The sequence below is a fragment of the Pseudomonadota bacterium genome (assembly GCA_039028155.1).
In the GTDB taxonomy this organism is placed as follows: domain Bacteria; phylum Pseudomonadota; class Alphaproteobacteria; order SP197; family SP197; genus JANQGO01.
Genome location: JBCCIS010000001.1, coordinates 56498 through 171840, shown reverse-complemented (window position 1 = coordinate 171840; position 115343 = coordinate 56498). Strand labels below are relative to the sequence as shown.

The following is a 115343-nucleotide window of genomic DNA, read 5'->3' as shown; positions in this document are numbered from 1 at the left end:
ACAGCGCTTCCAGAAGCTGCTGCTGCAGGTCGCGCACGCGCCGTTCGGCGAACGCCAGCGGCCCTTCCTCAATGGCGAGCGCGGTATCCCACATCAAGGCGATGACCGCGTCCATGCCAGGATCGCTCTGGTCGAGCATCAGACGGTTGGCGCTGGTGATCAGCGCCAGGTGAACCGTGACGTCGCTCAGATAGGCTTCCGGATCCAAGGTCAGCGCCGCCAACGCCTCGGCAGTCTCCTCACGCAGGCCCGGATCCTGCACCAGGGCCTGGCGCAGGTCGGCGATCTCACGTGCGACCATGTGGTAGAAGTAGCGGCGCGGCAGCTTGAACGTATAGATCTCGCTTTGGCCGGTCTGGCCGGTCACGTCGGTGGCGAAGAGCTGCATCGTGACGTCGAGGCCGGCCCAGGGATGGGGCGTCAGGTCATAGAAGGATGGACCCTTGGCTTCGCGCACGCCGCTGTGTGCGATCGGCACCGAGAGTTCCATGATCTCATCGGGAACCGCAACCCGCGAAATCCGGGCGCGGACGTTCTCGATGCCGTAATCGTCCTCGGCCGCGACATCGAGGCGCAGCGTCGTGCGCAGCGTTTCCTGGGGCTCTTCGGTCAGCGCGACGGTTGGCACCCGGTCCGGGATGACATCAATCGGCCAGGCGGCAAGCTCACTGCCGCCCTGCTGGAACGCCAACCGACTGCCGGCCTCCAGCTCCAGGGTGATCTGGAAGCTCGACGACCCCGCCTGTTCAAAGCTGGTTGTCGCCTCGTCGATGACGACTTCAGGCGTCTGACTGCCGCCGCGCACCTGGGCGACCAGTTCGCTGCCGGCCGGGATAACGACCGGCTCGGTCGTCTCGGCCGCGGTCGTCGGATCAAGCCAGAGCGGCGGCACGCCGGTATAGGCGGGCGGCGTGATCCACAAGGTCAGTTCGCCGGCTGACGATGATGCCAGCGCGCGGCTGAAATCAGGTTTAAACGCGGCGGCGAAGTTAGGTCCGGCCTGTTGCCAGCCGACCACAAGTCCGGCCACCAGCACCAGGCCCGCGATGCCGCGCAGAGCGTAGCTGTCACGATGGGCGACCTTTGAGGCTGGCCAGCCGACCTTCAGCCGTTTTATCGCCTGGCGCACGCGGCGCCGATGGGCCTGCCACAGGGCGTGGCTCGCGCTGTCCCGGCGATCCCCGGCAAAACTGTCCTCCAGCGCCGTCAGGGGGCGGTGATCGAAGCCGCTTTTAAGCTCCAGGCGCCGCAGGGCTTCGGCTTCACCCGGGATGCGCCAGCCCGGCAGGTCGCGCCACAGGAAGTATGGCAGTAGAACGACAAATGCAGCGAGAATAACGATATGCAGCCAGCCCGGCAGCCAAAGCCACAGACCCAGCAGCGTGACACCGACGAATCCAGCAACAAGCGCGATGCTGCGCCACAGGCGCGGCAGCAGGTCTTCCCACGCAAGCGCGGCCTGGGCGAGCAGAATGCGCCGCTGCACCGCTAGGGGGCGGCTTCCGGGCCGGTTAGCCGGGCTCTCTTCGCTCATGCCACGCCTCGTTTGGCGCCATCCGGGCCTGCCATCCAGTCGGGCAGACTGTCGAGCGCCATGGACTCCTCATATGTAGGCCGTCGGCGAACGACGGTAAAATCACGTCCTCGTACCATCACCTCGGGCACCAGGCGTCGGCCATTATAGCCCGAAGACAGCACCGCCCCGTAGGCACCGGCCATGCCGATGGCGACCAGGTCGCCGGTTTCGACGCCCGAAAGCGCCACGTCGCGGGCCAGAACGTCGGTTGATTCGCAGACCGGACCGGCCAGCGTGATAACCTCAGTAGCCGCCTTTTCCGGCGGTTTTTTGACCGGCCACACCGGGTGGCTGGCCTCATAGAGCGCCGGGCGGATCAGGTCGTTCATGGCGGCATCAACGATGACGAACCGGCGGTCACCGGCATCTTTGGTCGCCAGCACCTGCCCGACAAGCAACCCGGCGCCGGCAACCAGCCAGCGGCCCGGCTCGATGGTCAGTTCCGCGCCGGTTTCCGCCGCGACCCGGGCCAAAAGGCCGCCATAGGGCGCCGGCGGCATATCCTCGCCGCCGTCGTACGCGACGCCCAGCCCGCCACCCAGGTCGAGATGGGGTACCGCGTGGCCGGCATCGCGGATCTGACCGCGCAGTACGACGAGACGATCGATCGCGGTCTCGAAGGCGCTGAGATCGTGGATCTGCGAGCCGATGTGGATTGCGAGACCCCGCGGCTCCAGATGAGCATCGGCGGCGGCACGGGCATAAAGATCGGCCGCCCCGTCAAACGCGACACCGAACTTGTCGGTCTTGCGGCCGGTCGAGATCTTGTCGTGGCCCCCGGCGGCGACATCGGGATTGACGCGCAGCGCGATCGGCGCCTTCGTATCCCGCGACGCGGCGACGCGGCTGATATCGGCCAGTTCATCCACGGACTCGACGTTCAGCTGCCCGACGCCGTGGTCGAGCGCCATGGCGATCTCGTCGCAGGTCTTGCCGACGCCGGAGAAGACAATGCGGTCCGCCGGCACGCCGGCGGCAAGCGCGCGCTGCAACTCGCCGCCCGAGACGATGTCGGCGCCGGCGCCAAGCCGGGCGAAGGTGGCGATAACGGCCAGGTTGCCGTTCGCCTTTACCGCGTACGCGATTTTGGTCCCCGATTCCGCGCAGGCTGCCGCCAGCCGGCGATAGCGCTCTTCAAGCGCTTCCTGCGCATAACAATAGAATGGCGTGCCGACCTCTTCCGCGATCGCCGCAAGGGGAGTGTCCTCGGCGTGCAGCGCGCCGTGGTGATAGGTGAACGGGTTCAAAAGACGTACTCGTCCGGTTCCAGTTCGTACTCGTCGGGATCGTCGGGGTCGATCTTGTCCGGCGGGGTCAACGGGCCTTTGCGGCCGCACGCCGCCACCAGCGTGGTCAGCGCCGCCGCCATGATCAGTTCAAGTGTTTCGCGTCGCGTCATCATAAGAACCTCTTGCGCGCCTCCTTCACGGCGGCCTTGACGTTCTCCGGCGCCGTACCGCCTTCGCTGGTACGGCCGGCCACCGCGCGATCGATATCGAGCGCGTCATAGACCTTGTCGGTCAAGCGTGGCTCGATTTGCTGCAGGTCATCAAGGCTGAGATCGTTGAGATCACAGCTCTTTGTTTCCGCCAGTTTGACGACCGCACCGGTCACGTGATGGGCATCGCGAAACGGCATGTCGAGCTCGCGCACCAGCCAATCGGCGAGGTCGGTCGCGGTCAGGAAGCCCTGGCCGGTCAGCGCGCGCATGGCTTCGGTGTTCACGATCATGCCGGCGATCATCGCGGTCGTCGCGGGGACGATCAACATCAGCGTATCGGCGGCGTCGAACACCGGCTCCTTATCTTCCTGCATGTCCTTGCCGTAGGTCATCGGCAGGCCCTTCAGCATGGTCAGCATGCCGGTGAGGTCGCCAATGACGCGGCCCGCCTTGCCGCGCACCAGTTCGGCGGCATCGGGATTGCGCTTCTGCGGCATGATTGACGAGCCGGTGGTCAGACTGTCGGGCAGGGCGACAAGGTCGAAGGCCGGGCTGGTCCACAACACCAGTTCTTCAGCCAGGCGCGATAGGTGCACCGCCAGGATCGAGGCCGCCGCCAGGAACTCCAGGCAGAAATCCCGGTCGCTGACCGCGTCCATGGAGTTTGCCGCCGGCCGGTCGAAACCGAGCGCCTTGGCCGTCGCCTGCCGGTCGACGGCAAACGACGTGCCGGCAAGGGCGGCGGCACCCAGCGGGCTTTCGTTGAGCCGCCGGCGGGTATCGGCGAAGCGCGCGCGATCGCGGCCCAGCATCTCGACATAGGCCATCAGATGATGACCAAAGGTGACCGGCTGGGCCGGTTGCAGATGGGTGAAGCCCGGCAAGATTGTCGCGGCCGCGGCCTCCGCCTGATCGATCAGGGCAGTCTGCAGGGCCTTCAGTTCGTCATCGACCGCGTCGATCGTCTCGCGGACCCATAGGCGCATGTCGGTCGCGACCTGGTCGTTGCGCGAGCGCGCGGTATGCAGGCGTCCGGCTGCATCGCCGATCAGCTCGCGCAGGCGCGCCTCGATATTCATGTGCACGTCTTCAAGCGCCGGGTCGAAGTGAAACGCGCCCGACGTGATCTCAGCGGCTATCTGGTCAAGCCCGCCGGCGATGGCGTCACCGTCCTCGGCGGTCAGGATGCCCTGGGCGACCAGCATGGCGGCGTGTGCCTTTGAACCGGTGATGTCCTGCTGCGCCAGACGATGATCGAAGGCCACGGAAGCGTTGATCTCTTCCATGATCGCCGCCGGTCCCTCGGCGAAGCGGCCGCCCCACAGCGGATTGGCCGCGGGCGCGCCGGTATGTTTCTTGTTGTCCGACATGGCGCGCATTCTCCCCGGAAAGGCACCCGATGCAAGGATTCCCGCGCGCCCCGACGATTTCACATTGGCGGGTTTTCACCCTAGAAACAGTCGGACAAACCTTCTTGTCCGGTCGACCGCCTTTCATGCCCAGCCTTGCTTTCATCATTACGCGCGTTTTCGCGCCGTTCGCCCTGGGCTATTTCCTGTCCTATTCCTTCCGCACCGTGAACGCGGTTCTGGGTCCGGAGCTGGCCAACGACCTCGCCATTGACGCGGCGGGTATCGGCCTTTTGACAGGAGCCTATTTTCTCGCCTTCGCCGCGGCCCAGATCCCGCTTGGCATGGCGCTCGACCGGTTCGGACCGCGCCGCACGCAGACGGTGCTTCTGGGTGTCGCGGCCTTGGGTGCGTTGGCTTTCTCCTTCGGCGACGATGTCGGCAGCCTGGCGCTGGCCCGCGCGCTGATCGGCGCGGGCGTGTCCGGTTGCCTGCTTGCCTCGTTCAAGGCGTTTGCGCTGTGGCTGCCCAAGAGAAAGTTGCCGCTGGTCAACGGATACCTGCTCGCCTTCGGCGGCCTGGGCGTGGCAGCCGCCAGCGCACCGGTGCAATTTGCGCTGGACCACATGACATGGCGCGAACTGTTTCAGGTGGTCGCCGGTATGACACTGTTTGTCGCGATCATCATCTTCATCGCGGTGCCCGACCGAGAAGCGGAAGGCGAACCGCGAAGCATGGCCGATCAGTTTCGCGGCCTCGGCCAGATTTTCCGCTCGCGCTTGTTCTGGGGCACCGCGCCCCTGGTGATGACTGTGCAGGCGGCCTGGATGTCGATCCAGGCGCTGTGGCTGGGCGCCTGGCTTCGCGATGTGCCGGGTCTGAGCGGCCATGCCGCCGCCAACGCGCTGATGATCGGCGGCCTCGGCATGGTGAGCGGCTACGCGCTCTTGGGCGCCACCACCGAGCGGCTCGGCCGGCGCGGCGTGCCGACCCGCGCGGTCGCGGGATCCGGTGTCGCCGCGTTCATCGTGGTGCAGGCGCTGATCGTGTTGGAAGCGCCGGTGCCGCCATGGCTCTTGTGTTTCCTGTTCGGCTTCTTCGGCGGCGCGGCGACGATCTTTTATGCGGCGTTGACCCAGGACTTTCCGGTGGCGCTCGCCGGACGGGTCAACACGTCGATGGCGCTCTTCACCTTCGCAGGCGCGTTCCTGCTGCAGATCGGCTTCGGCTTTGTACTCGACTTTTTTCCGCTCGACGGCGGCCGTTACGCGCCGATCGGCTATCAGGTCGCGTTCGGGCCCTGGGTCGTCGTACAGGTCGTGGCATTCATCTGGCTTGTTGTTGCCTCACGGCAGCGCGGCTAGCGATCCAGTTCCAGCCCGACGCCTGCCTTCAAGGCGGCCTCATAGGCCAGCGAGGCAAGCGCCAGGTCACCCAGAGCCAAGCCTCGAAAGGCAAAGGCGATCCGCTCTTTCCGATTGCGCCGCACGGGGACGTCACCACACACGAGCCCGGTGAAATCGCCGGTGACGAGGCCGGGATCGATCAGGCGCCTAGCCGCGACGCGGTCTTGTTCCAGGTCGTCGATGATGATGCGGTCGAACGCCGGAAATGTCTCGGCACGCCATGGCCCATGCAGATCGGTAATCGCGGCAAAGGCGCCGGCGGAGAGCCAGCCGGCGTCGAGAAACGGTTCCAGACTGGGACCCGCCGACACCGCCGACACGATGATATCGGCACCGTCGACGGCCTCCTGCGCGCTGGCGCTGGCGATCGCCTCTATCCCTTTATCGCGGGCGAGGGCGCACAGGCGATCGCGGTTGGCGGCGCCACGCCCAAAGGCTCGAACTTCCCGCAACGGGTACAGGTCGGCGAAGGCATCGAGGTGGCTTCTTGCCTGTATGCCGCAACCGATGAACGCCATGGTGCTGGCGTCGTCCTTGGCCAGATAGGTCGCGGCGACGGCGCTGAGACCGGCTGTTCGGATCGCGGTCAACCAATTGCCGTCCATGATCGCGAGTGGCCGACCTGACACGCTATCGAGGACCACGACAAGCCCGCCAATCGAATCGAAGCCGCGGGTCTTGTTCGCAGGGTTAAGTCCAAGCGCCTTGACGGCGGCATAGGGCGGGTTGTCGGCGAGCGATAACGTGTTCATGACGTAACGGCCATCGCCCAGCGCAATGCCGCGTTTGCTGGCATTCCAAACACTGCCGGCGGCGCAGCCTTTGAAGAGCTTGTCTATGCGGGCGACCACGTCTGCCGTGGCGATATCGAGTGTCTCGAGTGCTGCTCGGGAGAGATAGAGAAGAAGATCGCCGGGGTTCAATTTGAACACATGGCCTAGCGTTCCAGCTCCACGCCAACGCCGGCTGCGCGGGCGCGCTCATAGGCGAGCCAGGCGAGCGCCAAGTCGCCGATGGCGAGGCCGCGGAAGATGAAGGCCGTGATCTCGTCGGCCGACTGACGGCCGGGGACGGTGCCGGCGCACAGCTGGGTGATATCTCCGGCGACGAGGGCAGGGTCGACTAGAGGCTCGGGCAACGTCCGTTCTTGCTCCAAATCGTCGACTATGATGCGCTCGATGGTCGGCATTGTGTCGTCGATCCAGGGCCCCGCGAGGTCGACGATGCCGGCGAAGGCGCCGGGCTTGAGCCAGCGGGCGTCGAGAAAGGGTTCCTTGACGAGACCATGGGGCACGGAGGTGATGACGATGTCGGCACCTTCGATCGCCGACTGCGCCGTCTCGCTTTTGATTGCCTTGAGACCCTTGTTCTCGGCGATCTCGCACAGCTTGTCGCGGTTGGCACTGCCGCGGCCAAAGGCGCGGATCTCCTTCAGCGGATAAAGTTCCGCGAAGACGTCGAGATGGCTTCGCCCCTGCACCCCGCAGGCGATGAAGGCGATGACTTCGCTGTCCGGGTCCGCCAAGTACTTGGCCGCGACCGCGGTGAGGCCCGCCGTGCGGATTGCCGTCACCCAGTTGCCGTCGATCACCGCGATCGGCCAGCCGCTGACGCTGTCGTGCAGCACCACCAGTCCGCTGATGGCCTCTAGGCCGCGCGACGGGTTCTCAGGGTTAAGACCCAAGGCCTTGATCGCCGCATAGGGCGGGTCGTCGGCGACCGACAGCGTGTTCATGAAGTAGCGCCCGTCGCCGGGCTCGATGGTCGTTTTGGGCGCGTTCCAGACCGTGCCCTGGGCTCGGCCCAAGAAAAGTTTCTCGGTAGCGTTGATGACGTCCTGGGCTGAAACGTCCAGGTTCTCGAGCACGCCACTGGGCAGGTAAAGCAGGGGATCGTCGGGTGTCATGATGGGCCGATCATATCAGCAGCGGGTTTGCGGGCGATAGCAGGATGAGTTGGATCCGACCCGCCCTCACGCGGCGGAGGAGCGAAGTGCGATCCGTTACCCACGACCACGCGCTGGGCCGGACACGGCACCGACCAAGTGCAAGCAGCCCGGCCCTCCCGTAGGTGGTCCGGGATGCGGAGGGGGTGAAGCGAAAAGACTGCCGAAGCAGATGTCAGCGGGTCGGGACCGGTTCGTCGCCGGTGTAATCGTAGAAACCCTTGCCTGACTTGCGTCCCAGCCAGCCCGCCTCGACATACTTAGCGAGCAGCGGGCACGGCCGGTATTTGCTGTCGGCGAGGCCTTCATAGAGCACCTGCATGACCGAAAGACAGACGTCGAGGCCGATGAAGTCTGCGAGTTCCAATGGCCCCATCGGATGATTGGCGCCGAGCTTCATGGCGGTATCGATCGACTCCACATTGCCCACGCCCTCATAGAGCGCGTAGACCGCCTCGTTGATCATCGGCAGCAGGATGCGGTTGACGATGAAGGCCGGGAAGTCCTCGGCGTTCGCCGGTTCTTTCTGCAGGCGAATGGTCAGCTCGCGGATCGTGTCGAAGGTTTCCTGGTCGGTCGCCAGGCCCCGAATCAGTTCGACCAGCTTCATGACCGGCACGGGGTTCATGAAGTGCATGCCCATGAACTTCTCGGGCCGATCGGTCGCGGCACCCAGCCGGGTGATCGGGATCGACGAGGTGTTGGAACAAAGGATCGCCTCGGGCTTCAGGTGAGGGACCAGCTCGGTGAAGATCGCCTTCTTCACCGCCTCGTTTTCGACCGCCGCCTCGATGACACAGTCGGAATCGCTGAAGCCCGAGAAGTCGTCGATGATCTCGATACGCTTCAGGCCGGCATCCATGTCGTCCTGGTTGATCAGGCCACGACGAACCTGACGCTCCATGTTCTTGGTGATCGTTTCCAATCCCTTTTCCGCCCGATCGCGCTCGGCGTCGAGCAGCTTGACGTCGAGACCCGACAGGGCACAGACGTGGGCGATGCCTGAGCCCATGGCTCCGGCGCCGATAACCCCAATGGATTGGATGTCCATGGTACTGACTAACCTTCCTTTTCGGTGCCCACCTTCCAGAGCGGATCGTTGTTGGGAGGAACCGGTTGACGGTTCCTCCTAACAAGGTGAATCCGCTCTATCTCGAAAAGTAGAGCAGATTCACCTGCCCCGACGGAAGCGCGATGCGTACCGTCAGGGCAAGATCTGCTCTAGCGGGCCTGAATACCCTTTTCGTTCAACTTGTCACGCAGCGCCGGCAGCGCCTCGAAGAGGTCTGCGACCAGGCCGAAGTCGGCGACCTGGAAGATCGGCGCTTCCTCGTCTTTGTTGATGCAGGCGATGACCTTGCTGTCCTTCATGCCCGCCAGATGCTGGATGGCGCCGGAGATGCCGACCGCCAGGTAAAGCTCTGGTGCGACCACCTTGCCGGTCTGGCCAACCTGATAGTCGTTGGGCACGTAACCGGCGTCGACCGCGGCGCGGCTGGCGCCAACGGCAGCACCCAGAATATCGGCGACCTCTTCCAGCATGTGGAAGTTATCGCCCGACTGCATGCCGCGGCCGCCCGAAATGACAACGCGCGCGGTGGTCAGCTCCGGACGTTCGCTGGACGATAGCGCGGCGCCTTCGAAGCTCGACAGGCCGGCATCGCCGGTGCCGTCAACCGCCTCGACACCGGCGGAACCGCCGGTTTCCTCGGCCGGCGCGAAGGCCGTCGTGCGCACGGTGACCAGCTTGACCGGGTCCGCCGACTGCACGGTCGCCATGGCGTTGCCGGCATAGATCGGACGCACGAAGGTATCGGCGCTCTCGACCTCGATGATGTCGGAGATCTGCTGAGCATCCAGCAGGGCCGCGGCGCGGGGCATGACGTTCTTGCCGGTCGTCGTCGCACCCGCCACCACGTGGCTATAGTTGGGCGCGAGCTTGGCGATCAGCGGCGCGACGTTTTCGGCAAGCTGATCCTTGTAGGCGGCATCCTGGGCGACCAGCACCTTGGAGACGCCGGCGACCTTGGAGCCCGCCTCGGCAACGGCGTCACAGCCGTCGCCGGCGACCAGCAGTTCGATGTCACCGCCCATGGCCTGGGCGGCGCTCACGGCATTCAACGTCGCGGGCTTCAGCTCCGCGTTGTCGTGTTCGGCATAGACGAGGATCGTCATCAGATCACCCCCGCATCGTCATGAAGTTTATCGACCAGTTCCTCGATGGAACCCACCTTGATGCCACCTTGGCGCTTCGGCGGTTCCGTCACCTTGAGCGTTGACAGGCGCGGCGCCGTGTCGACACCCAACTCGTCGGGCGTCTTCTTGGCGATCTCTTTCTTGCGCGCCTTCATGATGTTCGGCAGCGAGGCATAGCGCGGCTCGTTCAAGCGCAGATCGACGGTCAGGATCGTCGGCGTCTTCAACGCCACCGTCTCCAGGCCGCCATCGACCTCGCGAGTCGCCTTGATGCCGCCGTCGGCCAGTTCGACCTTGGAAACGAACGTGCCCTGGGCCCAGCCCAGAAGGCCCGCCAACATCTGGCCGGTCTGGTTGGCGTCGTCGTCGATCGCCTGTTTGCCCAGGATGACGATGTCGGGGCTTTCCTCGCCTACCAGCGCCTTCAGCATCTTGGCAACGGCCAGGGGCTCCAACTCGCCGTCATGGACGACATGGACGGCGCGGTCGGCGCCCATGGCCAGCGCCGTGCGCAGGGTCTCCTGGCTCTGCTCGGGGCCCATGGACACCGCGACAACCTCGGTCGCCGTGCCGGCTTCCTTCATGCGCACCGCTTCTTCAACGGCAATTTCGTCGAACGGGTTCATCGACATTTTTACGTTGGCCAGATCGACACCCGTTTGGTCCGCCTTAACGCGGACCTTCACGTTGTAGTCGATGACCCTTTTCACAGGGACCAAGACCTTCATCGCTTCCGTCTCCAGGACATCAGGGGAAAACAAGAGGGGCGGGTCAGGCCGCGCATTCCCGCTCATTTCGCAGGTGCGAAAACTAGGACCGCGCGGGACCGGATGTCAACGCGCAGAATCGTTGGCGTTCAAAATTGGGACAATTTCTACTGGGTGCTGCCCGGTTGCCACAAAACGTCGGCTGTGCCGTTGTCATTAAGGCGTCGCGCCAGGACGAACAGATGGTCGGAGAGCCGGTTCATGTATTTGACGGCCTCCGGGTTGACCTCCTCACTGCCCGCAAGCTCGGTCATCAGGCGTTCGCTGCGCCGCACAATGGTCCGCGCCAGATGCAGCCACGCCGCCGCCGGCTTGCCGCCGGGCAGGATGAACGAGGTCAGTGGATTGAGATCCTCGTTCATGGCGTCGATTTCGGCCTCCAGACGCGCCACCTGATCGGCTGTGACGCGCAGCGCGCCGGCCGCCCGCTTGGCGTCATGGGGCGTGCAGAGATCGGCGCCCAGATCGAACAAGTCGTTCTGGATGCGCGCCAGCATGGCGTCGTCCTCGCCCTCGGTATGCAGGCGCGCCAGACCTAGGACGCTGTTGGCCTCGTCGGCGGTGCCATACGCCGCGACCCTCAGATCGTGCTTGGCGACCCGCCGGCCGTCGCCCAGGGAGGTCTCGCCCTTGTCGCCGCCGCGGGTATAGATCTTGTCGAGTTTGACCACTCAGCTCGAGCCGCTGGCGAGCAGGGCAATCATGATCAACACCACGGTGATCGCCTGCAAGGCAACACGGGCCTGCATGATGCGGTTGCCGTACTTTTCGTTGAACTGACCGCCGGCAATAAAACCGCCCAGGCCCAGGAACAGGACAGCCAGGGTCGAGATGGCGAGAAGAATAATGATAACAGCCATAACAATATCCTTACGCGCGTCACGGTTACATGGATCGCCGCGCTTGGTCGATACCGACCGCTCTTACTCCAAATGTCCGGGGATGGCTAGGCGGGCGCGGTGTGGTCGCGGGCGAGGGTTTCCAGCATGACGCGATAGGCCTCAAAGCCAGGCACGGCTGTCTCCGGCGCCTTGCCTTCATCGTCCCACCGGCGCAGGCGGACCGCATCGTCGCAAAAGGGTAGGTTGGCGAACGCCTTGGCCTCGTCAGCGCTCATGATGCCGCCCTGCATGCGCATGGTGTGCTTGGAGGCGTCGGAAAGCTTGTCATAGTAGTCGGGTTCGATCGCGCACAGATAACGCTTGGCGTCTGCATGGAGCCGGATCGGTTCGGTCACGCCCGCCGGCAGCACGGGCGCCAGGATGCGCGCGGCAGCCAGATCATGGCGTTTTCTGAGGTCCATCTCGTTGTCGTTGTCGGGCGCGGGATCGACGTAATAGCCGACATCGTGCAGCAGCGCGGCGGCGATCAGCGCGTCATCGGCGCCGTCGCGTTGGGCGCAGGCGGCCGACTGCAACATGTGCTCGGCGATGGTGACTGGCTCGCCCAGATAGCTCGTTCCGGCTATTGCGGTGAATAAGGCTTCCAGCTTGTCGACGACATTGTCGGGTGTCAGATCGGATAGAAGGGGTTTTGCGATCATGGCGGTGTCTTCCTAAACAAGGATCTCAAGACCGTCCCACGGTTCGCGCCGCATCGCGTCAAGGCGCGTCGTCAGACTGCCGACATGAAGTTCCAGCTTGTGGCCGTCGGGATCGAGGAAGTAGAGCGACGCGCCCTCCGTGCTGTTGTCCTGGAAGACGGTGGCGCCGGACTGCCTGACCCGATCGGCCGTCGCGCTAAAGTCGGCGGCGGCGACGTCGAAGGCCATGTGGGTGTACTCCGGCAAGGGCGTCGACCGCACGCTGTCTTCGACCACGAGCGCCAGCCACAGGGCGCCCGCCTCAAGATAACAGCCGTCGTCCCACCGCGCGACCAGGCCACATCCCAGCACATCCGTGTAGAACGTGATCGAACGGTCGAGGTCGGAGATAGAGAGCGTGATGTGGTTGATGCCACGGATCATGCGTCCGCCCGCTCCAAGACCCGCAGTGTGCTCTCCAGCGAGTCCTTGTCGGCATAGCAGCCTTGCAGGTGCCGCCGGCCGGAGCCGCTGACGGTCCTGCGACCGTGTAGGACGCGCTGATTGTCGACGATGAAGAGATCGCCGGGGCCCGCCTTGAAGCCGACTTCCAGCGCGGGCCGCTGCAGCACTTCGGCGAAGCGGCGATAGGCGCGGTAGAAGGTAGGCATCAGATCGGCCGGCAGATCGAAGGTACCGATCGACCGGTTGTTGAAACGCACCTCCGCGACATCGCCTCTATCGTCCAGGCTGATGAGGCGCGCGCGGGTGACGAGATCGGCATCGTCGCTTGAAAACCGGAAGGGCACGGCATGACGGGTCAGAAGACCGAAGTCGTCGGGCGCCTCGTCGCGCAGAATGGCCGCCGCCTTGAAGCCGTCGACGACGACGGACTCGCCGCCGTCGTTGTCGGCGACCAGGCAATGCAGCAGCTGCAGGCCGGGCACCGGATCGCGATAGGGGTTGTCCGTATGGCAGGAGAGCCCCATGGGCGTGTAAGCAAGGTTGATAGGATCCGGTTCGGTCCGCACCTCGAAAAATCGCCCGTAGTTCGTTTCGCGCACGTAACCGAACAGTTCGGCGACCCCGCACACCGTTTCGGGCTCACACGGGGTCTCCTTCAGAAGCGCGAAACCCAGTTCGCTGATGGCCGCAAGCCAAGCGCGTTTGGTATCAGCGTCGCCGGTGACATCGCCAAAACGAAACGCGGGCATGGCGTCACGTAGTTTAGCCCCCCACAGGCGGCGCAGGTGGGCCGCGCCACGGGGTGCGGCATTCCGACGCAGCCAGTCGATGTCGTATCGCGCCTCGTGGCCATCCGGTGAAAAGCGGATCTCCACGATGCCGCCGCCATTGGTCACGTGGTCGATCGTTATGGTGTCGTCGATGTCGGTGATGTCGAAGAGCTTTTGGCCGTTGGCGTGGCGCGCATCCGGATTGGGTGAATTGTCGCGCAGCCAAATCGCATAGACCGTGTCGCGGCGGCCGTCGCTCCAGGCGAGCTCGAGGCGGTCGCCGGTATTGGTGAAACCGGTCAGGTCGGCCATGGCGGACCTCCGTTGTTGGCGCGCCGCATCATCGCGCTGTCGTGATGGCGGAGCAATCGGAAGATGCCCGCACTCTAACCATGAGTGGCGCAGATGGGCTATGGTCGTGACGCACAACTGCGGGCGCCGGCGGATCCGGGTCCTGGGAGCGACGGTTTGGCAAAAACACCCCACATTCTGATGATCCAGGCCGACCAGATGGCGGCCCGTTGTCTGCCCTTCTATGGCCATCAGGTGGTTCGCGCGCCGCACATGCAGGCGCTCGCGGAATCCGGCACGGTCTTCGACAGCGCCTACTGCAACTCGCCACTATGTGCGCCGTCCCGGTTTTCGATGATGGCCGGCCAGTTGGCCTCGCGCATCGGCGCCTTCGACAATGCCTCGGAGTTCGCCGCCGACATCCCGACCTTTGCCCACGTCCTCAGGCGCGCCGGCTACCGCACGTGCCTGGCCGGCAAGATGCATTTCGTCGGCCCCGATCAACTGCACGGGTTCGAGGAACGGCTGACAACCGATATCTATCCCGCCGATTTCCTATGGACACCCGATTGGCGCAAGGGAGTCGGCGAACGCTTCATGGATCTGACGCCGGTGCGCCAATCCGGTGTTTGCCGCCGTTCGGTCCAGCTTGATTATGACGAAGAGGTCGCCCACGAGGCCAAGCGGTTTATCTTCGATCACGCGCGCTCGGCGGACGAGCGGCCGATGGCGCTGGTCGTGTCGTTCACTCACCCGCACGATCCCTATGTCGCACTGCCCTACTACTGGAACCAATACGAAAACGCGGCAATCGATATGCCCGACGTGCCGTTTGTTCCGATCGAGGATCGCGACCCCCATGCCCGCGATCTCTCCCATCACCACGGCATGGACCTCTATACGCCGACCGAGGCCGATATCATCCGAACGCGCCGTGCCTACTACGCCAACATCACCATGATCGACGATTACGTTGGTCTCATGCTCTACACGCTGGAGCAGGCGGGCATGGCCGACGACACCGTCGTCGTGGTGACGGCGGATCATGGCGAGATGCTGGGCGAACGCGGCCTTTGGTACAAAAAGAACTTCTATGAGCCGGCCGCGCGCGTGCCGCTGATCATCCGCTTGCCCGGCCAGAAAGCATCAAGGGTCGGCGCCAACGTCTCCCTGGTAGACCTTATGCCGACCTTCGCGGCGATCGCGGAGACCGAGCTTTCCACTCTGCCGGATGTGCTCGACGGTTCCAGCCTGTTGCCGCTGATCGACGACACGTCGGAGGACTGGCCGGATTCGGTGATCGGCGAGTTGCTGTCGGAGGGCACCGCCGGGCCGATCGTCATGCTGCGCTGGGGCCGCTGGAAGTACATCGCGTCGAGCGCCTATCCGACCATGCTGTTCGACCTGAAGACCGATCCCGACGAACTGACAAACCGCGCCGGCGAATCAGCGCTGGCCGCGGTCGAACAGGCGTTCGCCGACGAGGTCGCGAAGCGCTGGGATTTCGAACACTTGACCGCCGCCATCATGGCAAGCCAGCAACGCCGGCTTGCGGTCGGCGCCGCCATGGCCGAGGGTAGGACGTTGAGCTGGGACCATCAGCCGATGCGCGATGCATCGGTGGCCTATTACCGGGGCGGCGATTCGCTGAGGGGTCTCAGCATCGGCGATGTCGACGAACGGGAGACGACGGACATTGAGTGACATGTATTTGAAGACGCTGCTGCAGTACTTCGAGGAAGAGGTCGCCGGCGAAGCGTACTTCCATGGCCTTGCCGAACACTTCGACGAGCCCGGCGCCAGTGACAAGCTGCATCTTCTGGGCGAGGTGGAACGCTGTGCGGCCAACAGCGTTCGGCCACTGCTCGCCAAGCACGGACTTGAGCAGCGCGACGATGCGGTGCTGATCGCCGAGGGCAAGAGCCACGTCGCCCGCCACCAGGATCTAAGCTGGCACGAGATGGTGACCTATATGGCGACCCGTTATCCGGGCTACATCGACGACTTCGAAGGGCTGGAAGCGATGGCGCCGGAGGAGGACCTGCCGGCGCTCAAGATCCTCACCGAGCACGAGCATGTCGCCATTGATTTCGCCAACCAGGAACTGGCCGGCAAGGACGACACGCCGGCCATCCTGCGCCGTTACATCGAGGCCTGCGACGCCAGAAGCTGAGTGTCCTAGTCTCTAGCTGTTGCCGATGCGCGAGATGATGTTGGCGGCATCGGACACTATCTCGTCCACGATGTCGGCGACCGGTTTCTCGTCGTTGATCAGACCGATGCTCTGGCCGGCATACAGGCACATCGCGGCCAAGTCGCCGGTCATGCCGTCATAGGGATCATCGGTGCTGTAGCGCAGGATCGGCTCACCGGTCGGGTGATGGGCGAGGACGTCGCCCTCATTGGGCCGTTCGCCAGGCGGCGGCCGGCCGGCGTCGATCCACGCTTGGACCGTTTCATTGACGAGCACGCGGTGTGGCGCGTCGGGCCAGCCGATATCGAACAGCGACGAATAGAGCGTGTCCGTCTCCTTGGCGGCGAGCATCCGCTCGCTGTAATCGGCGGGGAGCTTGTTTTCCTTCGACATGACAAAGCGCGTGCCGATCCAAGCGGCGCCGGCGCCAAGCGACAGGACGGCGGCCAGGCCCCGGCCATCGGCGATGCCACCGGCCGCGATGACATGGGCGTCAGGCACTGCGTCGACCACGGCTGGCACCAGGACCAGGGTGGAGACCTCGCCCCAGACATGGCCTCCCGCCTCGACCCCCTGGGCCACCACGATATCGACACCGGCATCGACGACGCGTCGGGCCTCTTCCGCTGAGCCGACCGTGTGCATCGCCAGCGCGCCGGCATCGTGGATGCGCGGCACCAAGGGCGCGGGATCGCCCCAGAACGTCGAGATCACGGGCACGCCCACTTCCAGGACGTAGTCAAAGTTGTCGTTCACGTCGTCATCCATAAGCGAGATGACGTAGTTGGCGGCGAAGGGGCGGTTGGTGCGCCGCTGGATGGCCGCGACAATGTCACTCGTCGAATCGTTGTTTAGCCACGTTGCCTGCAGCACGCCGAGCCCACCGGCGTTCGACACGCCGGCGATGACATCGGGCGTGGTGGAAACCGGCGCCTGAACGATCGGCCGTTTTATGCCGAGCCGTTCGCAGGTCGGTGTGGTGAGATCGGTCATCGACGCGCCCCTGAAAGAAATGACACGGCCATCCTAGCGGATGCCAGGCGAGAGCGAAGCGATGATCGCCGTTAGTTCGCGTCTGACAACAACCGCCGTGCAATAACGTGGGCCTGAATTTCGGCGGCACCCTCGAAGACGTTCAGGATGCGCGCGTCGCACAGGACGCGGCTGATCGGATACTCCATGGCGTAGCCGTTGCCGCCGTGGATCTGGACCGCATTGTCGGCACTGGCCCAGGCGACGCGGGCAGCGAGCAGCTTCGCCATGCCGGCCTCCAGGTCGCACCGCCGGCCCTGGTCCTTCTCGCGTGCGGAGAACCAGGTGAGCTGGCGCGCGATCATGATCTCGACCGCCATCCAGGCGAGCTTGTGGCCGACCCGAGGGAAGTCGTAAATCGCGCGGCCGAACTGCTGGCGTTCGCGGGCATAAGTCAGGCCCAGCTCCATGGCATTCTGGGCGACGCCGGTGGCCCGCGCCGCCGTCTGGATGCGCGCGGATTCGAAGGTCGCCATCAGCTGCTTGAAGCCCTGGCCTTCCTCCTCGCCGAGAAGGTTGGCGGCGGGCACCTCGAAACCGTCGAAACCGATCTCGTATTCCTTCATGCCGCGATAGCCGAGTACGGGGATCTCGCCGCCCTTCATGCCGTCGGCCGGGAAGGGGTCGGCATCGGTGCCGGCGGGCTTTTCGGCCAGGAACATGGAAAGGCCGCGATAGCCCTTCTCGTCCGGGTTGGTGCGCGCCAGAAGCGTCATCAGGTTGGCGCGCGCTGCGTGGGTGATCCAGGTCTTGTTGCCGGTGACGCGATAGGTGTCGCCGTCGCGCTGCGCGCGCGTTCTGAGCGAGCCGAGGTCGGACCCGGTGCCGGGCTCGGTGAAGACGGCGGTCGGGATGATGTCGCCGGAGACGATTCGCGGCAGCCACGCTTCCTTCTGCGACGGCGTGCCGCCGTGCAGCACCAGTTCGGCGGCGATCTCGGTCCGGGTGCCGAGCGAGCCGACGCCGATATAGGCGCGTGACAGTTCCTCGGTCACCAGGCACATGGCGGTCTTGTTCATGCCAAGCCCGCCGACAGCCTCCGGCACCGTCAGCCCAAAAACGCCCATCTCCGCCAGTTCCTCGATGACCGAGAGCGGAATCAGTTCGTCCTTCAGATGCCAGTCGTGGGCATAGGGCGTGACCTTGTCCTCGGCGAAGCGGCGGAACTGGTCGCGGATCATGACGTCGTCGTCGGCGAGGCCCGCATCGCCGAAACTGCCGGCATCGGCGGCCTCGGCGACCAGCCGTGCGATGGCGTCGCGCACCTCGGCGCTGTGCCCGTCTTTCAAGAGCGCGCTCACCTCCGGCGTATAGAAGGCGTGCAGGCTGGTGTCGTCGACGCCCATGTCGTAGGGGCGCACGATCTCGCCCTGGCTCATCGGGATGCCGCCGGCGATTTGCGCCAGGTATTCGCCGTAAGCCGCCTGCAGGATCAACGCTTCCAGCTCGCCCAGCCGGCCGGCCTCATCGAGCCGCTCCGCCCAACCGAGCATCTGGCGCAAGGCCTCCACATAGGTCGCCAGCCACGCCAGCCCGTGGGCCGCCGTCTGCTGACGATCCAGTGCCTTGGCGTCGATCTTGCCGTCATCTGTCGTCGCGAGACTGCGGACGGCAGCGCGCGCGGCGCCATAGAGCCCCTCGGCCGCGCCAAGCGCGCCGCGGGCGAGCGGCAGCAGGTTGTCGAGTGTCGCCATGCTTTCAGACCATCGCGTCAGACGAACGGTTACGCACCGCCCGCCTCAGGCGATCACCCTTCCAGCACGTCTTCAAGCGTGCGCAGGCCCGGACGGGGCGACTGGACGAGCACGGCCATGTTGCCGGGCTTGTGCTCGTTGGCGCGCATCTTCATGTGGGCGCGCGGAATGTCGTCCCAGCTGAACACTTCCGACATGCAGGGGTCGATGCGCCGCTCGATGACCAGCTTGTTGGCCTGGCTCGCCTGGGCGAGATTGGCGAAGTGGCTGCCCTGGATGCGCTTCTGGCGCATCCACACGAAGCGGGCGTCGAAGGTGATGTTGTAGCCGGTGGTGCCGGCGCAGAAGACCACCATGCCGCCGCGCTTCACGACGAAGCAGGAGACCGGGAAGGTCGCTTCGCCGGGGTGCTCGAACACCACGTCGACGTCGTTGCCCTTGCCGGTGAAGGACCAGATGGCCTTGCCGAACGCCCGGCACTTCTTCATGTATTCGCCGTAGGCCTTGGCGTCGCCGACTTCCGGCAGGCGGCCCCAGCAGTCGAAATCGTTGCGGTTGATGACGCCCTTGGCGCCGAGCGACATGACGAAATCCGCCTTGTCGTCGTCGCTGATGACGCCGATGGCGTTGGCGCCGGCGGTCGCGGCAAGCTGCACCGCGAACGAGCCGAGGCCGCCGGAGGCGCCCCAGACCAGGACGTTGTGGCCGGGCCGCAGGATATGTGGGCGATGGCCGAACAGCATGCGGTAGGCGGTCGCCAGGGTCAGGGTGTAGCAGGCGGCCTCTTCCCAGGTCAGGTGCTTGGGCCGGGGCATCAGCTGCTGGGCCTGGACGCGGCAGAACTGGGCGAAGCTGCCGTCCGGCGTCTCGTAGCCCCAGATGCGCTGGGTCGGCGAATACATGGGATCGCCGCCGTTGCACTCCTCGTCGTCACCGTCATCCTGGTTGCAGTGGACGACGACCTCGTCGCCGACTTTCCAGCGCTTCACCTTGGAGCCGACGGCCCAGATGATGCCCGAGGCGTCGGAGCCGGCGATGTGGAAATCGGCCTTGTGGACGTCGAACGGGCTGATCGGAATGCCGAGCGAGGCCCAAACGCCGTTATAGTTGACGCCGGCGGCCATCACGAGGACCAGGACCTCGTTGCTGTCGATCTCGGGAATCGGCAGGACTTCGACCTGCATGGCGGAATCGGGCTCGCCATGGCGCTCCCGGCGAATCGCCCAACCGTACATTTTTGACGGCACATGGCCCAGCGGCGGGATTTCGCCGACCTCGTAGAGGTCTTTTTCCGGCGCTTCGTAGTCAAAAGGCAGGACTTCAGCAGCCTCAGCCATGGTCTTCACTCCGTCTTTTTGTCAGGTCTGCCCCGTGCTGCATCGCAGCACACGACCGCCCCACGCCACCGTGGGGGCCGCAATTCTTTTTCGGCAGCGCAGCATTTGCAAGATTTTTTGCACTGCAGCATGATAGGCATCAGGATTAGACCAAAGGTGGCGAGGACCACAAGGACGGCACCATGACCGAGGTCAAGCGCGACCGGCCCTGGCTGATGCGCACGTATTCGGGCCACAGCACGGCCAAGGCGTCGAACGAGCTGTACCGCACCAATCTGGCGCGCGGTCAGACCGGGCTCTCCATCGCCTTCGATCTGCCGACCCAGACCGGCTACGATTCCGATGACGATATCGCGCGCGGCGAGGTCGGGCGTGTCGGCGTGCCGGTGAGCCATCTGGGTGACATGGAGACCCTGTTCGACGGCATCCCGCTCGACCAGATGAACACGTCCATGACCATCAACGCGACGGCGGCCTGGCTGTTCTCCCTCTATATCGCGCTGGCCGACAAGCGCGGCGTCGACCGGACGGCGCTTTCGGGCACGATCCAGAACGACATCGTCAAGGAGTACCTGTCGCGCGGGACCTATATCTTCCCGCCCAAGCCGTCGCTGAAGCTGATTACCGACACCATCACGTTCTCGGTCGCCGAGACGCCGAAGTGGAATCCGGTGAACGTCTGCCCCTATCACCTGCAGGAAGCCGGCGCGACGCCGGTGCAGGAGATTGCATTCTCGCTGGCGACGGCGATCCAGATCCTCGACGACGTCAAGGTATCGGGCGCGATCAAGCCGGAGGCGTTCGATCAGGTCGCGGGCCGCATCAGCTTCTTCGTCAACGCGGGCATCCGGTTCGTCACCGAGATGTGCAAGATGCGCGCGTTCACCGAGTTGTGGGACGAGATCACCGCCGAACGTTACGGCGTCACCGATCCGAAGCTCAGGCGCTTCCGTTACGGCGTTCAGGTGAACTCTCTGGGGCTGACCGAGCAGCAGCCGGAAAACAACGTCTATCGCATCCTGCTTGAGATGCTGGCGGTCGTGCTGTCGAAGAACGCGCGCGCCCGCGCCGTTCAACTGCCGGCGTGGAACGAGGCGCTCGGTCTGCCGCGTCCCTGGGACCAGCAATGGAGCCTGCGCCTGCAGCAGATCGTCGCCATGGAGACGGACCTTCTGGAGTTCGCCGACATCTTCGACGGCAGCACGGAGATCGCCGCCAAGGTCGCCGCGCTGAAAGACGAGGCGCGCGGCGTCATGGCGGATATCGCGTCGCTGGGCGGCGCGGCGGTCGCCGTTGAATCAGGCTTCATGAAACAGGCGCTGGTCGAATCGAACAGCAAGCGTGTCGCCGACATCGAGTCCGGCGACAAGCCGGTTATCGGCGTCAACGTCTTCACCGAAAGCGCGCCCTCGCCGCTGACGGCAGGTGATGACGGCGGCTTCATGACCGTCGCGACATCGGCCGAAGACGAGCAGATGGCGGCGATCAAGGCATGGCGTGAGGCCCGCGACGGCGCCGCGGCGGAGACGGCAATCGCCGCGCTCAAGGCGGCGGCGGCCGAGGGCCAGAACATCATGGAGCCGTCGATCGCCTGCGCGAAGGCCGGCGTTACGACGGGCGAGTGGGGCCGGGCGCTGCGCGAGGTTTTCGGCGAGTACCGCGCGCCGACCGGCTTGAGTGCCGCCGGCGCCGCGCCGGAAGGCGGACTGGAAGAGGCACGCGCCCATGTCGAGGCGGTGTCCGGCCGGCTTGGCCGCCGCCTTAAGCTGCTGGTTGGCAAGCCCGGCCTGGACGGTCATTCCAACGGCGCCGAGCAGATCGCGCTGCGCGCCCGGGATTGCGGCATGGAGGTCGTCTATCAGGGCATCCGCCTGTCGCCGCGCCAGATCGCCGCCGCGGCCCAGGAAGAAAGCGTGCACGTCGTCGGCCTGTCGATCCTGTCGGGCGCGCACATTCGCTTGGTCGCCGATGTTCGCAAGCTGATGGAAGAGATGGGCTGTGGCGACATTCCCATCATCGCCGGCGGCATCATCCCCGCCGAAGACGAGGCGGCGTTGAAGGCGGCCGGCGTCGCGGCGGTCTATACACCGAAAGACTTTGAGCTGACGCGCATCATGAAGGACATCGCCGACCTTGCCGAGGCGCAGTTGCCAACGGCTGCGGAATAGCCGCCTCTGGCGCTATACTGAACGTTCATCGACCGTTTTAGGGAGCGATCGTTATGGCCGCACGAAGCCTGGGTTTGTTTGCCGTTATCTTCTCGCTGACGTTGGCATCGGCCAGCGCGTTGGCCGAACAGCAATGGCCGGATCTTCTCGGCACATGGGAAGGACACACCGAAACGATCGCTTCCGGCAACACGACCCATGCCGGTAGCGGGGCCGCCGAGACGTCGCGTGTGGTCGACACCAAGTTCATCATTCATGTGAACCATCAGACCGGTAAGAGCTTCTCCGGCACCATCGAGTCGGAGGGCACGCACGGCCAGAAATCGCACTTCGTCGGCACCTTCACCGACGGCCAGCACACCGCCAAGGTGGTCGACAAGAGCGGTGTCCACGAGTTCCACCTGATCGGCAAGAACGAGGCGAAGTTCTGCTACACCGAGAGCTACCACGACGGCCAAGCGATCGGCTGTGGCAGCTTCCACCGGTTGCTGCAGTAGGCGTGGCCGGCGTGGTCGGCTTTTCGATCATCGCCGTCCGAAGGAGCACGTCGCGCACATTGTCCAATCGTGGCGTCGACCCTGCCAGCCAGCTTAGTCGTCGGGTGAAACCGACCGTGGGGGATCGGTGTCCTCATCCTTTTTGATGTCGGCCTTTTCTTGTTTTGCGGCGAGCCGAGCGGCCTTCTTCGCCGCCTTCTGTCGCTCCCGCTCGGCTTTCTCGAATCGGTAGTTAGGCTTTCTTGCCATCAACATCTCCCTTGGTTGCGCCAACGGGGACAACACCATGAGCGCTACGCGTCACGCGGTCAGAACGAGAAGAGTGTCTGCTTACCACGCACAGTTTAGTCCGAGCACCTCATCGAGCACTAAGTCTCGGGTTCTGACATTCAGCCGTGCCGAGTGAACGCCAGGTAGCAGCCACGGCAGATCGCCCAACACTGGCGCGGACTCTGCCACGCGCATCACGACTGGTTCACCGCAGGTGCCGCGATGCGTGGGAGCATCGGCCGATCCGTTCTATCTTCGCGATAACTCCCGGAACGACACCATCCGTTGCAGACGCTCATCCCAGAGTACGCAGGACATCGCCTTGAACGCCGACGACAGGGTCATTACCGGCACGTCACGGAATTCAGGGACGCTGTCATGACACTGCTGCAGACGATAGTTCGGGATTTTCGGGCTGAGGTGATGGACGTGGTGAAGACCGATATTGCCTGTAAACCACTGCAGCACACGCGGCAGGCGCAGATAGTTTGAACCCTTGAGCGAGGCGCTAAGGAAGCTCCAATCCTTCTGCCGCAGCCAGGCCGTGTGGTCCGAGCGGTGTTGGATCGAAAACAACCAGACGCCGATGATCGAAGCCATAACAATGATGGGCAGTTGCACTTCGGCGAGTGGTCCGAATCCGACGGCCCAACCGACAGCGACTACCAGAGCGATCAGCGCCAAGTTGGTCAAATAGACCCCGACACGCTCCCAGCGCCAGTGTGCTGGCAAGTCGAAGGGAAATCGATAAAGGATCAAGAAGACAAGAGGCGGCACGACCAGATTGGCGACGATCGGATGACGACTGATGCGGTACCAGCGTTGCTGCCAGGGTCCCAGCGATTGGTATTCGTCGACGGTAAGGCAGGAGGAATAAATGTCAGCGCCGGACTCGCGGCGATCCAGATTGTTCCAGCTGCCATGATGGCCGGCATGCTGGCGGCGCCAGGACGGATAGGGCGTCAAGGTGAACAGGCTGCAGAGAAGACCCAGCGCATCGTTCATAGGGCGCGACCTGAAGAACGCGCCGTGTCCACAATCGTGCTGGATGATAAACACGCGCACCAGCAACCCCGCAGCAAGCGGAGCAATCGCAAGAGAAATCCAAAAAGAGACGCCGACGGTCGCATACATGGCCGCACAGGCCGCGAGGTAACCCCCCAGTGTGACCAGGATCTGCGTCAGGCTCTCCTGAAGAACGGGTGCCTGGAACCGCGAGACCTGTCGTCCGATCCTGCGAAAAGCAGCCACATCCCGGTCCCGATTGCGCATCTCTGTACGCGTTAGGACCGCATGGTACGTCTTTGCGCGCCGTCAGCCAGCGTCGCGCAAACGAAGCCCGCCGGGGGCGGGTCTTCGAGATATGTCGGTGACGTCACAACCCGTCAGCTTAAAACTTCCAGGTTCTCGGCCGATGTCTTGCCGTTCTGGTTGCTCTGCAGCTCGTAGCTGACCTTCTGGCCTTCGCTCAGGCCATGCAGGCCGGCGCGCTCTACCGCAGAGATGTGGACAAAGGCATCTTTGGAGCCGTCCTCCGGCTCAATGAAACCATAGCCCTTGGCGCTGTTGAACCACTTCACGGTTCCTGTCGTCATAGATTTTCCAATCAACATGTCATGCCCGCCGGGCACAGTGCCCTGCGGGTCCAGGTCTACCGAAATCTTTTGGAGAACGGTATAGGTCGCCGCTGCGATATTGCACATCGTGTGTCGTCGCACGGCTGTCCTGCTGCATTACATGGTTCGCATTGTAACGAATGTCAACGTGTGCAGGCGCCGCACCGAATCTGAAAGATCGCTGTCACGTACTGCCAAATGGAGCGCCCGGACGGCCGCCAAGCCATCGGCTGTGGCAGCTTGCACCGGCAACTGCAGTATGCGTAGGAAGGTCGGACGTCAGGCCAGCCGCCACGTCAGGTCGGCCCAGACATACCAAGCGCCGAAACCGCCCCACATCGCGGTGATGAACCAGAAGAGCACGGGGTTCTGACGCCGGCTGATCGTCTCGACGATGAAGGCCTGGCCACCTTGAATGCTAGTCACGGCCCAGTAGACGAAGAGTACGCCCCAGACCCAGTACCACTCGTAATAGCTGGCGATCGCCAGCACGACGAGCGCGGCCGCCGTGAACCATTTGATGTTCTTCATCGGTAACGTCTCCCAAAAAGCCAAACAGCGGCAATCGTTGATTGTCACCATTGAAAATCTATGGGTGTGATAATAGATTGTCAAGGGTGACAATATTTGCGAGGCTATGCTGACTGCTGAGATGGCTTCGCGGCATCGTTGGCCCATGGCCGCCGGTGCCACCCGCCAATTCTTTGAAGGAGCCCATATGGCCGCGCCACGCGAACTGCCCGCCGTGCCCCAACAACTTCTGCCGCGCGAAGCGTACATCGATGACGCTTGGTGCGAACGAGAACGCCATGAGTTGTTCGCCAACACCTGGTCGTTCGCCGGCGTGACCTATGACTGGAATGAAGCCGGTGATTTCAAGACCGTTCAGGTTGGCCCCTACCCGCTGTTCGTCCTGCGCAACAAGAAAGGCGAACTGCAGGCATTCCATAACCTGTGCCGTCATCGCGGCACCGAGTTGTTTGAAGGCTGCGGCAACACCGGTCGTTCGATCGTCTGTCCCTATCACACGTGGACCTATGACCTTGACGGAACGTTTCGTGGCATGCCGAAGGAAACGACCTGCTTTCCGGATATCGACAAGACGACGCTGAACCTGAAACCAGCGTCGCTCGGCGTGTTCAAGGGGCTCGTCTTTGTCCATCCCTCCGCGCAGCCGGACGAGAGCTTCGAGACCTGGCTCGCGGACCTGCCCGACCACGCCTGGCCGCACGACATCACATCGCCGGCGCTCCACGAAAGCGGCGCTGACGTCATCTATGAAATGAAGTGCAACTGGAAGGTCTTCTTCGAGAACGCCATCGACGGCTATCACCTAGCCTATTTGCACAAGAACACGCTGGGCGGTCCGGTCGCCGACAAGAACCTGTGGGAAGTGCGCGGGCGCCACCTCGTCTGGTATTCGACCGAACAGGACGGCACCAAGAACCGGCTGCCCAAAATGGTCGAGGACAACTATGCCGACTACAAGGGCACGCGGGTCGAGGGCGCGGATGAGCCCGGTTACGGCGGCGTCTACATGCTGTTTCCCGATATCGTGATTACCGCCAGCCCCTATTCGTTTTCGATCTCCACGCTGGAGCCCGTCGACGCCAACACAACGCTGCTCAAACTGCGCATGTGGTCGGCGAAGAAATGGTCTCGCGCCAAAGACCGAGCCAAAGAGATCCCCGGCTACGACCCCGAGAGCGGCCGGATCAAATCGTCCCATTGGAAGGTTCATCCGCTGGAGACCGGCGACTTTCAGACCGAGGACGTGTGGGTGTGCGAAAAGATGCAGCGCTCGCTTCGCTCCCCGGCCTATCAGGTCAGCCACCTCGCCCGCGGTGCCGGCGGCGAGGCCTCGCTCACGTTTTTCCAGCAATGCGTTCTGGACTATGTGCCGCTGGACACCATGCGAGCGGCCGCGGAGTAGTCGAGCCCCCCTGATGATCAGGCATGCGGTTTTGTGAAGCATTGAGATGCCGACGTGACGGTAGTCACGCCGTTTTCGGCGTGATCTGACGGTTTCTTAACACTTTTGCGCGGGTTGTGATCCCAGTCACGCGCCTGGGGCGGCGGGCCGGGCCATATTCAAGCTAGCGGACAAGGCGTTCTGCGACCTTGGAGATGGACGCGATGGAAAACACGGCCCCGCAATATGTACGCGACGACATTGTCGCGGTGCAGTCGGACCTCGATCGGATCGAGGCGCAGCTTGAGTTTCTGCGCGCCACCCTGATCGAACTGCTCGGCGACGACGCCGAGGCCGTGTTGCGTCGGAACAGCCAGACCGAGATGCCTTCCGTCGCCTAATCGTCCTGCGGCCCGCCCGGCACGCGGCAGGCCAACACCATACATTCCAACATAACGCAGCCGGCCAGATAGGCGGTCATGCCGCCTTGATCGTGGGGCGGGCTGACCGTGTTGATGTCAAAGGCGACGAAGTCGAGGCCGGCCAGCGCCTGCAGAAAGCCAAGCTCCTCGGCAGCCGTCCAGCCACCCCAGGTCGGCGTCGCCACGCCGGGCGCACAGGACGGATCGAACGTATCCATGTCAAAGCACAGATAGACCTTGCGGCCCTTGAGCCGCTGGTGGAGGTCGGCGATCACCGCCCCGAAACCCTGGGCGCGCAGGTCCCGGTCGGGGATGAGCGTGTGGCCCAGGCCGCGCGTATGCTCGAACACGCCGCCCATGAAGACTGGCCCGCGCGCGCCCAGATGAATGGTGGCGTCGGTGTCGATCAGGCCTTCGTCGGTCGCACACGTAAACGTCGTTGCCGTCGTGTGACGATCCTGTCCGACAATCGGGTAAGCGTCGGTATGGGCATCGACATGGAGCAGGGCGAGGTCGGGATAGACCCGTTTCATGGCGCGCAGCTGCGGCAGGCTGACCGACCCGTCGCCGCCCATGGAGAGCGTCTTTAGTCCGCGCGAGACGATACGCCAGCTCGCTTCCTCCATGACCTCGAAGGATTGCTCCAGACGTCCCGGCGAACACGCGGCGTCACCGCAGTCGATGGCGCCCAATTCCTCCAGCGGATTGAAGTCGGCGATCGGCGGCTGGTAGGGGCGGACCAGGCCGGACTGCTCGCGGATCGATGACGGGCCCAGGCGTGATCCGATGCGGGTCGGATGCACGCCGCAGTCGAACGGCATGCCGAGCACGGCAAGCTGGGCGCCGGACACGTCATAGCGGTTCGGCAAACCCATGAAGCCGCCGGTCGGTCGGAAGATTGCTGAGTCGAAGATCGTGTCGGTCATGTTGCCCAACCCCTGTCGTCCTTGTGCAGCCTATCCTGAACCTGCGGATGATGCCGCCAAACGTTCGGCCATGGCGATGACCTCTTCGGGCGTGTGGCCGGCTTCGCGCAGCGCCTGCAGCGTGACCGCGCGATCGCGCTTGGCAAATCGCTTGCCGTCGGCATCCAGCAGCAGGCCATGATGATCATAGGCAGGCGCGTCATAGCCGAGCAGGGCTTGCAATACCCGGTGGATCGGCGTGGCGTGATAGAGGTCGCGCCCCCGGTTGATCAGAGTGACACCCTGGATGTGGTCGTCGACAGTGACGGTCAGGTGGTAACTCGCCGCCGTCTCCTTGCGCGCGACGACGACGTCGCCGTTTGCCATGGGATCGACGGTGATCTCGCCCTCGGTTTTCTCGCGCCAGGTAAGCGGGCCGGTGTGCGCCGCGGCCTTCTCCATGTCGAGGCGCAGGGCGTAGCTTTCGCCGGCCTCGATGCGCCGCTGACGTTCGTCGTCGCTGAGGGACCGGCACGTACCGGGGTAGATCAGGCCGAGCGGGCCGTGGGGCGCGCTGGCGCTGGCCCGGACCTCGTCGCGGATTTGGCGCCGCGTGCAGAAACAGGGATAGACGAGACCGGCTTCCTGAAGCCGGTCGAGCGCGGCGCGATAGTCGTCCAGGTGGTCGGACTGGCGGCGCACAGGACCATACCAAGTAAGCCCGAGCCAGGTCATGTCGTTGAGGATCGCCTGTTCATGCTCCGGGCGGCATCGCGCGCTATCGATGTCCTCGATCCTGAGCAGGAAGCTGCCGTCGGGTTCTGCGCGGGCAGCGCGCCAACCCATCATCGCCGACCAAGCGTGGCCGATATGTAGCAGGCCGCTTGGGCTTGGCGCAAAGCGCGTGATTAACGTCGCCGGACTCACGACCCCGGCCCGTGCCGGGCACCGACCAGCGCGGCGACGCCAAAGGCGGTGATCAGGGCGCCGGCGATCCGGTTAAGCCACAGCATGACGCCGCTTGTGACACGCCTGCGCACCAGCGTGACGGCGCCGCACAACACGATCCACCACAGATATGATCCCAGAAACACACCGGCGGTCATGGTGATCGCGGTCGTGTGGTCGCTGCCTGGTTCAACCAAGCCCAGCCCGGCGAAGATCGCCGCGAAGGAAAGGATGGTCATCGGGTTGGTGATGGTAAGGCCCAGCATGGTGAAGAAACCGCCGCCCGGACCGCGCTCACCGGCCATGGGGCCGTTCTGACGGCTCTCCTTGAAGAAGATCCTGAGACCCAACCAGACCAGGAAGGCGCCGCCGATGAGGCGCAGCCAGAACTGGTGCTCGATCAGCGCCGTGCTTATGGCGGTCAGACCGAACGCCGCGACCGCGCCATAGAACCCATCGGCGGCCGCGATACCCAGCCCGCCGGAAAGACCTGCCATGTAACCTTGGGCCAGGGTTCGCCGGATCAAGATAACACTCATCGGCCCCATGGGCGCCGCGACCGCGAGGCCCATGGCGAGGCTTTTGAGAAACAATGCGGGATCGACCATCGGGAACCCTCGTCAAACGAGGTTCCCTCTATAGAGCGCTTGCCCCGTGGCGTCAGCCGTCGAAGACGGCGTTCAAGAAGCGGGTCCAGTCGACAATGGCGCGGTCGCGGATCTCGTCGTCGCGGCCGATCAGGTAACCGTCGGGATCGCTGCACAGGCCCAGAATGATCTTGCGCATGAAGGGTCCGCTCATCGGCAGCCAGGAGCCGGCGTCGTAAACATCGCCGTCGTCGTCGACATAGAAGTCGCAGGGCGCGAGGTTGCGGCCGATGGCGCGCGGCCCGGCGAAACGCCCGTCCCACTGATGATAGGCGCCGTCGTAATAGACCGTCGTCACATCGGTGCCGCCGTCTTCCAGCTCGCTGGCGACGGCGCTGCACCGTTCAGGATCGACAATCGCGTCGCCGGTGCCGGCGAGCATCAGGAGCGGCGCGCCGGTCGCGCGGTTGTCCTCGAAACTGGCGATGCAGGGCGCGTAGAACGCGACATGTCCGGCGAAACGTTGACCGTCCGGCGCCAGGCGCTCGGCGACGGCCTCATAGGCCGCGTACGTCGCCGCCATGCCGCCATAGGAAAAACCGGCCAGGACCACCTTGCTGCCGTCGACTTCCGGCAGGCTGTCGAGATAGGCGAGGGCGGCGTAGGCATCGGCCAGCATCGCGGCCTCGGTGATGTTCAGCAGGCGATCGGTGAAGCCGGTGGCCAGATCGCGCCGCGCGCCGAAGACATCGACCACCATGGCGGCGACACCCAGGCTGGCCAGTTGACGGGCATAGGCGGGTTCGCGCGTCTGTAAGACGCCGGCTGCTCCGTGCAGCAGGACGACCGCGGGGACCGGGTTGTCGGCCGACGCGTCCGCCGGCATGAAGAGAGCCGCCGCCGCTTCCGTCGGTGGCGCATCGTCTGGATCGCCGACATCGGCAATCGTGAACGGCGTACTGCTGGCAAGCGCGACCGGCTCGATCAGAACCGCGTCGTCGCTCGCGGCATCGGGCCAGGTTGCCGGCAGTTCGGCGAGCGCCGGCCCGGCCACGAAGCAGGCCACGAGAGCCATGAGGAAACGACGGACTGGCACGACTTCACCCTTGCTAACCATTGGTGCTAACGATACCCAAGATTTATGGCAATGAGGGCTACAAGATGACGTTATCAGGACCGGTGGTGCCGCCGCGCCAGGGCGAACCGCAACAACTTGTCGTGTTGCTGCACGGCTGGGGCGCGGACGGCAACGATCTGATCGGCTTGGCGCCAGCCTTGCAGCCGACGCTGCCGCAGGCACGCTTTGTCAGCCCCAACGCGCCGGACCCTTGCGACCAGAACCCGATGGGCCGGCAGTGGTACAGCTTCGCCGACGAACGGCCGGAGAAGCTGAAGGCTGGTTATGAGCGGGCGGCCGGCATGATCAACGACTTCGTCGATGCGGAGCTGGCGCGGCTCACTCTCGACGATAGCCGCTTGGCGCTGATCGGGTTCAGCCAGGGCGCGATGATGGCGCTCTATGTCGCGCTCCGCCGCGCGCGCCCGTGCGCCGGCGTGGTCGGCTATTCCGGCATGATGATCGATGCGGAAGGCCTCGACAGCGAGCTTAAGGCGCGCCCCCCGGTCTTGCTCGCCCACGGTGACGCCGACCCTGTGGTGCCCGTCCAGTCGCTTCAGGAGGCAGTCGGCGTGCTGGCGACGCACGACATCTCCGCCCAGTGGCATGTCAGCCAGGGTGTCGGCCACGGCATCGATCCGGGCGCTCTGGAAGCTGGTGCCGCGTTCTTGAAGACCGCCTTCAACGAAGCCGCGCGCGGTACGCCGGCGGCTTAACCTCAGCCGCGTCTCAGGCTCTGGCCGCCGTCGACCGGCAACAGCGCGCCGGTGATAAAACGTGCCTCGTCAGAGGCCAAGAACAGCGCGGCATTGGCGACGTCCCAGGCTGTGCCTTGTTTGCCACCTAGCGGCACCTGCGCGTCGCGCACCCGGTTCAGCTCCTCTCTGGAGGCACCGGTCTCTGCCATCAGCATTTCGATCGCTGTGGGTGTCTGCATCAGGCCTGGCAGGATCGCGTTGACCCGAATGCCATAAGGCGCCTGGCTCATGGCGAGTGATTCGGTCAGCGAATTGACGCCGGTCTTGGAAACCCGGTAGGCGACCTGACCGTGGCTCTCGTCGATCGCGCTGCCTTTGACGTCGCTGTCCGAGGTGACCGACAGCATCGACGATATGTTGATGATGACGCCCGAGCGCTGCTCCTGCATTGCCGGCAGCACGCTCTTCGCGGTCAACAGCATGCCGGTCAGATTGACATCCAGGAGAAAACGCCACGCTTCGACTGTGATCTCTGTCGGTCCGCTGTCGCCCGTCGAAACACCGACATTGTTCTGCAGAACATCGATGTGGCCGAAGCGCTTGAGAGTTTCCTCGGCGAAGCGCCCGCAATCCGACTCGTCAGTCACATTGCCTTCGATGGCGATGGCCTCCGCACCTTCGTCGATCAGCATGCGCACCGTTTCCTCAGCCAACGCCAGGTCCTTGTCGGCGATGGCGAGCTTCGCGCCTTCGCGCGCATAAGTGATGGCAGTCGCCCGGCCGTTACCGATGGTCGCGCCGGGGATCTGACCGCCGCCAGCGATAAGCGCGACGCGGTCCTTAAGTCGATTGGTCATGACCTGTCCTCTTCCACCCTTGGTCAGCCGATCGCCCGATCCAGGACCATCGTCGCGGCGGCAAGCGCGCCCATGTGGATAGCGGTGTTGACGTTCTGGTGGCCGGCATAGAGCAGGTCGCCGATGGCATAAAGCCTGTCAATGCTGGTCCGGTAACCATCGTCGACGACGACATAACCGTCCCCATCCAGTTCGGGGCCGAGCGCGGTGACGAGAGCTGTTTGTGCTTGCATCGGCCACAGGACGAGGGCGGTACGGTCTATCAGGGTGCCGTCCTCGAGTTCGATGGCTTCAAGACCCGATCCGTCCCCGCGCAACCTTGTGACACGGCGGTGCTCGACGGCGATGCCCTTGTTTGCCAACGCCGCTTGCCGGTCGGCATCGAGCGGGATGTCCGGCTCTAGAAAGAGCATGAGGTCGTTGGTCCATGTCAGATAGATCTCGGCGACGTCGGTCATCGTCGCGCGGTTGACGAAGACGCCCCACCGCCCGCCACGCAGTTCAAAGCCGTGACAGAACGGGCAATAGATGACGCTGGTGCCCCAGTAGTCCTGCAGGCCATCGATAGAGGGGAACCGGTCCACCATGCCGCATGCTAACAGGATACGCGCGGCCCGCGTCGTCGTGCCATCTTCCGCGACGATGACAAAACCGCCACCGGTGTCACGCTCGACTGAAGCGACGGATTGGGTGACGAAGCGGGCGCCGCCATAACCGTCGAGCTCCGCCATCGCTGTGGTTTTGAGATCCGATGGCGCCACCATCTCGCGTCCGAGCAAACCGCCAATGCCCGGTGATGCCGCGTTGCGCGGTGGCGTCGGCGCATCGAACACGGCAACGGAGCGCAACGAGCGGACGAGCGTCAGCGCGGCGGACAGCCCCGCCGGTCCCGCGCCGACGATGGCCGCGTCGTAGACTTCATGCACTTTGTTCATCGTGCCTGCTCCCGTCAGGATCGTCGGTTTCGTGCAGGATCAGCTGACCGGGCTCTTGACGCCGTCGACCTGGCCTTTGGCCTCGTCGGGCACGCCGGTCGAGTCGGCGAAACGCGACAGCATGTTGAACCAGGCCATGACAAAGATGGCGCGTGTCGCGCCGTTGTCGTCGCCATAATGATCGACCAGTTTCGCTACCGATTGCGCAGAGAGTTTCGCCTTCAGGGTGATCTCGTCGCACAGTTCGCAGAGCATGCGATGCCACGGCTCCAGGCTCGACAGGTCGTCTGACAGGACCGCGTCAACCAGCGTCTCCGGCAGGTCATAGACCGCTTTGTGGAACTGGATCTCGTACTGCGAATCGTTGATGTAGCAGATCCGGTACAACATGATCTCGCGATCGAGTTCGGGAAACCAGTCGTCGTTGAAGATCGCCGAGACCGTCGTATAGATCTCTGGCGCGATGCCGGTTCGCGCCAGCATGCGCACCATGGAAAGGTTGGGCAGTGTCTTGATGAAGTCGCGCGTGCGCTCGTCGAGCTCGTCGTCCGACGGCAACGGGATCTTTTCCGTCATATCAGTGCCTAGCCATGCAGGTGGAAGACCTTGTTCATGATCTTCCATTCGCCGTCGACCTTCAGCAGGGTGAAGAAATCGGTGAACCGGCGTCCCGTCCATTTGTCGAGCTCAAGCCGTACGGTGGCGACCGTGTCGCCGACGTCGATACGGGCGATGTCCGCCGTCATGTCCGGCGCCGGCTGGCCCGCGTCGACCCGGTTAAACAGCTCCTGGATCGGGCTAGCAAGCAGTCCTGTGGCGCCGTAGCCGAAGATCCACGCGTCCGCGTGAAAGGCCGGTTTCATGTCCGCGCTCTTCCCCGAACGCGCGCCGTCGATGTAGTGCTGGACGGTGCGCGCGATGGCGTCGTGCTCGTCGTGATTGGATGCCGTGCCGCTCATGCGATCTCCCCCGCGTTGGACGTCGTCGGACACGGTGCCATCTGAACACGATCCGCCCTAGTCCGCCAGAGCATCGACCAATTGGTCGGCGGCTCTCTTGGCCGCGCGGCGGTAGTCGGGTGAATCGAAGATCGGCCGCAGCGATCCCGCCAGCAGGAAGGTCGACACGATGCCGACAGCCGATGCTCGCCGCGCGGCCGGCTTGGCGTTCGGGTGTTCGCGTTTCAACTCGGCCTCGATCATATGAACGAAACGATCAAACCATTTGGTCATCAGGTCGTTGACCTCGGGCAGCCTGTTGGCCTCGATGATCAACGCATCGGCGACCAGGTTTTCGTCATGATCGAAACCGGTAACGTCGCTGAACATCATGCGCACCATGGCACGAACACGGTCGTTCTTGGGCAGGGCGGTCTCGAACGCGTCGAGTGTCTGCATAACGTGGGAGACATAGCGTTCCGCCAACGCGACGATCAGATCGTCCCGGTTGCCGACATAGTGGCGCAGGATCGTCCGGCCCATGCCTGCTTCCTCGGCGATTCGCTCAAGCGACGCGCCCTGGATTCCGTCTCTGACGATGCAACGTTGGAAAGCGTCCAGAATCTCTTCCGTACGCTGGGATTTAAGGCTCGGCCTGGGCATGTGCCCCTATTCTGGTAGTCGGACCGCAAAACTGGCAATAAGAAAACTTACCCTTGTATCGCATGGCGCGCGACCATAGATTTTCGTCATGACAATTAACGATGAGGGCCCGCGAACCGATGCCGGCCGCGTCGCGTATGCCGATGCCAATGGCCTGCGCCTTGCCTATGAGACGTTCGGCGATCACGATGCGCCTGCCGTGTTGCTGATTCACGGCTGGGCGACACAGATGCTCGCCTGGCCGGAGCCGCTGTGCCGGGCGATCGCGGCGAACGGCTATCATGTCATCCGGTTCGACAATCGCGACATCGGCCTTTCCACCTGTCTTGATCATTTGGGATCGCCCAGCATCACGTGGCATGCGGTGACGTCGTGGTTGGGGTTGGGAGCGCGCGCGCCCTATGGCCTTGATGACATGGCGCGCGATGCACTTGAGCTGCTCGCCGCGCTCGATCTTGACGAGGCGCATGTGGTCGGTGCTTCCATGGGCGGCATGATCGTGCAGCACATGGCGGCACTCGATCCGCGGCGGGTCTTATCGCTGACCGCCATCATGTCCAGTTCCGGCGCGCCCGGCCTGCCGGACGCCGACGACGATGTGACGGCGCTGATGCAACAGATGCCCGACGATGCTTCGCCGGACGGGCTTCTGCGCCACGGCATGGCGATCTGGCGCCGCATCGCCGGTCCGGTCTATCCGCCGGACGAGGCAGCGTTGGTGGCGCTGATGCGCACGTCGGCGGCGCGATGCCCGCCCGGCGGCGCGAACGAAATCCGCCAGCTTGCCGCCATCATGGCCGACGGCAGCCGCGTCGACTTGCTGCGCGGTTTGATGGTGCCGACTCTTGTCATCCACGGTGACGCCGATCCCCTGGTGCCGCTTCCCTGCGGCGAGGACATCGCACGCCATGTGCCGGGTGCACGGCTAGAGGTCATCCCGGGCATGGGGCATGACTTGCCTGTGGCGTTGACTGACGCGTTCTGCGCCATGCTGACCGCGCACTTTCGACAAGCCGACGGTGACGGCCCGCCGTGAAGGTGTTGATCCTGGGCGGCGCGGGCGATGTCGGCCGTCACGCGGTTGACGCCGCGGCGAAGAGCGACCTGATCGAGCGTGTCGTCATCGGCGAGCGCGACGTGAACGGCGCCGAGGCAGTCGCCGCCGAACATGATGGGCGTGTCGCCGTATGCCGCCTGGATGTCGCCGAAGACCGCTCGCTCGACGACGCCTTGGCTTTATGCGACGTGGTCCTCTCCTGCTTCGGTCCCTATTACCGGCACGGCGCCCGCGTGTTGTCGGCGGCAATCCGGGCCGGCCGCCATTACCTTGATGTCTGTGACGATTGGGAGCCGACGCTTGACATGCTCGCGCTCGATGGCGCCGCCCGCCAAGCCGGCGTTACGGCCATCATCGGCATAGGCGCCAGCCCGGGCGTCACCAATCTTCTGGCCGCTGCCGCGCATCGAACCCTTGATCGCGTCGATGCGCTGCACACGCTATGGGGCATCGGCGACCTCCGTTCGCCTCAGATGGCGGAGGTGGACAAGTCGACGCGTTCGGCTCTGGAACACTGGCTGCAACAGGCGCGAGGCACCATCCGGGTCCGCCGGGAGGGCGCGATGGTCGACGTCCCATCGCTTGCCGAACAGGATGTCGTGTTCCCCGGCATTGGACGGGTCCACTGTCATGCGCTCGGTCATCCCGAGCCGGTGACGCTGCCGCTGACCTATCCGGAGATCCGCGACAGCCTCAACCTCATGAACTTCCCGGCGCCGATCATCGCCGCTTTGCGCAAGACGGTCGCGCGTCTGGACCGTGGCGCCATCGACATGGTGACGGCCGTGAGCGAGCTTGAAGTCAGGCTGGGGGAGGGTCCGGGCATCGCGGCATTGTGGGGCGGTGCGCGCGTGTGGGCGGCGATCATCGCGGACCAGATGCGCGGCGTCGTCTATACGCCTGATCTCTGTGCCCTGGCGATCGGTCAGAAAGACGGCCGTCGGGCGTCAGCGGGCGCCTGGCTCGACGGCTACCTACCAGGCGGCACCGGCGGTGCGACCGGCGTTCCATTGATCGCCGCGCTCGAGATGCTGGCCATGGGCGAGATCACACGCCGTGGCGCTTTTGCTCCGGAGGCCGGCATCGATCCGGACCGTTTCGTCAACCGTCTCGAGCGTTATGCGACTCGCTTCGACACCGATGGGGCGGAACCGTTTCTGCGCATTAACGTGGGCCTGGCCGACGGCGGATAGATGCGAGGGCGTCGTAGCCGAAGATCCAGCCACTCGCACAACAGTACGGAGGCTGGTCGGGTCTAGTCCTGCTCCGCACGCGGGTCGTCGGCCGAAGATATGTCCGTCGGCGTTGGCGTCACGGTGAGGACGGAAACGCCGTCCGGCGCCTCGAACCGGTGCCAGCATCCCTGCGGCACGACGGTCATCATGCCAGCCTTCATGGTTAGCACGTGGGTATCCGTGTCAGTCAGGACGGTGAGCGTTGTCGAACCGGCGATGACCTGAACGATTTCGTCGCCGTTCCGGTGACGCTCCCACGGACTTTTGCCGTCAAAACTGCCGACGAAAACACCGTCGTCACAAAACGGCACGATAGAGGCGAACGATGCGGCAGCCTCCTCCTCGGATGTGTCGGGCGCACGCAGATGAAGCGTCGGGAGCTTGGCTAGTTCGGCGGCGATGTCGACGGGCTTCACCATGATATTGCCCTCCTCTTCATGTGTGGGGTTTTGCCTGCTTACTGTTTCGATGCGGAGCAGGGAGACCCTGCGTCAGACTCCTTCCCGCTTGATCGGCACTGACCAGCTCTTCGCCAGGATGCGTGTCTTGCCCTCATAGACATCCAGATCGGCGGACAACAAGAACGTGTCGGCGGTGGCGCGCAGGTTGGTGGTGGCGTGGATGTCGACCTCGAAATCGCCGCGCTTCATGTGGCTGGTGACGGTCATCTCGGTTTCGGCGCTCAAGGGATCGCCTTCGGTGACCGCCATGCGTTCGATCGTGTTGCGGCCGAATTCCATGCCGTGGTCGCTGATCCGGTAGACGCCGCTGCCGCGTTCCGACAGGACCTCGACGCGGCCGGTCAGGACATCGCGGGTGACGGTGTTTTCCGATGACGGCGGCTCAACCATTTCCTGGGGCATGGGGGCGGCTTCCTGCGGCGGCTCGAAGGGTTTGAGACGCGGGCCGCCCTTGATCGGGCGGACGGGCAGATGGAGTGTGCTGGTGCCGGTGTGGACCGTCAGCTCGACCGGCTCGGGCGAGGGCCAAATCATCGGCCAGTAGGTCGTCGAGACGGCGACGCGGATACGGTGGCCGGGCTGGAAGGCGTACGCCGTGTCGTTCAGCGTCACCTTCACCTGATAGCGCTTGCCGGGCTGGACCCGCGCGACGCGTCCGTGGCCGTTGCGGTGACAGAGGTTCAAGACCGCGTAGGTTGCGCGCGCCACCGAGCCGTCCGGTTTGACGTCGTTGAGGCGTACGCAAACGAAGGCCGCCGGCTTGTCGACGCTGAGGTCGAGGTTGACGACCGGCGCGCCCAGGATCTCGACCGTCTCCTCCAAAGGCTCGGTGTCGAAGCAGATCGAGGCACCGTCGTCGAAGCGCTGGTCGCCGGGAAACTCCGGGCCCTCGCCGCCGGTGCCGTAGGGACACCATTCGCCGCCCGCCATGCCGAGCGTCTGCGGTGTCATGGCGACCCGCGGCACGTCCTTGCCCTTCTTCGTGCCGATGCCGTCGGGGTTGAGGCGGAACGGTTTCATGCGGATGCGTTTGCTGGGCCAGGCCTGCTCGCCCACCCAGCGGCCAGGGCAGTGGGCGTACCAGGGCTCGGCCGGGATATCGTCCTGCATATAGGCACGCATCATCGGCTCGTTCATGATCCCGGTGTCGATGTCTTTGAGCCAGTAGTCCCACCAGCGCAGCATCTCCTGCAGGAAGCCGATGGCCGGGCCCGGCGCGCGCAGTGACTGGCCCCATTGGTGCGCATGCGGGCCGATCAGGCCGAGGCGCGGCACCTTGAGGTTCTTCAAAAGGCGCGGAGTGGCGTTGGTGTAGCCATCGAGCCAGCCGCCGACGGCGAAGACGGCGCATTGGATGTCGCGGTAGTTCTCGTTGACCGAGCCGTGTTTCCAATAGGCGTCGCGCTGCTGGTGTTTCATCCAGGTCTCGATCGGGCAGGGGATGCCGTCGAGGCGTTCCAGCCAGTTCTTGCGCCAGCCAGGCCCCATGATTTCGGGATCGCCGGGCAGCGCCAGGATCGAGAAAAAGGTCGTGCCCCAATCCAGGTTGTCGTTCAGCAGACAGCCGCCGGAGTAGTGCATGTCCGAGGCATAGCGGTCGTCGGTCGAGCACGAGGTGACGATAGCCTTCAGCGCCGGCGGCTTGAGGGCCGCGACCTGGAGCGCGTTGAAGCCGCCCCAGGAGATGCCGAACATGCCGACCTTGCCCGTGCACCACGATTGCTTGGCAAGCCAGGCGATGACCTCCTTGCCGTCTTTGAGTTCCTGGGTCGCGTACTCGTCGCGCATGACACCGTAGCTGTCGCCCGCACCCTGCAGGTCCACGCGGACACTCGCGTAACCGTGGCCGGCGAACCAGGCGTGTTTGGGTTCGTCGCCCGGCCGCGTCATGTCGCGTTTGCGGTAGGGCAGGTATTCCAGCAGCGCCGGCACCGGCTTGGCATTGGCGTCGGCCGGCAGCCAGATGCGCGCGGCGAGTTTCTTGCCGGAGCGCAGCGGGATCCACACGCCCTTCTCGCGCACCTTCACCTTGCGCGGAAACTCCATCACGACCCCCATGACACCCTCCCCAAGTTCGCGTGGCGATTGGGCGACGTTATCGGGTTCGGCGGTGAGAGTCAGGTGCGGTGTCGTTTCGTGTGCGTGGGGCTTACTGCGCCAGGTCCTTCAAGAACTGCGGCGCGTTGTCGCAGTGGCGCGCCATGGCGTAGACGAAGGCGTGGCCGGTGCCGAAGGCGGCGGCGTCCGGCCGGTCGGCGAGATAGCTGTCGAACGTTTCGGTCATGGCCTCAGGCGAGACGCCATGGGCGCCGCAGTCGGAGAGCCACGCAAGCTCCTGGGTCTTGTGATAGGTCTCCGCCACCATCAGCCCGTCCCACAGGCCCATGACATGGGCCTGCCGCTGCTCCTCGTCATAGGCGAGGTAGTCGCCGAGGGTGAGCTCGGGCTGGCCGGCATGGGCGGCGGTGGCGAAGAACGTGAGGACGGCGAACAAACATCCAGTTGTGTTACGCATGTTGTCTCCTTCGCTACGGCTGACCGCCGGCCTCGATCTTTGCTTGGGCGTGCTGAAGCACGGCGCACATCAGTGATTCTGTGCCTGCACATAGCTCCTGGCTCTCGGTGATGATGACGTGGCCGTCTGCAACTCGACCAAGACCATAAAGGTACTGGGCAACAAAGTACCGGCAGCCGGCCGTATCACAGCGATCAGGTACAGCGCCGTCGAATTGAATGTCGCCTTTGAAAAGACCAATTACATAGGCAACATCGGGTGACAGGTCGGTGCCGAAGACATCTGCATGTTCGAAGACATCTCCGGGGTACGTCCCTTGGTCTTCGGTGTGAGACAACGCAGCGATCCAAAACAGCGGATGCTCGTAGGGATCAAGACCAAGCCAATGCTGTGGCCGATCGAGCACATTGTTAAGGAAATCGCTCGCGCCGTATCGGAAGCCCGTGACAAACTCCCTTATCCCTCTAAGCACCGAGTTTGCCGCCGGGCAGAGCACCTCGCGACCTGTCGGACAATCTCGAAGGTTTGACCATGATCCTCCGCTCAGCTGTCCGTCATCTTGCGTCATCAACCTGAGCCGGTTTCGACGGACTTGCATGTAGTCTTGGATCAATGAGCTCGCTGACGTCACACGATAACGTCTACCCGAAAAGAAGTCCTCGAAGTCTGCGACTCGGGCGAAGAATATGCCGTTGCCCCTCAACGCCTCCATCGCATCGTCAAATCTGCCCTCAGCCTCAAGAATGATGGCCAGGCTCAAGCCTTGGAAATGGGGTGTCCACGACTCTTCCGAAGCCAGATCGTATTTGATGCATCTTTCCATATCTCCGTGCTTGATGCCGGAGTCGTACGCGGCGGCACACCAGAGGTCTCTGTTCTCGGCGTCCCAATCCGCAACACACGCGGCCGATGATTGCGGGGAATCAAAAATCCCCGCTAGGGCGTGACAGCGCAGGTGATAGGCGAGGCTAAAGTTCGTGAAGGCAGTAAGCCATCGAGAGAACCTCGGATCATCGCTCTCGATCGTGCTCCAGTCTATTGATAAACTCCACATCGACTGCTCGATGGTCGTTAGCTTCGCGTCCAGTACACCAACGGCATCTTGATATCGCCAATCGGCGATAAGCTGCGCTTCGGTCTCGAACGGCAAAATCTGTTCGGTCGGATCGAAGTCTTGCGCGTGCACCGTCTGCACAAGCGTCATGCCAACGAGAGCAAGGGCAATTGTCAGTAGTTTCATGGTGACCCGCCCGTCGTGATGTGACTGTCGAAGGTCCGCAGCGCGGCGCACGGGATGGAGCGCACGCCCAGGCACAGTTCGCGGCCGGCGGTCATCATGGCCGATGTCTGTTCCGCGTTGCCGGCGGCGGCAAGGTAGGCTGCCACGAAGTAGTGGCAGCCGGGCGTCGTACAGGTTGACCAGGCGGTCTCGTCCTCGTCGGCCGACGCGTCGTCCTCTTCGATCAAAACCGCGAGCGCCAGGCGCGCGTCGATCGGCCAGTGGCTGAGCGCCGCATCGATCAGATGCCGAAATGGCTCGCGGTCGACCTCGATGCCGCTGCGTCTGGAGGCTGCAAGCAGCCAGAGCAGGGGGTGCTCATAGGGCGATTGGTAGACCCAGGGCTGCGCGCCCTCAAGCGCGACAAGCGCGTGATCAATAGCGGCCTGATCATCGCCCGCGAGGTAAGCGGCTATCGCACGGTAGGTCGCGACGCCGCCGGGACAGGGACCGGCGCGATCCGCCATGCAGTAAGGGTTGAACGTGTGGACGGTCCAGGCCTGGCGGTTCAGGCCATCCCACAGCAAACTCATGCGCATGACACGTGCGTCGGCGAAATCCAGCAGGCGCGCCGCGACCTCGCGACGCGCTAGGTCGTCCTCAGAAGTGCCCGCCGCGGCCACGCCGCGGGCCAAGATCCTGCCTGCCTCCGCATACATCCGGGCGACCTCAGCGGGATACCGGCCCTCGGCCTCCTGGAAGAAGGCGCGCGCCAGAACATGGAAACCCTCATCGGTCCGATAGCCGAACGCGTTTCGTCCAGCGTATTGGCAGCCCTCCGACCACGGATCCGCCATGTCATCCTGAAACTGGACCACGCACAGCAGAATGAGCAACAGCTCCGCGTTCACGACGGTGATCACCGTGTCTGGTTTTTCCCAGTCAAGGTGGAGGCCGAGCTGGGTGTAGCTGGCACCTTCGCCTTCGACGATGTCGCGGATGTCATCCAGATGTCCCTCGATCATGTCGAGTGCCTTCACCGTGTTCCCGGCGACGGCCAGGTCAGCCGGGCGGTCGAGTGGGACAATGAATCGCGAGGGATCCATCTTCCAAACCTCATACTCACTCTGCAGCTTGAGCGCGAAGAGGGCGAGAACGCCCATGCTGACCAGCAAGATCAGCGTGACAACGATCCAGAATGAACGGGACCGTGCGGTGCGGTCGTGGTCACCGTGCTCCGCGGTGAACGTGTGGGCGACATGGCGGTTCATGGCGACATCGCCATGTCCGCCTCAGCACCTGCGAGCCGCAATGCGGTGCACGGGATCGAACGGACGGCACGGCACAGGTCCAGGCCCGCTTCGACCGCGGCGTCACCGGCGGCCGTGTCGCCGGCGGCATAGTGATACTGAGCGACAAAGTAACGGCAGCCCGCCGTCACGCACACCATCGGCAGATCATCGCCTGGGTCGAACGGCGGTTTCGTCAAAGCGAAAAGCTCCAGCGCCACCAGGGCGTCGGAGGGCCAGGTATCACGGGCCGCGTCGATCACCCCAGCGAGGTCGTCAGGCATCTCAACGTCCCCGCCAAGCCGCCGGGTGGCGGCAAGGACCCAAAGAAGCGGGTGTTCAAAGGCGGAGTCACTGACCCACGGCTGCGCGCCTTGCAACGCCGTCATACCCGCCGCAACGGCTCTGTTGTCATCACCCTGCAGATAGGCGTCGATGCTGCGATAGGTTTGAACACCGCCGGGGCAGACCTCGTTACGCTCAGCCAGACACCAGGGATTGTGTACGTCGACGGGCGCAGTTGGTCTGGAATGATCGTTCCAGACAATGCCGAGACGCACCGCCCTCGCGTTGGCGAAGTCGAGCAGACGCGCCGCCACCTGCCGGCGTTCCGGATCGGACGAGCCGGCGTCCTCTCCGACGATGCCGGCGGCCGCGCGTTCGCCTGATTCGATAAAGAAGTCGGCTGCCTCGTTTGGCCGGCGCGATCGTGTTTCCAGAAGAAAGGCGCGCGCCAAACCTTGCAAACCCTGCTCGATGGGTTCGTCGAAAGCGCCACCGCCGGTGCCGTCGCATAGCGCGGTGCCAGCGATAACTCGTCCGAACTCCGTTTCGGCGAGGCACTCAAAGGCAAGAAGTATGTCCGCATTGATCGCGAGTATGACGGTGTCCGCCTGTTCCCAGTCCCGGTAACCGCCGAGGTTTTCAAAGCTGCCGCCGGCTGCCTCGACAATCCCGCGCAGCCTATGGATACGGCGGCGAACGTCTGCCAACGCGCCGGTGATGTCATCATCACCACGCAACGCGGCCGGATGGTCAAGCGGTAGGAGGTCGTGCGTAGGCGAAAGCACAACGAGGTCCGTCTCCAAGTCGTCCGGCCATGCGATCTCCTGCGGACCGGTTAGGCGCAGTGCCATGCAGGGAATGGAGGTGACGCCCTCACACAGGTCCAGGCCCGCTTCGGTCGCGGCATCGGCGGCAGCAGTATCGCCGTTGGCGCTGAGAAATTGAGCGAGGAAGAACCGGCACCCCGGCGTGTCGCACGCTTCCGGTAACGCGCCGGCGTCCCGATGAGCTTCCGGATCAACATAAGCAAGCAACGCGGTTCGCGCGTCCTCCGGCCATTCGATCAAGGCTGCCTCGATCAGCGGCTGCAAGTCGCTGATGTCCTCATCAATGCCTTGGTGCTGTGATGCCGCAAGGACCCACAATAGCGGATGTTCATAGGGCGCGCGGTAGACCCACGGTTGACTTCCCTCCAGCGCCACGAGAGCCGTGGTTCGGGCATCGCCGTGATGGCCGGTCAGGTAGAGTTTGATTGCGTTGTAGGTCGACAGACCACCCGGGCAGATTTCGTCCCAATCAGACCTGCACCACTGGTTGATCGTGTCGAAGGGTGGAAGCTCGGCGTCCAGTCCGTCTCTCATCAAGAGAAGACGCAGGGCGCGGGCACTGCCGAAATCCTTGGCCAATGCCGCGACCTGGCGGCGGTCAGGGTCATCATATGTCATCGCACCGCCCGCCAGGGTGCTACCGATCTTCGAACCGGCCGTCAGGTACAGTTCGATGACGTCGTCTTGGTTCCATCCATCGGCTTCCAACCATGTTGCCCGGGCCAGATACTGCGCGCCTTCAAGCACGTCCAATGCATGGGCATCGGCGACGTCCAAGTCACAATCGACGCGGTCCGCCGCGATATCCCGCGATGTCTCGTCGATGAAGCAGACGGAAAAGTAGAGGTTCGCGTAGTTGATTAGCCGGGTAATAACCACCGGATCAAAGTTGGCGCCCATCAACTGGTAATTGTTGAAATCAACCCAATCATCGTCCAGATCACGGGCGATCTGGCTGGAGCGGTAGAGCAGATCAAAGCTTGTGCGCGCTTCCTCGCCGGCCACTGCGAGCTCAGCCATTTTGTCCAGCGGCACAATCATGCGCGTGGGGTCCATGTCCCACGTCACCGTCTCCTGGCTGAACTTGATGTAGAGGAGCCCGGCGATGCCCGCGAGGAGCAGAACGATGAGGACCAGTACCGTTTTCAAAAACCGGGATCTCCGCCCGTTTGTCGCGGGCAGTCTAGCCGGTTTCGCCAGGGGCGTGTAGGCCGCGCGGCTTATACCACTTTATCGTCCTTTAGCCGGGCGATCGCCGCCTCGGACAGGTCGAGATACTCCGCCAGCACCTCCTCGGTGTGTTCGCCCAGAAGCGGCGGCGGGCGGTTATAAACCGGCGGCGAACCCTCCAGGTTGACCGGGCTTCTGACCATCGGGATGGTGCCGGCGGTCGGATGCGGCATGTCAATCTTCATGCCGCGCGCCTGGACATGGGGGTCGGCGAAAACCTGCTCGAAGTTGTTGACCACGCCATAGGGGATGCTGCGTTTCTCTAGGTTCTCGACCCACCAAGCGCGCGGCTCCTGTTTCACCAGCTCGACCACCTGGGGCATCAGCGTGTCGCGGTTCCTGATGCGCGCGGGGTTGGTGGCATAGCGTTCGTCGGCCGCCAGTTCGTTGGCGCCGGCCAAGTCGCAAAAGCGAATGAACTGGTCGTCGTTGCCGATCGCGATGATGATCGGATCGTCGGCGGTCTCGAACACCTGATAGGGCAAGAGGTTCGGATGCGCGTTGCCGTAGCGCTTCGGCGGCACGCCGGACGTCAGATAGTTCATGTTCTGGTTCGCCATCAACGCGATCGAGCTATCCAGCAGCGCCATGTCGATATGCTGGCCCTCGCCGGTGTTGTGGCGATGGTTGAGCGCCGCCAAGACAGCGATGGTCGAATAGAGGCCGGTCGTCAGATCCGAGATGGCCACGCCGCCCTTTTGCGGTCCGCCGCCGGGCAGGTCGTCGCGCTCGCCGGTGATCGACATGAAGCCCGACATGCCCTGGGCCAGAAAGTCGTAGCCAGCGCGCGGCGCGTAGGGACCGGTCTGGCCGAAGCCGGTGACCGAGCAATAGATCAGGCCCGGACAATCGTCCTTCAGGCTGTCGTAATCCAGGCCGTACTTCTTGAGACCGCCGAGCTTGTAATTCTCGACCAGAATGTCGGCCTTTTTGGCGAGTTCACGGACGATCCCCGCGCCTTCCTCGCTCGCCATGTCGATGGTGATCGAGCGTTTGCCCCGGTTGGCGGAGAGGTAATAGGCGGCTTCCGTGGTGTCGTTGCCGTCGGCGTCTTTCAGGAAGGGCGGACCCCAGTGGCGGGTATCATCGCCGCGGCCCGGCCGCTCGACCTTGATCACGTCGGCACCAAGATCGGCCAGGACCTGGGTGCACCAAGGCCCGGCCAGAATGCGCGAAAGGTCGAGCACAAGGATTCCGTCAAGGGCGGCGGACATGCAGCATTCTCCGGGAAACAACAGCGTGAGGGCCGCATCCTATAGCAATGTCGCGCCGGCGTGCATCATCGTCACTGGTGCCGTTTGCCCGGCGGTGTATTCGTGACCAGACCCAACATCTTGGGGCATCTGTCATCGAACAGACAATTTACGGTGTTAACGTCCGGCCCGACTTGTTTATGATACGCCCGCCGCCGGGACCGGCCCGGCCGCCAACGAGACGATAAGGAGATGGAGAGCGCGGATGGCACCGCCCGAAGCATGCCCGGCCTTGGTGCTGAACGCCGACTTTCGGCCGCTCAGCTATTTTCCGCTGTCGCTGTGGTCATGGCAGGACGCGGTGAAGGCGGTGTTCATGGATCGGGTGATGACGCTGAACGAATACGACCGCGTCGTGCGCTCGCCGTCGTTCGAGATGCGGTTGCCCAGCGTCATCGCGCTGAAAGAGTTCATTCCGCTCAACAAGCGCCCGGCCTTCACCCGCTTCAACGTCTTCCTGCGCGACATGTTCGCCTGCCAGTACTGCGGCGACCGCTTCGAGACGCGCGAGCTGACCTTCGACCACGTCATCCCGCGGTCGAAGGGCGGGCGCACGAGCTGGGAAAACGTCGTCACCGCCTGCAGCGGCTGCAACATGCGTAAAGGCAACCGCATGCCCCGCGAGGCCGGCATGTTGCCGCGTCTTAAGCCGCTTGCCCCCAGCACGTACCAGTTGCGTGAAAACGGGCGGGGTTTCCCGCCCAATTTTTTGCACGAGGATTGGCGCGACTATCTCTACTGGGATAGCGAGCTGGAGACGGACTGAGTCGCTTCGCCAAGCGGCATCACCGGCCCACTCCCCACCCGGCCACCCATGGCAGCTTCCTCGGGGTGGCCTCGGCGAAAACGTCTCTCGGCGTTTTGCCCCGGAGGTGGGGGAGTGGGCCGGCGCCGGCAACACTGTGGCAAGGTTCCCTTGCCATTGAACAAAGCCCCAAAATCTGAAAGAGAACGCCCCGCTGCGAGATTTTTGCCAGGCGGGAGTGTTCGATGGATTTTTCACAGGAAGATATCAGCAAGCTGACAGCGGATTTGTCGGCCATCGCGGTTGATTACGGCCTCAGTCTTTTGGGCGCGCTCGCCCTCATCATCGTCGGCTTTATTGTTGCCGGCTGGGCGCGCCGCGCGACGGCCCGCGCGCTCTCCAGGGTCGACAACATCGACCCGACACTGCAGAGATTTCTCTCCAGCGCCGTGCGCTACATCGTCCTGGTGCTGGTTGGTGTCGCCGTGCTCAACCAGTTCGGCATCCAGACGGCGAGCCTGCTCGCTGTGCTGGGCGCGGCGGGCCTGGCCATCGGCCTGGCGTTGCAGGGCACGCTGTCGGACATGGCGGCGGGCATCATGCTGCTCTTCTTCCGGCCGATTAACGTCGGCGATTACGTGGAGGCGGGCGGCGAGTCCGGCACCGTCGAGAGCATCGGTCTATTCCTCACCGAGCTCACCACGCCCGACAACGTCCAGGTCATCCTCGCCAACAGCGATGTCTGGGGCACGACGGTGAAGAACTACAGCCACCACCCGATCCGCCGCGTCGACTGGACGATCGGCATCGGCTATGGCGAGAACATGGACGACGCCATGGCGGCGGTCGAAGAAGTCATCGCCGCGGAGCCGCGCGTGCTCAAGGACCCGGAACCCCAGGTCATCATCACCAATCTGGGCGACAGCGCCGTCGACCTTACGATCCGCTTGTGGACCGAGCAGGACAACGTCTGGCCGATCCGCTGGGACCTGACCAAGGCTTTCAAGGAAAAGCTCGACGCCAGGGGCATCGAGATCCCGTTCCCGCAACGCACCGTGCACATGGTGCAGGAGGCGGCGGAGTAGGGGGCTACGCGCCGAACAGGTGCTTCGATAGAAAGTCCGTCACAACCTTGAATTCGGCGGCGGCGGCGGGGCCGTCGAAGCGGGCGCGCATGAAGCTGTGGATCATGCCTTCGGCGACGCGGTAGGTGGCATCGACGCCAGCGTCCGCCAAGCGTTCGGCATAGAGCTCGCCTTCGTCGCGCGCGGCGTCGACGCCGGCGACGTGGATCAGCGCCGGCGGTAGACTGCCGTAATCGCTTACCATCAACGGGCAGGCGTAAGGGTTGGTGTGGGTCGCGGGGTCCGGCATGTAGAGGGCGCGATACTTGTCGGTCGACGCCTTGTTCTGGATCGGCGCCTCGCCATACGTCGTGAAGCTCGGCAGCGTCCCGTCGGTGCGGAAGCCGGGATAGAGGATCGCTTGCGCCACGATCTGAGGACCGCCCCGGTCGCGCGCGGCGAGCGTCACGGTCGCGGCCAGATTGCCGCCGGCGCTGTCGCCGCAGATGGCGAGGCGCGCGGGTTCGATGCCGAACGCGGCGGCGTTCCCGGCGACGTGGCACAGCGCGGCGTAACAATCGTCGTGGGCGGCCGGGAAGGGATGTTCCGGCGCCAGGCGATAGTGCGTGCTGACCACGACCGCGCCGGTCTCATCGGCCAGCCCCCAGGCCACGGTGTCGTTGGTGTCGAGGTCGCCGGAGATGAACCCGCCGCCGTGAATGTAAAGAATGCCGGGCGATGGATCTGACGCACCGGCGGGTCGATACGTGCGGATCGGGATGGAGGAGGCGTCCGTCTGGATCGTGCCGTCGGTGACCGTCATGCCGTCGGGGCGCGGTCGCATCGCGCTGCGGCAGAACGTGCCCCAGATCTCGCGGCCTTCCTGGATCGTCTGGGCGATTGGCAGGCTCGCGAACTCCTCGAGCATGGGGACCATGTCAGGGTGGATGTCGTAGCGCGCGACGATCGCTTGAACGGCGCTGCTCATCGGGCGGTCACCCGATGGTTCGCCGTGGCCGGCCCACTCTCCCGCCTCCGGGGCAAAACGCCGAGAGGCGTTTTCGCCGAGGCCACCCATGGCAGCATCCTCCGGGTGGCCGGGCGGGGGAGTGGGCTGGTGCACGATCGGCTAAGCAATACCTACACGCGCGTCGAGAGCCAGATGGCGAGGCGGGTGCCGGATTTGATGGCGCCGGTCAGCAATTCGTAGCCTGGCGCCTGTTCAGCGCCGTGGTCGATGGCGGTGTCGTGGTGTTCCCTCTCGTCGGCGCGGAACTGTTCGATGGTCGCCTTCAGGTCCGCCTCGTCGTCGCCGAGCTGCTCGGCCTGTTTGGCGTAGTGTTCGTCGATCACGTCCTCGACGGCGGCGGTGCAGGCCATCGCCGCGCGCTCGCCCATCATGGCGGTCGCCGCGCCCAGCGCGAAACCGGCGGCATGCCAGACCGGCGCCAGGGCGGTCGGGCGCACGCGCCGTTCGACGATCATCTTGTCGAAGGTCTCCAGATGCTCGGCCTCCTGGTCGGCCATATGCTTAATGCTGCCGCCGGCCGCGTTCCTGCCGAGCACGGCGAGCTGCCCGTCATAGATGCGCCGCGCGCCGTACTCACCGGCGTGGTCGACGCGGATCATCGCCTCGACCGTGGCCTTGGGATCGGGATCGCCGGGCAGGCGGTCCTGGCCGGTCAGGCGTTTTGGTTTGGTTGCGCTTGCCATACATCACCCTTGGGACGCGGACGAACGGTCGCGAACAGCGCGACTGCCGCCAGCACCAGCGAGATCAGGAGATTGTAGCCGGCCATGGAAATGCCGAACAGGGACCACGGCACCTCGTCGCAGCGCACCACATCGGTCTCCCAAAGCTGGGCTTTCAAATCCTCGATCGTGTTGGCGCCATCGCTGACACCGCAAAACGCGCTTTCGATCCAGTGCAGCTCGACACCGACGTGATAGGCCGCGATGCCGGCGCTGCCCAGAAGCGCCAGGGTCAGTGCCGCGAGCCAGGGCCGGCCGAGCCGCTTGCCGCCGACGCCCAGCGCCAGGATCAGGCCGATCACCAGCACCACCGCGTGTGCCCAACGCTGCGCGATGCACAGCGGGCAGGGCGCCAATCCTTCGACATGCTGAAAATAGAATGCGCCGCCCAACATGGCCGCGCTGGCCAGCGCCAGCAATAGGCCGATCAGGCGCGGCCGGTCCAGAACCGATGTGACGATACCGCTCATCCAACTCCCATATGGTCGGCCTTGCGGCTCAGTGCCATAACCATTCGATGATGGCAAAACCGGCGATCAACAGCACGAAAGCCGCGAGTGTGACGTAGACCAGGTTCTTTTCGACGAAGGTGCGGGCGGCCTCGCCAAACCACCACAGGATTGCCGCCTGGATATAGAATCTGAGGCCACGCGAGATCAACGACGCCAGGATGAAGACAAAGAAGTCCATATGGACGACGCCGCTGGCAATCGAAACGACCTTGTAGGGGATCGGCGTGAAACCGCCAGCAAACACGATCCAGCCGCCCCATTCGCGGTAGAGCTCGGCGAAGTTCTTATAGGCGTCCGTGTGGCCATAAAACTCCAGGATCGCCTTGCCGACGGAATCATAGAGCAGATAGCCGATGGCAAATCCGATGGCGCCGCCCACGATGGTGCCGGCCGTCGCGATCGTCGAGTACCACCAGCCCTTGCGGGGCTGGGCAAAAATCATCGGCAGCAGGATGCCTTCGACGGGGATCGGAAAAACCGACGCCTCCGCCACGGCCACCACGAACAGCCAGTAGGGTGCGTGCCGGTGTTCGGCCATTCGCATGGTCCAGGCATAAAGGCGATGGAGCATGGAGGGAGGATCCAGAGTTCAGCCGAACGGCCCGCCGGGCAGGCAATGCCGCGTGCGTGATAACCTCAATCCGGCTCGCCGTCACCTGTGCGCTTGTTTCGGCGGGCCCGTCAGACGATGATCCGCCTCCGCTTGACCGTCTGGAGAGTGTTGTGGTGATTGGCGTCTTTCGCCTGTTTTGTCTCGTTTTGGCCGTATCCGGCGCGGGCGTGCCGGCGGCCGCCCAGGACAATGATGCGGTCACGCAGTACTCGACGCTCGATGCGCTCAGTGGCGGTCTCTACGATGGTGACATGACGGTTGACGAGATGGCCGGCTATGGTGATCTGGGGCTCGGCACCTTCGACAGGTTGGATGGTGAGATGATCGTCGTCGACGGCGTCTTCTGGCGCGCCCGCCATGACGGGTCGCTGGATATCGCACCGCCTGAGACCGAAACGCCGTTCGCCGCTGTGACGCCGTTCGAGGTCGACGACGAACTCGCCCTGCCCGACGGGCTCGACATGGCGGGCCTTGCCGCCATTCTTTCCGAACGGATCGGCGCGTCCAACACGCCGATCGCGGTCAGGATCGACGGCACCTTCCGGTCGCTGACCTATCGCGCGCCCGCGCGCCAGGATGAACCCTATCCGCCCTTGGTGGAGGCTCTTACCAGCCAGGCGGTGTGGACCGTCAATCATGTCGAGATGACACTGGTTGGCTTCTGGTATCCGCCGTGGCTTGCTGGCATTAATGCACCGGTCTGGCACCTGCACGCCGTCAGCAAGGACCGAACCTTCGGTGGCCATGTTCTGGACCTGGTGACCGACATGGGCGTGGTGTCGCTCGACCGCTCGCCGACGGTCACGGTCATCATGCCGACATCGCCGGCGTTTGAGGGGCTGGACTTGGCGACGCCCTAGACTCGCGCCGTCTTCAGCTCGCGGGTCAGGTGATCGGCGGCCATGACGGTCGCTGGCGTTTCGTCGCCGCCCGGGCGGTGCAGCGAAATGACGACATCCTGTAGCGCGGGAAAGCCGTTCTTGCCGTCCAGGATTTCGAACTCAGCCGGAATGGTCGAGGCTTCCATCACCGTGACGCCGGATCGGTTTTCGACGGCGTTCCTGATCAGCGCGATGCTGCGGGTCGAATAGGCGATCCGCCACGGCACATCCATGCTGTCGAGGGCGCGCAAGGCGATCTCGCGGCAGACACAACCTTGCGAAAACAGGATCAGCGGTAGCGGTTCGGTCTCGTCGTGGGAAAACCCGGGTGAGGCGACCCAATGCAGGGGCTCGCGGCGGATCACCTGGCCGGCGATGCTGGTGACCGGGTGGGTTGCGAGCACCAGGTCCAGCTTGCCGTCATCCAACAGCTTCAGAAGATCGATACCGTTGTCGCAGATGACCTCCAGACGCACCAACGGATGCGCCTTGGAAAACGATGCCAGCACCGACGGCAGCAGACAGGTGGCGTAGTCGTCGGGCGCGCCCAGGCGCACCAAACCGTCGGCATCGGGCGCGATCAGTCGTGACAGCGCCTCGTCGTTCATGCGGAGCATGCGGTGGGCATAGACCAACAGCGTCTCACCCTCGGCCGTGATTCTCACCGACTTCTTGGTCCGCTCGAACAGGCGCAGCCCGACAATCTCCTCCAGGCGCTTGATCTGCATGCTGACGGCCGACTGGGTGCGGCCCAGAAAGGCGGCGGCTTGCGTGAAACTCTCGTTGCCCGCGACGGCGACCATCGCGCGCAGCAGGTCGATTTCCAGGTCCCTGGCCATAATTTCTAATAACAGAACGTGATGACTGATATCAAACTAATTCGTTTTCGAGATTAGTCGGAGATCCCTATCTTCATGGCACACCCGACATGAGGAACCCGCCATGCTTCACATCCTTGCCGACTCTGTCTTCGAGGCTACGCGTACGGCGACTTTCCGCTATGGCTCTCAGCCTGCGGACTGGCGCTTGGAACCTGCGCCAAAGGCGCAAGTACGACGGTCGCTCCCGACCACGATTAGGGCGTGCTTGGGGCTGGAGCGACGATCAGACGTCACCTGACGGCGGCGGATGGCGTTCGCGCCAGTGCCGGGCAATATCCAGGCGCGGGGCGACCCAGACATCGTCGAAACCGGTGACATGGTCGAGAAAGCGGGCAAGTCCCGCGGCGCGCGCGGGATGACCGATCAGCCGGCAGTGCAGGCCGACCGACATCATGCGCGGCGCCGTGGCGCCTTCTCCATAGAGCATATCGAAGGCGTCCCGGCAGAAATGGAAGAAGTCGTCGCCGGTGGCGAAGCCACCACGAGAAAACTGACCGTCGTTGTTGGTCAGCGAATAGGGCACGACCAGGTGTGGTGTGCCGCCGACCGTCGTCCAATAGGGCCACTCGTCGTTATAGGCATCGGAGTCATAGACAAAGCCGCCTTCCTCGACGAGCAGACGGCGCGTGTTGACGCCGGGACCATAGCGGCAATACCAGCCCAGCGGTCGGGCGCCGACCGTGGTCTCCAGAGACTGGATGGCGCGGCGGATATGGTCGCGTTCCTCGGTCTCGCTTAGACGAAAGTGTTCGATCCAGCGCCAGCCGTGGCAACAGACATCGAACCCGGCCTCGCGGATTGCCGCGGCGGCATCGGGGTTTTGCTCCAGCGCCATGGCGCAGCCGAAGATGGTGGGCTTGAGGCCGCGTTCGGCAAACAGGCGGTAGAGGCGCCAGAAGCCGACCCGGCTGCCGTATTCGAACATGCTGCGCGCGGCCAAGTCCGGCGTGCCCGCCGGCACGACGGGGCTTTCGGCCTCGGTCAGCGTGACCTCGTCATCACTGTCGCCCCGGCTCAATGAATACTCCGAGCCCTCCTCGTAGTTGATGACGAAATTGATCGCGAGCCGCGCGCCGCCCGGCCAATCGGCGTCGGGTGGGTTGCGCCCGTAGCCGACAAAATCGCGTACGTCATGACGACCCATGTGACGCCTCCTCCTTGCCTAACCCAATAGAGCAGATCCTGTTTTGGTGGAATCGCTTCGCGATTCCGTCAAGACGGGTGAATCTGCTCATCTCATAGATAGAGAGCGGATTCACATGGTTGGCTGGGACCGTCAGATGTTCCACCTAACCATCACCCGCTCTAGTGATAGCATAGGAGCTTCTTGCCGGGATCGCCGGCACGCGAGGGGTACGCCAACTCATGACCGACGTCTTGATCTGCGGTGCCGGGCCGACCGGCCTGGCGCTTGCCATCGAACTGGCAAAACGCGGCGTCGATGTTCGTGTCGTCGAACGTGACGCAGTGATGCCTAGCGGTCCGCGCGCCCTGGTGGTCAAGCCATCGACACTTTATGCCGCCGAGCAGATGGGTGTCCTCGACGAGGTTGTGGCCGGAAGCGTGCCGTCTGAGGCCGTGTTGTATTCATTCGAGGGCCGTACCGTGCTTTCGGCGCGCTCGCCGGAGCGGCGCTGGCCGTGGAGCATCAATCTGGGCGAGGACGTGCTGATACCGATCATGACGGCGCGCTTGGAAGGATTGGGCGTCGTTGTCGAACGGGGCCTGACGCTGACCGACGTCGTGCAGGACGAGAAGGGCGTCACAGCGACCCTGCACGATCGGGCCGGTCACGACCAGAAAGCGCAGGCCGCTTGGCTGGTTGGCGCCGACGGCGTTCACAGCACCGTTCGTGACAAGATCGGCGTCTCGTTCGACGGTCACGACATCAGTCTTCACTGGCACGTACTGGACGCCCAGATCGATGGCTGGTCGTACGGCGACACCTACGGCGTCAACTTCCTCGATCCCGTCTTTATGGCGATCTACCGGACAAAGTCGGCATTCCGAATCTATACGATCACCCGCGAACCCTTGGCCGACTCCTGGAGTCACGCCCGCGACTATCTCAGCGAGCGCATTCCCGATGCCGTGCTCGGCCCGGCGATTTCAGATAACGCGTTTCATTGCGCGGCACGTCTGGCGTCGGCCTATCGCAAGGGCCGGGTCCTTCTGGCGGGCGATGCCACCCACTCGATGTCGCCTGCCAGCGCGGCCGGTCTGAACACGGGTCTGCAGGACGCCATTAATCTGGGCTGGAAGTTGGCGGCCGTCGTCAAGGGCGATGCGGCCACCGATCTTCTGGAGACCTACGAAGCCGAACGCCGGCCGGTGGCGGAGGCGACATGCGAGTTCGGTCACAAGAACGATTGCCGCTGGATCATTGAAGATCCGGTCGAACGCTCCCGCGCCATCCGGGAGTTTGCCGTCTCAACCGGCGCCGCCATACGCGACGGCGCGAACGGATACAGCCAGATCATGGGCGCTTACGGACCCAGCGTGATCGCCAGCGGCGAGCGACCCGCCATTGGGCCTGGCCCCGGCGACTTCATCCATGCCGACTTGCGGCTACGTCACATCAACGGCGACGCCGTTTACCTGACGTCCCTATTGACGGCGCCGACCCATACGGTTTTGGTCAGCGCGTGCGAAGGCGGGCCGGAGGCCGATCGTCTGGTGGCTTCGGCGTTGGCTTTCGCTGAAAGAAACGTTGGCGATGTCGACGTTGTTGTCGTCGCCCACGATGCTGAGACGGCCGCGGCCAGGCGTGCGCTCGACGCGGGCGAAGGCGTCTTCTACCTCGACAGCGATCTCGACATGCACAACAGGCTTGGCGTCATCGACCGCGCCGTCTCGTGGATCAGGCCCGATGGCCGGATCGGCTGCCGTGCCGACGGAACCGATAATGCCGAGCCCGTCATTGCGGCGATGACGACCGCATTGCCTGGCTTGGCGTCCTAAGGGCATGCGGTGTTATGGTAATGCCACACTCAACATAAGGACATGAGCCGTGATCGTAGACCAGATCTGGACAGGCAATGCCTATCGCAACTTCAACTATCTGATCGCCTGCCCGGAGACCGGCGAGGCGATGGCCGTCGACCCGTTTGACCATAAGAAGTGCCTGGCGCGCGCCAAGGACAAGGGCTGGACGATCGCCCAGATCCTCAACACCCACGAGCACGAGGATCACATTGGCGGCAACAAGAAGGTGATCGCGGCAACCGGCGCGAAGCTCCTGGCACCCGCCAACGCCGGGGACAAGATCGACGGTATCGACATCGGCCTTGGCGCAGGCGATGTCGTCAAGATCGGCAAGACCGTCGAGCTTGAGGTCTTGGACACGCCCGGTCACACCATGAGCCATGTCAGCCTGTTGTCCCGCACCGACCAGCCGTCGTTGTTCTGCGGCGATACCCTGTTCAACGCCGGCGCCGGCAACTGTCACCACGGTGGACATCCCGAAGAGCTCTACACGACCTTTGCGGGCCAGCTCGCCAAGCTGCCAGACGAGACGTTGGTTTACCCGGGCCACGACTACTTCGCGAGCAACTTGAAGTTCACGCTCGACCGCGAGCCTGACAACGCGCGCGCGGCGGAGATCCTGGAGGATGTCGCCGATCAGGACCCCGACGACGCGCTGGTGTCGACGCTGGCGATGGAGAAGGAGATCAACACCTTCTTCCGCCTGCACAGCCCCAGCGTCATCGCCCGCCTGCGCGAGGCCTTCCCGGATCTGCCGGACCAGCCGGACGCCAAAACGGTCTTTCTGAAGCTGCGCGAACTGCGCAACAGCTGGTAGCAGCCGCCGGCAGGCGGCGCTTGACCCGCGCGGGCGCGCGCGTATGCTCGCCGCCCGGATTTCGGGGCCCCTGTGGCGGAATTGGTAGACGCGGCAGACTCAAAATCTGTTGTCCGCAAGGACGTGGGAGTTCGAGTCTCCCTGGGGGCACCACTTCATATCAATCAGTTAGCTGAGCCTTTCGGGCACATCTGTCCGGGCCTCGTTCTTGCGATGTGTAATTGTTGTGTAACTACGTCAGCAAAAGTTGTCCGTGCGCCGTCCTCCGGTGTTCAACAACGGTTCACGTTTGTTAAGCCAAACCGGCGCTCCGTGGCTAGGCGAGCGCCGAAGCAAGATGTCGCTTCGGCCTATTTCAAGTAATCGGCGATCGCGGCGATCCCGGCCTCGGCGCAGATGTCGTCGAACTCTTTGCCGCTCGCATCTTCGCCGGGCGATCCGGCGATCCCGATGCCGCCGATTACCACCCCGTCGTAGAGGATTGGAATGCCGCCGGAGAGCGTGATCAGCCCGATCTCGTTAAACACCGCACCCAAGGTCGGTTCGTGTTCGTTCTCGGCCTCGATCACCGAGGTCGACTCGCGACGAGAGGCAGCCGTGATCGCCTTGCGACTGCTGGTCTCGACAGTGTGCGGGAACGCTCCTTCGCGCATGAGCTGGACACGTGGCTGCGCGCGCTGATCCACCACGGTGACCGTCGTGGCAAAGCCCATATCGAAGCAAGTCTCGGACGCCACCGTGGCGGCTTTGAGCGCCCAGTCGAGCGGAATGCTCATCTCCATATGCGGTTCGGCCCTGGCGGTTCCCGTCAAAACGAGGCTGGCGAGGGCGATGACACTCAGGAGTTTTGGGCGATTGATCATAGTGTTTCCTTGTCGGGCTTGGGGGTGATTGCCGTGGTTCGCAAGTCGTTGCGAGGACTTCATGAAGTGGTAAGTTTGTCCGTCATGCCACAGTCCTCGCGCTCAAGGAACACGGCAGTGATACACGCACGGTATTGCGGCATCCGCTGTGTGGTCGAAGTGCAAAAGCAGTTGTGACGCGCCGCCATCGTTCTGCACCTCGACCTAGACGAAGCAGAGCGAGCCGCACGTTAGGGTCGTTGATCCACAGACCTCAACTCAAAATCTGTTATCCGCAAGGACGCAGGCGTTCGAGTCTCCCTGGGGGCACCATTCTCCCTGACGCGCGAACGTCAGTGCGGCGGACCGCGAGGTTGGGCGACGCCGTATCACCTCTTCCTTGATGGCGGGTCCTGCGGGCATGACCGGGCGTCGGCTCTGTGCGGGCATTTTTCCGCGCAATCTGATACCGTTCGCATGACAACGTTCCAACGCTGACGGTGTGGGCCTATCGGGAGGACGCGACGTGACTGTGCCACGGGACACCAAACGAGCGATGGCGCTCATGGATCACCTCCATACGCACCTTCCTTCGGATCCGGCGCTCAGGGTCAAGGCGCTGGAGAGCCTGCTGGTCGAAAAGGGCCTTCTGAACAGCGCCACCGTCGATCGCTGGGTTGAGGTTTTTTGCGAGGAAGTCGGTCCAAAGAACGGCGCGCGTGTTGTCGCCAAGGCCTGGACCGACCCGGCGTTCAAGGAGCGGCTGATGACCGATGCGCCCAAGGCGATCGTCGAAGCGGGCTGCCCGAAGCTTGAAGCCAACAACCTTATCGTTGTCGAGAACACGCCTCTACGTCACAACCTCGTCGTTTGCACGTTGTGCTCCTGCTATCCATGGGCCGTGCTGGGGCTTCCACCGATCTGGTACAAGTCATTTGCGTATCGTGCGCGCGTCGTGCGCGATCCACGCGGTGTCCTCATGGAGTTCGGGCTGGAACTGGATGACGACGTCGACGTGCGGGTGTGGGACAGCACGGCCGAAATCCGATACTTGGTGCTTCCCGAACGGCCTGCCGGCACCGAGGATCTCCAGGAAGATGAGCTCGCCGCCCTTGTTTCCCGAGACGCTATGGTCGGCACCGCAAAGGTTGTCGCCCCCGCAAAAAGGAGCTGAGCCATGGACGGCATTCATGACATGGGCGGGATGCACGGCCTTGGCCCGCTTGAGCCGACACGCGAAGAACCACTTTCGAAGTCGGATTGGGGTCTGCGCACGTTTTGCATCGAGTCGTCTTACACGCAGCCGGGTGGTTTTAACGTCAACTGGCTGCGCCACATGATGGAGTGCATGACTGCCACCGCCTATCTGACGACCACATACTATGATCGTTGGTACTGGCGGGACGCCGCTGTTCTGGCCAATGGGGACTGGGTCAGCGTCGAGGAGCTGACGACGGGCAAGGCGACCAGCCTACCGGAAGACGTCGGTGATCCGGTGCCGCCCGAGGCAGTTTCAATGATCTTGGAACAGGGTCTCGAAAGTCGGCGTCCCGATGAGGGAGATCCCCGATACGGCACGGGCGACCGGGTGCGTGCGACGTTCCACAGTCCGCTTGGAGCGACCCGCTTGCCGCGTTATGTGCGCGGTCACGTGGGTACCGTCGAGCGGTATCACGGCTGGCACGTTCTGCCCGACGCGAACGCCCATGGCGACGCCCGTGCGGAGCCGCTCTACTGCATCGCTTTCGCTGCCCAGGATCTTTGGGACGATGCGGGGCTGGGGCAAGGAACGGTCTTCGCCGACTTGTGGGAAAGCTATCTTGAACCAGCCTGAGACGACACGCCCTGCCGATGCGGATTTCAAGGAACCCTGGCAGGCCGAGGCGTTCGCTCTGTCCATTGCTCTTCAGGAAGCCGGCCTCATTACGCCCGCGGAGTGGTCAGCCATCTTGGGAGAGGAAATCGAGAAGGCACGAGCGTCTGGCGACAAAGCCGACGGCACAACCTATTACAAGCACGTCATTGCCGCTCTTGAGCGACTGGTCACTGAAAGAGGCCTGCTCACCAGGTCGGTGCTGAACCAGCGGCGCGGCGATTGGGAACGGGCCTACCGCCGCACCCCGCATGGCCAACCCGTCGTCCTTGCGACAGGCACACCACCCGACCAGGCTGACTGACCGACGCGGTCGACAGCGAGCGCCTGAACTCAACCGTGATCCGCGAAGAGACCGACCGGCTTTTTGTCAGTTATCAAGCTGCCAGTGTTCGCAATGCTTGAAGTACATGTCGACGCTGCTGATCTCCGTGCTCCGATAGGCCACATAGCCATCAGGACGTACCAGATAAATGCAGGGTGTGCTTGCGGCGTATTGGCGATGCATGGTCCCTTGCCCGTCCACGAGCACCGCAAGCTCTCCAAATGTGTCGCCCACAGTTTCCTTCGTCACGATGTAGGGCATCAGCACGGAGCTAAAGCGCCGTGATGACTCAACGGCCTCCTTGATGTCCGCGACTGGTGCATCGCTCTTATCACCGCAGAAAAAGAATAATCTGTACTGATCGTCTGCGGGCAGCTTGAACAAGGTCGTCGGCTTGCCGGCAAAGACCAGATCGCTAGCATCAGGCGCTCTGGTTCCGGGCGTTGGTCCGCCTGTGAAGGCATCATCCAAAGAGAGCGTAAGTGGGCTTGCGCTGTAATCCAGATCGACTTCCTGCAAATGACGGGCGGCATCCAATCGATCGGGCTCCGGCATGAACAAGTTCGAAATGAACGTATCCCGTTCCGCCTCTGATAGGCCCCCATAGGTCTCCATGGTGTCTGTGATCTGCCGGGTCATGTCGATAACTTCGTTGGCCACGATGCGTCTCTCGGCTTCGTAACTGTCCAGAAGTTCTGCAGAGGCTTTGCGCTGAGCGACGAGAGCAAGTTTCCAAGCCAGGTTGTGAGCGTCCTGGATCCCCGTGTTCATCCCGAGGCCCGCCAGCAGACTGTGAACGTGAGCGGCGTCGCCCGCCAAGAACACTCTTTCCCGACGGTAGTGCGGCACCAGCCGGTAGCTAATCCGGAAATAGGCAAGCCAATGGGGATCGGACAAATGCAGGGACGGCCTGGCTCTTTCCGCGACGATTGCCTGCAGTTCTTCGAGCGGAGGCGCGCCCTTTGTGCTTGCGCCGGTGTCGAGCGTGCCAACGATGAAATGCCTGTTGCCCGGTAGACGCGTGAACAGATAGAGCTCGCCGCTGCCGTGGAAAAAAACGTGACCCCGGTCAGGTGCAAGATCGTCATCTCCAGCGATCAAGGCATCTCCGAGGATGTAAGGGATGTCGTCGGCCTCGCCATCAAATGGTGCACCGATGAGGTGGCGCACCGCGCTATGTGCGCCGTCACAGGCGATCACCCACTGGTAGCGACCCGTCTCTTCCTGCTTGTCATCGTGCTGCAAGGTGACGGTCACGCCGTCGTCATCCTGTGACAAAGCGGTCAACGAAACGTTACGCTCAACGTCGACGCCCTGGTTGTTCAGATGGGATTCCAGTGTGGCTTCGACGTACGCCTGCGACTGTGACAGACCATAGGGAAATGGCGAGTCGATCTGCGCATGGGGGCTTTCACCGACAAGCTCTCCGTCGCGATAGAAGATGAACCCCTTCTCGGGGACCGAGCCGGTGGTGATCTGTTCGTCGATTCCAAGTCCTTGAAAGATCTCCAGCGTGCGAGAGTGCAGCAGGTTGGCGCGGACATGGGGGTCGATGCCGGGCGACTTGTCGATGCAGCGCGTCGGTATGCCGCGCCGGGCCAGCTCTGCTGCCATCATCAAACCGGTGGTTCTTCCGCCAACGACCAATACCGTGTCCATGGGATGTTTGTTGCGCTCCATACTAGGTCCCCCGGGAGTTCGCATCGCAGCATCGGAGTTCGAGAAGATCAATCAACAGAAAAATGGATCAGCAAACGAGCACAAAAAGGCGTTGGGCGGTTTGCCAGGCAGGCTTTGTCCGCAATGTGGCCACTAACGATGATTGTTCCAGGAGTTTTCGTCATCTCCAGTGGCTGGTGGGGTGCCGGGATTGCGGTTATGGGTTTCGAAGCGCCGGTGACATGGCCCGGCCAGGCAGCTTCGTCGAACTTCCCGGCCTCTAGGCCCCCAAGCCGTCCAACCGGGACGCGAGGCGCGCACTGTTGTAGCGGCCTTTCGAGAATGCAGTGACACTGACACGATGAGGCGACGACATCTGCAGTTCATTCTGGCGGGACCGGTCGCCGATCAGATTGAAGTCTTGCGGCAACGCTGGGACCCCGTGATGGCTGCAAGATCGCCCGCGCACATTTCCCTAGCGTACCCGGAGGAGTATGACGACGAGACTCTGCTCATGTCGCGCGCTGCGCGTGCTGCAAACCATACATCGCGATTCACCGTCACACTTGGAAAAGTGTCTGGAGAACAAGAGGGTCGAGGCGGAGTCTGGTTTTCTGTAACGGATCTAGCCAGAACGTGGAGCACGCTGCGGGCAGCGATACTCTCAACGCCATTCCGTATGCTTCCAATCGAGCCGCACGTCACGGTGGTTCATCCACGGACCTCGCGTCGAGGCCCGGAAGCGCTGGCGGACCTCTCAGCCGTCAGAGTCTCGGGCAAAGTCGATCTCAGCGAGATCGCCTACACGGAGACCGACGCGTCTGGCATGCGCGTTCTCGATCGATTCCAGTTGCTTGGCCCATCGACGACGTAGAGCGGCGATACTGTTCGGCATAAGAACAGCGAGAACACTCGTTTGTCTTCCAGTAACGACTGCGCCAAGTATTCCGGCGTGTGGGATGTGCCGATTGGTCGCCTCGATGAGCTTGAGTCTCGCGATAAGGGGCTCGCAAAGGGACTCTTAGAAGCGCTCGGAGTAAAGGCCTAGATCCCAGGCGAGGGCCATGGGAAACCCAACGGATCGATTGTTTCGGGTTCAGCGTGGTCGTCATCGATCACTGGGCCGAAATGATCCAGAACCCTGGTGGTCACGAGCACGACGACATGCGTCGGGTTACACTCGAAGGGCTAGCTCACCTTGATCTTGTCCATCCTTCTTTGGCTGACCTGCATACGCGCGCCATGAATGCATAGAGCCCGTTTCGGTCATCGCAAAGTCGCGGTTCAAGCCAGAATGCGGTTGACTTAGACTGCGGCTGCTGATGCACATCATGCGGGACCGTGCCGCGAGCAAACCACGAGTACATCGCGGGCTTGCGGCAATCGTGGCCGCCGATGTGGTTGGCTATGCGGCCCTCATGGGCGCTGACGAGGTGGGTACGCTTCGGTGCCTATCCAGCCTGCGCGAGACACACCAATGCCTGCCCACAGAGGACACGATGGCTGAGATACATCCGGAGATGCAGGTGCTGATCGACGCGAGTGCCGCGGCTGGTCCCGACGGCGACACGGTCGAGGCCAAGCGCGCTTCGTGGCGGGCCTATACCGACGCGTTGAACCGGCCGGCGCCGGCATCGATGGCGATCGAGGACCGCACCGTCGCGGCGGAGCCGCCGGTCGCGGTGCGCGTCTACCGGCCCGAGGGGCCGGCCGGGCCGCGCCCCTGCATCATCTACATGCACGGCGGCGGCTTCATGCTGGGCGACCTCGACAGCTCCGATTCGATCGCCTGGGGTTTCGCGGAAGGTGCCGGCGCCGTGGTCGTCAGCGTCGACTACCGGCTGACGCCGGAAAACCCCTATCCCGCCGCGGTCGACGATTGCCGCGCGGTCCTGCTCGCCGTGGCCCAAGAGCCCGCGGCGTGGGGCATCGACCCCGCGCGCATCGCTCTGGCCGGCGACAGCGCGGGCGGCAACTTCACCGCCTCGCTGGCGCTTTGGGCGCGCGATCGCGGTGGGCCCGCGCTCGCCTGCCAGGTCATGGTCTATCCCAGCACCGGGCTCGACCAGGACTATCCGAGCTATGTCGAGCATGCCGACAGCCCCGGTCTGACGACGGCGGGCACGAAAAAGTATCGCGACCTCTACCTGCCGCACGACCGCGAGACGTCGGACCCCTACGCCCGCCCGGTCATGGCCGAGAGCCACGCCGGCCTTCCGCCGGCCTGGGTGCACGCGGCCGGGATCGATCCGATCCGGGATGACGCGCGTGTGTATGCCTCGAAGCTGGCCGCCGCCGGCAGCCAGGTCTGTTACCGCGAGGCGCGCGGCATGATCCATGGCTTTATGCGCGCCCGCTTCACCGGCGCGGATGCGGCCCACGAATATGGCCTGATCTGCCGCTTCCTGAAGTCGCAACTGGCAGAGAGTTAGACCGGCTGCCGTGCCGGCAAGCTGCGCGGCAGCTTCAACACGACCCTCGCACATGTCGCGCGGCTCCGGTCGGGGCGCATAGATGACCGTCCATATTCTGGTAGGTACACTCGCCCGAGACGGAGACGCGCTTCGAGCTTTCGGAGGAAATGTTGCGGACAGGAGCGACGGCATGCTGAGCTATATCAGGATTGGTTCGAACGATATCGCGCTCTCGGGACGTTTCTATGCGGCGGTCCTGACCCCGCTCGGTTACACAAAGAAGGACGTACCGAACGGCATCGAATTCACCTTTCCCGACGTGCCCGAGGGGTCCTTTGGCCCCGCCGCGGTCTACGTGGCGAAGCCTTACGATGGGAAAGAGGCGAGCGTTGGCAACGGCTCCATGACGGCTTTTCAGGCCGAAACGCAGGAGATGGTCCGTAGCGTACACACTGCTGGTCTTCGGGCAGGCGGCTCCGACGAGGGCGCTCCCGGCTTCCGAGCCGACTACAGCGATCACTTCTATGTCGGCTATCTGCGCGATCCCCTGGGCAACAAGGTCGCGATCTTCTGCGCGAACCCGGCGGAGGGTAGTCGGGACCGCTGAACTTGTCCGCGTCAATCCGGCCATGACGCTCAAGTCCGCCCATCGCCTCGCGCGTTGCCGTGAACGCAGTCGCCAGGACGCAGCGCCTAACCAGTTCCCTTCGTGCGACACGCGCCCGCGCGGCACGCGGTGCACGTCAACTTGCTGCTGATCGCCGTGGCACCAGGTCAAAGGCCAACGAGATGCGCGCTTGCGATCCGGCAAACGGTTCAGTGCGGTGGTGCATATAGGACGGGAACAGCACGGCATGCCCTTCCTTGGGCGCAACACCATAGGTCGGGTGCTGTGCCTTGGGAAAGAACCCCGAGCTCGGCTCGCCGAATGTCAGGTGTCCCGCGCGGTCGCCTGACGCAGCCTGGTCGATGCCCGGAAGCTGTGCGTAATAGACGCCGCTGAGCCAGCCGCTTGGGTGGATGTGTGGCTGTTGGTGACCGCCGGTCTCCAACACCGTCGCCCATCCGTGAAGCCTCACCCGTGCCGGGCGCTGCGCCAGAAAGGGGTGGCTCAAGTCATGGGGCAGCCGCGTCGTGTAGTCGTTCGCGGCGGCGGCGAGCGCCGTCTGCAGTGACGCCAGCGGGCCCGCCTTGGCCGGAAACAGAGCGCCGCTTTGGAATCCGCCCAATGTGGTTCGATCGGCTTTGTTCCTTTCAAGGTCGTCGCGACCCAGAACGGCGGTGCTGAGTGCCTTGTTGAACGCCGCCATGTCCTCATAGCCGTCAGGCACCGGGATGGCGATGGCGTGCACCAGGCGCTGGAAATCCATAAGCCGGTGCGCCTCTTCCTGCTTGCCCAGCTCGACGGCCGTCACCGCCGCCAAGGCAAGTGCGAAACTGTCACCGGGATTGCGCGCCAGTTGTGCCTTGGCCAGATCGGTGGCGTCTTCTACCGCGCCACGGCGCATGAGCACCTGCGCCAGGTCGGCGGTGACACGGCGGTGACCGGGCAGCCCTTGCCACGCGCGACGCAATAGGGGTTCGGCGGCGTCAAAGTCGCCGGATCGCGCAAACGCGCAGCCCTGCTCATAGATCCTGTTCAGGTCTTCAGCCCCCGGATTTGCTGGTTGTCGCACCTGGCCCGCGCCCTTCATCGTCGTGTCGCCTTCTGGTGGCGATTAGAGTCTACTCGAAGGTCCAAGAAAAGAGCGTCGAGGCGAGAGCATGCTGGGACAACCGCAGCATGGCTCGTCTGCTACGCCATACGTGCACGGGCAGTCCGTGGATTCAACCTGATGGCTGGACTACGCTGAATCCCGAATCAAGAGGGAGGAAAGGGCTGTGGCGAAATCCATGGACATTAAGGAATTCCGTTCGCGTATCGACAATTGCGACCTGACGCGGCGACAGGCGACGGGTGCGCTTGCCGCCGCAGGCGTCGGCATGATGACGATGACATTCGGGCCGGGCGGTGCTCGCGCCCAGGACTCGTTGCCGATCGACGATTCGCTATATGTGTTTGACTGGGGCGGCTACGAGTATCCCGAATTCTATGTGCCATATGCTGAAAAGTATGGCGCGACACCCGCCTACTCGCTGTTCGGCGAGGAGGAGGAGGCACTTCAGAAACTGCGTTCCGGTTTTCGTGCCGATGTGGCGCACCCGTGCACCTACAGCACCCGGCGCTGGCGCGATGCCGGTGTCATCCGGCCGATCGACACCAGCCGTCTTTCGAACTACGCCGACGTGTTTCCCAGCCTGACCGATCTTCCGGGTAGCATTGGCGAGGACGGCAATACCTATTTCATCCCCGCCGACTGGGGCAATTCCTCCGTCCTGTTCCGGCCTGACTTGGCGCCGGAATATGTCGACACCGCGGATCAGAAAAACGAGTCCTGGGCGATCCTGTTCGACGAAAAGTATGCCGGGCGTCTCGGCATCTTCGATTCCGTCGACGGTGTGATGGCCGTGGTCGGTTCGGTCATCGGCGCAGAGAACGTGTTCGACATGACCGATGAGGAGCTGGCCGAGGCCGAGGTGCTGCTGAGGAAGCAGCGCGAGATTCTGCGCTTCTACTGGACCGATCAGAGCAGTGTTGAGCAGGCCCTGGCATCCGGTGAGCTCGTCGCGTCCTATGCCTGGAACAGCGCGGTCGTCGAGCTTAAGAACCAGGGCGTCGACGTCGTCTACATGAACCCCAAGGAAGGCATCTGGACCTGGGTCTGCGGGCTGACCTTGCTGGTCGATGGTCCCGGTGACGAAGACAGAGCCTATGAGTTCATCGATGCCTGGATGTCACCGGCATCGGGCAAGAACCTGATCGAGATGTATGGCTATGGCCATTCCAATGAGAAGTCGTTCGAACTGGTCGATCCGGCGACGCTCGCTGATCTCGGCATCAGCGACCCCGCCACCATGATGGCCAGCAGCCGTTTCTTCGGTGAGATCGAGCCGGATGTGCGCGAGAAGTACATCAACATGTTCGACGAGATCAAAGCCGGCTTCTAGGCAACTGTTGTTCTCTTGCGGCAAGGAGGCCGGCGTTGCGACGCCGGCCTCTTTCTTTTGCGGATGATGCTGTTGGTGGGACCGCAGACCAGTCCTCGCGCCACGCATGGCGCCCGCTGATCAAAGAATCTCTCTTTCTCTGTCACATCCATGGCGCCTGTCTCGTCTTAGATCGGATCATGGCTGGATGAAACCGTCAGACGGTTCCACCCAGCCATGTGAATCCGCTCTCTATCTATGAGTAGAGCAGATCCACCAAGACAGGATCTGCTCTAGGGGCGAGAGGAGATTGTCATGATGCTCAAACGGCTCATCCTGGGGGCGAACGGCCTGTTCGCTCTTGCGAATGGCGCCTTCATGCTGGCTGCAAGCGAGTCCTGGTTCACCGAGATTGCCGCCTATACGGGACCCTATAACGTCCATTTGGTTCAGGACGTTGGCGCGGCCTTCATCGTATCTGGCCTTTCGTTGCTTGCCTGTCTGTGGCGGCCTTCGCTGTGGCCCGCGGCGATGACAGGTGCCGGGTTCCTGTGCGTCCACGGCCTTATTCATCTGGTGGACATCCTCACCGGGCATGTCCACCACCCATCGAGCGATGTTCTTGTTCTCACCATACCCGCCTTGCTGGCGCTTTGGGCGGCTTGGCCGCGAAACCCAAAAGTCGAGGGAAACAGCTATGTTTAGGTTTGTTGCAAGAAAGATGATCCTGAAATTTGGTCATCGCTATGGCTATGATGTCGGCTACATGCTGCACATGCTGGAGACGACGCCGGATGTGATGGGCTCGTTTAACGCGCTGTCGAAACTCGCCGGCTACAGAAAGGCGGTGCCGGTGAACGCGCATATGGCAGCCGGTCTACGAGGCGTCCTGTACGAAGACTGCGGTCCTTGCGTCCAGTTGACGGTCGATATGGCGCGCGAAGCCGGTGTGGCTTCGGATCAAATCGAAGCGGTGCTGACCGGAGACCTAGCCATCATGTCGTCCGATACGGCATTGGGCTATCGCTTCGCTTCGGCGATCCTGGCCCGATCGAGTGATGACGAAGCAGCGCGAGAGGCCGTGCGGGGCGCGTACGGCGATGCCGGCGTCATCGCATTGACCCTCGCGGCCCAGGTCTCACGCGTGTTTCCCATGGTCAAGACCGGGCTTGGTTACGGCAAGACTTGCAGCCGCGTCCACGTTGGCGAACGGCAAGTCAGCCCCATGAAAGAGGCGGCATGAGCACCGATCAGGTCACCCTGCAGGCTGCCTTTGAAGCTCATGGTGGGCGGCTGCTGGGGCTTGCTTACCGCATGCTCGGCAGCCGCGCCGACGCCGAAGACGTCGTGCAGGAAACGTGGATACGCGCTTCTTCCGCGACGGCGGACGTGAAAGACCCCGAAGCCTATCTGATGACGGTAGCGACGCGGTTGTGCCTCGACCAGCTGAAGTCGGCGAGAGCGCGGCGCGAAAGCTATGTGGGGCCATGGCTGCCGGAACCCATTCTGTCGACGGAGGAGTTTTCGCCCGCGGCCGCGACGGAGCTGGCGGATGACCTGTCGTTTGCTCTTCTTCTAACCCTTGAGACGCTGACACCGCCCGAACGCGCGGCGTTCTTGTTGCACGACGTCTTCGATCTGCCGTTCGCCGATATCGCCAAGACGCTTGGCAAGAGCGATGCGGCATGCCGGCAGCTTGCCGCCAGGGCGCGCAAGGCAGTCAGAGGCCGGCGTCCTTCGCAAGCCGCGCCTCCTGAAGCGCATCGAAATCTCACGTCGCGTTTTTTCGCGACGCTTGAGAACGGCGACATCGACGGTCTGAAGGACCTGCTGCAGGAAGAGGTCATGCTGTACACGGACGGTGGCGGTGTGAAGACGGCTGCGCTTAACCCTATCCACGGCGCCGACAAGGTCGCGCGGTTCTTCCTTGGCATCGCGCGCAAGGCCAGGGAGCAAGGCGCATCAGTTCGGATTTCCGACGCTGTCATCAATGGCCGGCCCGGTATGCTCGTGTTCGTTGATGACGAACTGGACCAGACGTTCAGCATCAGTGTTGATGAGGGCCGGATATCGACAATCTACATGGTCCGCAATCCCGAGAAGCTGACCAGTCTCGGCCCGCAATAGGAAGCGGTCGACAGGACGGCAACGGGCCCGGCGGCGCGAAGCCGTCAGTCGTTCAAGCGGTATTCGGTAAAGGCGATCTCGCCCGCGTAAGGTGCAGGCGCCACCCACATGATGCCGGCGGTCGTATCCATGATGACCGTGGCGACGGTGGACGACGGCTGTTTGACATTCGCCTCCTCGTCCGCGCCGGGCGACGCAAGTACGGCGGACGGCGCGCCATAAGTGTCGGCGAAGGCGTCTTCCAGATCGCCGCGCGCGACATTGCCGGCACCTTGGCGCAGGCGACGTTCGACGCGACTGTCGCGATAGATTGAACTCGGCGAGATGGCGAGGCCGGTATCGACGACACGCGCGCGCGCGGCGTCGGTGCGGAAATGATTGGCGTGCACCAATAGACCGCCATCAGGCTTTTCCCAGAAGACCTCCTGTGGCGTTGTTTCCAGGTCGACGGCTTCGCCCGCGGCATCGGAAATCATGAGATTGTTGGCGAACGATCGCGGCGTGGACAGGACATGCTTCAGCGCCTCGGCGAAGGTCCTGGACTCGATGATCTTTCGCCGCATCAGGGGCAGGGGAACGGCGCCGTCGGCCGGCGGCTGCGGGCAGGCCAGGAAGTTGCCGGTGACCGCGATGCCGTGACTGTTGAACCCGGCGCGCGCGACAATACCGGCTTCCACAAAAACAAGAAGGCGTGTGCCGTCCTCCAACTCGTGGCGGATGACGACGGCGGAATCCTTGCACTCGTCGATCCAATCCCAGTTTTGGCCATGCAGCATGTGACCGTCGGCGGTGATGTCGGGTAGGGCGATGGCGCCAGTGCAGCCGTCGGGCGTCGGATCGGTGCGCAGGCTCTTGTCATAGAGCAGCTCGGTGCGCGCGTTCAGCGCGACGATGTCCTCGACCGGATGCTCGGCACCCTCGGCGATGCCCCTGATCTCCTCGACATAGCGCGGCTCATACGATTCCAGGCGCGGCAGGTATCGGCCCGCGATTGCCTGTACTTCCGGCCACGTCAGATTGCCGCGCGCCAGTGCGCGTTCATAGATGCCAACGCTGACGGCAATGCGATCGCCGGCCTGCCGGCCAATCTGTCGCCCGCGCTCAAGCGGTGTTCCGCCCGCTTCGATCAAGGGAAAGGATGCGGTCATTAAGTGATCACTGCACGCAGTTACCGAAGACCCTTCGACATATCATGTTCCCTACTGACGCGACACGGTCAACGCCACAGGACAATCGTTGATACTCAGAAGCCAGCCATCACGTTGTCGAACAGCTCGACCATCTTTGCTTCGGTGTCGGGGTCGCCGGCGGCCAGGAAAATGCCGCGTTCGAAGACCGCGATCGGATCGTTCAGGCCGAGTTCGTCAAGGGTCGTGGGATCAGCGATCTTGAAGGACTCGCTGTTGGCGTGACCATAGCCATAGTTCTCGATCAGCCATTTGCCGGTTTCCGGCGCCAGCATCGCATCGATAAAGTCGTACTGCATCTGCTCGTCGGCTTGGCCGCTGACAACACGCACCATGCCGCACATCCAGGTCCACCGTCCTTCCTTGGGATTGGCGTAGGCGATCGGCAATCCCTGCTTCTTCAGTTCGACCACGGCGGAGTTCCAGGCGTACATCATGACCGCTTCGCCGGTGGCGACCGCCTGTTCGCCTGAAGTCTGGTCGTCCCAATAGAAAGGAACCAGACCGCGCTGCACCCGCAGCAGATCGGCAATCGGACCGCCGAGTTGTTCGTCAGTCGGCGTGAACATGTCAAAACCCAAACACAGGGCTGCGGCGCGCACGTTGGCGATGCTGTTTCGCGCGGCAATCTTTCCCTCGTATCGCTCGTCGAACAACATGCACCAGCTCTCCTCCTCGACCTCGACGAGATCGGTGCGATAGAGGATCGAGCTGTTGCCCCAGTCGAACGGCACCATGTAGTAGTCGCCGTCAAAGGACACATCCCCGGCATCGCGCATCTGCGGAAAGATGCTATCCCAATTGGCGACGCGGGACGTGTCGACCGGCGCCAGCACATTGGCGTCGTACCAGATGCGCATGTCTTCCAGACAGGGGTGGGCGACATCGGGCTCGTATCCCGCGCGGATCTTCGCCAGCGCCTCTTCGGTGCCGCCGAACGGTGCGGTATCGGGTTCGCCGTACTTCGCGATGAAGGGTTGGTACAACTCCGGGATGTCGTAACCGCCCCAGGTGTAATAGGTGACCATGTCGGAGGCGGCACGAGCGCGGGTCGTCGGCATTGCGGCAAACGCTAGGCCCGCCGTCGCGGCGAATCCCATGACATCTCTTCGGTCGACACGACCGTGGACGAGGTCGCGAAACAGGCGATCAACATTGGGCTGTTTCATCAGGTTCATCGGAATCCCCTTTGGCGGCAGTAGCGCTGGTCACGCGTATTTGCGTAAAAAGTGGGGGAATTCTACACCGCGGTCAGCTCAAGCCAAGTTTTTTGCGCAAAAAAGCTCAGAAACCCTGAACGTGCTCGATAATTTGTCGCTCCAGGAGCATGACGTCACGTGCCTCGACCGCGTCGACCAGAAGGTGATGTTGGGCCGCCGAGATCTTCAGGCCTTCCAGGGACCGCCAGCGTCCGGATGTCGCGATGTCGTAGCGATTGCGCAGATCCGAGATTGTCTTGGCCAGGACCTCGTTGCCGCAAATCTCGTAGAACCGTGAATGAAAGTTCTCGTTGGCTTCGATCTGATCGTTGCGTCCGACGTGATCTATGGACTGTTCAAAGGCCTGGGCAAGCCGGCGCAAGTCGGCGATGTCGTCGTCTGTGACCCGGGCGATGACAAAGCGGGCCGCGGTCGTCTCAAGCAGGACGCGAACGTAGTCGAAATCTGAACGCTCTTTGTCGTCGTTCACGCGCACGCGAAAGCCCGCATTTTGTACGTGTTCGACAAGACGCCGGTTTGCCAGGACCGAAAGTGCCTTGCGTGCCTCGAACTGCGTGGCGTCATAACGGCGCTGCAAATCGACAAGCTTCAGGCGATCACCGGTCTGGTAGGCACCATAGGTGATGTCGTTAACGAGGCTTTCGACCAGGCGCTCCACCCTGGCGGCCGATTCCTTTGACTTCGCCATGGTTTCCTTGGCGGTCGTTCGACGGACCATGAAGCTAGCGTGCGGGGTGGCGTCTCGCCAAGCCCGACGACAACATCCCGCGGCGCGTTGCCCGGCGTTGACCCGCCCCTTCTGGCGGCCGAAACCCGGTCGGCGGATGTCTGTCGGTCACATCACAAGTCTACACGTCACCGCCAGGAGACCGGCAGGGGCGGGGGTGGCGCTGGCGGCCTGTGTTCACGGCCCTTAGGATGTGGGCGCGGGACAACCCGGAGGACCAGAATGGATAAGCAGGTAGTCTTGATACACGGCGCCTTCGCCGGGCCCTGGAGCATGGAGAAGTTCGCCGGCTACTTCGAGAACCGCGGGTGGACAAGCCATACCCCGGCGCTGCGCTTTCACGACGGCGACCCTCACGCTGAACCGGACCCCGCGTTTGCCGATACCAGCATCCTTGATTACACCGACGACATCGCCGCCTTTGTCGAGACGCTTGATTCACCACCAATCATCGGCGGCCATGCCGTCGGCGCTCTCATCGCCCAGAAACTCGCGGCGCGCGGCTTGGCGAAAGGGCTGGTTCTGCTGAACTCGAACGCGCCGTGGGGCGTGTTGCCGTCGACCGATGATCAGCGCGCCGTGGCGCGGGGCCTGATGGCGGGCGGCGCGTTCTGGGAAGCGCCCATGCGCATCGACTTCGATCTGATCGCGCCGTTTGCGCTCAACAAACTCGACGAGGAGACGCAACACGCCGTGTTCGACAGACTGGGGCCGGAGTCCGGGCGAGTCATGTTCGAGATGTTCTTTTGGATGTTCGACGATCACCGCGCGACCGAGGTCGACATCGACAAGGTCACCTGTCCGGTGCTTGTGGTCTCCGGTGCCGAGGACCGCGCGGTGCCGACCATCGTCGGTAAGCAGATCGCCGAGCTCTATGGCGAGCGCGCGACATACTATGAGGCGCCAAACCAGGCCCACTTCATCTTTTTGGAGCCTGGGTGGGACACGGTTGCTGCGCGATGCGCCGACTGGATGGACCGCATCTAGCACCTGGCCGCTTACGACCCGCGATCATAGCGGTTTCGGCCGCTCGACCGGGTTCACGCCTGCGTCTGCATTATTAACCCGTGTCAACACGCATCACGACACGCGGCAGCCAGTTGCGTGGTCGGTCTTTGAGCGGTTTACGGATCACCTTGAAACCCGCGCGTCGAAACAAGGGCTCGGTACCAAAATAGACGTTGTCGTCACCAACGCGCGCGGTACCGGCCCGTGGATAGGCCTCGACCGCCGGTGCGTCCTCCTTGGCGGCATAGTCGACGGCGGCACGGATCAGCGCGACCGCCACGCCACGACCGCGCGCCGACTTAGCGACGGTGACGCAGGGAATGATCCAGACATCGACGTCGTCCGCGCGCGGTGTGGCGCGCGAGGCGTCGACACGACCGAACTCGCTGCGTGGTCCCAAAGCGACCCATCCGACGGGTTCGCTGTCGATAAAGGCGAGCAAGCCAGGCGGACGCCGTCGCCTGGCAAGTTTCTCCATGGCGTCGCGCCGGCGTTGCTTTAGGGGTCCGTCGCCCGGTAGATCCCGCGTCTGCGCTTCGGTCAGGCGGGGGAACATGCACCAGCAACTGGCGCCCCAACTGCCGCGCAACACATCTCCCATGTTGCCCATGAGGGCAGGCGTGAGGGGCCGGATTGTCAGCATCGGCTGTACCTCATTCGCTCAAGCCATATCGCTGTTCGCGCTCAAGATGTCATAGAACCCGTCGGACAGCCGAAAAATGCTCTCCTGATCTTCCGGCAGGGCGAGTGTCTGGTCCGGAGTCAGATCCGCCATAAGGCCGACGAGGGCGCGGTTCAGCGCTCCGTGACCCACCACGATGATATCCCTTGTCTTGTCCTGCTCCGACAGCCAGGCCCCGACCCGTCGCTGCAGATCGACGTTGGACTCACCACGTGGGGGTGCGATTGACCAACGGTCTGCTTGCCGCCGTGCCCAATTCTCAGGATCCGTCTCGCGGATCTCAGCGGCCGTCAGTCCTTCCCATCGTCCGTAGCAGACTTCCGCGAGACGATCGTCATGCGTGATCGCGCCGGCGGCGGTGCCGCGTGTCTCGGCAATGATGACGGCGGTCTGCCAGGCCCGCCCCAAGGGGCTCGAGATGATCGGTAAGGGTGTCTCGCCCAGCAGGTCGTTCAGCAGGCACCCAACGGCCCTGGCTTGGTTAATGCCTCGCATTGTCAACGGCGAGTCGCGCCGGCCCTGGCGCCGGTCGACCCGGTTCCACACGGTTTGCCCGTGACGTGCCAGATAGATCACAATTGGCGTTCCCTTGGTGTGCCGCAGGCCCTAGAATTCCGCCGTTTCGAGCGACATGCAAACGGCGCCATAACCACAACGTGAGTTGCCGGTTACGGACCTGCTACTCACTATCAAGCCCATGCGAAAGCTTTTTCTGGCCGCCACGTCGGCCCTCGTTCTGATGACCGGCGCACCGACGGTGGCCAAGGCAGACAGCTCACCTGTCGTCGTCGAACTGTTCACGTCGGAAGGCTGCAGTTCATGTCCGCCGGCTGACCTTTTGTTGGGCGAACTGCGGCAGCACGACGATGTGCTGGCGCTCGCGTTTCATGTCGATTACTGGGATTACCTCGGCTGGAGCGATCGCTTCGCGACCAAGGATTTTACCAACCGCCAGCGTTCCTATGCCCGGTCGCTTGGTTCGCCGATGGTCTACACACCGCAGATGGTGGTCGACGGTGCCGAGCATGTTGTGGGGTCGGCGCGTGGTCAGGTGATGGAGGCGATCGACGATGCCAAGAACAACAAGGCCATCGATCTGAACATCGGATTGACCTGGTCTGACAGAAAGGCGCTGACCGTCTCCATCCCGGCCGCCGATTACGATGGCGAAGCGACAATCTGGTTCGTGCGCTACTTGCTCGACGATGAGACGGATGTGCTGGCGGGAGAGAATGCCGGGCGGACGCTTTATCACGCCAATATTGTCGAAGAGCTGACGGCGATCGGCATGTGGGACGGCGAGGCGATGGCGATCACCCTGCCGTGGGAAGCGCTTGCCGCCGACGGTGGTCATGACTTCGGCTGTGCGATCATTGTCCAGCCCGAGGGGTTGGGGCCGATCCTGGGCGCGCGCGAGATTGTCTGGGGGCCCGAACAAGCGGGAACCTGACCGGCGCTCTTGACGCGCGGCCTCGCCAACACCTTCGACAAACCTTTGACACGACGCCGGTTCGGGCGTGATGGTGCGCGACGTTAACGGACGGCTGCGGAACGTCTTCATGTCTGAGCACACCATCGACGCGATTGTCTCGAACGACGATTGGAGCGATCTCACCCGGTACCGCGAGCCACCTGTGGTCGACTTCGACCGGTTGCACAAGTATCGCCTGGGCCGCATCCGCGACGCGCTGAAGCGCCATGACGCCGCGATGTGCATCCTGGTTAACCCGATCAGCCTGCGCTACGCGGTCGACTACCGGACGTACGAGCTCTTCCAGTCCCACATTCCCTCGACCTATCTCTTCGTTCCGCAAGAGGGTCCGGTCTTCATCTACAACAGTTACGGTAACCCGCCCGGTGTTGACGAGGCGCGCGCCGGACGGGCGCACTCCTTCTTCGACGGTGCGCAGGAACTGCCCGAGGAAGCACGGTTGTTGGCAGGCGATGTCGTCGACTACTTAAGCGAGATCGGTACCGACAATCGTCGCGTCATGATCGAGTACACCAATCCGAGCGTTACTCAGGCCCTGATGCAGCGCGGATTGGATGTGGGCGATGGCGTTCAGATCGCCGAGGAAGCACGCGTCATCAAATCGCCCGACGAGGTTGCGTGCATCAAGTGGGCGGTCGCGGTCGCTGAGCTGGGCGCTACCAAGATGAAAGAAGCGCTGCGTCCGGGCGTCACCGAAGTGCAGCTATGGGCACTGCTCAACTACACCAACCTCGCCAACAACGGCGATTGGCACGAAGGCCGCATGCTGGCGTCGGGGTCGCGCATCAATCCGTGGCTGCAGGAGGCTTCGCAGCGAAAGGTCGAGGACGGTGACCTCGTCGGTTTCGATACCGACATGGTCGGGCCGTATGGCTACTTCGCGGATATCTCCCGGACCTTTCACTGTGGTCCGTCCAAGCCGACGAAGCGCCAGAAGGAGCTCTACCGGCTGGCCATGGAGGAGGTCGAGACCAACCTCAAACTAATGCGTCCCGGCATCACCCTGGGCGAGATCCGCGAACAAGCCTGGCCGGTGCCCGAGGAGTTCCAGCAGAACGCCTATGCCTGCGTCATCCACGGTGTCGGCATGTGCGACGAATATCCGCAGGTCAAACCGGTCTTCCGCGACAGCTTCGTCTACGACGGCACGATCGAGCCCGGCATGGTGATCTGCGTCGAAAGCTATATCGGTGCCGTCGGCGAACGCGACGGCGTGAAGCTGGAACAGCAGGTCCTGATCACGCAGGACGGCTACGAACAGCTGTCGCAGTTTCCCTATGAAGCCGCGTTGCTGGACTAACGTTTCTCGAAGTCTAATGCTGCTGCGTCAGGCCTAGTTTCTCGCGGGTTTCGGCCGGCGACATGACGCGCGCGCCGAGGTTTTCGACGATATCGACCGCACGCTCGACCAGCTGACCGTTGCTGGCCAGGACGCCGCGCGACAGGTAGAGGTTGTCCTCCAGGCCGACCCGCACGTTGCCGCCCAGGATGACCATCTGTGCTGCCATCGGCATCTGCATGCGGCTGATGCCGAAACCCGACCACGTGGCGTTCTCCGGCAGCAGGTTGCGCATGGCGATGACCGATTCCGGATCGGAGGGCGCGCCCCACGGCACGCCCATGCACAGCTGGAACAGCGGTGGTTCGTCGATGTGGCCTTCCTTGATCAATTGGTTGGCCAATCGCACATGACCGAGGTCGAAACACTCCAGCTCAGGTACGACGCCCGCGGCCTTGATGCGGTCGGCCATGACGCGCAGCACCTGGGGCACATTCATGAAGGCGCCGTGGGTGAAGTTCATGGTTGCGACGTCCAGGGTGCAGATCTCCGGCAGCAGCTCCTCGATATGGATGACGCGCTCTTCGGCCGACGCCATGTCGGAACCTTCCGCCAGCTTGGTCGGGTCGTCGGGGTCGGGCACGAAGTCGCCACCCATGCCCGTCGTCAGGTTGATGATGACATCGGTATCGCTGTCACGAATACGCGCGACCGTCTCGCGAAACAGTTCGGGGTCGCGGTTGCCTTGGCCGGTCTCGATATCGCGCACATGAATGTGGGCGATCGCCGCGCCGGCCTTGGCCGCCTCGATGGCATCATTGGCAATCTGTTCGGGTGTGACGGGAACCTTGTCGCTCTTACCCACCGTGTCGCCGGCTCCCGTCAGGGCGCATGTAATGAAGACGTCGGTATTCATGGCGTTGGCTCCTCTGGTTTGTGTTTCTTCGGCCTTAGCACCGCGACGACGGCTTGTCGACGATACCTAAGTGTTGTCGTCGACCATGGCATCGGCGACCAGTTTCTGAAAGTGATGCACCGCGCCTTCCCACACGCCTGAGAACTGCGCGCCGGTCATGGCGGGCGACATGTGGCCGGCATGCACGCCTTCGACCGCCTCGAAATCCTCGACATTGGTCTTGCGATAGAACTCGATGATCGCGTCGCGGGCCGCCTCATAGCGCGCGTCACGGCCGCCTTCGCCGACGAAGTAGAAGTCCCAGCGCTGGTGCGACTTCGAAGCGCCCGCGGGGAACTCGACCATGCTGCAACAGTGGTCCGGACCGATCACCAGCTTGAAGTTGGGGAACAGTGCCATGTTCTTCGCGTTCTGCGCGTTGGCCGCGATGCCAGGCCAGCGCGGCAGGTTGTCTTCGGACCAGCTTGCCGGCAGGCCGGTGTCGATCACGGTCCCCAGGCACGCACCGTCGGTGATGATATCGTGCTCCTGGAACGGCGCGGCCTCGGCCAGGACCGTGTGGACATAGGGCAGATGCAGCACTTCCAGATAATTTTCGGCGACCAGCTTCCAATTGCCGTTGATGTCGAACGGCAGACACGTCGTCCAGACCGCCTGGTCCAGATCGTACTCGTCGAAGTGTTTCTGGAACGGCGCCGCATAGTCCTCGAACGGCGGCGCGTTGCCGTCCAGGTTGACGAAGAGCCAGTCATGCCAGCGCGCCATGCGCACGGGCTTGAGGCCGTGGCAACTGCGGTCGAAGCCGTTCGCCTTTGGCTGGTTATGGCCGCCCCAATGGGGCGTCGCGCGCAGGTTGCCAGCCAGATCAAAGGTCCATGCGTGATAGCGGCATTGCAGCGTCTGGGCGCCGGATTTCGCCTCTGGAACCAGCAAACTGCCGCGGTGCGTGCAGATATTGTGAAAACAGCCGATTTGACCGTCCCGATCGTGGGTAAACAGGATCGGCACACCGGCGACGGTGCGCGGTAATACATCGCCCGGTTGTGCTATTTCATGAGCATAGCCCGCACACATCCAGGTGCGCGCGAACAGCTTTTCATGCTCCGCGCGCGCGAAGTCTTCGGAGGTGTAGACAAAGCCCGGCAGGCCCTGCGCCTCGCCGGTTTCGCGATATAGTTGCCGGACCTGGGTTTGGGTCAGCATTATTGACGTCCTTATTCTGGCCGATCGGGTATGTGACGGTGATCATATAGCGCCCGATTTCTGGGTGGCAGGCCTTTGACGCCACAACCGATGGGTTATGGTCTGCGTTAACTATAGCGCGCTCTTATGAGATAAAGACACCGCAGTGGGGATGGTCACGACGTTTATGTCGTGACGAAAAGGTGGGTGCCATGTTTCGTTCGATGTCGATCAGTACGAAGCTCTATGCATTGCTCTTTTTGGCGGTGCTGCTGGCTTTGGCTCTTGTCGCCAACGCGATTGTCCAGTTGCGCGAAGTCGAGCTCAGGATCGACCGACTGACCAATCAGTACTTCGAAGACATCATCTTGATCCAGAACCTGAGGGGCGACCTTCTGGAGTTGTCGCTATTGGAGCTACGCGCACGCCAGGGCGTGGACAGCACGACACGGCTGCAGGCGCGCGGCGAGATGGCGGCGCTCACCACCGAAATCGGCGCTTCCCTGGAAGTCTTGGCCGACCAGGAGTGGATCCAGGCAGGGCATAACGAACTGCTGACGTCGATCTACGAACTCAGGAACTACATCGCCGATCCCGAGACACAGGAGATTGGCCAGGCGCAGTCGATCGAACTGAACAACGCGCTGGCGGCGATCAAGACGCTGGCCGATGACATCGCTGAGCGCGTGTTCGCCGATCGCGAAACGACATTGATGCTGCTGCAGGACGCCCGGCTGCCGATTGTCGTGGGCCCTGTGGTCAGCATTCTGCTGCTGACCGTGTTCGCCGGCATTCTGGTGCGCAGCCATATCGTCAGGCCGGTCAGCGAGTTGAGCCGGCTGCTGGAAGAGGTCGCCGACGAGCTCGACTTCACGCGCCGCCATGTCTACGAACGCGACGACGAGATCGGCAAGGCGTCCGCCTCGTTCAACACGCTGATGGAGCAGACGCAAAACGCACTGCGCGAGCTATCGCAGAACACAACCCAGGTCGCCGGCGGCGCGACCCAGGCCAGCAACGCGATTGGCCAAGTCGCCGAAGGCGCCCAGACGCAGATCGATGATCTGAACCAGATTGTCGATGCCATGCAGCAGACCAGCCTGTCGATTACCGAGGCGGCGCAAACGACGCGCGAAGCCTCCGAACAGGCCGCCGCGGCCGCGCGCCTGGTCGAGGATGGCGGTCAGCGCATGGAAGCCATGCTCAGGACGTCGCGTGGCATTGCCGAGGACAGCAAGCGCATCAACAGGATCTCCGACGCGATCACGCGGATCGCCAACGAGACCCACATGTTGTCGCTGAACGCCTCGATCGAGGCCGCGCGTGCCGGCGACCAGGGCAAGGGTTTCGCCGTCGTCGCGCAGCAGGTCGGGCAACTTGCCGAGGATGCCGCGGAATCGGCGCAGGAAATTCTGGCGCTCGCCAAACAGGCGGAAGCCGACGCCGCGCGCAGTGTTGAGTCGGCCGAGACCATGGGCCATTCCATGGACCAGATCGCCGAGCGCGTGTCGGAGTCAGACGCCATGGTCAGATCCGTGGCGACCGCCGTTGAAGAGCAACGCGCCGCCGTTGCGCGCATCGAAGTCAACGTTGGATCGCTGCGCGAGATCGGGCAGGGCAATGCGACCGCGGCAGAAGAAATTACCGCAACCATGATCGAGCTTTCGAAACTCGCCCAGCGCTCGCGCGATCAGGTTGACCGTTTCAAGACTGTTTGAGGCAACCGTGCCAGAGATGATGACAAGCGTGGCAACCCCGGGTCTGCAGATGCCGGACGGCTGTTTGGAGGCATGTGCCGAGCGGCTGTTTGCTGATCTACGTGGCCGCTGCGGCTTTCGCCGCGACGAGTTGCTGATGCGCAAGCTGAATTCGGCCGTTGCCAGGTTCACGCCCGACGAAGCCGTTGATTGGGTCGAACACATGGTCACGCGCCCTGACCACGACCCCGAATGGTTGGCGCTTGTCGAGGGTGTCACGGTTCACGAGACTTTCTTTTTCCGCGATCCCGCGCAGCTCGACATGCTGAGCCTGCATGGTCTGCCCGAACTGATTGAAGAGCGTGCCCGTGCCGGCGACCGCCGTCTGGCCATCTGGTCGGCCGGCTGCGCGTCCGGTGAGGAGGCCTACACGCTTGCCATTCTGGTGCTGCGCGCCTTTTTGCAGGCCGGTTGCGAACCGAAGGCATGGGCGGTCGATATCCTGGGAACCGACATCAGCACGCAGATGATCATGAAGGCCAGGGATGGCGTCTACGGCGGACCCGGACTCGATTCGTTCAGACAGATGCCGGCCGAAAACATGGTCTATTTCATGGACGTGGAGGGTGCGCAGCCCTATCGCAAGAGCGTGCATCCGGAGCTCACCGCGCTCGTCCGTTTTCACCAGCACAACCTGATGGGCGAACGTCCGCCCGGCGATGCCTTCGACATCGTCTTGTGCCGCAATGTCATGATGTATTTTGAGGATGAAGGTCAGGTCCATACCCAGGAATTGCTGACCCGATCTTTGGCGCAAGGCGGGCTTCTGTTGTTGGGCGTCACCGACCGGATCGCCGACGCCGGGCGGTACGAGCGTTGCCAAGCTGACAACGCCGTCATCTATCGAAAACTGGATTGATGTCGGATGCCGGCGTTCCTTCTCTTTCGCGACGCCGGGCAATGTTATGCCCTGCGAGCATCGAGCGTTCTGGGGATCGCGCGCAAAGGCAGCGTCGCGCCGCTACCCTTCGCGCCTGACTTTGTTGACGGCGTGACCGCGGCCTTCGTCACGGCCGTGCCGCAGCAAAGCCTGAGGCGGCGTCTTGATCCTGGCGCTGAAACCGGCGACGCCGATCGTCTCATCCTTGTCGACAACGGCGCGGGTGGCACGGCGTTGAGCGTGACCGCCGTCGAGACGATGGTCTCGCGTCATGTGGTGACCAACTCGCGCGATCACGATGCGACGGTGGCCGCCGATTTGTTTGACGGTCACGTGCGGTATCGCGGCGAGGCATATCGCGTGGTCTCGCCCGAAGTCCTGACGTTCGAACCGCAGATCGACCGACACGATCAGATCGAGGAACCGGCCTGGGGTATCGCGGCGGCTCAGCGCGCGGACGATATGACGGTGATCGAGGATCGGTTGATCGTTGAATGCGCCGGACGGACATTCGCCATCGTGCCACAACTGGTCAAACGATTGGCCGACATGCCGACGGTCATTCATCGACTGGAGGGTCCGCCGTCGCTGCTGGGACGATCGCGCGATGACGGCTGCATGATCGTGTCGCTGGCGAAAGAACTTGGCAACGATGATGCACAACAGCCGGCGTCCGTCATCGTCGTCGTCTCCGCGGGCCAGGAGATCGGTTTTGCCGTCGATGTCGTACACGGCATCCAGCCTTGTCGTCACGAAATCGATGGCGACGATGAACGCCTCTACCTTGACGATGGTTCTGCGGTTGAGCGGCTTGGTCTGCAGAACTTGGCGCGCCAATTCGAACGGCCGGTCGAGGCGAGCCGCGCGCCGGGGCTGCCGCTCGCCAAGAAACGCGATGCACCAACCGGCGAGCGTATGCGTTTGCTGACCATTCGTGTCAACGAGACCTGGTATGGCTTGGCGGCCGACCTGGTGCGCGCCGTGGGAACGCCGCTGGACTACGCGCCGTTGCCGAAGAAACTGTCGAAGTACGACGGGTTTGTCGCGCTTTACGGCGATACCCTGCCGGCGATCGATCTGCATCGCGTTTACATGGCGCCGCGCAAGCAAAGCGGCGTGGCCGCCGTCGTCTCGACACCGGAGGGCGACATCGCGTTCATGTGCGACGCTTTGGGTCAGGTCGACGACGTCGGCGCCGGGCGGGTCGAGACGTCCGATCAACCGTTTGTTGCCGGTCGGATCGCGGGATCCGCCAACACCATCCACCTGGTCGACACGCGGCGAATTCTTCAGGAAAGGCGCGCGGCATGACGTCCGATTCGATCCGCGCCGTGGTTGTCGACGATTCCGCCTTCATGCGCATCGCCATACGGCAGATGTTGGAAGCCGATGGTATTTCCGTTGTCGGCGAGGGCCGCGACGGCGAGGAGGCGATTGATCTGGCGCGGCGCATCCGCCCGGACATCATGACACTTGATATCATCATGCCCGGCATGGATGGGCTGGCCGCACTGAAGACGATCGCGGCCGATCAGCTTTGTCCGGTCATCATGGTCAGCACAGAGACACGTGAAGGCGCGCGCGCTACCATCCGCGCGCTTGACCTGGGCGCCGTCGACATCGTGGCAAAGGGCAGTGATCTCGCCGATCTGGACATGGCGTGGATCCAAAAGGAATTGGCCGCCAAGGTGCGCCATTGGGTGACACAAGGGCCGCCGCCCCGCCGAAAGCCGGCCCAACCGGAAAAGGCAATAGCACCGGCGAGAAGCTGTGCGACGCACGAGCAAACCGACCTTGTGATCGTCGCGGCATCGACCGGTGGCCCCCGCGCGTTGACGGAGTTCGTCACCGGCCTTGAGCCCGGTGGTCCGCCGATTGTCATCGCGCAGCATATGCCGAGTGGATTCACCCACGACTTTGCCACCCACCTCGCGACACGCAGCGGGCGCGAGGTGGTTGAGGCGGAAAGCGGCATGATCCTTCGCGACGGCGCGATCGTAGTGCTGCCGGGCGGCACCGACAGCAAGATTGTCACCGACACCAGTGGCGCCATGGCTATCATGCACGCGGTGACGGCCGACCAGCCGGTGCATCCCTGGGCCGACTTGGTTCTGAAGACCGCGTTGACATGCGCCAAACATCCTGTCGCCGTCATCCTGACCGGTATGGGCCAGGACGGTGCCGAAGGCGCGCGGGCGTTCGCCGACAAAGGTCACCCGGTCCTCGTACAGTCGCCGGAAACCTGTGTTGTCGACGGTATGCCGCGTGCCGCGATCGACAACGGCGCGGCCAGTGACGTGCTCACCATAGGCGGTATCGTGCGCCGGCTGTCGGCGTTTTCGGCGGCGCAGGAAAAGGCGGTGTCGCCATGACCAAGACCGTCCTGATCGTCGATGATTCGACCATGATGCGCGCCGTCCTGGCCGACCTTGTATCAGCCGACGAGACTTTCGATGTGGTTGGCCAGGCCGCGAACGGTGCCGAAGCGATCGAGCAGGCACGCGAGCTTGATCCCGACCTCATCCTGCTGGATATCGAAATGCCGGTCATGGACGGGATCGAGGCCCTGAAGCGTCTTTCGCTGTTCAGCCGTGCCAAGGTCATCGTTGTCTCGTCGATCGCACAAATCGCCTCGCCGCAAGCGGTCGAGGCGCGCCGCTTGGGCGCCGCCGACGTCGTCGGCAAACCGTCCGGCGCCTTGAGCCTGGATCTCGATTCCAAGCGTGGCCACGATATTCTGAAGGCTGCGCGGCGCACGCTGGGAATCAAGTAGGCCATGGCCGATATCACCGAATTGCTGTGGCAGCAGTTTGAGGTCGAGACGCAAGAGCATCTGGACGGGTTGGAGACCATGCTTGGCGGCCTTGATGCCGCCGCGGCCGACGACGAGACGATTGCTTCGTTGTTCCGTGCATTCCACTCGCTGAAGGGTCTTGCCGCGGCGATGGGCATGGCGGGCATGGAGGTCTTGGCGCACGCGGCGGAGTCGGCGCTGGCGCCGGCCCGTGAGGGCAAGACGGCGCTGGGCGCGCCGCTGGTCGACATTCTGGTGCGCGCGCTTGATGCGCTGCGATCGATGCAAGAGCGCGCGGTCGCCGAACGCGCCGATAGCCCTCCGCCCGACGACCTGGTTCCAGCATTGAAAAACACCTTGGCCGGCTCGACAGCCGCCGAGCCCGGGGCAGATGCGCCAGAGCCTTCGAGCGAGAAAACGACCGGTGGTTCGCCAGACGACGAGTTGGCCAAGTTCGCCGATCGGGTGCTCGTCACCATGACTGCCTTGGTCGATGCGATGGTGTCGGCCTCGTCGGATGCCATGCGCGCCCTCGACGATGATCTCGTCAAGCTGGACAGTGCCGCGGGCGAACTCGGCCTGCACGGGTTCCGCCGGCGTGTGCGCGGATTGAGCCGGGCCGTGCACCGCGATGGTCCCGGTGTCGCCCTGTTGCGTGACACCGCGGTCAGTCTGGCCACCTTGGAGGAGTTGACCGGCCGCGACGCCGGCCGTCTCGTTTTGTTGGATATGGTCGCGCAACGCGGCGCAGGCGATATCGGCAAGCTGTGCGCCAGAGCTGCGGCCCTATTCAGCGGCGAAGCGCGTGATGACGACCCCGATGCGGCCGCGCTCGCCATGGAGGCGATCGCCGATCACACCGATCTGCTGGAGCTTGCCCATAGCGGCCGGGTGGCGCGGCTTTGCGCCGATGTCCTGCGGCGTGGCGCGATCAGCAATGAGTTGAAGGAGCTGATGATGGACGCGGCCGAAGGGATCGCCGCGACCATTGCGTTGGATCCGCCGGGGGATTTGCCGGAATCGAAAGCCGACGAATTGATCAAGGCGTTGCGCGGCGCCTCCGACGGCTTGGTCGACCCGGTTCTCGGCGACCGGCTGCAGGCGCTTGGCGTCGACATGGCGCTTCTGGCGTTGCTGCCTGGTGATGCGTCCGATCGTTTGCGTGCCGCCGCCGACGATCCGAACATTCAGTTGGTCGAACTGGATGCGCAGCTTGAGAGCGACCCCCAGTTTGCCGATCAACTGGCCGCATGGATTCCTGAGCATGGAGACTTGATCGGCAGCCGCATCGTCGATGTGGATGGCCAGCCGGCAACACGATTGCTGATCGCCATGCGCACGCCCGAGGATGATCTGGCCGAAGCCCTATCGTCGATTGATCCGACACAGTCGTTGACCGCGTTTCACGTCTGCGACGGCCGCGAGCGACAGGCACAGAGGCGCAAGACCGAGGAGCGCCAGGGCGATCACGTGGTACGGGTGACCGGCCAGGCGCTCGACTCGTTCATGAACCGCATCGGCGATCTCGTCCACATTCAGGCGGGTTATGAACATGCGACCGGCAGGGCGGATCTGATGCCGGCGCTGATGAACGTGTTACGCCAGGCAGACGAGGCGGGTGTCGACTGTGGCGAATTGCTCAGCCACTTCGAGCAGTGGAACGGCCGCTTGACCGCTCTGACCGAGGATCTCGGACGTACGCTGAAACTGCTGCAAGGCGATGCACTGGACTTGCGTGTGGTGCCGGTCGATGCGCTGCTGCAGCGGTTTCCGCGGGTCGCACGCGATCTGGCGCGGCGCCACGACAAGGACATTCGTGTCCTCGTCGAAAGCCGCGATGCGCGGATCGACAAGGGCATGGTCGATGTTCTCTCCGACCCGCTGAACCACATGATCCGCAACGCGGTCGATCATGGCGTCGAACAGCCGGAAGAGCGGCGTGCGTTGGGCAAGCCCGAACAGGCGACGATCGCCCTATCGGCCGAACAGCGCGGCGACCGCGTCATCATCGAAATCAGTGATGACGGGCGTGGCATCGATCTGGATCAGATCCGTGCGCGGGCCGTCGAGCTGGAACTGGCGAGCCAGGAAGTCGTCGCCGAAATGGCCGACGACGACGTCAGCCGCTTGCTTTTCGCGCCCGGTTTCTCGACCGCGAAAGCCGTGACGGAGACGTCGGGCCGTGGCGTCGGGATGGATGTTGTCGACCGCGCGATCGTGCGTTTGGGCGGCGCGATACGTGTCCGCACCAGCTTGGGCAAGGGTACCCGGTTCATTATGGATCTGCCGCTTTCCGCGGCTATCCAGACGACAGTCGTTGTTCAGCAGGGTGATCAGGTCTTTGCCATCCCCGAACGTTTTGTCCATCAGGTCACGAGCCCCAATGCGGCCGAGGAGCGGGTTGGGGCAGGTCAGGAATCGCCGCTGCCGATTGTCGGCTTGGGCGATCTATTGAACGTACCGTCAGCGACCACCATCAATGGCGAGCGCCGTGTTGTCGTTTTGGCGTTGGGCCAACGACGGCTCGGCGTCGGTGTCGACCGTGTCATCAACCGCCGGGATATCTACGTGAAGGAGAGCCATCCCGGCATTGCATCAATCCCTGGCATCGGCGGTGTGTCGACGCTGGGCGACGGACGCATCGTCTTGATCCTGGACCCCGACGGCTTGATGCGTCTGGCGTTCTCGGGGGCCACCGCGACACCGCGCTAGGAGATAACGGGCCGCACTTTATTGAGGGCCGACTGAGTCTCGCGGCAAAGTGTTTCCAACTCGCTGACCATCGGCGCGAAGCCTTCCAACGGCGCTTCCTGGCGGATGCCATTTTCGATGGCGACGGTCGCGTCGCTGATTCCATGCAATCCCAGATTCAGCGCGCTGCCCTTCAGACGATGGGCGAGTTGTTTGAGACCATCGCGGTCGCCTGAGTCGATGGCACCCGTCATCTCATCCAGTGTTTCCCTCCACGAGGTGTCGAACAGGTCGAACAGTTCGACCAGCTTGTCGGAGCCGATGGTCTCGGTCAGGCCATCAATGGTCGACCAATCGATGCCGTCGACGACCGCGGCAGGTCTGCGGCCTCCAGCCGTCGGCACCGGCAGGTCGGCGACATCGAGTATGGCCTTGTTCAACCGCCCGGGATCAATCGGTTTCGCCAGGACGTCGTTCATGCCTGCGGCCAGGCAGGTCTGAACATCCTCCGGCATCGCGTTGGCGGTCAGCGCCACGATTGGTGTATTGGCCTTCTCGATGTCGTCCAGCGCGCGGATGCGGCGCGTCGCTTCAAGGCCGTCCATGCCCGGCAGTTGTATGTCCATCAGCACCAGGTCGAACGTCTCGCGCCGCACGTGATCAATGGCGCCCTGGCCGTCGGCGACGACGCTGACATCGTGATTGTCGCGTGCCAGCATGCCCAAGGCGACCTTCTGGTTGATCTCGTTGTCCTCGACCAACAGAACCTTCAATCGTGGGACGTCGGCGACGGTGGCGCGCACCGCGCGCGGCGATGACGCACGGTCGGGGTCACCCTTTTCCAGCGTGACCTGGAACCAGAAGTGACTACCGTCGCCGGGCGTGCTGTCGACACCGATGGTGCCGTCCATCGCCTCGACGATGCGCCGGCAGATCGCCAAGCCCAACCCGGTACCGCCGAAGCGGCGCGAGATCGAGGGGTCGACCTGGTAAAACTCGGTGAAGAGCTTGCTGCGGACGTCCTCCGGCACGCCGATTCCGCTGTCGGTCACCGAGAACATCAGCGTGACGTCATCATCGGTTTGGCCAAGCTGCTCGACCGAGACGACAACGGAGCCTTGTTCGGTAAACTTGATTGCATTACCGATCAGGTTCAGCAGGACCTGCCGCAGCCGCCCGGCGTCACCGACCACGACCTCATGCACGTCGTCGTTGATCCGCGCGCTGAGATCCAGGTCCTTTTCGCCGGCGCGCGCCGACATCAACATCATCATGCTGTCGACAAGGCGGCGTATGTCGACGTCGCTTTCTTCGAGCTTCAGGCCGCCAGCCTCGAACTTCGAGAGATCGAGGACTTCGTTCAAGATCGTCAGCAGCGCTTCGCCCGAGTACTGGATGGTGTCGACGAACTCGCGCTGGCGCGCCTCAAGACCGGTATCGCCCAGCATATGGGCCATGCCCAGAATGCCGTTCAGCGGCGTGCGGATCTCATGGCTGACCATGGCCAGGAAGTCGGTCTTGGTCTGAGCAATGTGTTGTGCCCGGTCACGTTCGCCGGTCAGCAGCAGCTCGGCTTCCTTTTGCTCGGAGATGTCATAGACCCAGCACAGCACGGCCGTGGCGTCCTCGTAGCGTATCTCCTCGCCGGTTACTTGCGCCCACAGGTTCGAACCGTCGTTGCGGCGGAAACGAACCTCCAGGCGCTCGACCCCTTGGCGCGCGCGTTCGACCAGATCGGTCGGCTCGATGAAGAAGTCGGCGAGATGACGCCCGGCGACCGCGCCCGTCGTCGCCAGGAACAGTTCGGCCAGACGGCGATTGGCGAACTGTATGATGCCGTCATTGGCGATGATAGCGACGCCGGTCGGGCTTGCTTCGAGAAGACGGCGCAATCGTTGTTCGCTTGCCGTCAGTTCGTCGGCCAACCGGCTCAATGTCGCCGCCTGGTCCTTCAGGTACCGCTCGCGGTGAACGGCATCGGAAACATCAAAAATCTGCAGCAGGCAATACCGTCCGGCAACGGTATCGAGCGGCTTGATCACGGCCTGATGTTCGATGGCGCCCCCCCGTTTGCCTTTTGCCGTCCTGTGGAACAGCGGAAACAGCGTCGGGTTGAGCGCGCGCGAGAGGACCGATGCCTGGCGATCCTCCAACGCCGCGGCGATGGCGCGGTCAACGCGGCGCAACTGCGCCTCAGGGAAGAGCTGACTGAGGTTTTGGCCAAGCGCATCGCCGCCGGCGATGTTGCTGGCGCTGACCATCCAGTCGTTCCAGAAGACGATGTTCCGACTATCGTCGAGCAGGGCGACGCCGTTGTCGCACCGGCCCAGCGCCGCGCCGAACAGGTCGACGGCTTCCAGGTTGTTCTCCAGCTCAGCGCGCGCGCTTGCCATTCACTGCCTCAGTGCAGGCTCTCCATCAATCGGCTGGCGGCCTCGCGAAAGGCCTTTACCGAGTCGATGTTTAACACGAAGGTGACGTAGCCTTCGATTTCGCCACCCCTGACACGAAAATCGACTTTGACGATCAGGACCAGGTCATAACCACTGGTTTGGTTCAGAAGTTCCGCGCTGTCGCCAAGCGAAAAGCGCGGCAAGGATGTGGCGACCTCGCGTTCGAGCAGGTCGCCAAAGCTGCTCAAGCAGGCATTGAGCACGATGTTGCCGATTTCCGTCAGCGCCTCGCGCTCCAGCTCGGTCAGGGTTTCAACCGGTTCATCACCGCCCAGAACGCTCTGGGCGAGTTTCAGGCTGCTAGCTTCCTGGAACATCAGCAGGGCCGATCCGTCAAAGGGGCCGGAGAAGTCCTGGCTGATCATGCTGATGTTGGTGCCGAACCGGTCGCGCAAGAAGTCGGCCGCGTGATCGACCGGCAGGATAACGCAATAGGGGACCGTGAACTCGATCGGTGTATCGAGTAACTCGCTGAGCGCGTTGGCGGCTTTGCCCGCACCGATGTTGAAGATCTCGGTAAAGGCATCGCTCTCGTCCGCCGTGAAGTACTGCGTCATCGGCTCAGTCGCCAAGCTCCGCCAGCAAGTCAGAGATCTTTTCTTCGTTGACGGGCTTGGCGATAAACCGACAGCCCAGCGCTTCCGCCTGTTCGCGGATCGAAACCTGAATGTTCGCGGTCAACAAGGTAAGGCTCGCTTGCGGCGCGACGTCGCGCAATTGGCGCGCCAGGTCAAGCCCGTCCATGCCTGGCATGTTGTGGTCGATGATGACGTGGTCGGGAATGTTCTTTTCGATGGCGAGAAATGCCTCGTCCGCACTTTCCGCTTCCTCGATCTGTGCCTGCGGCCAACGCTCGACGATCAGGTTGGTCACCATAAGTCGCGCGAGCTTGCTGTCGTCGACAACCAAAATCGATGAACCCATTACACCTCCACGACGTCACCAGGCACCGCCAAACCCACATGGACCGCTGCTATGTGCTCCACCCCTCTCCACCGAGTCGGACGTACGTCGATCACGGATTGGCAAGTAATAGCCGAGCGATGGGGGAGCCGCCATGCGATCAGGTAAGTCTAGCACGGAAACTTGCTGGAAGGCTTGTCTGAATGTTTGACTGTTACTGTATGTCTTGCGGTGGCGGGTCCGCCGTTGCGACGCTCATGCGGTGGCGTTGTTGGAACTTTTCACGGCTTATCCTGACCCGCACCGCAAGCACGAGAAGCACCACGGACACCGCCGCCAGGATGGCCATGTCCCAGCCCAGCGGGATGTCGCCGCTGCCGTCGAACTGGCCGAACGCCGACACCAGGCCGATGGCGGCGATGTAGGGGAGGAGCCAGTTTGCGCCCCGCAGTTCCAGCCCCTGAAGACCTGTGCTGCGGTGACGCCAGACAAAGAAGACGACGCCAACCCCCATCGCCAGACCCAGGCTCTGCAACGTATCCCAGCCCGACCAGTAGACGATCAGTGTCGCAAAGATGAACGCCAGGCCCGCCAGAACGGGCGCGGCCGGCAGCCGAAACCAGCGTTCCTGATTGGGCGCCAGGCGGCGCAAGGCCAAGAGTGCCAGGGGGCCCGATGCCAGCGACAGGGTGATGGCCGACGAGTTCAGGGCGACGAGCTCGTGAAACGGCAGCGCGATGACCGCGATCGTTCCGACGACCAGGTTCAAGACAAGCGCGTGCAGCGGCACGCCGCGTGGCGACAGCTTTTTGAGCGTCGCGCCGAAAAATCCGTTGTTCGCAAGCGCCATCACCAGACGCCCGTTGGAGCCGGTTGCGACCAGGGCCGAGCCAAATGGCGAGATGATCGCGCCGCCGACGATCACGGATACCAGCCACAACAACGCGAGTGTTTGCGCAATCGCCGCCAAGGGCCCGCCGTCATGGCCGAAGGTGATCCCTTTCCAACCGTTGGCCAGCTCCTGTTTGTCGAGAGCGCCGATGAAGGCGACTTGCAGAAGCAGATAGATGCCGCCGCAGATTACGAGGGCCAATACCAACGCGATCGGGATCGTCACCTGGGGGTTCTTGGTCTCGCCAGCCATGTCGATGGCGTGGCGGAAGCCGATGAAGGCGAACACGACACCACCGGTGGTCACGGCTGCGAAGACGCCTGACAGGCCGAACGGCGCAAATCCTCCGTGATCGGTGAAGTTCGACACATCAAACCGGCTGGCGATCAGGATGACGCCAACGACGATCGGCAGGATGATCTTGAACCAGGTCAGCGATGTGTTGATCCGCGCGAAGAAGGCGACGCCAAAGGCGTTGATGACGGTCATGACCGCCATCATGAGAACCACCAGGCCGACACCGTAAGGCGACAGTACGATGGCATCGCGTGTCGAATTGGCCCCGAATGCCCAGGGAGCCTCCGGTGCCAAGTAGTTCAGCATGATCGAGACTTCGATCGGCGCCATGACCGCGTAGCCGATCCAGGCGGTCCAACCCATGATCCCGGCAACCACGTTACCGTGGCTGAAATAGGGGATGCGCGCCAAGCCGCCGGCGACGGGCAGGATTGCCGTGACCTCGGCGAATGTCATCGCCAGCAGCAGGACGGCGAACGCGCCGATGACCCAGGCCAGCACGGCAGCGGGGCCTGCTTGCTCGGCCGCCAGGAGCGGCGCAAACAGCCATCCGGAACCCAGCACGCCGCCGACCGCGACGAAGGTCAGGCCAATAAGGCCGATCGACCGTTCGAGCTGCAAGTGAAGCCCCCCAAGACGAGCCATCCTGTGCCCAAGATCATGGGAACACGCTCGGACCCGCACAGGACGACAAAGTATGGCAAATGGATGCGGCGTTTACTATCGGTGAACAACGGGCAGCCCGGGTGAAGATAGGGGCACTTCGTAAGGGATGCGCGGTTAGAGGGGTGCAAGTGGAAAGTGATAGAAGCCCGGCGGATACAACCGTCCGCGACCCCCGGGTGGGCAAGGGGCGTCCATGCTGGCGGTTGCGTGTGTGGACCTTGAGCGCCGGTCGTGGCTAACTGTCGGATGATTCGCCGGCAATGCCGGCCAACAGACAAGACGTTAAGGGTAATTCACGCGTCACGGACGGCAACAGTCCGGCGGGTGGGCGAAAGAGGGCAATGGTCGAAAGCAGCGAGCGCGACGTCAAACTGGTGTGCCGCAATGTGTGGAAGGTCTATGGACCGGAAGCCGACGGTTTCTTCGATAACGGCAACGGCAAGGTCGCCGAACCTGGTGCCCTGCTCGAGCAGATTCGGGAAAGCGGTCACATCGGCGCTGCCTGCGACGTATCGTTCGACGTCCACGTTGGTGAGATTTTCATCATCATGGGACTGTCGGGCTCGGGCAAATCGACGATGGTCCGCTGCCTGTCGCGCCTGGTCGAGCCGACGGCGGGCGAGGTCCTGCTCGATGGCGAGGACCTGCTGCGTGTCTCCAAGGAACAGCTGATTGATATCCGTCGCCACAAGATGGGCATGGTGTTCCAGAACTTCGGTCTGCTGCCGCACCTGAACGTTCTGGAGAACGTGGCCTTTCCGCTGCAGGTTCAGGGCATCGACAAGCAGGAACGTTTGGCGCGCGCCATGGAGATGATCGAACTGGTCGGCCTTGACGGACGCGAGGGCAGTTATCCGCGCCAACTCTCCGGTGGTCAGCAGCAGCGTGTCGGCATCGCGCGCTCCCTGGCGGTCGAACCGGAACTGTGGTTCCTGGACGAGCCGTTCTCCGCACTCGACCCGCTGATCCGACGCCAGATGCAGGACGAGTTCATGCGCCTGCAAAAGCTGCTGCATAAGACGATCGTCTTTATCACCCACGATTTCCTGGAGGCACTTCGCCTGGGCGACCGTATCGCCATCATGAAAGACGGCAAGGTCGTCCAGATCGGCACGCCGGCGGAAGTCGTGATGACGCCCGCCGACGATTATGTCGAGGAGTTCACCCAGGACGTGCCGCGGGTGAAGGTGATCACGGCTGGCGACATCATGACCCAGGCGACCAATGGCCTGGACATGAGCCAGGCGGTCCCGCCCGACATGACGCTGGAGCACCTGATGCCGAAGTTTTCCGAGGGTCTGGACGCAATCGCGGTTGCCGATGCGGGCAGCGTGGTCGGCCAGGTTTCACCGCAAGCCGTGCTGTCGGCGCTGGCCAGCGAAGATGACGATGAGGCCCTGACATGAGTATCGCGACACGGGACCGCCCTGAAAGCCCGTTTGCCGGCACCAGCAAGCTCGCTGATCCCCAGCTTTTGGCATGGTTGGCCTTTGGCGTTATCGCCATTCTGTTTCTCGTGTTCCGTGATGAGGTCGCCTGGGCGGTCCGTTATCCCAATGCCTGGGTCGTCCCGCTTTCCGGTTGGCTTGATGTGGCCATGGATTGGTTCACCGATACCTTCAAGGTGATCTTCCGGTTCATCTCCATGGTGCTGTCCTATCCCATGGAATGGCTTGAGGGCCTGCTGCATTGGCTGCCGTGGCCGGCGACCATCGCGATCGTCGCCATCATGGCTTACGCGGCCAAGGGTTGGCGGCTTTCCGCGTTCTGCGTCGCGGCACTCGCCTACATGCTGGTGGTCGGCTATTGGGACGAGAGCATGAGCACCCTGGCGCTGGTCGGCATGTCGGTGCCGCTGTCGCTGACGCTGGGCTTCACCATGGGCCTCTTGGCCTACAAGTTCCGCTGGGCGCGCCGCATCATCGAACCGCTGCTCGACGTCATGCAGACGGTGCCGACCTTCGCCTATCTGGTGCCGATCCTGATCCTGTTCGGCGTCGGCCCGGTGGTCGGCATGGTGGCGAGCGCCATCTATGCCAGCCCGCCCATGGTCAGGAACTGCATGCTGGGTCTGTCGCGTGTGCCCGCCGACGTCATCGAGTCCGGTCGCATGTCGGGCTGCAGCGAGTTCCAGTTGATGTTCATGGTGCGCGTGCCGTCGGCGCTGCCGACCATCATGGTCGGCGTCAACCAGACCATCATGGCCGCGCTCTCCATGGTGATCATCGCCGCCATTATCGGCGGCTTTGCCGATATCGGCTGGGAAGTGCTCTCGACCATGCGGAAGGCGCAGACCGGCCAGAGCCTGTTGGCCGGCATCGTGATCGTCTTGATGGCCATGATGATGGACCGCATCAGCCGTGGCTTTGCCGAGCGCACGGGCGAGATCCATGTCGCGCGCAAGGGCGGCCTCTTGCAGCGCCACCCTTATCTTGTGGCGTTTGTCCTCGCCACGTTGACCGGTGTCGTTCTGGCCCGCCTGATCCCGGAGTTCGGCAACTATCCGACCGCGTGGGTCGTCTATCCCGCCGACATCCTGAACGGTTGGGTTAACGCCTTCACGCGGAACTTCTTCTGGCTGACCGACAGCATCAAGACGTCGACGCTTTACTACTTCATGCTGCCCATGAAGGCGGGCCTGGAACGGATCGCCCGTCCCGATAACTGGGGTTTCGAGATGACGGCGACGGCGGCCGCCATCTATTGGTTCATCGCGCTACTGGCCGGGGCCGCGGCGGTACGCAAGTTCGGCTGGCGCGCCGGTGTCGTGGTTGGTCTTTTGACCATGCTCTTCTTCTTCGGTTCGACCGGAACGCCGTGGCCCGTCTTCATCGGTGCGGTGACGTTGATCGCGTTCCAGGTCGGCGGCTGGCGTGTCGGTTTGTTCGCGTGCCTGGCGCTGCTCTTCATGCTGGTTACCGGCGCCTGGCCGCGCGCCATGCTGTCGTTCTATCTGGCCGCGACGTCGGTCATCATCTGCTTCCTGCTGGGCGGCGCCATCGGTATCTGGGCGGCGCAGAACGACCGCGTCTCGGCCATCGTGCGGCCGATCAACGACACGCTGCAGACCATGCCGCTGTTCGTTTTCCTGATCCCCGTGATCATGGTCTTCCTGGTCGGCGACTTCTCCGCACTGTTGGCGATCATTATGTATTCGATCGTGCCGGCGATCCGCTATACGGAGTACGGCCTGCGTCATGTCGACCCCTCCGCCGTTGAGGCGGCGCGCAGTATGGGCTGTACAGAGAGCCAGATCCTGTGGCGCGTCAAACTGCCGCTTGCGATCCCCGAAATCATGCTGGGCCTGAACCAGGTCATCATGTTCGCACTCGCCATGCTGGTGATCGCCGCCCTGGTCGGCACACGCGGCCTGGGCCAGTGGGTCTATGACAGCCTGACCAACGCCAAGTTCGGCCAGGGATTTATCGCCGGTGGCAGCATGGCGCTGATGGCCATGGTCGCCGACCGCGTCATTCAAGCCTGGGCCAAGCAGAAGAAACGCGATCTCGGCCTGATTGACCATTAGCGCGTCCCATACGATAAACGCCCCATGCCCAAGGTAGGTATGGAGCCGGTGCGCCGCCGGCAGTTGATCGAAGCGACCATCGAGTCGATCCACCAGGACGGCTTCCGCGACGCGACCGTGGCCAAGATCAGCCGCCGCGCCGGTTTGTCGGTCGGCCTGGTTAATCACTATTTCGACGGCAAGGGTGAGTTGCTCGAAGCGACCATGCAGTCGCTGGCCGCCGAAACCATGGCCGGCGCGGCGGCCATGCTGACTGGCGCAACAACACCGGAAGAGGAACTGATCGCCATCATCGACGGCAATTTCGCGCCGTCCCAGCGCTCGCCGGAGGCGATCAGCGCCTGGCTCAGCTTTTATGCCCAGGTACCCGGCAACCCCGATTACGCGCGCATCCTGCGTGAGATGGACGATAACCTACTCGGCCTGTTGCGGCCACGGCTGGAGAAAGTCGTTGCCGCCGACAAGGTGGATGTCCGGGCCCAGGCCATCGTCGCGCTGATCTACGGCATGTGGTTACGCCACACCCAGGATCCCGACGGCTTCAACCTGGAGGTCATCCACCAGATCGCCCGGGACCACGTTGCCGATCTGGCGGCCGCTGGTTGAGTGTCAATCTAGTTGCAACGCCGGGCGGGGGAGCGGGCCGGAGCAACGCTGGTATCCGCTAAGCAACTAGGGGCCCCAGCGGTCCATCGCCTGGTAGTAGGCGACGGCGACACCCAGGAACCACGGATCGCCCGTGTAAAGAGGTCGGGTCGGGAAGCTGATACCGTCGAAGGCGGTCTTGCCTTCTTCGTTACCCAAGACCTTATGCGCCAGCTTGTGGCCCAGATAGCTCGCCCAGGCGACGCCGGAGCCGCAGTAGCCCATGGAGAACCAGACGCCGTCGCGCTGGCCGATATGGGGCAGGTGGTCGAAGGTGTAGGCGACAAAACCCATCCAGGAGTGGCTGATCTTGACGTCCTTCAGCTCCGGCCAGATGCCGGCCATCACCGCGTGCAGGCGCGGGCCGCTGATTTTGGGATCGGTTTCCTTCAGGGCGACCCGTCCGCCGAACACCATGCGTTTGTGATCGGGCGAGGTGGTGAAGTAGTAGACGACCTTGCGCGTGTCGTTCATGACGCGCTGCTTGGGTGACAGGCGCGCCATCACATCGTCCGGGATCTCTTCGGTGGCGATCATATAGCTGCCGATCGGGATCAGCCGGCGTTGCAGGCCCGGCGTCAGGCGCGTGGTATAGCCGTTGGTGGCGACGATGACTTCGCGCGCTTTGACCTTTCCCCGTTCGGTGACGACGGACGAGCCATCGCTTTCCTTATCGATGCCGATAACGAGCGTCTCGGTCTCGATCTGGGCGCCGGCTGCCGCGGCGCGTTCGTAGAGTCCGTTCACATACTTGGCCGGTTGCAGGCCGGCGTGGTGCGGCATGATCGCGCCGCCGAAATAGGCATCCGAGCCGATCTCGTTGTGCATCTCGGCCTTGGGCACCATCTCCCATTCAATCGGCACGATGCTCTTCAGTGATTCGAAGTTCTGCGCCATCTGCTCATAGCGGTTGGCGCGGTGGGCGCCGATAAAGCGGCCGCAGTGACGGAAATCGCAGTCGATGTTCTCGGCTTCGACAAAGGCCTTGATGTAGTCGAGTGAGGCGTAGCCCTCGCGCATCATGGCAATCGCGCCATCACGGCCATAGCGTTTGGTCAGTTCGTCGAGCCCCGGTTTGACGCCAGAGCCGATCTGTCCGCCATTGCGCGAACTGCAGCCGACGCCGATCTCGCCTTTCTCAAGCACCAGCACGCTACGGCCCGCGCGCGCCAGCACCAGGGCGGCGGTCAGGCCGGTATAGCCGGCGCCGACAATCGCGACATCCACCTGGTCCGGCAGGGCCTGCTTTGAGACCTCGGGACGCGGCGCATCGTCCCACCAGTAAGGCGTGAGTTTCATGTCGTCGGCAAACAGGGGGTGGTCCACGTGGGGAACTCCGTCTTGGGGGCATGCGGAGGCAGGATGACGCCGGAGCTTAGCCGACGTAGGCTCGCGCGCAACATCGTTTGAGGGGAGCCCGCCATGTCTGTATCGATCGACGAAACCTGGACCGTCACCAAACCTGCCGTCCGCTCAGCCGGTGGTCTGGTGGCGAGCCATCACCATGAGGCCTCGGAAATCGGCGCGGCGGTGCTTGATGCCGGGGGTAACGCGGTCGATGCGGCCATCGCCACCGGCATGGCGATCGGTGTCGCCGAACCGTGGATGAGCGGTCTGGGTGGGTGCGGCTATATGGTGTTTCACGACGCCAAGACCAAACGGACCTACGCGGTTGACTTCGGCACACGCTCGCCGCTTGGGCTCGACCCCGCCGCCTATCCGCTCGAGGTCGGCCAGGACACCGATGCCGACCTGTTCGGCTGGCCGCGTGTCGTCGACGATTGCAACGTGCAGGGGCCGCTATCGATCGGCGTGCCCAGCGTCGTCGCCGGCCACGCTCTGGCGCTCGATAAGTTCGGCACCATGAGCTGGTCGGATGTCTTGAGTCCGGCGATCGCGCTGGCAGAGCGTGGCATGAAGATCGACTGGTACGCGACCTTGAGGATTGCGCTCGAGGCGCCCGGTCTCGCCAAGTACCCGGCCTCACGCGACTTCTTCCTGCCCGATGGGTTGCCCGCGATCAGCCTGAACGCGGCGGATCTGACGACACGGCGCAACGACGCTTATCTCGCGACCCTTAAACGCCTGGCCGAGGCCGGGCCTGACGATTTCTACCGGGGCGATATTGCCGCGTCGATTGCCAGTGACATGGCGGCCATGGGCGGGAGCCTGGCGGCTGAGGATCTCGCCGGGTATCAGGCAAACGCCGGTGCGGCGGTGCAGAGCAGCTATCGTGATGTCACCATCAACGTGCCGCCCGGCCTTAACGCCGGCCCGACCTTGCAGGATAGCTTCCAGCGGCTGGAGGCCTTATGGACGCCCGGTGAAGCACCGGATGCCGATGCCTATCTGGCCTACGCGGCCGCCATGGAGGGCGCCTACGAGCAACGCTTTGCGACGCTCGGCGACAGCGACAAGGCAGGCGAAAGCTGCACCACGCATTTCACCGTCATCGACCGCGACGGCAGTATCGTCGCCCTGACCCAGACCCTGCTGTCGGTCTTCGGCAGCCGCGTCATGCTGCCGGGTACCGGTATCCTGATGAACAACGGCATCATGTGGTTCGACCCGCGGCCGGGCCGCCCGAACAGCATGGCTCCGGGTAAGCGTCCCTTGAGCAACATGACACCGACCATCGTGACGCGTGCCGACGGTTCCGGCTTGATGGGGTTGGGGGCCTCGGGCGGCCGGCGGATCATGGCGTCGGTTTTCCAGTTGATCTCCTTCGTCAGCGATTTCGGCTGGGATCTCGACCGCGCGTTCCATCAACCGCGCATCGACGTTAGCGCCGAGGCCGCCATCGCTGTCGACACCCGGCTTGATGAGTCTGTTCGTCTGGCGCTTGCCGACCGGCACGCCACGGTCGATTTGCCCTATGCGGTCAATCCGACTCTCTATGCCTGTCCGAACGCCGTCTGCGACAACCACAACGGCACCCACGACGGTGCCGCGTTCATCATGTCGCCATGGGCGAAGGTGGTCGGCGGCGGATAGACATCGCCTTCCGTCGCAGCAAGAACCGGGTGGCCTCATGGGGCCCGGGACCCTAGATCGTTGACTCCCTTGCTTGCGGAGTAACGATCATGGGTTTTCGTATCATCGGCCTGTCAGCCGAGCCGTTCCGGCATCTCTACGGCCTTTCCGACGATGAGCTCGCGCGGCGTGGCGTCAAACGCTATGTCGCCGATGAGGTGAACGCCTACACCGACCGCATCGAAATGCGCAACGCCAGACCCGGCGAATCGGTTCTGCTGCTCAACCATGTCAGCCAGCCGGCGGACACGCCCTATCGGGCAACCCACGCAATCTATGTGCTGGAGGGTGCCGAGCAGTCCTATGTCGGCGAGAACGACGTGCCCGACGTCATGCGTGACTATCCGCAGTCACTGCGCGCGTTTGATGCCATGGGCATGCTGGTCGAGGCTGATCTGGCCTTTGGTGATGAGGTCAAGCCGACCATCGAGCGATTGTTCGAGAACCCCAGGACATCCTACATCCACGCCCACAATGCCAAGCAGGGCTGCTATGCCGGCCGTATCGAGCGAGCGTAGCGCTCCCTCCTAACACATTGCGGCGCAGTGGCCGGTCAGTGAGTCGTTCAGGCTGGCGGTTTGGACACCGTGCAGGACGCGATAGACGACAAGGGCTTCCAGCACGCGTTGTACGTAGTTGCGGGTCTCGCTGAACGGGATCTGTTCGATCCAGTCGATGATATCGATGTCGGGCGACGTGGGATCGCCGTACTCGTTGATCCAGCGGTAGACGCGCGACGGACCGGCGTTATAGGCGGCGATGGCGCGGACATAGGAGCCGCCCTGGGCATCCAGTAGTTCGGCCATGTAGGCGGTGCCCAGACGCATGTTGTGGAGGGGATCACTCGTGAGCTTGCCGCGCGTGTGATAGATGCCGAGGTCGTCGGCAACGCCCTGTGCGGTCGCCGGCATCAGTTGCATCAGGCCGCGCGCGCCGGCGGAGCTGATAGCACCGGGATTGAATGAGCTTTCCTGTCGGATGACCGCAAGCGTCAGTGCTGGATCGACGGCCGACTCGGTTGGCAGGTCGATCATCGGATAGCCGGCATAGACCAGAATGGTGCCGCGCCGGACGCCGGCCTTGGCAATGCTGACGGCAAGATCGGGGCGGCCCAGTACCAGGGCCAGTTGCGCGCTCAAATGCAGCGTGGCCGGCGAATCCGCGCGATCGCCAATGTGCAGCAGAAAGCGGCGAACCTGATCGCGCGCGCCGACCTCGTCCAGCAGGCGCACCAGCGACACCAGTTCATCGGCGGCAAAGGCGTTCGTCTCGGACTCGGTGGGTTGCGGCACTTCGGCGAAGCGCGGCGCGACATCAAGCTTCTCGGCGGCGAGCTGGCCATAGAACGTATTGCCATGGTCGGCGGCCAGGTCGTACCAGACGCGGGCCTGTTCCATGTCGCCCATGGCCTCTGACGCACGGCCAGCCCAATAGGCGCCGCGCGAGCGGCTGATCGGATAGCCGACGCCGTCATAGAAGGTCATGAAATGATCAAGCGCGACCGCCGGCTGGTCGAGCTTGCGAAGCGCCACCCACCCGGCCAGCCAATCGACCTCGTGATGGAACGCGCCGTTGATGTTGGCGTGGTCGGCCAGCAGGCGATAGGCGGTCGCCGCATCGCCGTTATCGAGGTAACGCCGCGCAAGGATCAAACGCTCGCGCGCCCAAAGGTCGGGGTAGACGAGTTCGTCGGGCGAGGGCATCAGCAGCTCGGCCGCCGAATCATCAAACCCCTTGATTCGGCGCCAACGCAGCCGTTCGAAGATCAAGCCGGGATCATCGTGCAATTCAGAAGGCACGCGGTTGATCGCCCCATCGACGCCCGGCTCGCCCGACCGCAGCGTGATGCGCGCGAAAGCCAGCGCGGCCTCGTCCTGTCCGACGCGGTTCAGCATGCGCTTGGCGGAGATCGTCTTGCCTTCCCACAACAGGCGATCCAGCCGCGCAAGGTGATCGTCCAGCGTCAGGCGTGACCTGAAGTACTTCAGGAAGTCGGCTTCTTCCGCTGCCGAAAAGTCGTCCTCGATCCAGGCCGTTTGAACCAGGGCTGTCGCCTCGGCATCCTGACCGCTGCGGATCAGCGCCAAGCCGTAGCGTACGATGCCGGCGGTCTCGACCGGCGGGTATGCCGTGAAGTAGGCAATGACATCGCTCGCCGGCAGGTCATGCGGCATCGCTTCTTCCGCGATACCGCGCAAGGTCGTCAGCCGCGGCCAGTCGGGATGATCCAGCATGAAACCGAGAATTTCGCTGAACGATTCCTCGGTCTCACGGTCCTGCAGGTCGAGCCAATAGATGACCTCGGCCAGGCGCTGGTCGTTGGCGCGCGCGGCCAAGCCATAGGCGTCCTGCCAATTGCCCGCCTCGACTTCCTCGAATGCCTGGGCGTAGAGCGCCTGATCGGATTCGGAAAGCGCGCGCGCCTCCGCGGTGATCGCTACGCTAAGGAACACCGCCAGTACTGTGACAATCCGCCTGATGTTCATACGCGTGAACCTCTGAGGCGCGCCCATGGGGTTATGTCGTCGGATCAAACCGTGAAGGATTCGCCGCAGCCGCACATGCCTTTGGCGTTGGGATTGTTGAAGACGAAGCGGGATTCAAGCTTGTCCTCGTGCCAGTCCAGTTCGGTACCGATCAGAAACATGGTCGCGGTCGGATCGATCAGGATCTTGATGCCCTTTTCCTCAACCACGTCCTCCTTGCCGGTCACTTCCTCGGCATAGTCCATGGTGTAGGAGAAACCGCTACAGCCAGCTGTTTTGATGCCGACTTTCAGACCGATCGCTTGATCGTTCTGGGCGAGCAAGACCTTGGCGCGCTCAGCGGCCTTGTCGGTCAAGGTAAAGAGTTTGCTGTCGGGACTTCCAAACATGGTCCTCGTTCCGCTCCCTAAAGGGCCTAAAACAGCCCGAGTTCTATCTTAGCATATTCCGACAACATCGAGGGGTCCCACGGCGGGTCCCAGACAATCTCGACATCGATATCGGTCGTGCCTTCCACGGTCGCGACGGCGTCGCGTACCCAAATCGGTATCTCCTCGGCGACAGGACAACCCGGCGCGGTCAGGGTCATCTCGACCTTCACAGAACCATCCTGACGCGAATCGATGGCATAAATCAGGCCGAGATCGTAGATGTTCACCGGAATCTCAGGATCGAAGACCGTGCGTATCGCATCGACGATGTCGCTGATCAGCGGTTCGCCCTCCTGCTGCTCGATCTTGGTCGGATCGGCTGCGTCGTCGGGCGTCCAGCTTTCATGGGCCTTCTCGCCCATCGCGGGCGCCGGCGCCGCGTCTTCGGCGGGGCGGGGCGCGGGCGCTGGATCGGGTGTGGGCGTCGGTGCGCCTGGCTGGGTGCGGGTTTCGTCCATGATCACTCCGTCGTCACCGTTCCCTTGCCGTCAATCGCGGCGGTCATGGTATGCCAGGGCAAGGTGGCACACTTGACCCGCATGGGGAATTGCCGAACGCCGGAGAGCACGACCAGCTTCTCCAGGTCCTCATCTTCCGCCGCCATGTCCAGATCGACCGTGTCGTCGGTCACAAGATGATGAAACTTCTCGAACAGAGCCTCGGCCTCGGCCGCCGTCTTGCCTTTGACCAGCTCGGTCATCATCGATGCCGATGCCATGGAAATCGCGCATCCGCGTCCCTCGAAGGCGACATGCTCGACGATGCCGTCATCACTGACGTTCAGGTAGACCGTCAGTTGGTCGCCGCATAGCGGGTTGTCGCCGTCCGCCTGCCGGTTGCACGACGGCGGATGGCCGAAGTTCCGGGGGTTGCGGCCATGGTCCAGGATGACCTCCTGGTAGAGTTCGCGCAGCTCATCCATCAGCCGAACATCTCCTTAACCGCGCCCAGAGCTTCGGCCAGACGGTCGATATCGTCGGTCGTGTTGTAGAGCCCGAACGAGGCCCGCACCGTCGCCGCGATATCGAAGCGCTGCATGACTGGCTGCGCGCAATGGTGGCCGACCCGGACCGCGACGCCTTCGCGGTCGACGATGGTGCCGATATCGTGAGGGTGAACGCCGTCGAGCGTGAACGAAACGATGCTCGCCTTGGCCGGCGCCGTGCCATAGATCCTCAGACCGTCGACCGCCGACAGGCGGTCGGTGGCGTACTCCAGCAGCATGTGCTCGTGATCGGCGATGCGGTCCATGCCGAGATCGGCGACATAATCGAGTGCGGCCTTCAGCGCGATCACCTGGGCGATGGCCGGCGTGCCGGCCTCGAACTTCGCGGCGCCGTTCTTGAACGTCGATTTCTGCAGCGACACCCGCGCGATCATCTCGCCACCGCCCTGATAGGGCGCCATCATGTCGAGCAGCTCGGCCTTGGCGTACAGCGCGCCAGCGCCGGTCGGCCCGTAAATCTTGTGGCCGGAAAAGACGTAGAAATCGCAGTCAAGGTCCTGCACGTCGACATGACTGTGGGTGATCGCCTGGCAGCCATCGACCAGCACCTTCGCGCCAGCGTCATGCGCCAGGCGGATGATCTCGTGGATCGGCGTCACGACGCCCAGCGCATTCGACATCTGGGTGATGGCGACGATCTTGCTGCGTGGCCCTAGCGCGTCGCGATAGGCCGCCATATCGATCTGACCGTCGTCCAGGATCGGGATCGGCACGATGGTGAGAGCCTTTTCCTCGGCGGCCAATTGCCACGGCACGATGTTGGAATGGTGCTCCAGTTCGGAAATCAGGATCTCGTCGCCGGGCTCCAGGTGGTGGCGCGCGTAACTCGACGCCACCAGGTTGACCGCTTCGGTGCCGCCGCGGGTAAAGACGATTTCGTCGTCGCTTGCCGCGTTTATAAACTCGCGGACGCGCGTGCGCGTTGCCTCGAACTTCTCCGTCGCCATCTGGCTTAGGTAGTAAACGCCGCGATGAACGTTGGCGTACTCCTCTTCATAACAATGCCGTTCGGCATCGATGACGACCTGCGGCTTCTGCGCGCTTGCGGCGCTGTCCAGGAACACCAGCGGTTTGCCATAGACCTCGCGTGAGAGGATCGGAAAGTCCTTGCGGATACGCGCGATATCCAGCGGTGCGTTGGCGAGTGGGTTCGAGACGGCGGCCTTGCTCATGACAGCCCGCCTTTCTGCCACGCCGCGACGGTGGCGCGGAACGTGTCGTGCAAGTCCTCGCGGCTGATTTCCTGTAGCGCCTCGTCAACGAAGGCGTCGATCAGCATCGAACGGGCTATCTCTGCATCGATGCCGCGCGAACGCAGATAGAAGAGCGCGTTCTCATCGATCTCTCCGGTCGTCGCGCCGTGGCCGCAAGCGACATCGTCGGCATAGATCTCCAGCTCAGGCTTGGCGTCGATCTCTGCGCGGTCCGACAGCAGCAGCGTCTTGTTGAGCTGGTGGCCTTCGGTGTGCTGGGCGTCCTTGCGGACGATGATCTTGCCCTGGAAGACTGCGCGCGCCTTATCGTCCAAGACGCCCTTGTAGACTTCGTTGGTCGTGCAGTTGGGCACCGCATGATCGATGACGCTTGTCGTGTCGACATGCTGATTGCCGCGCATCAGATAGGCGCCGTTGACCCGGCACCGTGCTTCTTCCTCGGCCAGCAGCACACTGATCTGATTGCGCGACAGCGCCGCGCCAGTCGACAGAATGAAGCTCTCATAGGACGCGCGCGCGCTGACACGGGCTTCGATCGCGGCAATGTGGAACGCCGCCGCCGCTTCGTCCTGGATCTTCAGGTGATGCAGGCCGCCGTCGCGGCCGACCGTGACTTCGCTGACGCCATTGGAGAAGTAGGAACCGGCGCCGCTATGGGTCTCGACAATGGTCGCGCTGGCGCCCTCCTCGACGACGATCAGGAGCCTGGGATGCCAGACCAGATGCTCGTCGCCCGCCGCGCCGACAAAGGCCAGATGTAGTGGTGCGTCGATCTTGGCGCCGGCGGCGACGCGGATCACCAGGCCGTCATCGAGATAGGCGGTGTTGAGCGCGACGAAGGGTTTGCGGCCCAGCGCGGCGACGTGACCGACATGGCTTTCCAGAGCGCCGGGATCGCGGGTGATCGCTTGATCAAACGGCAGGACGGAAAGGCCGTCCGGCAGGCCGTCGAAATCGCTCAGCGCCGCGTTGACGGTGCCGTTGACCAGCACAATGCGGTGGACGTCGCCGTCGAAGACGAGCGACGGCACATCGTCGATGGCGGCCGACCGATCGCCGCTGGCACGCGCGAAGGTCAGCGCGGTCAGCGCACGAAGATTGGTGTACTTCCAGTCTTCGACCTTGGGCGTCGGCAGGCCGAGCGCTTCGTAGCGGTCCAGCCCGGTGCCGCGCAAGGTGTCGAGCCACGGCAGACCGGCGCCGGGCAACCCGGCGCGCAGGTCGCTATAGTTCTCGATGAACGGAACGCTTGTCGTCATCGCCAAGCCTCAGGCTGCCGCCGACACGATGTCGGCATAGCCCTTTTCTTCCAGCTCAAGCGCAAGCGACTTGTCGCCTGAGCGCACGATCTTGCCGGCCGATAGCACGTGTACGTGGTCGGGCACGATGTAATCGAGCAGGCGCTGATAGTGGGTGATCACCAGCATGGCGCGGTCGGCGCGACGCAGGGCGTTGACGCCGTCGGCGACGATCTTCAGCGCGTCGATGTCGAGACCGGAATCCGTTTCATCCAGAATCGCGAGCGACGGTTCAAGCAGCGCCATCTGCAGCACTTCCATGCGCTTCTTTTCGCCGCCGGAAAAACCGGTGTTGACCGCGCGCTTGATCATGTCTTCGCCGACGCCGAGCTCCTTCAGCTTGGCTCGCACAAGCTTCAGGAATTCCATGGCATCAAGCGGATCCTCGCCGCGCGCCTTCCTGATCGCGTTGATCGACTGCTTCAGGAATGACGTCGTCGGCACGCCGGGGATCTCGACCGGATACTGGAAGGCCAGGAAAACGCCCTGCTGGGCGCGTTCCTCCGGCTCCATGGCCAAGAGATCTTCACCCTTATAGAGCACCTCGCCCTTGGTCACCTCATAGCCGCTGCGCCCTGAAAGCACATAGGACAGTGTCGATTTGCCGGACCCATTTGGACCCATGATCGCGTGCACTTCACCGGCGTCGATCTCAAGATCGATACCGTTCAGGATCGCCTGGCCGTCGACGGTGGCGTGCAGATCCTTGATCGAAAGAATGTTCATTACCGTATGTAAGCCCCTTTGCCATGCGCCGTCCTAACCGACGCTACCTTCTAAACTTATGCCGACAAGCTTCTGCGCCTCGACGGCGAATTCCATCGGCAACTCCTGTAAGACTTCGCGGCAGAAGCCGTTGACGATCAGTGTCAGGGCCTCTTCCTCGTCGATGCCGCGCTGGCGGCAGTAGAACAGTTGGTCTTCGCTGACCCGGCTGGTCGTCGCTTCGTGCTCGATGCGCGCGCCGCGGTTCTTCGATTCGATATAGGGCACCGTGTGGGCGCCGCACGTGTCGCCGATCAACAGTGAATCGCACTGCGTATAGTTGCGCGCGCCCGCCGCCATGGCGTTGACGCGGACTTGGCCGCGATAGGTGCTCTGCGACTTACCGGCCGAGATGCCCTTGGCGATAATCCGGCTTCGCGTGTTCTTGCCGATATGCAGCATCTTGGTGCCGGTATCGGCCTGCTGGTGGTTGTTGGTGATGGCGACGGAATAGAACTCGCCGACCGAGTCGTCGCCCTTCAGGATGCAGCTGGGATACTTCCAGGTGATCGCCGATCCCGTCTCGACCTGGGTCCAGGAGATCTTGGCGCGCTTCTCGCAAACGCCGCGCTTGGTGACGAAGTTATAGATGCCGCCAACGCCGTCTTCGTCGCCGGGATACCAGTTCTGCACGGTCGAATACTTGATCTCCGCATCGTCCAGCGCGACCAGCTCGACTACGGCGGCATGAAGTTGGTTCTCGTCGCGCTGGGGCGCGGTGCAGCCTTCCAAATAGCTCACATAGCTGCCTTCATCCGCGATGATCAAGGTGCGCTCGAACTGGCCCGTCTCCGCGGCGTTGATGCGGAAATAGGTCGACAGCTCCATCGGACAGCGCACGCCCTTTGGGATGTAGCAGAACGAACCGTCGGTGAAGACAGCCGAGTTCAACGTCGCGAAGAAGTTGTCGGAATAGGGCACCACCGAGCCGATGTACTGGCGCACCAGTTCGGGATGGTTCTGCACGGCCTCCGAGATCGAGCAGAAGATGATGCCGTCTTTCTCCAGCCGGTCCTTGAAGGTGGTGGCGACGGAGACGCTGTCGAAGACGGCGTCGATCGCGACATTCTTGACGCCGGCCAGGACCTCCTGCTCCTTCAAGGGAATGCCAAGCTTCTCATAAGTCTCCAGGAGCTTCGGGTCGACCTCGTCCAGGCTCTTGGGCCGGTCGGCATCGCTCTTGGGTGCCGAATAGTAATAGGCATCGTTGTAGTCGATCGGCGGATAGCCGACGGCGGCCCAGGTCGGCTCCTTCATGGTGAGCCAGTGGTGATAGGCCTTCAGCCGCCATTCCAGCAGCCATTCCGGCTCGTTCTTCTTGGCCGAGATGAAACGGATGACGTCTTCGTTGAGCCCCTTGGGGGCCCGATCCATCTCGATCTCGGTGACGAAGCCATACTTGTACTTGTCCGTCGCCTCGCTGACGGTCTCGATGGTTTCAGCCTGGATGGCCATCGTCTCTCCTCAATCCCTGTTCAGCGCGCGCTTGCCGGTGCGTTCCGACCGGTCGTATCGGTAAACATGCCCGGCACCGGATAGGCCATGGTCGCCAAGGTAACGCCTTCCAGCGCTTCACGCAGTGCCGTGTTGATCTGGTTCCAGCCGCCGCGCATCGGGCACAGCGCCTCGACATCGCAACTACCCGGATGCTCATCGACACACAAGGTCAGCGCGATCGGTCCTTCGACGGCGGTAACGATATCGGCGACCGTGATATCATCGGGCGCGCCGGTAAGCACATAACCGCCGCGGGCGCCGCGATGGGATTCCAACAGATCGCTCCGGCTCAGCATCTTCAAGAGCTTGCCCACCGCTGGCTCCGGCAAACCGGTGCCTTCGGCGACCTGATGGGCGCTCATCGTCTGGTCGCGGCGATGGGCCATATAGGTCATCACCACTACCCCATAGTCCGCCATGCGGCTCAAGCGGATCATCGTTTTTCCACCCGAATCTATATAGAACCAATTCAGTCCTGTTTATCTGGTCGAAAGACAGGGGCGTGTCAAGCCGGAAATCGCCCAAAACCCTAGTGTTTCTCAGGTTTTGCTCAGTCTCGGGCGACCGGTGGCCGTTGCCCTGAGGCGGCTTTCGATGAAGGTTTCAAGACCATCTGAGCCGCGCACCACGTTGTCGTCGCGCTGGGTCGTCAAGGTGACATCCACGGCACCGGCCGCCTCGGCTAGCTTGGCGGCAGACTCGCAAATGACCGCCATGCCGTGTTCGGCGGCGCGTTCCAGGTCCTTAAAGTCGGCGACATTGTCGGGCATGTGGCACCGGTAGAGGCCTTCGGACGGCGTTGTGATCAGGGCGTCGACCCGCTGGGTCACGCCGCCCGCGACGGCGCCAACGGCGTTGCAGACTTCGGCGTGCTCGGGCACCACCACACTGGTGCCCAGGCGTTGGCCGACCGGCGGGTAATAGGCGGCCGCCGGCGCACCGATCGCGACGATCGGGTGATGCAGCTCCAGCTTCATGGCGAACAGGCGGCCGGTTTCGCCGGAAAGCGGCCGGTCGATGAACAGCTCGGCGGCGCGTCCGGTGGGCAGACTTTGGCCGTATTCCTCGGCGACGGCCGAGGCCAGCAGGGCGCGTGCGGACTGGGTCCTGACCGTCTCGAAAACGGCCTCGCAAAAACTCTCCATATCATCGGGCGCATGGTGGCCGCTGGCCTGCCACTGGCGCAGCCACAGGGTCGCGCCCAGTTCGGCGCCGCGCGGGTCCCATGTTGCCTGAAGCCCGCGCAAATGGGCCGCGTCACTCGGCGTCAGGCGTGACAGGATGACCAGGCCGCGACCGGTCAGGCGGCGCAGCGCCAAGGTTGGCGTCTCGTCCAGGTAGAGTGCCGCGAGCGAAACTGGGCCGTTTTCCAGCCGCTGCCACAGGCGCCGCTGCGACGACGACATGGTGTCGAGCGAGGTGTCGAGTGCGCGCTGGCGAAGCGCGAACTGGCCGTCCCACTGGTTGGCGTAGCCGCGCTCGACCTGGCGTTCCATCTCGCGCAGCACGGCCGGATGACTGCTGGCGAGCAGGCTGAGCGGCACCGCGCGGCGCGGGCCGGCGACCATGCGGCCATGCCCGTCCAGGTTCAGTTCGCTGTCGCCGCCAAGCCCGCTGGTGTGGACCGACACCGCCTCGACCATGGTGCGGAAATCGCCGACTTCCGCGCCATCGCGGCTCAACTGCGGCGTACCCTCGGTCACCAACGCGACGTCGGTCGTGGTGCCGCCGATATCGGAAACAAAGGCGTCGTCGAGCCCGGCAAGCTGGCGCGCGCCAACGACGCTTGCCGCCGGCCCCGACATGATCGTCTCGACCGGCGAGACGAGCGCCACGTCGGCATCGATCAAGGAACCGTCGCCCTTCACCACCATCAAGGGTGCTGCGATGCCATAACCCTGCATCAGGCCCCGCACGGCCAGGATCAGGTCCTGGATCAGGGGGATCAGCCGTGCGTTCAACAGCGCCGTCAGGGCGCGCCGTGGCGCATCCAGGTTTGAGCTCAGTTCGTGTGCACAGGTTACCGGCAAACCGGTCTCCGCGCGGATCAGGTCGCGCACGGCGATCTCGTGGGCGGGATTGCGAACGGCGAACATGGCCGAGACCGCGAAGGCGGCGACACGGCCCTGCTGGGCCTGGGCGAAGTCGCGCACGCTCTCAAGGTCCAGTTCGGCAGTCTCGTCGCCAGTGGCGTCGTGGCCGCCGGCAACCAGGATGGCTGGATCCTGGGCAAGCGCGCTCGCGATGTCGGGCCGTTCGAGGTCGCGCGGCTGATGGCCGACCAGCACCAAGGCGGCGGGGCTGCCTTGCCCTTCAACGATGGCGTTGGTCGCCAGCGTGGTCGAGATCGAGACCAGACCGATCTCCGTGCCGCTCTTGCCGATCACCTTGTCGACCGCACCGCGCACGCCTTCGGTCAGGTCGTGTTTGGTGGTCAGCGACTTTGCCTTGGCCATGACGGTGCCGGTGGCCGTGTCGAACAACACGGCATCCGTGTAGGTGCCGCCGGTATCGATGCCGAGGGTAAGCGCCACGTGGTGTCTCCGAGGGAGGGGTCGGCGGAAGCGGCGAACTATGGCGAAAAGCTTGGCGGGAATCGAGCGTTTGTTGCCGTACAACCACAGCTTTAGGATGGCGCGCAACACGAGGGGAGGAGCTGTTGTCACAGACCATGAGCCATAAGGAACGGACGCTTCGGTTCATCCGGCCGGAGATGGAAACGGTGTTTTCGTTGGAGGAGTACCGTGGCCGGCTGGAGCGGGTGCGCGCGGCGATGGCCGCGGCCTCGATCGACACGCTCTATCTGACCTCGCCGGAAGCCATCTGTTACCTCTCCGGTTTTCGCGCCGAGTGGTATCAGGCCCAGGGACCGAAGGCGTGGCTTCCGGTCAGCGGGGTGGCGGTCAATGTCGATGCCGACGACTTCATCCATTTCGAGGTCCAGAACGAACAGGTCCTGGCCGGCTTCACCGCAATCTCCCGCGACCTCCGTATCTTCGGCGGTGATGCGCAGCCGATGGACTCCATGCTGGAGTTCATCGTCGGCGGCCTGGCGGATGAGGGTTGGCTGAAGGGGCGCGTCGGGCTGGAGATGTTTAGCTACCGTCCCAATCGCGGCGTCAGTGAAATGCTTCAAGCGCTCATGGAAGGCAAGGGCGCGACCGTCGTTGACGGCACCGACATCGTCGGCGGCGTGCGCAAGATCAAGTCGCCCCAGGAAATTGCCTATACCCGCACCGCCGCGCGCATCGGCGATATCGGCATGCAGGCCGCGCGCGATACGATCGGCGCCGGCGTCACCGAGCTCGACGTCTATGGCGAAGTCGTGCGTGCGATGGCGCAGGCGGGCGGCGAGAATCCGTCTATCACCATGCCGGTCTCGTCGGGCGCCAAGAGTGCTTGCATGCATGCGCTGGCATCACGGCGCAAGATCATGGCGGGCGATGTCGTGAACATCGATCTGTGTGGCGTCTATAACCGCTACCACACCAACATGGCGCGCACGTTCTGTATCGGTGAACCGCATCCGGAGGTAGACCGCTATCTAGACGCCATCACCGGTGTGAAGGCGATGCTGGAAGGCGTGATACGTCCCAACCTGCCGGTGCGCGAACTGCTCGACACCATCGAGACCTATTACCGAGAGGCCGGCATCTGGGACGACCAGTGCTGGGTCGGCGGCTACGATCTCGGCATGTCATTTCCGCCCGACTGGGTCGGGCCGTGGTACTACGACGTCCACACCGATCCCGGCGACGAAGTGTTCGAGCCCGGTATGACGACGAACTACGAGGCCAACTTCTACCTGCCCAATCTGGCCGGCATGTCCATGTTCATCGACATGATGGTATTCACCGAAGACGGCGCGGAGTTCCTGCAGCAGACACCGGCAAAACTGCCCGTTATCGCCTGACATGGCCGAACGCCGCCGCCGTCGTCCCAGACGCATCACGCCTGACTATCTCTACAACGCGGCGGTCTATTATCTGGAGCGCTACAGCAGCTCGTCGGAGAACGTGAAGGCCGTCTTGCGACGGAAGGTCTGGCGCGCGGCGCGCGAGACCGATGTCGATCAGGCGCAAGCCGAGCAGTGGATCGACGAGACCGTCGCGAAGCTGGAGCGCGCCGGTATGCTGGACGACCGGGCCTATGCCGACATGCGGGTGTTGTCGCTCAGACGCGCCGGTGAATCAGCCCGCTCGATCCGCATGAAACTGGCCGCCAAGGGTGTCGATGGCGACACGATTGCGGCGGCCCTGGCGCAGGTCGAGCAGGAGAACGACGACTGGATCGCGGCGGCCGCTTATGCGCGTCGCCGCCGCCTCGGCCCGTTTCGCGACCCCGCATCGCGCGAGGAACGCCGTCAACGCGATCTGGCATCCTTGGCGCGCAAGGGGTTCGGTATCGAGATCGCGCGGGCCGTGATCGAGGCTGAGGATGAGGACGCCTTGGATGAACTGCTCGAGGATCGTGCGGGCGACTAGTCTCGTTCGACCTTCCGTTCTTGCACCAGCGCGATGCCGGCCATCATCGCCACGAGTGCGCCCCAGAACCAGGCGGAGTGTGCTTCCCCGAACAGGACCATGCCCCAGACGACACCCAATACCGTGACGACGTACGTGGTCTGAGAGGCAAACACAGGCCCTGTGCGTTGGAGCACGTAGAGGAAGAGCGTGTAACTCGGCGCATTGATCAGCAACATGACAAGCGCCGCCCATTCCGGATCGCCCCACGGCCCATCCATCCAGGTGAAGGTGCCGGTCGCCAACGTGATCGGCAAAAGCAGCGCGGCGCCGGCGATCTGAAAGGCGCCGACCAGCGCGATCGCGTCGATACCCTTGGGGCCGCGCAGGGCGAGAAGCAGGTTCTCGGTCGAATAGCTGGCGGGGATGGCGAGTGCGAAAAGCAGCCAAAGCAAGCCCACCATGCTTTCTTCGAGTGCCGAGGGCAGCATCAGCAACAACACGGCGATGAAACCCAGGCTCAATCCCGTGATGCGTAGGGCCGCACCGCGGTCGATGCCGAGCACGATGGCGGCGCCATAGGTTATCAGCGGCACGAGCGCCATGGTGATAGCGAGCGTGCCGGCCCCGACCTCTGGCGCTATCTCGAAGATCAACGTCGTCGGCAGGGCGGTGCCGAAGATGCCGCAGATCAGATAGAAACCCAGGCTGCGCCTATCCAGTGGAAGACGCTTCTGTCGAAGGGCGGCGTAAGTGAGCAGCATGAGCCCGCCGCCGACGCCCTGCCAAAAGGCCAGACCCAACGCGTGGTGGGGACCTTCTCCAGCGATCTTGCCGAGTGAGAACACCAGGCTCCAGGAACCGCCGCTCAGCAAGATCAGAAAAATGAACCACAGACGTCTGGAACCGGCAGTTGCCGTACTTGGTGTGCTCACGGCGTGTCGGCCCGGCGATGGACGGCACGCTCCCGGACCAGCGCCATGCCGGCCAGCATGCTGAGCAACGCTGCCCAGAACCAGGCGCCGTGGTCTTCGCCCAGCAAGACCATGCCCCAGACGATGCCGGTGAGCACCGAGAAGTAACCGGACATCGAGGCAAAGACCGGTCCAGCCGCGTAGATCAGCGCCAGGAACAGCACGTAACTCAGCACGTTAATGACGAAGATGCCGATCACCGCCAGCTCGGCCTCGTTCAACGGCCAAGTGATGGGGTACCAGGTGTCGGTCGCGATAACGACGGGCGTAATCATTACGCCGCCCATCAGCAGCATGCCGGCCACGAGAGTCGTCGTATCGGTCTGACGCGGGCTCTTGATCGCGACAAAGACGTTCTCGGCCGCATAGCCGAAAGGGATCAGGAGCGCGATCACAATCCATAAGGGATCACCGGCGCCGATGCCGGAGCCGGGCAGGATCAGCATAGCAACGCCGGCAAGACCCAGACAGAGACCCAGCACCCGCACCGGCTGCATGCGGTCGATGCCGAAGATGATCGACAAGGGATAGGCGGCGATCGCGACCGATGCCATCAAGACGGCGACAATCCCGGCGGAAACGTGATGCGCAGAATAAAAAAGCGCGAGTGTCGGGACGATGGTCCCGGCAATGCCGCAGAAGACGTAGAAGCCGATGTGCTGGCGGTCGAGCGGCAATCGTTTGCCGCGGGTAAGTGAGATGAGGAGCACCATGGTGCCGCCCCCAACCGCCTGCCACCAGGTCAGGCCAAACGGGTGGGCGCCGTCCGAGACGGCTGACTTGGCCAATGTCGGCACCAGTCCCCAGATACCGCCGCAGAAGATCAGCGCGAAATAGATCCAAAGCCGGCTCCACAAGACGTGGCGCAGGCTGGATCGCGCAACCGCGTCGTCGCGGCTCAACCGCGTTCTGCCAGGTTGGGCGCCACGCTAGGCCGCGGCCCAGTGGACAGTGGTTAACCCACGAATTGGTTCGGTCATCGGCGCCCCCATGGCGGCATCCTGTCATCGGCGTGTGGGCGCGGCAAGCACCGACGGTTGGGGACGGGTCGTTGCCTGTGCTATGCCGTCGCGCCATGGTTGCCCCGATCCTCGCCCTGCGCGATGCCGCGCTTTTTGTCGATCACAAACCGCTCTTCGAGGGAGTCGGTTTCGGTGTGGAGCCGGGTGCGCGTCTTTGCCTGGTTGGGCGCAACGGCAGCGGCAAGTCGACTTTGCTGAAGATTCTCGCGGGCCGTGTCGAACCCGATCGCGGTGAACGCTTCTTGCAGCCGGGGACACGCGTGGCCTTGGTCGATCAGGAGGCCGTCGAACCGTTGGGGGGCACGGTCGTTCAGTTCGTCGCCGCCGGGCCTGACGGCGATGCCGCCGCCTATCGCGCTGACGCGGTTCTCGATCGGTTGGGACTAGGCGGCGAACGCGATATGGCAACGCTCTCGGGCGGCGAACAAAGGCGCGCCTTTCTGGCCCGCGCCTTGGTTGCCGAGCCCGATGTCTTGCTGCTGGACGAGCCGACCAACCATCTGGACATCGCCGCTATCACCTGGCTGGAGGGTTTTCTTGACGGCTTTCCCGGCGCTGTCGTCACGGTCAGCCATGACCGCGCCTTCCTGCGCAACGTGTCACGCGCCATGCTGTGGCTTGATCGCGGGACGCTGCGTCAGCGCAACCAGGGTTTCTCACAATTCGAGGCCTGGACCGACGAGATCGCCGAGGCCGAAGCGATCGAAGACGCCAGGATCGAGCGGCGCATCGCCGAGGAAGAGCGGTACCGCGAACGCGGCGTCACCGCGCGTCGCAAACGCAACCAACGACGGGTCGCCGCGCTCGCGGATCTGCGCCAGTTACGGGCCGAACGGGCACGCAATGTTGAGTCGACCGCCAAGATCGATGTCGAGGCCGGTGGATCGAAAAGCCGGCTGGTGATCGAGGCGATCGACCTGGCCAAGGCTTACGGTGATCACACGATCATCGCTCACTTCTCGACACGGGTCCTGCGCGGCGACCGGGTCGGTGTGCTGGGCCCGAACGGCGCCGGCAAGACCACGCTGATCCGCCTTCTGACAGGTGACCTGGCGCCGGATTCCGGCCGGTTGCGCTTGGCCAAGGGTTTGGACGTCACCTATTTCGACCAGCGCCGCAAACAGCTCGACCCGGACATGACGCCGTGGCAGGTGCTGCAGCCCGGCGGCGGCGATCACCTGATGGTGCGCGGCCAATCACGCCATGTCGTCGCCTATCTGAAGGATTTTCTGTTTGCCGAAGCCCAGGCGCGCCAGCCGATCCGCACCCTTTCCGGCGGTGAGCGAAGCCGCCTGTTGTTGGCGCGGTTGTTCGCTGAGACCAGCGATCTGCTGGTCATGGACGAGCCGACAAACGATCTCGACATGGAGACCCTGGATCTCCTGCAGGAAGTGCTGAGCGACTTCCCGGGCACCGTGCTCTTGGTCAGCCATGACCGCGACTTCCTCGATCGGCTGGTGACGTCGACCCTCGTGTTGGAAGGCGGTGGCAAGGTCGACGAATACCCCGGCGGCTATGACGACTATCTGGTGCAACGGGACACGAGTGGAC

111 protein-coding genes, 1 tRNA gene and 1 pseudogene (2 of these 113 running past the window's edge) are annotated in these 115343 nt (G+C 63.4%); 42 read left to right on the top strand and 71 right to left on the bottom strand.

The window, feature by feature from the left end; all coding sequences use genetic code 11:
- The 4 genes in view from AAF563_00860 to argH are tightly spaced (each overlapping or abutting the next) and all read right to left on the bottom strand, a layout consistent with a single transcriptional unit that may run on beyond the window.
- On the bottom strand, positions 1-1534 hold the 5' portion of the coding sequence (locus AAF563_00860; protein ID MEM7119790.1) for a TIGR02302 family protein. Its footprint begins 881 nt before the window's first position; the window shows 1534 of its 2415 coding nt (coding positions 1-1534); it begins with the start codon at positions 1532-1534; its stop codon lies beyond the left edge, outside the window.
- Positions 1531-2823, bottom strand: coding sequence for a diaminopimelate decarboxylase (gene lysA / locus AAF563_00855; GenBank protein ID MEM7119789.1), 1293 nt, complete (start codon positions 2821-2823; stop codon positions 1531-1533). The genes AAF563_00860 and lysA overlap by 4 nt, the downstream gene beginning before the upstream one ends.
- Complete coding sequence (locus tag AAF563_00850; GenBank protein MEM7119788.1) at positions 2820-2978, bottom strand: lipoprotein; 159 nt, start codon at positions 2976-2978, stop codon at positions 2820-2822. Before AAF563_00850 ends, lysA begins: the two co-directional genes overlap by 4 nt.
- Complete coding sequence (gene argH / locus AAF563_00845; protein ID MEM7119787.1) at positions 2975-4387, bottom strand: argininosuccinate lyase; 1413 nt, start codon at positions 4385-4387, stop codon at positions 2975-2977. Before argH ends, AAF563_00850 begins: the two co-directional genes overlap by 4 nt.
- 125 nt (positions 4388-4512) lie before the next feature.
- Between argH and AAF563_00840 the strand changes: the two genes are divergently transcribed.
- A complete protein-coding gene (locus AAF563_00840) occupies positions 4513-5730 on the top strand; it encodes an MFS transporter (GenBank protein MEM7119786.1) in 1218 nt (405 codons plus the stop codon).
- Here the strand turns inward: AAF563_00840 and AAF563_00835 are convergent.
- From AAF563_00835 to AAF563_00790, 10 genes are all read right to left on the bottom strand, one after another.
- The gene (locus AAF563_00835; protein ID MEM7119785.1) at positions 5727-6704 is read right to left on the bottom strand and encodes an ornithine cyclodeaminase family protein; all 978 of its coding nucleotides are present in this window, start codon (positions 6702-6704) and stop codon (positions 5727-5729) included. The two genes, AAF563_00840 and AAF563_00835, sit on opposite strands and share 4 nt — an antisense overlap.
- A 5-nt stretch (positions 6705-6709) precedes the next feature.
- Positions 6710-7678, bottom strand: coding sequence for an ornithine cyclodeaminase family protein (locus tag AAF563_00830; GenBank protein MEM7119784.1), 969 nt, complete (start codon positions 7676-7678; stop codon positions 6710-6712).
- Between the two features lie 214 nt (positions 7679-7892).
- The gene (locus tag AAF563_00825) at positions 7893-8768 is read right to left on the bottom strand and encodes a 3-hydroxybutyryl-CoA dehydrogenase (protein MEM7119783.1); all 876 of its coding nucleotides are present in this window, start codon (positions 8766-8768) and stop codon (positions 7893-7895) included.
- 170 nt (positions 8769-8938) lie between these two features.
- Positions 8939-9892: an FAD-binding protein gene (locus tag AAF563_00820; GenBank protein MEM7119782.1), complete on the bottom strand. Its 954-nt coding sequence runs from the start codon at positions 9890-9892 to the stop codon at positions 8939-8941.
- Positions 9892-10641: an electron transfer flavoprotein subunit beta/FixA family protein gene (locus AAF563_00815; protein ID MEM7119781.1), complete on the bottom strand. Its 750-nt coding sequence runs from the start codon at positions 10639-10641 to the stop codon at positions 9892-9894. Before AAF563_00815 ends, AAF563_00820 begins: the two co-directional genes overlap by 1 nt.
- 146 nt (positions 10642-10787) lie before the next feature.
- On the bottom strand, positions 10788-11351 hold the full coding sequence (locus AAF563_00810; GenBank protein MEM7119780.1) for a cob(I)yrinic acid a,c-diamide adenosyltransferase: 564 nt from the start codon (positions 11349-11351) through the stop codon (positions 10788-10790).
- On the bottom strand, positions 11352-11540 hold the full coding sequence (locus AAF563_00805; GenBank protein MEM7119779.1) for a twin transmembrane helix small protein: 189 nt from the start codon (positions 11538-11540) through the stop codon (positions 11352-11354).
- An 86-nt stretch (positions 11541-11626) separates the two neighbouring features.
- Positions 11627-12223, bottom strand: coding sequence for a hypothetical protein (locus tag AAF563_00800; GenBank protein ID MEM7119778.1), 597 nt, complete (start codon positions 12221-12223; stop codon positions 11627-11629).
- A gap of 12 nt (positions 12224-12235) precedes the next feature.
- Positions 12236-12646, bottom strand: coding sequence for a VOC family protein (locus tag AAF563_00795; protein MEM7119777.1), 411 nt, complete (start codon positions 12644-12646; stop codon positions 12236-12238).
- Complete coding sequence (locus tag AAF563_00790) at positions 12643-13749, bottom strand: TauD/TfdA family dioxygenase (GenBank protein MEM7119776.1); 1107 nt, start codon at positions 13747-13749, stop codon at positions 12643-12645. The genes AAF563_00795 and AAF563_00790 overlap by 4 nt, the downstream gene beginning before the upstream one ends.
- A 156-nt stretch (positions 13750-13905) precedes the next feature.
- Between AAF563_00790 and betC the strand changes: the two genes are divergently transcribed.
- Both betC and AAF563_00780 read left to right on the top strand, forming a co-directional pair.
- Positions 13906-15432, top strand: coding sequence for a choline-sulfatase (gene betC, locus AAF563_00785; protein MEM7119775.1), 1527 nt, complete (start codon positions 13906-13908; stop codon positions 15430-15432).
- Entirely contained in the window at positions 15425-15901 is a 477-nt protein-coding gene (locus AAF563_00780; protein MEM7119774.1) for a hypothetical protein, read from the top strand. The genes betC and AAF563_00780 overlap by 8 nt, the downstream gene beginning before the upstream one ends.
- A 12-nt stretch (positions 15902-15913) precedes the next feature.
- Here the strand turns inward: AAF563_00780 and AAF563_00775 are convergent, their stop codons facing one another.
- From AAF563_00775 to ccrA, 3 genes are all read right to left on the bottom strand, one after another.
- Positions 15914-16915 carry a nitronate monooxygenase gene (locus tag AAF563_00775; GenBank protein MEM7119773.1) on the bottom strand — a complete coding sequence of 334 codons (1002 nt, stop codon included), beginning with the start codon at positions 16913-16915 and terminating at the stop codon, positions 15914-15916.
- A 71-nt stretch (positions 16916-16986) separates the two neighbouring features.
- Positions 16987-18648, bottom strand: a complete 1662-nt coding sequence (locus AAF563_00770; protein MEM7119772.1) for an acyl-CoA dehydrogenase family protein — start codon at positions 18646-18648, stop codon at positions 16987-16989.
- 53 nt (positions 18649-18701) lie between these two features.
- Positions 18702-19985 carry a crotonyl-CoA carboxylase/reductase gene (gene ccrA / locus AAF563_00765; GenBank protein ID MEM7119771.1) on the bottom strand — a complete coding sequence of 428 codons (1284 nt, stop codon included), beginning with the start codon at positions 19983-19985 and terminating at the stop codon, positions 18702-18704.
- Between the two features lie 182 nt (positions 19986-20167).
- Here ccrA and AAF563_00760 point away from each other — a divergent pair, with 182 nt between their 5' ends.
- Both AAF563_00760 and AAF563_00755 read left to right on the top strand, forming a co-directional pair.
- On the top strand, positions 20168-22153 hold the full coding sequence (locus AAF563_00760) for a methylmalonyl-CoA mutase family protein (protein ID MEM7119770.1): 1986 nt from the start codon (positions 20168-20170) through the stop codon (positions 22151-22153).
- Positions 22154-22206: 53 nt separating this feature from the next.
- The gene (locus AAF563_00755; GenBank protein ID MEM7119769.1) at positions 22207-22650 is read left to right on the top strand and encodes a hypothetical protein; all 444 of its coding nucleotides are present in this window, start codon (positions 22207-22209) and stop codon (positions 22648-22650) included.
- 93 nt (positions 22651-22743) lie between these two features.
- Here AAF563_00755 and AAF563_00750 read toward each other — a convergent pair whose 3' ends face one another.
- The 5 genes and pseudogenes from AAF563_00750 to AAF563_00730 form a co-directional block, all read right to left on the bottom strand.
- A complete protein-coding gene (locus AAF563_00750; protein MEM7119768.1) occupies positions 22744-22899 on the bottom strand; it encodes a hypothetical protein in 156 nt (51 codons plus the stop codon).
- 81 nt (positions 22900-22980) lie between these two features.
- Positions 22981-23157: pseudogene (locus AAF563_00745) on the bottom strand (serine protease).
- A 12-nt stretch (positions 23158-23169) separates the two neighbouring features.
- Entirely contained in the window at positions 23170-24171 is a 1002-nt protein-coding gene (locus tag AAF563_00740) for a fatty acid desaturase (protein MEM7119767.1), read from the bottom strand.
- Between the two features lie 134 nt (positions 24172-24305).
- Positions 24306-24515, bottom strand: a complete 210-nt coding sequence (locus tag AAF563_00735) for a cold-shock protein (GenBank protein ID MEM7119766.1) — start codon at positions 24513-24515, stop codon at positions 24306-24308.
- Between the two features lie 300 nt (positions 24516-24815).
- Positions 24816-25067 (bottom strand): hypothetical protein, encoded by a 252-nt coding sequence (locus tag AAF563_00730; GenBank protein ID MEM7119765.1) that lies wholly within the window; start codon positions 25065-25067, stop codon positions 24816-24818.
- 187 nt (positions 25068-25254) lie between these two features.
- Between AAF563_00730 and AAF563_00725 the strand changes: the two genes are divergently transcribed.
- Positions 25255-26469, top strand: a complete 1215-nt coding sequence (locus AAF563_00725) for an aromatic ring-hydroxylating dioxygenase subunit alpha (GenBank protein MEM7119764.1) — start codon at positions 25255-25257, stop codon at positions 26467-26469.
- 203 nt (positions 26470-26672) lie between these two features.
- A complete protein-coding gene (locus tag AAF563_00720; protein MEM7119763.1) occupies positions 26673-26849 on the top strand; it encodes a hypothetical protein in 177 nt (58 codons plus the stop codon).
- Here the strand turns inward: AAF563_00720 and AAF563_00715 are convergent.
- From AAF563_00715 to AAF563_00700, 4 genes are read right to left on the bottom strand one after another with little or no spacing between them, the layout of a single operon-like run.
- Positions 26846-27796, bottom strand: a complete 951-nt coding sequence (locus tag AAF563_00715; GenBank protein MEM7119762.1) for an arginase family protein — start codon at positions 27794-27796, stop codon at positions 26846-26848. The genes AAF563_00720 and AAF563_00715 overlap by 4 nt on opposite strands.
- A 30-nt stretch (positions 27797-27826) precedes the next feature.
- Entirely contained in the window at positions 27827-28702 is an 876-nt protein-coding gene (gene gluQRS, locus AAF563_00710; protein ID MEM7119761.1) for a tRNA glutamyl-Q(34) synthetase GluQRS, read from the bottom strand.
- Positions 28699-29331 carry a LysE family transporter gene (locus AAF563_00705; GenBank protein ID MEM7119760.1) on the bottom strand — a complete coding sequence of 211 codons (633 nt, stop codon included), beginning with the start codon at positions 29329-29331 and terminating at the stop codon, positions 28699-28701. Before AAF563_00705 ends, gluQRS begins: the two co-directional genes overlap by 4 nt.
- A gap of 52 nt (positions 29332-29383) precedes the next feature.
- Positions 29384-30406 carry a dienelactone hydrolase family protein gene (locus tag AAF563_00700; protein ID MEM7119759.1) on the bottom strand — a complete coding sequence of 341 codons (1023 nt, stop codon included), beginning with the start codon at positions 30404-30406 and terminating at the stop codon, positions 29384-29386.
- A 65-nt stretch (positions 30407-30471) separates the two neighbouring features.
- Here AAF563_00700 and AAF563_00695 point away from each other — a divergent pair, with 65 nt between their 5' ends.
- Entirely contained in the window at positions 30472-31143 is a 672-nt protein-coding gene (locus AAF563_00695; GenBank protein ID MEM7119758.1) for an alpha/beta fold hydrolase, read from the top strand.
- Positions 31144-31145: 2 nt separating this feature from the next.
- Here AAF563_00695 and AAF563_00690 read toward each other — a convergent pair whose 3' ends face one another.
- The 5 genes from AAF563_00690 to AAF563_00670 are packed head-to-tail and all read right to left on the bottom strand — an operon-like array spanning position 31146 to position 34518.
- Positions 31146-31982, bottom strand: a complete 837-nt coding sequence (locus tag AAF563_00690; protein ID MEM7119757.1) for an SDR family oxidoreductase — start codon at positions 31980-31982, stop codon at positions 31146-31148.
- A 23-nt stretch (positions 31983-32005) separates the two neighbouring features.
- Entirely contained in the window at positions 32006-32917 is a 912-nt protein-coding gene (locus AAF563_00685; protein MEM7119756.1) for an NAD(P)/FAD-dependent oxidoreductase, read from the bottom strand.
- Between the two features lie 39 nt (positions 32918-32956).
- Entirely contained in the window at positions 32957-33493 is a 537-nt protein-coding gene (locus AAF563_00680; GenBank protein MEM7119755.1) for a hypothetical protein, read from the bottom strand.
- Positions 33494-33501: 8 nt separating this feature from the next.
- Entirely contained in the window at positions 33502-33876 is a 375-nt protein-coding gene (locus AAF563_00675) for a nuclear transport factor 2 family protein (GenBank protein ID MEM7119754.1), read from the bottom strand.
- Between the two features lie 57 nt (positions 33877-33933).
- Positions 33934-34518: a TetR/AcrR family transcriptional regulator gene (locus AAF563_00670; GenBank protein MEM7119753.1), complete on the bottom strand. Its 585-nt coding sequence runs from the start codon at positions 34516-34518 to the stop codon at positions 33934-33936.
- 88 nt (positions 34519-34606) lie between these two features.
- On the opposite strand from AAF563_00670, the gene AAF563_00665 reads away from it, so the two are divergent.
- Together AAF563_00665 and AAF563_00660 are read left to right on the top strand one after the other, a co-directional pair.
- Positions 34607-35554, top strand: coding sequence for an alpha/beta hydrolase (locus AAF563_00665; protein ID MEM7119752.1), 948 nt, complete (start codon positions 34607-34609; stop codon positions 35552-35554).
- Positions 35551-36768: a saccharopine dehydrogenase NADP-binding domain-containing protein gene (locus AAF563_00660; GenBank protein ID MEM7119751.1), complete on the top strand. Its 1218-nt coding sequence runs from the start codon at positions 35551-35553 to the stop codon at positions 36766-36768. The genes AAF563_00665 and AAF563_00660 overlap by 4 nt, the downstream gene beginning before the upstream one ends.
- A gap of 62 nt (positions 36769-36830) precedes the next feature.
- Here AAF563_00660 and AAF563_00655 read toward each other — a convergent pair whose 3' ends face one another.
- From AAF563_00655 to AAF563_00625, 7 genes are all read right to left on the bottom strand, one after another.
- Positions 36831-37229 (bottom strand): cupin domain-containing protein, encoded by a 399-nt coding sequence (locus AAF563_00655; protein MEM7119750.1) that lies wholly within the window; start codon positions 37227-37229, stop codon positions 36831-36833.
- Positions 37230-37301: 72 nt separating this feature from the next.
- Positions 37302-39329, bottom strand: coding sequence for a CocE/NonD family hydrolase (locus tag AAF563_00650; protein ID MEM7119749.1), 2028 nt, complete (start codon positions 39327-39329; stop codon positions 37302-37304).
- 91 nt (positions 39330-39420) lie between these two features.
- Entirely contained in the window at positions 39421-39786 is a 366-nt protein-coding gene (locus AAF563_00645) for a hypothetical protein (protein ID MEM7119748.1), read from the bottom strand.
- A 13-nt stretch (positions 39787-39799) separates the two neighbouring features.
- The gene (locus AAF563_00640; GenBank protein ID MEM7119747.1) at positions 39800-41026 is read right to left on the bottom strand and encodes a hypothetical protein; all 1227 of its coding nucleotides are present in this window, start codon (positions 41024-41026) and stop codon (positions 39800-39802) included.
- A complete protein-coding gene (locus tag AAF563_00635) occupies positions 41023-42276 on the bottom strand; it encodes a hypothetical protein (GenBank protein ID MEM7119746.1) in 1254 nt (417 codons plus the stop codon). Before AAF563_00635 ends, AAF563_00640 begins: the two co-directional genes overlap by 4 nt.
- Positions 42273-44555, bottom strand: coding sequence for a hypothetical protein (locus AAF563_00630; GenBank protein MEM7119745.1), 2283 nt, complete (start codon positions 44553-44555; stop codon positions 42273-42275). Before AAF563_00630 ends, AAF563_00635 begins: the two co-directional genes overlap by 4 nt.
- A gap of 71 nt (positions 44556-44626) precedes the next feature.
- Entirely contained in the window at positions 44627-45850 is a 1224-nt protein-coding gene (locus AAF563_00625; GenBank protein MEM7119744.1) for a CaiB/BaiF CoA-transferase family protein, read from the bottom strand.
- A 244-nt stretch (positions 45851-46094) separates the two neighbouring features.
- Between AAF563_00625 and AAF563_00620 the strand changes: the two genes are divergently transcribed.
- Positions 46095-46655 carry an HNH endonuclease gene (locus AAF563_00620; GenBank protein MEM7119743.1) on the top strand — a complete coding sequence of 187 codons (561 nt, stop codon included), beginning with the start codon at positions 46095-46097 and terminating at the stop codon, positions 46653-46655.
- 224 nt (positions 46656-46879) lie between these two features.
- On the top strand, positions 46880-47719 hold the full coding sequence (locus AAF563_00615) for a mechanosensitive ion channel domain-containing protein (GenBank protein MEM7119742.1): 840 nt from the start codon (positions 46880-46882) through the stop codon (positions 47717-47719).
- A 4-nt stretch (positions 47720-47723) separates the two neighbouring features.
- On the opposite strand, the gene AAF563_00610 is transcribed toward AAF563_00615, so the two are convergent.
- The 4 genes from AAF563_00610 to AAF563_00595 form a co-directional block, all read right to left on the bottom strand.
- Positions 47724-48686: an alpha/beta hydrolase gene (locus tag AAF563_00610; protein ID MEM7119741.1), complete on the bottom strand. Its 963-nt coding sequence runs from the start codon at positions 48684-48686 to the stop codon at positions 47724-47726.
- A gap of 152 nt (positions 48687-48838) precedes the next feature.
- Entirely contained in the window at positions 48839-49411 is a 573-nt protein-coding gene (locus AAF563_00605) for a demethoxyubiquinone hydroxylase family protein (GenBank protein MEM7119740.1), read from the bottom strand.
- Complete coding sequence (locus tag AAF563_00600; protein ID MEM7119739.1) at positions 49381-49920, bottom strand: disulfide bond formation protein B; 540 nt, start codon at positions 49918-49920, stop codon at positions 49381-49383. The genes AAF563_00605 and AAF563_00600 overlap by 31 nt, the downstream gene beginning before the upstream one ends.
- Before the next feature lie 28 nt (positions 49921-49948).
- Entirely contained in the window at positions 49949-50533 is a 585-nt protein-coding gene (locus AAF563_00595) for a YqaA family protein (GenBank protein MEM7119738.1), read from the bottom strand.
- 152 nt (positions 50534-50685) lie between these two features.
- Between AAF563_00595 and budA the strand changes: the two genes are divergently transcribed.
- Positions 50686-51435: an acetolactate decarboxylase gene (budA, locus tag AAF563_00590; protein ID MEM7119737.1), complete on the top strand. Its 750-nt coding sequence runs from the start codon at positions 50686-50688 to the stop codon at positions 51433-51435.
- Here the strand turns inward: budA and AAF563_00585 are convergent.
- Together AAF563_00585 and AAF563_00580 are read right to left on the bottom strand one after the other, a co-directional pair.
- Positions 51432-52295 carry a LysR substrate-binding domain-containing protein gene (locus AAF563_00585; GenBank protein ID MEM7119736.1) on the bottom strand — a complete coding sequence of 288 codons (864 nt, stop codon included), beginning with the start codon at positions 52293-52295 and terminating at the stop codon, positions 51432-51434. The two genes, budA and AAF563_00585, sit on opposite strands and share 4 nt — an antisense overlap.
- Before the next feature lie 265 nt (positions 52296-52560).
- Positions 52561-53481, bottom strand: a complete 921-nt coding sequence (locus AAF563_00580) for an allantoinase PuuE (GenBank protein ID MEM7119735.1) — start codon at positions 53479-53481, stop codon at positions 52561-52563.
- A 221-nt stretch (positions 53482-53702) separates the two neighbouring features.
- Between AAF563_00580 and AAF563_00575 the strand changes: the two genes are divergently transcribed.
- From AAF563_00575 to AAF563_00565, 3 genes are all read left to right on the top strand, one after another.
- Positions 53703-55298 (top strand): FAD-dependent oxidoreductase, encoded by a 1596-nt coding sequence (locus AAF563_00575; protein ID MEM7119734.1) that lies wholly within the window; start codon positions 53703-53705, stop codon positions 55296-55298.
- Positions 55299-55347: 49 nt separating this feature from the next.
- Positions 55348-56139, top strand: coding sequence for a hydroxyacylglutathione hydrolase C-terminal domain-containing protein (locus AAF563_00570; GenBank protein MEM7119733.1), 792 nt, complete (start codon positions 55348-55350; stop codon positions 56137-56139).
- A 66-nt stretch (positions 56140-56205) separates the two neighbouring features.
- Positions 56206-56292 (top strand) — tRNA-Leu (locus AAF563_00565).
- Between the two features lie 197 nt (positions 56293-56489).
- On the opposite strand, the gene AAF563_00560 is transcribed toward AAF563_00565, so the two are convergent.
- Entirely contained in the window at positions 56490-57002 is a 513-nt protein-coding gene (locus AAF563_00560) for a heme-binding protein (GenBank protein ID MEM7119732.1), read from the bottom strand.
- A 535-nt stretch (positions 57003-57537) separates the two neighbouring features.
- Here AAF563_00560 and nthA point away from each other — a divergent pair.
- The 3 genes from nthA to AAF563_00545 are packed head-to-tail and all read left to right on the top strand — an operon-like array spanning position 57538 to position 59158.
- Positions 57538-58155, top strand: a complete 618-nt coding sequence (gene nthA / locus AAF563_00555; GenBank protein MEM7119731.1) for a nitrile hydratase subunit alpha — start codon at positions 57538-57540, stop codon at positions 58153-58155.
- Positions 58156-58158: 3 nt separating this feature from the next.
- Entirely contained in the window at positions 58159-58815 is a 657-nt protein-coding gene (nthB, locus tag AAF563_00550; protein MEM7119730.1) for a nitrile hydratase subunit beta, read from the top strand.
- Positions 58802-59158 (top strand): nitrile hydratase accessory protein, encoded by a 357-nt coding sequence (locus tag AAF563_00545; GenBank protein MEM7119729.1) that lies wholly within the window; start codon positions 58802-58804, stop codon positions 59156-59158. The genes nthB and AAF563_00545 overlap by 14 nt, the downstream gene beginning before the upstream one ends.
- Positions 59159-59224: 66 nt before the next feature.
- Here AAF563_00545 and AAF563_00540 read toward each other — a convergent pair whose 3' ends face one another.
- On the bottom strand, positions 59225-60859 hold the full coding sequence (locus tag AAF563_00540; protein ID MEM7119728.1) for an FAD-dependent monooxygenase: 1635 nt from the start codon (positions 60857-60859) through the stop codon (positions 59225-59227).
- A 1478-nt stretch (positions 60860-62337) separates the two neighbouring features.
- Here AAF563_00540 and AAF563_00535 point away from each other — a divergent pair.
- The gene (locus AAF563_00535; GenBank protein MEM7119727.1) at positions 62338-63270 is read left to right on the top strand and encodes an alpha/beta hydrolase; all 933 of its coding nucleotides are present in this window, start codon (positions 62338-62340) and stop codon (positions 63268-63270) included.
- 172 nt (positions 63271-63442) lie between these two features.
- Positions 63443-63859, top strand: coding sequence for a VOC family protein (locus tag AAF563_00530; protein MEM7119726.1), 417 nt, complete (start codon positions 63443-63445; stop codon positions 63857-63859).
- 136 nt (positions 63860-63995) lie between these two features.
- Here the strand turns inward: AAF563_00530 and AAF563_00525 are convergent, their stop codons facing one another.
- The gene (locus AAF563_00525; protein ID MEM7119725.1) at positions 63996-64928 is read right to left on the bottom strand and encodes a tetratricopeptide repeat protein; all 933 of its coding nucleotides are present in this window, start codon (positions 64926-64928) and stop codon (positions 63996-63998) included.
- A 217-nt stretch (positions 64929-65145) separates the two neighbouring features.
- On the opposite strand from AAF563_00525, the gene AAF563_00520 reads away from it, so the two are divergent.
- From AAF563_00520 to AAF563_00505, 4 genes are all read left to right on the top strand, one after another.
- Positions 65146-66300, top strand: a complete 1155-nt coding sequence (locus AAF563_00520) for an extracellular solute-binding protein (GenBank protein MEM7119724.1) — start codon at positions 65146-65148, stop codon at positions 66298-66300.
- Between the two features lie 294 nt (positions 66301-66594).
- Entirely contained in the window at positions 66595-66984 is a 390-nt protein-coding gene (locus AAF563_00515) for a hypothetical protein (protein ID MEM7119723.1), read from the top strand.
- A gap of 16 nt (positions 66985-67000) precedes the next feature.
- The gene (locus AAF563_00510) at positions 67001-67522 is read left to right on the top strand and encodes a hypothetical protein (GenBank protein ID MEM7119722.1); all 522 of its coding nucleotides are present in this window, start codon (positions 67001-67003) and stop codon (positions 67520-67522) included.
- Entirely contained in the window at positions 67519-68406 is an 888-nt protein-coding gene (locus tag AAF563_00505) for a sigma-70 family RNA polymerase sigma factor (GenBank protein MEM7119721.1), read from the top strand. Before AAF563_00510 ends, AAF563_00505 begins: the two co-directional genes overlap by 4 nt.
- Positions 68407-68450: 44 nt before the next feature.
- Here AAF563_00505 and AAF563_00500 read toward each other — a convergent pair whose 3' ends face one another.
- The 3 genes from AAF563_00500 to AAF563_00490 form a co-directional block, all read right to left on the bottom strand.
- Positions 68451-69554 (bottom strand): C45 family peptidase, encoded by a 1104-nt coding sequence (locus AAF563_00500; protein MEM7119720.1) that lies wholly within the window; start codon positions 69552-69554, stop codon positions 68451-68453.
- 95 nt (positions 69555-69649) lie between these two features.
- Positions 69650-70771, bottom strand: coding sequence for an extracellular solute-binding protein (locus AAF563_00495; protein MEM7119719.1), 1122 nt, complete (start codon positions 70769-70771; stop codon positions 69650-69652).
- A 106-nt stretch (positions 70772-70877) separates the two neighbouring features.
- The gene (locus AAF563_00490; GenBank protein ID MEM7119718.1) at positions 70878-71531 is read right to left on the bottom strand and encodes a GntR family transcriptional regulator; all 654 of its coding nucleotides are present in this window, start codon (positions 71529-71531) and stop codon (positions 70878-70880) included.
- A 231-nt stretch (positions 71532-71762) separates the two neighbouring features.
- Here AAF563_00490 and AAF563_00485 point away from each other — a divergent pair, with 231 nt between their 5' ends.
- Positions 71763-72527 carry an alpha/beta hydrolase gene (locus AAF563_00485; GenBank protein MEM7119717.1) on the top strand — a complete coding sequence of 255 codons (765 nt, stop codon included), beginning with the start codon at positions 71763-71765 and terminating at the stop codon, positions 72525-72527.
- A gap of 73 nt (positions 72528-72600) precedes the next feature.
- On the opposite strand, the gene AAF563_00480 is transcribed toward AAF563_00485, so the two are convergent.
- A complete protein-coding gene (locus AAF563_00480; protein MEM7119716.1) occupies positions 72601-73191 on the bottom strand; it encodes a GNAT family N-acetyltransferase in 591 nt (196 codons plus the stop codon).
- A gap of 18 nt (positions 73192-73209) precedes the next feature.
- A complete protein-coding gene (locus AAF563_00475; protein MEM7119715.1) occupies positions 73210-73806 on the bottom strand; it encodes a histidine phosphatase family protein in 597 nt (198 codons plus the stop codon).
- 121 nt (positions 73807-73927) lie between these two features.
- Between AAF563_00475 and AAF563_00470 the strand changes: the two genes are divergently transcribed.
- Both AAF563_00470 and AAF563_00465 read left to right on the top strand, forming a co-directional pair.
- Positions 73928-74680, top strand: coding sequence for a DUF1223 domain-containing protein (locus tag AAF563_00470; protein MEM7119714.1), 753 nt, complete (start codon positions 73928-73930; stop codon positions 74678-74680).
- Between the two features lie 109 nt (positions 74681-74789).
- Positions 74790-76022, top strand: a complete 1233-nt coding sequence (locus AAF563_00465; protein ID MEM7119713.1) for a Xaa-Pro peptidase family protein — start codon at positions 74790-74792, stop codon at positions 76020-76022.
- A gap of 13 nt (positions 76023-76035) precedes the next feature.
- Here AAF563_00465 and AAF563_00460 read toward each other — a convergent pair whose 3' ends face one another.
- Both AAF563_00460 and AAF563_00455 read right to left on the bottom strand, forming a co-directional pair.
- Entirely contained in the window at positions 76036-76917 is an 882-nt protein-coding gene (locus AAF563_00460; GenBank protein ID MEM7119712.1) for a 3-keto-5-aminohexanoate cleavage protein, read from the bottom strand.
- A gap of 66 nt (positions 76918-76983) precedes the next feature.
- Positions 76984-78120: an aromatic ring-hydroxylating dioxygenase subunit alpha gene (locus AAF563_00455; protein ID MEM7119711.1), complete on the bottom strand. Its 1137-nt coding sequence runs from the start codon at positions 78118-78120 to the stop codon at positions 76984-76986.
- A gap of 191 nt (positions 78121-78311) precedes the next feature.
- Between AAF563_00455 and AAF563_00450 the strand changes: the two genes are divergently transcribed.
- From AAF563_00450 to AAF563_00425, 6 genes are read left to right on the top strand one after another with little or no spacing between them, the layout of a single operon-like run.
- Positions 78312-79817 (top strand): methyl-accepting chemotaxis protein, encoded by a 1506-nt coding sequence (locus AAF563_00450; GenBank protein MEM7119710.1) that lies wholly within the window; start codon positions 78312-78314, stop codon positions 79815-79817.
- Positions 79818-79845: 28 nt separating this feature from the next.
- Positions 79846-80715: a CheR family methyltransferase gene (locus tag AAF563_00445; GenBank protein MEM7119709.1), complete on the top strand. Its 870-nt coding sequence runs from the start codon at positions 79846-79848 to the stop codon at positions 80713-80715.
- A 6-nt stretch (positions 80716-80721) separates the two neighbouring features.
- Entirely contained in the window at positions 80722-82047 is a 1326-nt protein-coding gene (locus AAF563_00440) for a chemotaxis protein CheW (protein ID MEM7119708.1), read from the top strand.
- Positions 82044-83108, top strand: coding sequence for a chemotaxis-specific protein-glutamate methyltransferase CheB (cheB, locus tag AAF563_00435; GenBank protein MEM7119707.1), 1065 nt, complete (start codon positions 82044-82046; stop codon positions 83106-83108). Before AAF563_00440 ends, cheB begins: the two co-directional genes overlap by 4 nt.
- Positions 83105-83509, top strand: a complete 405-nt coding sequence (locus AAF563_00430; GenBank protein ID MEM7119706.1) for a response regulator — start codon at positions 83105-83107, stop codon at positions 83507-83509. The genes cheB and AAF563_00430 overlap by 4 nt, the downstream gene beginning before the upstream one ends.
- Before the next feature lie 3 nt (positions 83510-83512).
- A complete protein-coding gene (locus AAF563_00425) occupies positions 83513-86242 on the top strand; it encodes an ATP-binding protein (protein MEM7119705.1) in 2730 nt (909 codons plus the stop codon).
- Here the strand turns inward: AAF563_00425 and AAF563_00420 are convergent.
- From AAF563_00420 to AAF563_00405, 4 genes are all read right to left on the bottom strand, one after another.
- Positions 86239-88614 (bottom strand): ATP-binding protein, encoded by a 2376-nt coding sequence (locus AAF563_00420; GenBank protein MEM7119704.1) that lies wholly within the window; start codon positions 88612-88614, stop codon positions 86239-86241. The two genes, AAF563_00425 and AAF563_00420, sit on opposite strands and share 4 nt — an antisense overlap.
- An 8-nt stretch (positions 88615-88622) precedes the next feature.
- A complete protein-coding gene (locus AAF563_00415; GenBank protein MEM7119703.1) occupies positions 88623-89231 on the bottom strand; it encodes a chemotaxis protein CheX in 609 nt (202 codons plus the stop codon).
- A 4-nt stretch (positions 89232-89235) separates the two neighbouring features.
- Positions 89236-89598, bottom strand: a complete 363-nt coding sequence (locus AAF563_00410; GenBank protein MEM7119702.1) for a response regulator — start codon at positions 89596-89598, stop codon at positions 89236-89238.
- A 193-nt stretch (positions 89599-89791) separates the two neighbouring features.
- On the bottom strand, positions 89792-91387 hold the full coding sequence (locus tag AAF563_00405; protein MEM7119701.1) for an APC family permease: 1596 nt from the start codon (positions 91385-91387) through the stop codon (positions 89792-89794).
- A 386-nt stretch (positions 91388-91773) separates the two neighbouring features.
- On the opposite strand from AAF563_00405, the gene AAF563_00400 reads away from it, so the two are divergent.
- The 3 genes from AAF563_00400 to betI are packed head-to-tail and all read left to right on the top strand — an operon-like array spanning position 91774 to position 95564.
- Complete coding sequence (locus tag AAF563_00400) at positions 91774-92838, top strand: betaine/proline/choline family ABC transporter ATP-binding protein (protein MEM7119700.1); 1065 nt, start codon at positions 91774-91776, stop codon at positions 92836-92838.
- A complete protein-coding gene (locus tag AAF563_00395) occupies positions 92835-94958 on the top strand; it encodes an ABC transporter permease subunit (GenBank protein ID MEM7119699.1) in 2124 nt (707 codons plus the stop codon). The genes AAF563_00400 and AAF563_00395 overlap by 4 nt, the downstream gene beginning before the upstream one ends.
- Before the next feature lie 24 nt (positions 94959-94982).
- Positions 94983-95564: a transcriptional regulator BetI gene (gene betI, locus AAF563_00390; protein MEM7119698.1), complete on the top strand. Its 582-nt coding sequence runs from the start codon at positions 94983-94985 to the stop codon at positions 95562-95564.
- A 66-nt stretch (positions 95565-95630) separates the two neighbouring features.
- Here betI and AAF563_00385 read toward each other — a convergent pair whose 3' ends face one another.
- Positions 95631-96929, bottom strand: coding sequence for an FAD-binding oxidoreductase (locus AAF563_00385; protein ID MEM7119697.1), 1299 nt, complete (start codon positions 96927-96929; stop codon positions 95631-95633).
- A 96-nt stretch (positions 96930-97025) separates the two neighbouring features.
- Between AAF563_00385 and AAF563_00380 the strand changes: the two genes are divergently transcribed.
- Together AAF563_00380 and AAF563_00375 are read left to right on the top strand one after the other, a co-directional pair.
- Positions 97026-98597: a gamma-glutamyltransferase gene (locus AAF563_00380; GenBank protein MEM7119696.1), complete on the top strand. Its 1572-nt coding sequence runs from the start codon at positions 97026-97028 to the stop codon at positions 98595-98597.
- Between the two features lie 89 nt (positions 98598-98686).
- Entirely contained in the window at positions 98687-99154 is a 468-nt protein-coding gene (locus AAF563_00375; GenBank protein ID MEM7119695.1) for a DUF1203 domain-containing protein, read from the top strand.
- A gap of 9 nt (positions 99155-99163) precedes the next feature.
- Here AAF563_00375 and AAF563_00370 read toward each other — a convergent pair whose 3' ends face one another.
- The 10 genes from AAF563_00370 to AAF563_00325 all read right to left on the bottom strand — a co-directional run bounded on the left by AAF563_00370 (position 99164) and on the right by AAF563_00325 (position 109867).
- Entirely contained in the window at positions 99164-101122 is a 1959-nt protein-coding gene (locus tag AAF563_00370; protein ID MEM7119694.1) for a lytic transglycosylase domain-containing protein, read from the bottom strand.
- Positions 101123-101166: 44 nt separating this feature from the next.
- Positions 101167-101511 carry an iron-sulfur cluster assembly accessory protein gene (locus AAF563_00365; GenBank protein ID MEM7119693.1) on the bottom strand — a complete coding sequence of 115 codons (345 nt, stop codon included), beginning with the start codon at positions 101509-101511 and terminating at the stop codon, positions 101167-101169.
- A gap of 26 nt (positions 101512-101537) precedes the next feature.
- Positions 101538-102011, bottom strand: coding sequence for a DUF59 domain-containing protein (locus AAF563_00360; GenBank protein ID MEM7119692.1), 474 nt, complete (start codon positions 102009-102011; stop codon positions 101538-101540).
- A gap of 2 nt (positions 102012-102013) precedes the next feature.
- The gene (gene sufU, locus AAF563_00355; GenBank protein ID MEM7119691.1) at positions 102014-102475 is read right to left on the bottom strand and encodes a Fe-S cluster assembly sulfur transfer protein SufU; all 462 of its coding nucleotides are present in this window, start codon (positions 102473-102475) and stop codon (positions 102014-102016) included.
- Complete coding sequence (locus tag AAF563_00350; protein ID MEM7119690.1) at positions 102475-103731, bottom strand: cysteine desulfurase; 1257 nt, start codon at positions 103729-103731, stop codon at positions 102475-102477. Before AAF563_00350 ends, sufU begins: the two co-directional genes overlap by 1 nt.
- Positions 103728-105032, bottom strand: a complete 1305-nt coding sequence (gene sufD, locus AAF563_00345; protein MEM7119689.1) for a Fe-S cluster assembly protein SufD — start codon at positions 105030-105032, stop codon at positions 103728-103730. Before sufD ends, AAF563_00350 begins: the two co-directional genes overlap by 4 nt.
- A gap of 9 nt (positions 105033-105041) precedes the next feature.
- A complete protein-coding gene (gene sufC, locus AAF563_00340; GenBank protein ID MEM7119688.1) occupies positions 105042-105791 on the bottom strand; it encodes a Fe-S cluster assembly ATPase SufC in 750 nt (249 codons plus the stop codon).
- A 39-nt stretch (positions 105792-105830) separates the two neighbouring features.
- On the bottom strand, positions 105831-107291 hold the full coding sequence (gene sufB / locus AAF563_00335; GenBank protein MEM7119687.1) for a Fe-S cluster assembly protein SufB: 1461 nt from the start codon (positions 107289-107291) through the stop codon (positions 105831-105833).
- A gap of 20 nt (positions 107292-107311) precedes the next feature.
- Positions 107312-107770 (bottom strand): SUF system Fe-S cluster assembly regulator, encoded by a 459-nt coding sequence (locus AAF563_00330; GenBank protein MEM7119686.1) that lies wholly within the window; start codon positions 107768-107770, stop codon positions 107312-107314.
- Between the two features lie 102 nt (positions 107771-107872).
- Positions 107873-109867: a hydantoinase/oxoprolinase family protein gene (locus tag AAF563_00325; GenBank protein ID MEM7119685.1), complete on the bottom strand. Its 1995-nt coding sequence runs from the start codon at positions 109865-109867 to the stop codon at positions 107873-107875.
- Between the two features lie 125 nt (positions 109868-109992).
- Here AAF563_00325 and AAF563_00320 point away from each other — a divergent pair, with 125 nt between their 5' ends.
- Entirely contained in the window at positions 109993-111246 is a 1254-nt protein-coding gene (locus AAF563_00320) for a Xaa-Pro peptidase family protein (protein MEM7119684.1), read from the top strand.
- Between the two features lies 1 nt (position 111247).
- A complete protein-coding gene (locus tag AAF563_00315) occupies positions 111248-111817 on the top strand; it encodes a regulatory protein RecX (GenBank protein ID MEM7119683.1) in 570 nt (189 codons plus the stop codon).
- On the opposite strand, the gene AAF563_00310 is transcribed toward AAF563_00315, so the two are convergent.
- The gene (locus tag AAF563_00310; protein ID MEM7119682.1) at positions 111814-112731 is read right to left on the bottom strand and encodes a DMT family transporter; all 918 of its coding nucleotides are present in this window, start codon (positions 112729-112731) and stop codon (positions 111814-111816) included. The two genes, AAF563_00315 and AAF563_00310, sit on opposite strands and share 4 nt — an antisense overlap.
- Positions 112728-113672 (bottom strand): DMT family transporter, encoded by a 945-nt coding sequence (locus AAF563_00305; GenBank protein MEM7119681.1) that lies wholly within the window; start codon positions 113670-113672, stop codon positions 112728-112730. Before AAF563_00305 ends, AAF563_00310 begins: the two co-directional genes overlap by 4 nt.
- 173 nt (positions 113673-113845) lie before the next feature.
- On the opposite strand from AAF563_00305, the gene AAF563_00300 reads away from it, so the two are divergent.
- Positions 113846-115343, top strand: partial view of an ATP-binding cassette domain-containing protein gene (locus AAF563_00300; GenBank protein ID MEM7119680.1) — the 5' portion only. Its footprint extends 323 nt past the window's final position; only the first 1498 of its 1821 coding nucleotides appear in the window; it begins with the start codon at positions 113846-113848; its stop codon lies off the right edge, out of view.

Bases quoted from the DNA above. Each gene is read 5' to 3' on its own strand.
- AAF563_00850 (MEM7119788.1), bottom strand. From the start codon at position 2,978: ATGATGACGCGACGCGAAACACTTGAACTGATCATGGCGGCGGCGCTG.
- argH (MEM7119787.1), bottom strand. From the start codon at position 4,387: ATGTCGGACAACAAGAAACATACCGGCGCGCCCGCGGCCAATCCGCTG.
- AAF563_00840 (MEM7119786.1), top strand. From the start codon at position 4,513: ATGCCCAGCCTTGCTTTCATCATTACGCGCGTTTTCGCGCCGTTCGCC.
- AAF563_00830 (MEM7119784.1), bottom strand. From the start codon at position 7,678: ATGACACCCGACGATCCCCTGCTTTACCTGCCCAGTGGCGTGCTCGAG.
- AAF563_00825 (MEM7119783.1), bottom strand. From the start codon at position 8,768: ATGGACATCCAATCCATTGGGGTTATCGGCGCCGGAGCCATGGGCTCA.
- AAF563_00820 (MEM7119782.1), bottom strand. From the start codon at position 9,892: ATGACGATCCTCGTCTATGCCGAACACGACAACGCGGAGCTGAAGCCC.
- AAF563_00815 (MEM7119781.1), bottom strand. From the start codon at position 10,641: ATGAAGGTCTTGGTCCCTGTGAAAAGGGTCATCGACTACAACGTGAAG.
- AAF563_00805 (MEM7119779.1), bottom strand. From the start codon at position 11,540: ATGGCTGTTATCATTATTCTTCTCGCCATCTCGACCCTGGCTGTCCTG.
- AAF563_00800 (MEM7119778.1), bottom strand. From the start codon at position 12,223: ATGATCGCAAAACCCCTTCTATCCGATCTGACACCCGACAATGTCGTC.
- AAF563_00795 (MEM7119777.1), bottom strand. From the start codon at position 12,646: ATGATCCGTGGCATCAACCACATCACGCTCTCTATCTCCGACCTCGAC.
- AAF563_00790 (MEM7119776.1), bottom strand. From the start codon at position 13,749: ATGGCCGACCTGACCGGTTTCACCAATACCGGCGACCGCCTCGAGCTC.
- AAF563_00775 (MEM7119773.1), bottom strand. From the start codon at position 16,915: ATGACCGATCTCACCACACCGACCTGCGAACGGCTCGGCATAAAACGG.
- AAF563_00770 (MEM7119772.1), bottom strand. From the start codon at position 18,648: ATGGCGACACTCGACAACCTGCTGCCGCTCGCCCGCGGCGCGCTTGGC.
- ccrA (MEM7119771.1), bottom strand. From the start codon at position 19,985: ATGGCTGAGGCTGCTGAAGTCCTGCCTTTTGACTACGAAGCGCCGGAA.
- AAF563_00760 (MEM7119770.1), top strand. From the start codon at position 20,168: ATGACCGAGGTCAAGCGCGACCGGCCCTGGCTGATGCGCACGTATTCG.
- AAF563_00755 (MEM7119769.1), top strand. From the start codon at position 22,207: ATGGCCGCACGAAGCCTGGGTTTGTTTGCCGTTATCTTCTCGCTGACG.
- AAF563_00750 (MEM7119768.1), bottom strand. From the start codon at position 22,899: ATGGCAAGAAAGCCTAACTACCGATTCGAGAAAGCCGAGCGGGAGCGA.
- AAF563_00735 (MEM7119766.1), bottom strand. From the start codon at position 24,515: ATGACGACAGGAACCGTGAAGTGGTTCAACAGCGCCAAGGGCTATGGT.
- AAF563_00730 (MEM7119765.1), bottom strand. From the start codon at position 25,067: ATGAAGAACATCAAATGGTTCACGGCGGCCGCGCTCGTCGTGCTGGCG.
- AAF563_00725 (MEM7119764.1), top strand. From the start codon at position 25,255: ATGGCCGCGCCACGCGAACTGCCCGCCGTGCCCCAACAACTTCTGCCG.
- AAF563_00720 (MEM7119763.1), top strand. From the start codon at position 26,673: ATGGAAAACACGGCCCCGCAATATGTACGCGACGACATTGTCGCGGTG.
- AAF563_00715 (MEM7119762.1), bottom strand. From the start codon at position 27,796: ATGACCGACACGATCTTCGACTCAGCAATCTTCCGACCGACCGGCGGC.
- AAF563_00705 (MEM7119760.1), bottom strand. From the start codon at position 29,331: ATGGTCGATCCCGCATTGTTTCTCAAAAGCCTCGCCATGGGCCTCGCG.
- AAF563_00695 (MEM7119758.1), top strand. From the start codon at position 30,472: ATGACGTTATCAGGACCGGTGGTGCCGCCGCGCCAGGGCGAACCGCAA.
- AAF563_00690 (MEM7119757.1), bottom strand. From the start codon at position 31,982: ATGACCAATCGACTTAAGGACCGCGTCGCGCTTATCGCTGGCGGCGGT.
- AAF563_00685 (MEM7119756.1), bottom strand. From the start codon at position 32,917: ATGAACAAAGTGCATGAAGTCTACGACGCGGCCATCGTCGGCGCGGGA.
- AAF563_00680 (MEM7119755.1), bottom strand. From the start codon at position 33,493: ATGACGGAAAAGATCCCGTTGCCGTCGGACGACGAGCTCGACGAGCGC.
- AAF563_00675 (MEM7119754.1), bottom strand. From the start codon at position 33,876: ATGAGCGGCACGGCATCCAATCACGACGAGCACGACGCCATCGCGCGC.
- AAF563_00670 (MEM7119753.1), bottom strand. From the start codon at position 34,518: ATGCCCAGGCCGAGCCTTAAATCCCAGCGTACGGAAGAGATTCTGGAC.
- AAF563_00665 (MEM7119752.1), top strand. From the start codon at position 34,607: ATGACAATTAACGATGAGGGCCCGCGAACCGATGCCGGCCGCGTCGCG.
- AAF563_00655 (MEM7119750.1), bottom strand. From the start codon at position 37,229: ATGGTGAAGCCCGTCGACATCGCCGCCGAACTAGCCAAGCTCCCGACG.
- AAF563_00650 (MEM7119749.1), bottom strand. From the start codon at position 39,329: ATGGGGGTCGTGATGGAGTTTCCGCGCAAGGTGAAGGTGCGCGAGAAG.
- AAF563_00645 (MEM7119748.1), bottom strand. From the start codon at position 39,786: ATGCGTAACACAACTGGATGTTTGTTCGCCGTCCTCACGTTCTTCGCC.
- AAF563_00640 (MEM7119747.1), bottom strand. From the start codon at position 41,026: ATGAAACTACTGACAATTGCCCTTGCTCTCGTTGGCATGACGCTTGTG.
- AAF563_00635 (MEM7119746.1), bottom strand. From the start codon at position 42,276: ATGAACCGCCATGTCGCCCACACGTTCACCGCGGAGCACGGTGACCAC.
- AAF563_00625 (MEM7119744.1), bottom strand. From the start codon at position 45,850: ATGTCCGCCGCCCTTGACGGAATCCTTGTGCTCGACCTTTCGCGCATT.
- AAF563_00620 (MEM7119743.1), top strand. From the start codon at position 46,095: ATGGCACCGCCCGAAGCATGCCCGGCCTTGGTGCTGAACGCCGACTTT.
- AAF563_00615 (MEM7119742.1), top strand. From the start codon at position 46,880: ATGGATTTTTCACAGGAAGATATCAGCAAGCTGACAGCGGATTTGTCG.
- AAF563_00610 (MEM7119741.1), bottom strand. From the start codon at position 48,686: ATGAGCAGCGCCGTTCAAGCGATCGTCGCGCGCTACGACATCCACCCT.
- AAF563_00605 (MEM7119740.1), bottom strand. From the start codon at position 49,411: ATGGCAAGCGCAACCAAACCAAAACGCCTGACCGGCCAGGACCGCCTG.
- AAF563_00600 (MEM7119739.1), bottom strand. From the start codon at position 49,920: ATGAGCGGTATCGTCACATCGGTTCTGGACCGGCCGCGCCTGATCGGC.
- AAF563_00595 (MEM7119738.1), bottom strand. From the start codon at position 50,533: ATGCTCCATCGCCTTTATGCCTGGACCATGCGAATGGCCGAACACCGG.
- AAF563_00585 (MEM7119736.1), bottom strand. From the start codon at position 52,295: ATGGCCAGGGACCTGGAAATCGACCTGCTGCGCGCGATGGTCGCCGTC.
- AAF563_00580 (MEM7119735.1), bottom strand. From the start codon at position 53,481: ATGGGTCGTCATGACGTACGCGATTTTGTCGGCTACGGGCGCAACCCA.
- AAF563_00575 (MEM7119734.1), top strand. From the start codon at position 53,703: ATGACCGACGTCTTGATCTGCGGTGCCGGGCCGACCGGCCTGGCGCTT.
- AAF563_00560 (MEM7119732.1), bottom strand. From the start codon at position 57,002: ATGATCAATCGCCCAAAACTCCTGAGTGTCATCGCCCTCGCCAGCCTC.
- nthA (MEM7119731.1), top strand. From the start codon at position 57,538: ATGGCGCTCATGGATCACCTCCATACGCACCTTCCTTCGGATCCGGCG.
- nthB (MEM7119730.1), top strand. From the start codon at position 58,159: ATGGACGGCATTCATGACATGGGCGGGATGCACGGCCTTGGCCCGCTT.
- AAF563_00540 (MEM7119728.1), bottom strand. From the start codon at position 60,859: ATGGAGCGCAACAAACATCCCATGGACACGGTATTGGTCGTTGGCGGA.
- AAF563_00535 (MEM7119727.1), top strand. From the start codon at position 62,338: ATGGCTGAGATACATCCGGAGATGCAGGTGCTGATCGACGCGAGTGCC.
- AAF563_00530 (MEM7119726.1), top strand. From the start codon at position 63,443: ATGCTGAGCTATATCAGGATTGGTTCGAACGATATCGCGCTCTCGGGA.
- AAF563_00520 (MEM7119724.1), top strand. From the start codon at position 65,146: ATGGACATTAAGGAATTCCGTTCGCGTATCGACAATTGCGACCTGACG.
- AAF563_00515 (MEM7119723.1), top strand. From the start codon at position 66,595: ATGATGCTCAAACGGCTCATCCTGGGGGCGAACGGCCTGTTCGCTCTT.
- AAF563_00510 (MEM7119722.1), top strand. From the start codon at position 67,001: ATGATCCTGAAATTTGGTCATCGCTATGGCTATGATGTCGGCTACATG.
- AAF563_00505 (MEM7119721.1), top strand. From the start codon at position 67,519: ATGAGCACCGATCAGGTCACCCTGCAGGCTGCCTTTGAAGCTCATGGT.
- AAF563_00500 (MEM7119720.1), bottom strand. From the start codon at position 69,554: ATGACCGCATCCTTTCCCTTGATCGAAGCGGGCGGAACACCGCTTGAG.
- AAF563_00495 (MEM7119719.1), bottom strand. From the start codon at position 70,771: ATGAACCTGATGAAACAGCCCAATGTTGATCGCCTGTTTCGCGACCTC.
- AAF563_00490 (MEM7119718.1), bottom strand. From the start codon at position 71,531: ATGGTCCGTCGAACGACCGCCAAGGAAACCATGGCGAAGTCAAAGGAA.
- AAF563_00485 (MEM7119717.1), top strand. From the start codon at position 71,763: ATGGATAAGCAGGTAGTCTTGATACACGGCGCCTTCGCCGGGCCCTGG.
- AAF563_00480 (MEM7119716.1), bottom strand. From the start codon at position 73,191: ATGCTGACAATCCGGCCCCTCACGCCTGCCCTCATGGGCAACATGGGA.
- AAF563_00470 (MEM7119714.1), top strand. From the start codon at position 73,928: ATGCGAAAGCTTTTTCTGGCCGCCACGTCGGCCCTCGTTCTGATGACC.
- AAF563_00465 (MEM7119713.1), top strand. From the start codon at position 74,790: ATGTCTGAGCACACCATCGACGCGATTGTCTCGAACGACGATTGGAGC.
- AAF563_00460 (MEM7119712.1), bottom strand. From the start codon at position 76,917: ATGAATACCGACGTCTTCATTACATGCGCCCTGACGGGAGCCGGCGAC.
- AAF563_00455 (MEM7119711.1), bottom strand. From the start codon at position 78,120: ATGCTGACCCAAACCCAGGTCCGGCAACTATATCGCGAAACCGGCGAG.
- AAF563_00450 (MEM7119710.1), top strand. From the start codon at position 78,312: ATGTTTCGTTCGATGTCGATCAGTACGAAGCTCTATGCATTGCTCTTT.
- AAF563_00440 (MEM7119708.1), top strand. From the start codon at position 80,722: ATGCCGGCGTTCCTTCTCTTTCGCGACGCCGGGCAATGTTATGCCCTG.
- cheB (MEM7119707.1), top strand. From the start codon at position 82,044: ATGACGTCCGATTCGATCCGCGCCGTGGTTGTCGACGATTCCGCCTTC.
- AAF563_00430 (MEM7119706.1), top strand. From the start codon at position 83,105: ATGACCAAGACCGTCCTGATCGTCGATGATTCGACCATGATGCGCGCC.
- AAF563_00425 (MEM7119705.1), top strand. From the start codon at position 83,513: ATGGCCGATATCACCGAATTGCTGTGGCAGCAGTTTGAGGTCGAGACG.
- AAF563_00420 (MEM7119704.1), bottom strand. From the start codon at position 88,614: ATGGCAAGCGCGCGCGCTGAGCTGGAGAACAACCTGGAAGCCGTCGAC.
- AAF563_00415 (MEM7119703.1), bottom strand. From the start codon at position 89,231: ATGACGCAGTACTTCACGGCGGACGAGAGCGATGCCTTTACCGAGATC.
- AAF563_00410 (MEM7119702.1), bottom strand. From the start codon at position 89,598: ATGGGTTCATCGATTTTGGTTGTCGACGACAGCAAGCTCGCGCGACTT.
- AAF563_00400 (MEM7119700.1), top strand. From the start codon at position 91,774: ATGGTCGAAAGCAGCGAGCGCGACGTCAAACTGGTGTGCCGCAATGTG.
- AAF563_00395 (MEM7119699.1), top strand. From the start codon at position 92,835: ATGAGTATCGCGACACGGGACCGCCCTGAAAGCCCGTTTGCCGGCACC.
- betI (MEM7119698.1), top strand. From the start codon at position 94,983: ATGCCCAAGGTAGGTATGGAGCCGGTGCGCCGCCGGCAGTTGATCGAA.
- AAF563_00380 (MEM7119696.1), top strand. From the start codon at position 97,026: ATGTCTGTATCGATCGACGAAACCTGGACCGTCACCAAACCTGCCGTC.
- AAF563_00375 (MEM7119695.1), top strand. From the start codon at position 98,687: ATGGGTTTTCGTATCATCGGCCTGTCAGCCGAGCCGTTCCGGCATCTC.
- AAF563_00370 (MEM7119694.1), bottom strand. From the start codon at position 101,122: ATGAACATCAGGCGGATTGTCACAGTACTGGCGGTGTTCCTTAGCGTA.
- AAF563_00365 (MEM7119693.1), bottom strand. From the start codon at position 101,511: ATGTTTGGAAGTCCCGACAGCAAACTCTTTACCTTGACCGACAAGGCC.
- AAF563_00360 (MEM7119692.1), bottom strand. From the start codon at position 102,011: ATGGACGAAACCCGCACCCAGCCAGGCGCACCGACGCCCACACCCGAT.
- sufU (MEM7119691.1), bottom strand. From the start codon at position 102,475: ATGGATGAGCTGCGCGAACTCTACCAGGAGGTCATCCTGGACCATGGC.
- AAF563_00350 (MEM7119690.1), bottom strand. From the start codon at position 103,731: ATGAGCAAGGCCGCCGTCTCGAACCCACTCGCCAACGCACCGCTGGAT.
- sufD (MEM7119689.1), bottom strand. From the start codon at position 105,032: ATGACGACAAGCGTTCCGTTCATCGAGAACTATAGCGACCTGCGCGCC.
- sufB (MEM7119687.1), bottom strand. From the start codon at position 107,291: ATGGCCATCCAGGCTGAAACCATCGAGACCGTCAGCGAGGCGACGGAC.
- AAF563_00330 (MEM7119686.1), bottom strand. From the start codon at position 107,770: ATGATCCGCTTGAGCCGCATGGCGGACTATGGGGTAGTGGTGATGACC.
- AAF563_00315 (MEM7119683.1), top strand. From the start codon at position 111,248: ATGGCCGAACGCCGCCGCCGTCGTCCCAGACGCATCACGCCTGACTAT.